Source organism: Actinoplanes sp. NPDC051405, from assembly GCF_055586185.1.
Genome location: NZ_JBVJIR010000010.1, coordinates 249,357 through 350,236, shown reverse-complemented (window position 1 = coordinate 350,236; position 100,880 = coordinate 249,357). Strand labels below are relative to the sequence as shown.

Here is a 100,880-nt window from a genome sequence, read left to right as displayed (position 1 = left end):
GCAGGGGTTGACGCCGATGTCGACGGTGGTGGCGCCGGTGAAGCCGGTGCCGGTGATGGTGATCGAGGTGCCGCCGAGTACGGGTCCGTGGTTCGGGCTGATGGCGGTGATGGCCGAGTCGGCCAACGCTGGGCTGGCTGGCAGCGTGACTAGTCCTACGGCCAGTAAGGCTGCGATGGCGGCTGCCGATGACCTGCGCAGCACACCTCGCCGCGACACTTGCTGTGCTACTGACATCAGACTCATCCCCTGCTAGGCCGACGACATTTCTCCCATATCGTGCAGGAGACTTCATCCGCCCGGGCAACAAATGAGGCTTATTGCGATAGTGCTGTCACGTTCTGTAACTAGTGGGTTGGCGGAACACTCTCGTGCGCGCTGTGCGTGCCGGAATGAGAACCGCCGGGCCGACGCCCCCTACGGCAGTCGACCCGGCGGAAGTGCTACCGGCGTGGGCTCAGTTGAGGCGTTCGAGCACCATCGCCATGCCCTGGCCGCCGCCGACGCACATCGTCTCCAGGCCGATGCTCTTGTCGTGCCAGTCCAGGGAGTTCAGCAGGGTGCCGGTGATCCGGGCGCCCGTCATGCCGAACGGGTGACCCACCGCGATCGCCCCGCCGTTGACGTTGAGCTTCTCCAGCGGGATGCCGAGCTCGCGGTACGACGGGATGACCTGCGCCGCGAAGGCCTCGTTGATCTCCACCAGGTCGACGTCGTCGATGGTCATCCCGGCCCGCTTGAGCGCCTGCCGGGACGCCTCGACCGGGCCCAGGCCCATGATCTCCGGCGACAGGGCCGTGACGCCGGTCGAGACGATCCGGGCCAGCGGGGTGATGCCCAGCTCGCGGGCCTTCGTGTCGCTCATGACCACCACGGCGGCCGCGCCGTCGTTGAGCGGGCAGCAGTTGCCGGCGGTGATCCGGCCGTCGGGGCGGAACACCGGCTTGAGGCCGGAGACGGCCTCCATGGTGACGCCGGGGCGGGGACCGTCGTCGGTCGAGACCACCTTGCCGTCGGGGGTGGTCACCGGGGTGATCTCCCGCTGCCAGAAGCCGTTCGCGATCGCCTTCTCGGCCAGGTTCTGGCTGCGAACCCCGAACTCGTCCATGTCCTGGCGGCTGACGTCGTACGCCTGGGCCAGGTTCTCCGCGGTGTAGCCCATGCCCAGGTAGATGTAGGGCAGGTTGCCGTCCTCGCGCGGGTCGTGCCACACGCCGCCGTTCTTCGCCGCCTCGGTCGTGCGGACCCGGGCCTCGGCGAACTTCGGGTTCTCCCAGCCGCCACCGACCAGCGCCTGGGCCTCCGGCGGTAGGCCGTCGGAGTTGCCCCGGCCGAAGCGGGACACCGTCTCGACGCCGGCCGACAGGAAGATGTCACCCTCGCCTGCCTTGATGGCGTGGAAGGCCATCCGGGTGGTCTGCAGCGACGACGAGCAGTAGCGGGTCACGGTGGCGCCCGGCAGGCCGTCCAGGCCCAGCAGGGTGGCGACCACGCGGGCCATGTTGAAGCCCTGCTCGCCACCGGGCAGACCGCAGCCCAGGTAGAGGTCCTCGATGAGGGTGCGGTCGAGCTGGGGCACCTTGCTCAGCGCGGCGTCGATGATGGTCGCGGCGAGGTCGTCGGGGCGCAGATCCTTCAGCGAGCCCTTGACGGCGCGGCCGATGGGGGAGCGGGCGGTGGCGACAATGACAGCTTCCGGCATGCAGCCAACGTTAACGCGCCGGTAACTTGACGCGGAAGCATCACTTCGTCACACCAGAATGTCGTTTTACTCCTGAATCGAACGGCGCCCGGCGGCCTGTGCGGCGTCGAGCACCGCCGGGTAGAGCGCGTGCGCCCACACCCGGTAGCCGTCCGCCGAGGGGTGGAAGCCGTCGTAGCAGAGCGTGCCCGCATCGGCCCGGAACACCGCACCCGTCTCCTCGGCGAGGTCGACCACGACACCGCCCGCCCCGGTCACCGCGGCCGCCTGGGCCCGCGCCACCCGGCGGCCCACCCACCCGGTGAGCTGCCGCAACGGCGGAGCGATCGAGCGGACGGCACCCAGATCGGGGCAGGTGCCGACGACGACCTGCACGCCGGCCTCGCGCAGCCGCCGCACGGCGTCACCGAGATGCGCGGCCGACTCCTCAGCGCTGCGCAGACCGGTCGCGTCCTGCGCGCCGATCAGCACCACGGCCACGTCCGGCCGGTCACCGAGCAGCGCCCGGGCCACCTGAGTCGCCAGGTCGGTCGAGCGGGAACCGGCCACGCCGACGCTGGACAGCAGCACGTGCCGCTGGCCGGTCTCCGGGGTGCCCTCGGCCAGCAGCCGGGCCAGCTGGCCGCCGACCGTCTCGGAGAGCCACTCCACGCCGACCCCGATGGCCGCCGAGTCGCCGAGCAGGACCAGCCGCAGCGTGGGAGCCGCGGACGGGCCCATCGAGGTGCGCAGAGCCAGGCCCATGGTGGGCTTCGCGTACCGCCGGGTGCGGGCCGCGATGGCCTCGCCCGCGAGCAGGGCGAAGCTGCCGACAGCCCCGGCGAACAACGTGGTCGCCGTCGCTTTGCTGATCCGTCCCGCCAGGCCCGTCATGTCGCCTCCCTGCCGCAGTACAACTCCGTCAGTCGACGGCTGTTTGATGATCCGCTGGGGTCCAGCCTACGGCTCCGGCGGCCGACCGGCCGGACACGCCGGGATCGGGACCCGCCCCGAACGACGCCGCCGCGCGGTGCCCGAACCACAGCCGGGGCTCGCCGAACCACGGGTGCCGGCGCAGCTGGGCCCAGCGACCGGCCGGTCCGCGCTCGCGACCGTCGACCTTGGCCGGGCCGACCTCGGTGCCGGCCGCGCGGGCCGCCTCCTGGGCCGCCTCGGGCAGGCTGCGCACGCCGTCGGTGCCGGTGGCCGGCGCCCGGTCGTCCTCGCCGAGCATCGCCATCAGCGTGGGCATCATGACCGCCGCCGCGCGGGCGTAACCCTCGGCGGACGGGTGGAAGCGGTCCGAACTGAACATGCGCACCGGGTCGGCCTCGAACGCCGGGCCCAGCAGGTCGCCGATGGACACCGTCCGGCCGCCGGCCTCGACCACGGCGACGGTCTGGGCCGCGGCGAGCTGCCGGCTCCACTTGCGGGCGAGCCAGCGCAGCGGCGGCTTGATCGGCTGGATCGCGCCGATGTCGGGGCAGGTGCCGACGACCACTTTGCAGCCGACCGAGCGCAGCCGCCGCACGGCGTCGGCGAGGTGGCGCACGGCGGCGGTACGGGCCGAGGCGTGCGTGACGTCGTTGGCGCCGACCAGGATGACGGCCACCTCGGGCTCGTACTCCAGTGCGGCGTCCACCTGATACTGCAGGCCGGAGGACATCGAGCCGACCACGGCCAGGCGGTGCAGGCGTACGGGCCGGCGCAGGCGCCGCGAGACACCGGTGGCGAGCAGGGCTCCGGGGGTCTCCCGGGGACGGTGCACGCCGTACCCGGCCGCGGAGGAGTCACCGAGGATGACCATGCTCAGCGGCTTGCCGGGGAACTTGGGGCCGTACACCCCGTCACCGCGAGGCGGCGGTGCCTCGGCCATCGGGATGATCCGGCGGGCGTCGGCGGCCTGGCGCAGCAGCACGCCCGCCGAGAGGACGGTCAAGCCGGCCGCTGCGCCGGTCACACCGCCCGCGATCTGGCCTGCGAGCCGGAGCCGCTGCCACTCCTCCGCTGTCAAACTGCGCACCTGTCGCACGCTCTCCCTCGCTCTCGCTCGGCGGGAACCTGCCCGTCAGCCGAGGGTGGAGACCCGGCTGCCGGCGATGGTGGGGACTTCGAGGCTAACTCGCCTGTGCGACAACTGTCTGAACCCCGCGCCGAGCGGGCACATATAGCGCGTTGCCGTCATGCTGAGGGAAGCGAAAGGGGACGACATGGCCAGAACTCTGCGCCGGACCGCCGCATTCACGGCGCTCGCGAAGGCGCTGATGGCAGGGGCCCGTGGCGGCCCGTCGATCGGCCAGCGGCTGGCCGCGCTGCCTCGGATGATCAAGGCAACCGCCAAGGGCGAGTACGACGGCGGCCTGCGGGTGGCCCTGATGACCGCCGCGACGCTGTACGTGGTCTCACCGATCGACGCGGTGCCGGAGGCGGCCCTGCTGGTCTTCGGTCTGGCCGACGACGCCGTGATGATCACCTGGCTGGCGGGCTCGGTGCTCAGCGAGACCGAGCGCTTCCTGCAGTGGGAGAAGGAGCGTGCCGCGGTCCTGCCGGGTTCCGTGGTGGGCTGAGCCGTAGGCTGACCAGATCCAGGTCAGCACCGGAGAAGGGCACAGCGACGTGCGGTACTACGACAATGTCGTCGACATCATCGGGGACACCCCCCTGGTACGGCTGCGCAGCGTCACCGACGGCATAGCGGCGACCGTCCTTGCCAAGGTCGAATACTTCAACCCCGGCGGCTCGGTGAAGGACCGCATCGCCCTGCGCATGGTGGAGGACGCCGAGAAGGCCGGCCTGCTCCGCTCCGGCGGCACCATTGTCGAGCCGACCAGCGGAAACACGGGCGTGGGGCTGGCCCTGGTGGCCCAGCTCCGCGGCTACCGGTGCGTCTTCGTCTGCCCCGACAAGGTCAGCGAGGACAAGCAGAACGTGCTGCGGGCGTACGGGGCCGAGGTGGTGGTCTGCCCGACCGCCGTGGCTCCCGAGGACCCGCGCTCCTACTACAACGTCTCGGACCGCCTGGCCCGGGAGATCCCCGGCGCGTGGAAGCCGGACCAGTACAGCAACCCGGCCAACCCGCGCTCGCACTACGAGGAGACCGGCCCGGAGCTGTGGAAGCAGACCGACGGCCGGATCACGCACTTCGTGGCGGGCGTCGGCACCGGCGGCACCATCACCGGCGTCGGCAAGTACCTCAAGGAGCAGGGCCCGGTGCGCATCATCGGCGCCGACCCGGAGGGGTCGGTCTACTCCGGCGGCACCGGCCGGCCCTACCTGGTCGAGGGCGTCGGCGAGGACTTCTGGCCGGAGACCTACGACCGGGGCATCTGCGACGAGATCATCGAGGTCTCCGACTCGGACTCGTTCGAGATGACCCGGCGCCTGGCCCGCGAGGAGGGCCTGCTGGTCGGCGGCAGCTGCGGCATGGCCGTGGTCGCGGCCCTGGACGTGGCCCGCCGGGCGGCCCCGGAGGACGTGATCGTGGTCCTGCTCCCGGACGGCGGCCGCGGTTACCTCTCCAAGATCTTCAACGACACCTGGATGGCCCGGTACGGCTTCCTGACCACGGGCGGCGACGAGGCCACGGTGGCGGCGGCCCTCGGCTCGAAGAGCGGCGAGATGCCCCCACTGATCCACGTGCACCCGACCGAGACGGTCCGCGACGCGATCGACTACATGCGCGAGTACGGCGTCAGCCAGCTCCCGGTCCTCAAGGCCGAGCCGCCGGTCGTGACGGGCGAGGTGGCCGGGTCGATCGCGGAGAAGGCGCTGCTGGACGCGCTGTTCACGGGGCAGGCGCACCTGCACGACACCATCGAGCGGCACATGGCCGACCCGCTGCCGATGATCGGCGGCGGTCAGCCGGTGAGCGAGGCGGTGACCCTGCTGGAGCACTCGGACGCCGCGATGGTGCTGGTCGACGGCAAGCCCGCCGGAGTTCTGACGCGCCAGGATCTGCTGGCGCACCTCTCCTGAGGTCGCTCACGATCACGAGCGAGATGCCGCCCGGCCCGACGGGCGGGCGGCATCTCGTCTGTCAGGTGAGGCCCGCCGCTTTGCGGGACGGCCGGCGAGGCCTGGCGGCCCGGCCCTTCCGACCGTCGAGATGGTTCTGGTGGCGACCGCTGCGTAGCGGCTGCGGCTGAGCAGGTGGCGGGCTACTGCGCCGCCGCGGCGGTTGCCCGGCCCACCGGGAATCGCACGCCGGTGAGGTCTTCCGAGACGGCCCACAGACGCTGCTGCGCGGTCAGGTCGTAGGACTCCGGGCTGGAAGTGACCAGCTTCGGGTAGCCGCGCCCCTCGACCAGGCCGTCGGGACCGTAGTACTGCCCGCCGAGGACGGACGGATCGGTGGCGGCCCGCAGGGTGGGCAGCGCGCCCGCGGTCGCGGGCTGGCTGAGCAGCGGGGCGAGCCACGAGACCGGCCGGCGCAGGGCCGGCGGGATGTTGCGGACCAGCTCGGTGTCGGAGATGCCGGGGTGGGCGGCCACCGCGGCGGTGGTGCCGTGCGCGGCGAGCCGGCGCTGCAACTCGTAGGTGAACATCAGGTTGGCCAGCTTGGACTGGCCGTAGGCGCCGATCCGGGCGTAGGAACGCTCCCACTGCAGGTCGTCGAAGTGGATGGCGGCGCGGATGCGGTGGCCGGTGCTGCTGACCGTGACCACCCGGGAGCCGGGCACGGGCAGCAGCAGGTCGAGCAGCAGGCCGGTGAGCGCGAAGTGGCCCAGGTGGTTGGTGCCGAACTGGAGCTCGAAGCCGTCGCGGGTGGTCTGCCGCGGGGTGTACATCACGCCGGCGTTGTTGATCAGCAGGTCGATCCGCGGGTGGGTGGCGCGCAGACCGGCGGCCGCGGCGCGCACCGACTCCAGCGAGGTCAGATCCAGTTCCTGTACGGAGACGTCACCGTTGATCCGGGCGGCGGCCAGTTTGCCCTTCCCCGTGTCCCGCACGGCCAGCACCACCGACGCCCCGCGCTCGGCGAGCCGCCGGGCGGTTTCGAAGCCCAGCCCGGTGTTGGCCCCGGTGACCACGGCCACCCGGCCGTCCTGGCGCGGAATCTGCTGCTCGGTCCACTTCATCTCTGCTCCTCAATGTACCGCCGGTAACTTATGCCTGAACGGTAATGTACCACCGGTACAGTGTCAAGAGACCGCCGGTACCTAAGCTAGGGTTGGGCCATGACGTTCCAGCGGGCGCGCAGCGACGAGCAGCGTGCCGTCCGGCGCCGGGCGATCCTGGAGACGACCTCGGCGATGCTCGACGAGATGCCGGTGGCCCAGGTGACCCTGAACGAGCTGAGCCGGCGGGTCGGCCTGGCCAAGACGGCGGTGCTGCGCTATTTCGAGAGCCGCGAGGCGGTGCTGCTCGACCTGATGGACGACCGGACGGCGACCTGGCTGGCCGAGCTGGAGCCGGAGCTGGCCCGCGGGATCGACCCGGGCCGGTCCGCGGTGGAACGGGCGGAGCAGGCGGCCGACGTGCTCAGCCGGTCACTCGCGGCCCAGACGGTGCTCTGTGATCTCTTCGGCGCGCAGGGTGGAGTGCTCGAGCACAACGTCTCGGTCGAGGTGATCCGCCGGCACAAGCGGGCCTCGCTGGGCAATCTCGCGGTGATGGCCGGCCTCGTCCGGCGGCACCTGCCGGAGATCGGCGACCGCGCCGAGATGTTCTGCCTGAACCTCCTGATCGTGGGGGGCGCACTGTCGGCCTACACCTCGCCGCCGCCGAGCCTGCTCGCCGTCTACGAGTCCGAGCCGGCGCTCGCGGTCCACCACGTCGATATGCGGACAGCCCTGCGGCTGGCGATCATCACGTCCCTGGTGGGCATGCTGCCGCGCCCCTGAAGCCGGAGCGCGGCATGCTGCCGCGCCCCTAAAGCCGGAGCGCGGCAGCGCCCGCGATCACTTCCCGCCAGGAAGCGGTGCGGGCGAGCCCAAGCGTTCGGCGCGGATCATGCGAGCTCGGCGGGGACAGTGACCACGTCCACGAAGGCGTTCTTCCGCAGCACCGTGATCGGGAGGTTCTGGCCGATCGCCGGACCCAGCATCAGGCGTTGCAGGGCCTGAACCGTCTGCACCGCTTCGCCGCCCGCCGTGATCAGGATGTCGCCGAGGTAGATGCCCGCCGTGCCGGCCGGGCTGCCCGGGACCACCTCGACCACGCGCAGGCCCAGTTTCTGGCCCAGACGCTCCGCGATCGGCGGGGGCAGCGGCACCGGCACGCCGGCGACGCCGAGCCAGGCGCGGCGGACCCGGCCCGTGGTCACCAGCTCGCCGATGATCTGGCGGGTGGTCTTGTTGATCGGTACGGCCAGGCCCAGGCCGTAGCCCGCGACCGCCGTGTTGACGCCGACCACCGTGCCGGTGGAGTCGGCCAGGGCGCCGCCGGAGTTGCCCGGGTTGAGCGCCGCGTCGGTCTGGATGACGTTGTCGATGATGCGGACCCGGCGGCCGTCGCGGGCCGGCAGTGAGCGGCCCAGCCCCGAGACCACGCCGGCGGTGACCGAGCCGGCCAGGCCCATCGGGTTGCCGACCGCCACGACCAGCTGGCCGATCCGCAGCCGGTCGGCGTCGCCGAGCGGGGCCGCCGGCGCACCCGGGTTGTGCACGCGGACGACGGCCAGGTCGGACAGCGCGTCGGCGCCGACCACGTCGAACTTGGTCTCGGTGCCCTCGGCGAAGGCGGCGGTGCCGCCGCTCGCGCCGGCGACCACGTGGGCATTGGTGAGCAGGAATCCGTCGTCGGTGAAGGTGACCGCCGAGCCCGCGCCGGCCCCGCGCGGGGTACGGACGGACAGCGCCGCGACGGACGGCAGCAACTGGGCGGCGACGCCGGTCACGACACGGCTGTAGGCATCGAGCGCGCCCGTTTCGACACCCGTGTGTTCGGTATCCATGCAGTCCAGAACACCGCCCCGGCGGCCATCGATGCCGGTACGGCGTCCGCCCACGGCGAAATGCGCCAGTCACTGATAGTCGCGAAGGTCGCACAGATAGTCCGACCGGATGCCCGTTGCCGGGGGTTGTATGAGTGACGAAGGAGCTGAACGAGCCGGACGGAGGGGTGGGGATGGTCATCGTCGACGAGGCTGTACCGGCCGACATCGTGGACCGCCTGCTCTGGCAGGACGCCCAGCAGATGCTGCGGCGGCATGCCGAGGCCGGCCACGACGGCAACTGCGTCTGGTGCGGCTGGCGCTGGCCCTGCGCACCGCGCCGGCTCGGCGAACGCGCCGACCTCGCGTCCCGCCGGCCGTGGCGGGAAGCCTGGACCCTGCGGCACGACCTCAACAGCGTGCGCGCGATGCCCGGCATCCGTACCGGCCTGGACGGCAACATGGTCCGGCGCGAGACGCCGAAGATCGACGAACTGAACAGAGGCTATTTCGACTGAACGACCCTGCCAGACCCTCGACGTCAGCCGGGACCTTGACCGTCCCCCGGCAAGAACCGACCTGCATCGGCCCGGACGACGTCGAACCGCGGTGATGCCCCCGTGCCCCGCCAGCACGCCGGCGTCCCGCACCCGGACCCGCCCATGAACCGTCTCGACCGGCACGCCTCCGCCGGTCGGCGCCTCCGGCCAGGCGTCAACGCGGTTCGGGCGGGCGCGGTTGGCGGGAGTGCGTGACCACAGGTTCCCCCGCATTCACTCGGTCACGCGCTCCCGCCCGCCCTCCACTGTTCGTCCTTCACTGGCCGTCCGTAGCGCACCTGGAGGACCGGCTCCCCGCCGACAGCCTCGGTACGGGTCGTGCCGTCCGGAACCCAGCCGCCGCGCTCGTAGAAGCGCCGGGCCCGCTCGTTCGCCGCGAGGACCCAGAGCACGGCCCGGTCACCCAGGGCGGCCAGCGCCGGCAAAGCGTCGGCCATCAGCGCCCGGCCGACCCCGGTGCCCACGTACGCCGGGTCGGCGTGGATCGCGTACAGCTCGGCGACGCCGTCCTCTTCGCTCGGCCCCACGTACGTGAAGCCCGCGAGGACCGGGCCGTCGACGGCGACGGTCAGCCGGTGGGTGTCCTGCTCCCACTTCCACCGCTCCGCCCACCACTCGCCCAGCACCTCCGGCGAGCCGTGGGCCAGCGCGTCGGGGGAGAGGATGTCCGCGTACGCGGATGCGCGGGAGTGGAAGTGCAGGGCGCCGATCGCCCGCAGGTCGTCGTCAGCGGCGGGACGCAGATGCACGCTCATCGGACGAACCTAGCCGGGGCGGCACCGGCACCCGCAGCAGATCCTCGGCGAGCACGATGTCGCCGTCGAACTCCGCGCGGGCCTCGTCCAGGAACCGGGTGCTGTCCGCGTACCGCTGGGAGAAGTGGGTGAGCACCAGCGTGCGTACCCCCGACTGCCGGGCCACCGACCCGGCCTGGCCCGCGGTCAGGTGGCCGACCTGGGCCGCCATCGCGGCATCTTCAGCCAGGAAGGTCGACTCGATGACCAGCAGGTCGGCGCCCTCGGCGAGATGGAAGACGTTGTCGCACAGGCCGGTGTCCATCACGAAGGCGAAGCGCTGCCCGGGCCGGGGCGCGCTGACCTGCTCCAGCGTCACCCGGCCGAGACGGCCGGTGCGCTGCAGCTCGCCGACCGCCGGCCCGGCGATGCCGTGCGCGGCCAGCAGCGACGGCACCATCCGGTGAGTGTCGGGCTCGGCCAGGCGGTAGCCGTAGGTCTCGATCGAGTGGCGCAACGGCAGCGCGGTGAGTGCGCCGGCCGAGGTCTCGACCCGGAAGCCGTCGGCCACCGGTACGGGCTGAAGGTCGGCGACGTCGTAGAAGCTGGTGGCGTGCCGGAGCCGGTCGAAGAACTCCTGGCCGCCGGCCGGGTAGTGCACCTGGACCGGGTGCGGGACCTTGTCGAGCGAGATCCGCTGGATGATCCCGGGCAGGCCGAGCGCGTGGTCGCCATGGAAGTGGGTGATGCAGATGCGCCGCAGCGGGGTCACGGCGAGCCCGGCCATCAGCATCTGGCGCTGGGTGCCCTCACCCGGGTCGAAGAGCACGACCTCGTCGTCCCAGCGCAGCAGGTAGCCGTTGTGGTTGCGGTGCCGGGTGGGCACCTGGCTCGCGGTGCCGAGCACGGTCAGCTGGCGCATGATCACCTTCGGACATGAAGCGACCCCCGGGGACTTCCGCGCCGTAGCACGGTCCGGTCGGACTGGGCCGGATCCCCGGGGGCCGGGTGGCTGCCTGGTATTCGCCGCACCGCTGCCACACGGTCTCGACGTTTTCCTACGAAGCTGTCAAGGACAGCGGCTAGCGGACAGCCACCTCACGAGTCCAGTTGCTATACAACTTCGGACCACCTCCTCTCACGTGTACGGCCACGTTAGCCACCCCGTGGCCCCGCCGACAACGCCTTTAAGGTCACTAGAGTCGCGGGAATACCTGCGGCGAGACCTCGGTGCCCTCGACGAACTGGGAGGCGGGCCCGACGATCTGCGGGTCCGGGGTGCCGACGATGCTGGTGTCCTTGTTGTCGTAGTCGAAGCGGTTGAGCACGAAGCGGATGGCCTCCAGCCGGGCGCGCTTCTTGTCGTTGCTCTTGACCACGGTCCACGGGGCGTCGGCGGTGTCCGTGTAGAAGAACATCGCCTCCTTGGCCTCGGTGTACTCGCCCCACTTGTCCAGTGACTCGAGATCCATCTTCGAGAGCTTCCACTGGCGTACCGGGTCCACCTGCCGGATCGCGAAGCGGGTGCGCTGCTCACCCTGCGACACCGAGAACCAGAACTTGATCAGGTTGATCTGCGAGCGGACCAGCATCCGTTCCAGGTCCGGGGCCTGCCGCATGAACTCCAGATACTCGGCGCGGGTGCAGAAGCCCATGACCCGTTCGACGCCGGCCCGGTTGTACCAGGACCGGTCGAAGAGCACGATCTCCCCGGCCGCGGGCAGGTGCTTGATGTAGCGCTGGAAGTACCACTGATTGCTCTCGCGCTCGTTCGGCTTCTCCAGTGCCACCACCGAGGCGCCGCGCGGGTTCAGGTGCTCCATGAAGCGCTTGATCGTGCCGCCCTTGCCGGCGGCGTCGCGGCCCTCGAAGAGGATCACCATCCGCTCGCCGGTCCGCTTGCACCAGTTCTGCAGCTTCAGCAGCTCGATCTGCAACAGCCGCTTGTCATGGTCGTACTCGGTCCGCGGCATCCGGGTGTCGTACGGGTAGTCCTCGCGCCAGGTGTCCACGGGGCTGCCGTCGGCGTTGAGCAGCACCGGGTCGTCGTCATCGTCGTCGGCGACCCGGTAACCGCCCAGCTCGGTGATCGGACCCGTGTACGGGTCGGTGGTGAGCTCGTCGTCGAACTGGCGATCCTCGTGGCCGCCGTTGTCGTCCTGCTCCTGCTCGTGGTCCTGGTCCGCCTGCATGACACGGTTCATACCCACCAGGGCCGACCTGACAACTGGCGGACCGTAACGGGAAAGTGGACGGCAGGTTAATGCTCAGCCGAGCCAGCTCCGCAACCGCTTCACCCGGGACGCCGCGACGACCGGCGGCAGCTCGTTGCGGGTCTGCACGCCGGCCTGCTCCTGACGCGCCCACAGCACGCCGTACCCGAATCCGTCCGGCGCGGTGCGCGCCATCTCGCGCAGCACCTCCCGCGCGACCACCGAGTCCTGATGGGCGCCGAGCACGTCCTGGAGCCCGGTCAGGGCCTTCACCAGGCGCTTGCCCGGCTTGCCGGCGGTGGGAGCGAAGATCTCCACCGCGTACCGGGCCCGTTTGTAGGCCTTGCGGGCCTCGTGCAGCTCGGCGTCCACGCCGTCGGCCATCGCCTCGTCCAGCAGCCGGTCCGCCTTGAGCAGCGCCTTGCGGGCCCGGCGCAGCGCACTCGCGTCGTCCGGCTCCGGCTCGTCGACGAGCGCGTCCATCGCGTCGAGCATGGCGAGGTAGCGGTCGCTGTCCAGCGCCTCGGTCAGCGCCGTGCGACCCCGCTCGACCTGGGCGTCGAGATGAGCCCGGATGCCGTCGGCCACCTCCGGGAAGCCGGACGTGTCGGCGAGCAGCTTGCCTTCGAGGACCTGGCCGTCCCGCACGTCACCGAGGCAGCCGGCCAGCCACTTGAGCTCGTCGCTGAGCGCGGCGGCCCGCTGCGGATCGAACGAGGCCTTGAACGTCTTCAGGGTGCTGCGCAGGCGCCGGGTCGCCACCCGCATCTTGTGCACGGCGTCCGGGTCGCCGGCGCGTACCCCCTGGTCCTGCTCCTCGACGGTCTCGCGCTGCTCCCGCGCGTACCGGAGCACGGGGTTGACCTTGCGGCGCCGGCGCCGCGGCTCGGTGAGCCGGTCGCCGAGCGCCCGGGCCAGCTTCGACGGCCCGGCGGCCGGGGTGGCGCCGGCCGCCCGCAGCAGGCCCTCGACGGCGTCGAGCACTGCCGGCCCGCCGTCGACCAGCTCGACCTCGAGCTCCTGCCAGTTCTGCTCGGTGCCGCCGGTTTCGGCGCCCACCCGGTCCTGGGCGACCAGCGCGAGGGTCCGGCCCTGCTCATCGCGCAGCGGCGTCTCGACCCGATGGGTACGCAGCCGCGCCACCGGGCGCAGCGGCCGGGTCCGCACGATCGTGCGCACCTCCGCGACCAGCTCGGCGGGCACGTCGTCACCGTCGGTCAGCGGCAGCCGATGCTCGGTCCGGCTCGACCCGTCTGCCGGTGTCTTGAGATGCCACCCCGCGTCCCCGCCCCCGGTCCGCTTGCGGAGGGTCCGCTTGTTGCGCGCCAGCCGCAGATCGTCGGTGTCGAAGTAGGTCGCGTCCAGCTCGTGGGTCTCGGCCTCGCCGAGCTCGCGCACACCGCCGGCGCCGATGAGAGGCGGCAACTCGAAACCGGCGGGGACGTCGTACTTGCGTTCGTTCTCGGTTGCCGTCTCCATGTGACCAATATGCCTGCTGACCGGCGACTCAGCTATCTCGGCCGGGCGACTCAGCTGTCTCACAGCAGGCCGGGGCAGCATGGAAAGCCGGTCTTGAACTTGGAGGTGCCGTGAACGAGCCGGAACGACGCAAGATCTCCCTGGCCGGCCTCGGACTGATCGGCGCGGGTGCGGTGCTCGGGCTCGCCCTGGCCGGTCCCGGAGCGAAGCAGAGCGAGGGTGCTGGGCCCGGGCCGGGTGCCAGCGCTCCGGCGGAGTCGCCGAAGCCGCCGCCGGCTGACAGCTGACGTTTTCGCAGGCTTTCGGGCTCTGGCTGACTCCCAGCTCATTTGGCGGTGCGGCACAGCGGTTTCCCAGAAATGCGCCGCACACTCGACTCAGGCCCCTGATGGATCCGGCGCTCGTCCCCCGTGCGAGCGCCGGGTCCGTCAGGCCTGCGAGAGCGCCGCTCCGACCGCCGCCCCGGTCGGGGTGGCGCTTTTCTCATACATGGGCCTCCCCGTGGCTGCGGAGGTATTGGGCCCGGGAGTAGTAGGCCGCGGCAGCACCGAAGTACATCGTCGCGAGCGAGACGTGGAAACTGTTGTCGGTCAGCGCGTTCTTGGCGTTGGCGGTCTCGGACCAGCGGATCTCGGCGTCGGAAGCACTGATCCCGCGCCGCGCACAGCGAACGCGATTGAGCTCCTTGCCGATCCGCCACGTCTCGAGCGCGGTCTCGGCCTGCCGCATCATCGCCCGCGCCTTGTCGGCCAGCGACTCGGCCAGCGTCCAGGCGACCCGCTCCTCCTCATTGTGAAACCTGGGCATGGTGAACCTCCCGAGGTCTACCTCCTGAATTGTCTTCTTGTTCAGTGTGTGAGGAGGGGTAGGAGGCTGTCGATCTTTTACACCCGTAGGGAGGACGGCATCAGTGCAGCGTAGGGCGGTAGATGAGCTCCTGGGTGCGGCTGTCGAGCGTACGGGTCTCCAGCAGCTCGAGGTCAAAATCCTCGGCGCCGGCGAAGATCGGCCCGATTCCGGTCCGGCCGGTGACGACCGGGAAAAGCGTCACTTGTACGCGGTCGACGAGGCCGGCGGCCATCAGCGCACGGTTCAGCGAAAGGCTGCCGTGCGAGCGGAGCGGGACGTCGGACTGCTCCTTGAGACGACCGACGACCTCGACGGCGTCACCGTGCTCGACGGTTGCGTCGGGCCAGTCGAGGGGGCCTTCGAGGGTGCTCGACACGATGGTCGCCGGCAGGTTCCGCATGCGGGTGACCCAGGGGTCGCGCACTGTCTCTTCGGTGTTCCCGGCCAGCAGACTCGTGAAGATCCGGTAGGTGTTGGCACCGAAGACCATGCGCTGGTCGGTGTCGTAGAGGGCGAGGCGGCGGTCCAGGAGCTCGGGGCCCTGCTTGCCCCAGTAGCCGGTCCAGTCCCCGCCGGCGGCGCCGAAGCCGTCGAGGCTGGAGAAGACGTCGAAGGTGTAGGTCGCGGTCATGAGGTTCTCCTTGAAAGTGATCGGGCGGGTGCCTCTCACTTCCGCTACGAACGCCCCTGCCCCGAATCGACAGGCTCTGCCGAACTTCTCTCAGCGCGGCAGCTGGGCCCGGCCCAGCCGTTCGAGATTGTCCCGCAGACTCTCCCGGATCCGCCGGACGAGGTCACGTTCCGTCGTCACGAGTACGTCGGCCGCGGGCAGGACCTGGAGCGCGCTCCAGATCAAGAAAGGTTCAGCCCTGCGCTTCGCGGACGTCCTTTCCGTGCTCGGCGAACGCCTTGAAGTCCTGCATGTGCTGTAGCGACTGCTTGCGGAAGGCGCCCGGCATCAAGAGTCCCACGAGCCGCATCAGCAAGCCGCTGAACCGGTACTCGCTCTCGCTCACCCAGAGCGTCGTCTCCGGGCCGGTTTCGGTCAGGCGGTCGCTCACGGCGCTCCACATGCCCTTGCCGACGATCTCGCGTTCGAAACGGACGACGTCCTCGCTCCCGATCCCGTGCAGATCCAACGGTTCCCGGCGCGTGATGGTCTCGGTGCACTCCATCTGCCGCTGCCCCATCTGGAACACGACTCGCGACTTGGTGCCGACGTGCCCGTGCACGCCGCTCAGCGGCTCATGCCGCACCAGGCCTCGCAGCCACTTCGGCAGGTGCGCCGGGTCGGCGAGTAGCTGGGCCACCCGCTCCCGCGGCAAGGCGATCTCCATCGAGACGGTGATTTTCACGGCGGAGCCCTCCAGTCCTCGGGTGAACGTGCCTGGGACGCCATTGTGGTGGACGGCCGACGGGATCGCAGGTGCGTGAATCGAGGTCCCCTCAGGAAAACGAGGACACCTCGTTCTTGGCGTCCGACAGATGCCTGTGAGCCTGGCGAGCTGATCCTGGTCCCGCCGGCTGGCCGTGACCCGCTGACAGTGGCCCACCGCGTTGACCCTGGAAGCGCAGCAGCAACGAGAACTTGAACCATCGTCCGCGAGTTCTTCCCGAAATGCCTCGGATCGGCCTGTCTCGCGATGGTCGCCGCAGAAATCAAACGATCGACCGCGTAAGATCTTCGATGGGAAGAACCTCCGAGATTTTCGTCGAATCGGTCGAGGAAATACTTCTACCGATTGAACCTGCCGGCGTCTGCCACGACGCCGGAGGATGGGGGAGCGACCATGAACGTCACCGTTATCGGTTCCGGCAACGGAGGCATGGCTCTCGCCTTCGACTGTGCTCAGCAAGGCCACCGCGTCTCGCTGTACTCCCAAGCCGCACACGCTCACGAAAACCTTGAGGCAGTCCGGGCAAAGGGCGGCATCACGAGCCAGGGACGGCTGGAGGGCTTCGCCCCGGTTGCGTACGCCGGTACGGACGTCGAAGCCGCCGTGGAGGGTGCCGAGATCGTCTTCGTGGTCGGGCCCGCGTTCGCCACCGAGCCGTTCGGTCGCGACCTCGCACCTCACCTGCGGCCCGGGATGATCGTGGTGATCTGTCCCGGCTCCTGCGGCGGCGCCCTCGCCTTCAAGCGAGCCGCGGGTCTGCCGGTGCACGACGACAGCGTCATCGTCGGGGAGACCAGCACCCTTCCGTACGCGTGCCGGGCCGACGGCCAGGGCAACGTCCATGTATTCCACAAGTTCGACAGGGGCCTCTTCGCCTCGGCCGTTCCTCGGTCCGGCAACGGCAAGCTGCTGGAGATCCTCAGGCAGGTCTATCCCTCGTCCGTCGAGGCGGCCACGGTCTTCCAGACGTCTCTGCAGAACGGCAACCCTGTCATCCACCCCGCGGTGACGCTCATGAACGCCGCCCTGCTGGAGCGGACCGGTGGCGACTTCCTCTTCTACGAGGAGGGTGTCACCCCGGCTGCGAGCCGTCTGATGGAGGCTGTCGACACCGAACGTCTCGCCATCGCGACGGCGCTCGGCGTGACGATCCTGTCCGAGCCGGATATCGGTGTGGAGCAGGGCTACATGACCGAGAGCAACTACACGACCGGGTATTCCCGCGCACCTGGCTTCCGCGGCATCAAGGCCCCGACTGCCATCGACTCGCGATACCTCACCGAGGACGTCGGCTACTCCCTGGTCTTCTTCACCGACCTGGCACGCCGGCTCGCGGTGCCCACCCCGACGATGGACGCGATCATCGAGATCACCTCGGTCGTCCTCGCGCGCGACCTGCGTGCCGAAGGAGCCCGCACGATGAGTTCTCTGGGCCTCGACGACCTGACCGCCGAGCAGCTACTGAGCCTCTGAGGACAGGTCACGACCGGAAAAAGCTCGCCGAGATATTCGCCGGACTCCTCGGGGCAGATGCTTCCACCGACTGATTTCGCCCTCGTCTGCACGAAACGTCATCGTTGACATAAGACAGAATGTGGAAGTCCACTCGGGCAGCCGGGTTATCCGGAAACCACTGTCAGCGAGGCCGCCTGACCGAAGTCCGACGGCCTTGCCTCAGCGCAAGTCCAGCGGTCAGGCGCCGCTCTGAGCGACGCCGATCGGGCACGTCATGCCGTTGGGACCGCCGGCAGTTCCGTGGCTCATAGGTCCCGCGGTGACACGAGGCCTCCGACGCGGACTCTGACCTCTCTCTGGGATGGCTCAGCGCGGGAAGATCATTGATGGCCCTTAGCCGGTTACGTCACGGTTGAATACCCTCGCTATCCAGGGCATGTATTCGCGTCGGCCGACTAGAAGACTACGTGCAATCTCCCTTTCCTTCTCTGGATCATAAGTTGCCAAGTAGTCGAGGATGTGTGAAGTGGCAGTTTTGTATTCAGGATTCTTTTGCGCCAAACGCTCAAGGGCCACCATCCCGCTTACTCGGACGGCCCCTTGCTCGCTAGTAAAAAGGTCTACCGCCCTGTAGAATTTGTCGTCGAGCTTTTCGGTCTCGCCAGCCCAAAAACGGCGAGCTCCAATGAATAGGCCGCCGATCCCCGAGGTTCCCAGGGCCACAGTCGCGGCGGTTTTGTAAACCTCAATCCTGGCCTTCGGTTGCTCACCTGCGGGTAGCTTGTTGGCTTCGCCGAGAAGCACCCAGAGCGCCACGAGGCCGATGGCTGCCGCTGCCAGGCCCAGCACGGTGGCAAGCAGCCACGGTGCACGCTTGATGCCTCGCGCCACTCTTCGGCGTCGCCATAAGCGCCACAAGCTGAAGGTCAGTAAAGCGAATGCGAGGATGAAGGCTATTTCGCCGCGCCAGTCTGCGATCTGCTCGAACCAAGAAGGTCGAGGCTGGGCGTCTAGTCGCTTCCATTCCTTAACTGTAGGTGGCGTGTCTCCTGACGCGTAGACGCCGTCCCAAACGTACTTGGCTGTTGCAAAGGCCATAACCAGTAATGCTATAAGGCTTAGAAAAAATGGATGGGGACGAGGGATCCGGATCCACACCAGTCGGTGACGCCTAGGCGCATTTTCGATTGCTTCCTTGATCTTTTCCGCAAGTTCTTCCTTGGTAAAGACCAGAAGGTCTTCATCTGGAGTAGCCACGCTTCCATGATGCAGCGTCGGCGCTAGTGTAGTCACTCCAAAGGGTGATCCATGCGGAAGATCATCGTTGCATTCGTGCAGGTAAGCTCGCGCCGGGCGAGCGCCTTCGCCGTGTTTTCTTGAACTACCCGCGGACAGGCCGTGCCGGTGCGCAGGAGCAAGGCGAGTACAGCGGCGAAAGTACAGCAACCGCAGCATTCGAGCTGGGCCAGACAGAGCCTGTCCGGTACCTCTGACCGCGCCGTAGACCGAACCCGACCGCCTCGCACGCAGTGCCCATCGAAGGGGTCGTGCCCGACGTAGCGGCCAATGGGTAGGGACAGCGGTAAACGACGGTCAGCCACGACTCCGGTTGAGCCGGGAAGACGGCAGGTGGCTGACCCACGACCGGGCGGTTGATCGAGGATTCCTAGATCTGTGTTCTCCACTGTTGTGTCTTCGTTCGCGACGACCCCGGCGCATAGTCCCGAGTCTGCTGAGCCGGTCGCGCCCGGCCTGCTGGCGGCGCAAGCGCCGGCATCGGCCGACGCGCCGGCCACATCGGGCATTGACGAGAGCGGCCGACAACCACGCGGTGCCGCACAAGAATCTCGGACCTCCGGGATGGGGTATGCCATTCCGCCGTCCGTCGCCCCAGGCGAAGCCGAGCAGACCGCCGCCGAGGCCGTCAACCCCCGTGCCTGCCTCACGCCGAGCGAGCCGTGGCGGCCCCAGCGTCGGCCCGCTCCCCGGTGGGTGGGTCGACGACCGACGGGATGGCAAGCAGATGAACCGAGGTGCCCTCAGGCGAGCAAGGACACCTCGATGCGAACAACTAAGCGGTCTTGGCCACACCGATCGGGCAGGTCATCCCGTTCGGCCCGTGGTTGCAATAGCCGCCCGGGTTCTTGGCGTCCGACAGATACTGCTGGTGACAGTACTGTCCGCTAGGTGACTATTGAGGCGGTGCCGGTCATCTCGTACGCGCGAATCAGCAGCGATGGCGAGCGTGACGAACATGGTGTCAGCAACCAGCACAAGGTCAATCGACGAACCGCCCAGCGCCTCGGGTGGGTCGTCGTAGCCGAGCTGACCGACAACGACCGCTCGGCGAGCAAGGCGGGCGTGATCCGTGAGGCTTTCGAGGAGATGCTCAAGGCCGTCGCCGTTGGCCGCCTGGCCGACGGTACGCAGGTGCGCGGCGTCATGGTGCTCAACGAGGACCGGCTAGCCCGAAGAGCGGGTGACTACGAGCGGTTCGTGGAAGCCCTAACCGCCGACGACGGTCGAGTGTTTGCCGACGAGCGCGGTCCCAAGGACCTGTACGCCGAGGACGTCGAAGGACTCGGGTTGGTGGGGGTGGCCTTCTCCAAGATCGAGTCCCGGAAGGCGCGCCGGCGGCTGCGGCGGTTTCACCGGGACCGTGCCGAGAGCGGCCAGCCTGCCGGAGGAACGCGGCCGTTCGGATGGGCTGCTGACCGCCGCAGCCTGGATCCGGTCGAAGCGCCGCTTGTGGCCAAGGCTGCCAAGGAGTTCGCCGCCGGTAGGTCGCTCAACTCCATCGTGCGGGAGTGGGTCGCTGCGGACGTGCGGACATCACTCGGGAACCAGTGGACCTCGCGCTCGCTGAAGGTCACGTTGGCTAACCCACGCCTGTGCGGATGGCGGTTGCTGCACGGCGAAATCGTGACCGACGACAGCGGGCAGCCCGTCCAGGGTGCCTGGGAGCCGATCATCGACCCGGCTACCTGGCAAGCCGTCAACGCCATCATGGGCAACCGCAAGGGGAGGAGCGTGAACCCGGACGGCTCAACGGGCAACGTGCTTGCGGCCGACTTCTCTGAGCATCGCTATCTGCTCAGCGGCATCCTGCGGTGCGGCAAGCCGAGGCCGGACGGGACGCTCTGCAATTGCCCACTGCGCGCGCGGCGGTGGCACCGGAATCCCGATGTCTATCACTACCTCTGCCAGCCGAAGGCGCAGGGCGGATGCTCGGGAATCGGTCGGCAGGGTGCCAAGGTCGACGAGTACGTCTCCGAGATGGTGCTTGCGAAGCTTGAGGAGCGCGAGATGCGTTCAGCGGGTGGCGAGGGCGGCCAGACATGGGCCGGGGCTGATGAGCTGAAGAACAGTCAAGAGCAGCTTGACGAGTTGGGTCGCGTCTGGCGTGCAGGCGGGATGTCGAACGAGTTCTTCTTCTCCAACGTGCGTCAGGTGGAGGAGAAGATCGCGCGGCTGCGTGCTGAGCAAGGCCGGTACGCCGTACAGATCGAGCGTCGGAAGCTAGACGTGGATGACCTACGCCGTCGCTGGTACACGCCGGAGGAAGACGGCGGCCTGGACGTCATGCGCAAGCGGGCGTACATCCACGAGGCGCTGCATGCAGTCATCGTGCACCCGAACGGGCGAGGGCGGTCTGCCTTTAATCCTGACCTGCTGGAACCCATCTGGCGTGAGGACTGAGGCCACCGCGTACCCCTGTTACGGAGCGCAAAGTTTGTGATCTGCGCCATGACGAACCACGTTTGTCGTTAGTTGTCACTAGACCTCAGTGGACGCCAGCGGACGTCAACGGGCTCCGACGGTGTCCCACGGTCAGAGCGATGCGTTGTTACTGCGAGTTGCATTCCGGGCTAGCGGCGGGCTAATCGCCTTGAGGCCATGATTCATGGCGTTACTCTCGATCGCAGAGCCGCGAGCATCGCCCCATCTGAATACGGAAGCAACGCGCCCTCTGCCTTGACTAGCTAGCCGGTATCGGCCGCTTAAGCGACGAGAGGACCGCCGTCGCGGGACATCCGGACCCGTGGCCCATATGGCGGTAGGCAGACGCATCAGGCCAATCACTTTCTCGATTCCACGAATCACGCTTCCGTAGCATCCGTCGCCATCATTTCCGCACTGTTTGCCGGTGCGGCGATGTCGCGCGCTCTTTTCCTGGAATCGAGGAAGGAGCCGCCCCAAGTTGGCAACGGTCAGTGCGAGGGAGTGGGGACGCCGGCAAGCCGCCGCGTCACCAATCTGGTCAGACGAGAAGTGGCAACGCATCGGCGCGATCCTCGGCGTTGATCTGACGCAGCCGCGGACCAGTGCGGAGGACGAACGGCCAACCGATGAACGCGATGGTCCAGCCCTGGGCAGGGCCGCATGAGCGGGCTCAAAGATCTTCCCGAGGACATCCGGGCGATAGCGGCCCGCATGGCGATGCCCGACTTCGCGGAGTGGCAGAAGCAGGTCCGGTCAACGGGTGCGTGCGCGAACCCCACCCGGATGCGCGGGCATCGCACTGTCATCGACGCCGCAACGGGTGAGGTGTTGGATCACTACAGCACCGATGACGAGCCGATGGGGTACCGACTGGTCCGTTGCGGGAACCGACGGGCGGCCGTGTGCCCGTCATGCTCGCAACTCCACCGTGATGACACGTTCCAGGTCGCCAACGCTGGTCTGGCTGGCGGCAAGGGCATCCCGGAGACGGTTTCCGAGCATCCGGCCATTTTCGCCACCCTTACCGCGCCGTCCTTCGGAGCTGTTCATGCGAGGCACAAGAACGCGGGCCGGGACGGCAAGCCGCTGCGATGCCAGGTTCGCCGCAACGCTGAGGCGTGCCCGCATGGCGTCGTCATGTCATGCCGAGAACGCCATGGTGAGGGCGATCCCCGGGCCGGCGGTGCCCTCTGCCCAGAGTGTTACGACTACGCCGGTGGGGTGCTGTTCAACGCCTACGCCGGTGAGCTGTGGAAGCGGTTGACCATCTACTTGCGGCGCGAGGTCGCGGCCACGGTTGGGCTGAGCCGGAGTGCCCTGAGCAAGGTGGCCAAGGTGTCGTTCTTCAAGGTCGCCGAATATCAGGCTCGGGGCGTCATCCACTTTCACAGCGTGATTCGGGTCGACGGGCCGGACGGCCCTGAGACGTCGCCTCCAGCGTGGGCGACCGTGGACCTATTGGAGGGGTGCCTACGTCGAGCGGTTGCGACAGCCTCCATCGACGTGCCCGAGCCGACAAACCCGAACCGGGCAGTTCGAGCGGTGCGGTTCGGCACCCAGGTCGATACTCAGGCGATCGCGGAGGTAGGGGGAGGCATCACCAGCCGCAACGTCGCTCGCTACATCGCCAAGTACGTGACCAAGGGCGGCGAGATCACCGGCCTGCCACCGCGACGGATCAAGAATTTGGACGCCTTGCATCACCTGCGCCTGCCTGTCCATACGGAGCGCATGGTGCGGGCCTGCTTCGATCTGGATGCCATGCCCGCGTATTGGGAGGTGCCGTTCCGCCGCTGGGCACACATGCTCGGCTACCGAGGCCATGCCGCAACCAAGAGCCGCAGCTACTCGGTCACCTACGGCGTGCTGCGCAATGAACGAAAGGCTCACCAAGAGGCTGAGCGCCGCCAGGCAGAGGGACTACCCACACGCGATGGGCGGGAGATCTTGATTGACGCCAAGTGGCGGTTTTCTGGTTCAGGGCTCGCACGCGGTGAGGAGAGAATCGTTGACGGCATCCGTGCCGGTCAACAGATCATGCGCCGTATCGGTGGGGCTTGATCGTCAGTCGATGGTTACGAGTTTCAATACACGGTCAAGGCGGCCCGCTTCGCAGGCCGCTCGCGCCGCCCAGCAGGGCCGAGCCGGAGGCCCGCCGCTCGGGGACCCCGCGCCCCAGCCTTCGGCGGGCGCACCCCGGCGGTTCCAGCCCGGCGGCAGGCGCGACACATTGAGAAGCCCCGGGCCGCCGAAGTAGCCGGCAGTTCCGGGGCTTACAAGTCCGCGGTGGTATCACACCTCCGGCGGGGACTCCTAACCTCTGGGATGGGTGGTGCCATCCCGTCAACCTTCGTCCAGGGGAAGCTGAGCGGACAGGGCCTGCCTCGTCAAGGTCGGTCAGACGTCGGGTGCTCCACCTTGCCCAGGCAGGCCCTGTCCGCACCACGGTGTGTGGACGAAGGCCGACGGGATGGCAAATACCGATTCACGCGTACGGGACTTAGCTCACTACGTCATGACAAAAAGCGGGTAATCGAATTCCGCTACCAATATGCCCAGGATCTTATGTGACTTCGACAGGGCGCGAGGTGCGCTCTGCACCGCCCTGGGATCTAGTCCAGTCATCCGTGTAAGTTTTTCCGGTGCATGCGTTCGGAGGACTGAGCGAATGCTTCCTTAAGTGCCGTCATGACTAAGTCCTGTATCTCAGATGGTGTGACGGGCCTTGGGATAGATATGCGCCAGTCACCACAGGTGTGCGATCAATCGCACCGTCATTTCCTGCCCTTCTTAGATTTGCGGCCGCGAAGGCGATGCGTCGACCGCCTTGCCGATGGAGGGCTAGGGTGACCCGCGCGGTCGACAGGGCGAAGGCCAACCTTTTCAACCAGATCGTCAAGATCTTGAGACGGTCCGGTAGGTTCGTTATCGTACATAACGCACTCAACGTCTACTCGACCATTGATGACGATTCCTAGTGCACGGTCAGCTTGGAATTGATGTTTCTTGGCCGCCATATATACTCGCAACCCGTCGGTCGCCTCGTTGAGCGTCACATACCTAGATCTAGTCTGCGCAAAGAACAGAGGATAGCCGAAGCATCCGGCGTAGGCGCTCACCACCTGATGCGGCTTTCCGCTAATTCGACTTTCCTTCGCCATCCTTTTAACAGTGGCAGCCAGATTGTCTTGGGAACTTTCGGAAAGCGAAAGTAGATCCGCTCCAAATCTAAACCAGCCAGGTTTGCGATCGGCTGTTAAAAAGTCGACAAACTCGGCAACCCAGGAATTGGTCCTGAATGCGGGCTTCGGTGCAGCGAAGGGATTTTGACCCTCGCGGTAGTACATCCAGGCGTCCAGAGGATCCGTATGGGTGCCGACGCGGGTAAGAACCGCCGACTCCGCGAATCGGCGACGGTCTCGCTGTGATGGCACGGGTGCCCCGACGTAAAGGCGATGAGTCTCGTCTGGGTCCGGTTCAACGTAAAGCCCGCCCTCCATGAATAGCATGAAAAGGTCGAGTTCGTCGGTAGCCCGATATAGCCGCGCAACGTCGGTTCCGGATCGTCTACGGATGTAGAGGAGTAGTTCGGATGGTCGATCAAGAACTGAGCAAATGACTGCCAGGTCGTGAAGCGATGTGACCCAAGGGAGTTTGGCGTCGGTTATGACGCCCGCTCTCCGCAACTCGTCCAGGGCTGTGCCGGCTGGCCCAAAGTCGTCTAGCCCGACGGCGACCGACCGAACTTCCCGGACTTCCGAGAGGTCAAGCCAGCTGCCGTCCTCGAGCCATAGTCCGCGATTCTGCTCTATGAGACGCTCCAGCCTTCGGGCTTGCGACGCTGCGGAACCGATTGTCGTAGTCAACTCCCTGTTAAAGCGCGCTACGTCACCACGTCTGGCTGGGTCCGCGATGCTCCGAGCTTTGACCTCAACGCAAATTGCCACGTCGCCCACAAGGAAAAGCGCATCGGCCTCTGTCTGGTCTGCTTGGTCCCCAGGATTTCGGCAGGCTGCATCGAGAACGGAGTACTCGATGCCTTCGCGTGGCGCGAAGTATTTTAGGTTTGTCCGTAGGGGTGGCTCCCCGAGGGCGGTCGTCAGATAGTCGACGGTCAACCCCTCGGAAACCTCCATTCGAGCCTTGTCGTAACGCTTCCAGTACTTCGTTCCCTTTAGTCGCTCCTCTGCAATTCGACGGATCGAGTCTGTTCCAATCTCAAGACTGACCATGGAATATGCACCTTGACCATCTGTCAAGAGGGCTCGAGTAGCGAATCGGTTGTTACCACGCAAGAATTGGAATACGCTTTCGTGAACGTTCTCCGAGGCGTCGAAATGGATGCTAAATGAATCCATTACGGATTTGACAACGTCCTGCTGCAAGTGAGCTTCAGCGGCTATCTCCTCGACACTGACTTGCGCCCTCTCTCCGGGGAGAAAGATGAAGTCGGTGAGAGCTTGCCGGCCTTGATTGATGCGCTCCTTGCTTTGTAGACGGCGGCCACCATCCCACTCTGCGGCGACCTCGCCCAAGAGGTCTCTTGCGGCGGTAAGCTTAGCGCTGTAGGTCTCCTGAAGCGCATTTCTGACCGAGTCGAATTCGGCGTACGTGAAACCGAGGGTCGACCGCAGAGCCTCATCCATCGACGGAGTGTTGAAAAGAGCATCATTAAGTGCATCATGTATGGAGGAGTATTGCATCGATCGAATAGCCATCATACTTGACTGGTACTCCGCCGCGAGACGAGCCAGCGGTTCGTCCTGTCGAATATTGCTCTCAAAAAGGAGCTTGTACGTAGCGGTCCGTACTAGTTTTGCCGCCCGGCTGTGTAGTTCCTCGATCACTTCATGAGGGCGAGTCGTATCTCTTTTCACGCCGCTCGGATGACGAACTCCTCGTGATATGAGGACCAGAGCGACCAACTCGATCGCCGAAGCCATGCCGTCGTGCGCGCTTTGCGGCAGCAGCGCTGGAATAGGCGGGATAGCGCGCATACGCACAAGTTCAAGTACGTCGAACGCATCGGCGTCGGCAACAAGACCGAGCATGGCGTCGACTTCTAGAGCTATGGCAGCTCTGAGGGCGTCATTGAGGTCGCTTGTTGTTTTACACGGCACAAACTGCCTTAGCTCGTCCACCGGTTGCTCACCCAGCGATCCAAAATTGACCCGACCAGTCGCCTTGTACTTCGGCTGATGCTGAGATTGCATTGAATCTTCCTTGGCAGACGTTCAGGCAGTTGTGGTGGCGACCATACGTCGTCGCGTCGTAATTTTCATCCCGTTAACTACCGGAGAGCGCAACCGACCCGCACGTCTGGGTGAACCGGATGTCGGTTCACCGCGGTCGGCGTGCGGCAGTACCGCCATGGAGTCGCTTTGAGGTACAGCGCGGAAGTACAGCAACGAACCAACCTTCAGCGGCCTGAGAGGTGCGGTGTCCGATCGCTGACCTGCGTATCAGCCTGAACTGAGCTGGGTCGCCGCTAATCCATAGGTTCCGGCCCAGGCGCCTAGCGCTGTCGGGCACCATCCGTAAGGATGTCGACACGCATAGCTATCGATGGGAGTGCCACCGTGTACGAGAGCATGGCGATGTCCAACGCTGACGCAGCTAGCGACCGGACCGACCAGGAGGATCAGACGCGCGCCATTGGCGAAGGGTTGGCCGCCGTTGCCTACGGTCTCCTAGACGTTGCGCATGCCATCCGAGAACTCGCAGAGGCGCAGCGCAAAGAGTAGGTCCGCAGTCTGCCGAGTGGTGGACGTGGCCCTCTGGGTGTTCCTGCCGGGGCGACCTGAAAGCCGACGACGTTGTATCTAGCCGATCTCCCCGGTGGCGTAGAAAGTGGTCCACTGTGCTTGGCGTAGGGCAAGGTAGGCAGACGAAAGCCCGGAGCATCACGGTTGCTCCGGGCTTTCACCTCGACCACGGGCCGGATCATCACCTCCGACCTCGCTGTCAGCATCTCCCAAGCGCCAACCGAGGAGAACTACCGTCAACCTCCCACAGCTAGCGTTGGGTAGTCAAGGGCTAGTCATTGGTGCTCTACTCGGAAGTGCCAACCGAGGAGATCACCTGTGCCACCGCGCTACCGATACGAAGAGATCGCTGACGACCTCCAGCATCGCATCAAAGCTGGCGAGTTCCCGCCCGGCTCACGCCTGCCCAGTCGCCGCGAGCTGATCGCCCACTACGAGGTGACGGAGCCCGTGATCGACCGCGCCATGCAGATCCTCCGCGTCAAGGAGATCACCGAGACGCTGCCCGGCGTCGGTGTCTTCGTTCGCGACGACCCCGGCGCATAGCTCCCGATCTGCTAGGCCGATCGCGTCCGGCCTGCTGGCTACGCGAGCGCCGGCATCGGCCGACGCGCCGGCTACATCGGGCATTGACGAGATCGGCCGACAACCACGCGGTGCAACACAAGTCTCGGACCTCTGGGATGAGGTAAGCCATCCCGCCGTCCGTCGCCCCAGGCGAAGCCGAGCAGACCGCCGCCGGGGCCGCCATCCTTCGTAGTTACCTACTGCCTGGCGAGCCGTGGCGGCCCCAGCGTCGGCCCGCTCCCCGGTGGGTGGGTCGACGGCCGACGGGATGGCAAGCAGGTGAACCGAGGTGCCCTCAGCCGAGCGAGGACACCTCGATGCGACCAACTAAGCGGTCTTGGCAACACCGATCGGGCAGGTCATCCCGTTCGGCCCGTGGTTGCAGTACCCGTTGGGGTTTTTATCACTTGAAAGGTACTGCTGGTGGTAATCCTCGGCGTAGTAGTACGCCCCCAGCGGCGCAATCTCAGTAGTGATCTGCCCCCGCCCAGCCTTGGTAACCACCGGCTGGAACGCCTCCACCGAAGCCAACGCCACGGCCGCCTGCGATGGCGTAGTCGTATAGATCGCCGACCGGTACTGAGTCCCCACATCGTTCCCCTGCCGCATGCCCTGCGTAGGGTCGTGGTTCTCCCAGAACGCCTTCAGCAACGTCTCATAGCTGATCTTCGCCGGGTCGTAGACCACCTGCACGACCTCAGCATGCCCGGTACGCCCCGAGCAGGTCTCCTCGTACGTAGGGTTCGGGGTCGTCCCACCCGCATAACCCACCGAGGTCGAGTACACCCCGGGCAGCAGCCAGAAGATCCGCTCGGCTCCCCAGAAGCAGCCCATGCCGAACACGGCCGTCTCGAATCCGGCCGGCCAGGGGCCCTTCAGCGGGGTTCCGAGCACGGTGTGCTTTTCAGCCACAGGGGCGGCCAGGTCGAGCTTCTTGTACCGCAGGAACACGGTCACTCCTCTCATCCGCCCTCTACAACGCTCCCTCCAGCGCGATCCTTACCCGGTCCGCATACGACTGCGCCTCGTCGGGCGAGGAGGAATACTTCGTGCGCGGCCAGAAGAAGCCGCGCAGCCCGTCGCCCTTCGTCCGGGGTACGACGTGCGTGTGCAGATGGGGCACGGACTGTGACACCACGTTGTTGATCGCCACGAAGGTTCCCTGGGCGCCCAGCGCCGACGGCACCGCCGCAGCCACCCGCTGCACGAGGGCGAAGTAGCCCGGCAACAACGAGGCCGGCAGGTCGGTCAGCTGGGAGACGTGCGGGCGTGGCACCACCAGGACGTGGCCTTTGAAGACCGGCCGGATGTCGAGGAAACCGACCCCCTCCTCGGTGTCCACCACCCGGAACGCGGGAACCGTACCCGCCACGATCGAACAGAACAGGCAGTCGGGCATCAGCGCAGACTAGCCTTGCCTTTCATGACGGGTAACACGTACGGCTTCGACACTCTGGCCATCCACGCCGGGCAGGACCCGGATCCGCGCACCGGGGCGGTGGTGCCGCCTATCTATCAGACGAGCACCTACGCGCAGGATGCCGTCGGTGCCCCGCGGCTGGGTTACGAGTACAGCCGCTCGGGCAACCCGACCCGCGACGCCCTGCAGGAGTGCCTCGCCGCGATCGAGGGTGGCCGGCGTGGTCTCGCCTTCGCCAGCGGGCTCGCCGCCGAGGACACCCTGCTGCGCACGGTTTGCCGGCCCGGCGACCACGTGGTGATCCCGGACGACGCGTACGGCGGCACCTACCGGCTCTTCGCCAAGGTCGCGGAGAACTGGGGCCTGGACTGGACCGCCGTGTCGCTCAGCGACCTCGACGCGGTGCGCGCCGCGTTCCGTCCCGGGCACACCCGGCTCATCTGGGCCGAGACGCCGACCAATCCGCTGCTGAACATCGCCGACGTCACCGCCCTCGGCGCGCTGGCCCACGAGTACGACGCGATGCTCGCCGTCGACAACACGTTCGCCTCTCCCTACCTTCAGCAGCCGCTGGCGCTCGGGGCCGACGTGGTCATCCACTCGACGACCAAGTATCTCGGCGGACACTCCGACGTCGTGGGTGGCGCCCTGATCACGGCCAGTGACGACCTCGGTGACCAGCTCGCCTTCCACCAGAACGCCATGGGTGCGATCAACGGCCCGTTCGACGCCTGGCTGACTCTGCGGGGCATCAAGACCCTCGGCGTACGCATGGACCGGCACTGTGACAACGCCGAGCGCATCGTCTCCTACCTCCAGGACCACGAGGCCGTCGGCCAGGTGCTCTACCCGGGGCTGGAGTCGCATCCCGGACACGAGACCGCCGCCAAGCAGATGTCACGCTTCGGCGGCATGGTGTCGTTCCGCGCGGCCGGCGGCCCTGAGCAGGCGATCAACATCTGCAACCGGACCAAACTGTTCGTCCTGGCCGAGTCGCTCGGCGGCGTCGAGTCGCTGATCGAGCACCCGGGACAGATGACACACCTGTCCGCCGCGGGCTCACCGCTTGAAGTCCCCGCCGATCTCGTGCGACTGTCTGTCGGCATCGAAACCGTTGACGATCTGCTCGCGGATCTGGAGCAGGCGCTCGGCTAGGGCTTAGACAGACGGAGACGGGCCATGGAGAACCTGGCGACCACGTGGGTGGGTGCCACGGCGAAGCAGATCTCGCGTGCGGTGCGGCGCGGCGACACGACAGCCACCCAGGTCGTGGCCGATCACCTGGAGCAGATCGCGATCTCCGATCCGGCGATCGCGGCGTTCCGCGTGGTGCGGGCCGGTGAGGCGATCGCCGAGGCCGAGAAGGTCGACGACCAGGAAGACCTGGCCAACCTGCCGCTGGCGGGCGTACCGGTCGCGGTGAAGGAGAACACGCCCGTCGCCGGCCTGCCGACCTGGCACGGCTCGGCGGCGGCGCGCTCCGCCGTGGCCGAGGACGATCACGAGGTGGTCCGGCGGCTGCGCGGGGCCGGCGCGGTGGTCGTCGGCGTGACCCGGATGCCCGAGATGGGGCTGTGGGGCACGACCGACGGCGCCGAGGAGCCGACCCGCAACCCGTGGGCGCTGGAGCGTACCCCTGGGGGTTCGTCGGGCGGCTCGGCCGCGGCCGTCGCCGCCGGCCTGGTGCCGATCGCCCAGGGCAACGACGGTCTCGGCTCGGTGCGCATCCCGGCCGCCTGCTGCGGCCTGGTCGGGCTCAAGCCCGGCCGCGATGTGATCCCCTGCGACCTGGGGATCGACGGCTGGTTCGGGCTGACCGAGAACGGCGTCCTGGCGACCACGGTCGCGGACGCCACGCTGGGTTTCAGCGTCATGGCCGGCCGCGCCCCGGCCAAGCTCGTCCAGCCGGACAAGCTGCGGGTCGGCGTCTCGTTGCGCTCCCCGGTCGCCGGGGTACGCCCGGACGAGCCCAACCGCGAGGCGGTGGCGAAGGCGTCCAAGCTGCTCGTCGGTGTGGGCCACGACACGATCACGGCTGACCCGCCGTACTCGACCGCGGTCGGCCTGGCCGGGCTGGCGACCTGGTTCGCCTGCGCGTACCGGGAGGCCGACGCGGCCGGGCTGGACGTCCGGACCCTGCAGCCGCGCACCCGCCGGCACATCGCGATCGGCAAGCTCATGTGGCGGCGCGGCTGGGTCGGGCAGCGCCAGCGCGACGCCTGGCGGGAGAAGAGCATCCAGTTCTTCGCCGACAGCGGCATCGATGTGCTGCTCACGCCCGCTCTGGCGGCGGCGCCGCCGCCCGCCGACGGGCACGCCGCGGGCAGCTGGCGGCGCAACATGCAGGTCAACATGGCGTACGCGCCGTACGCCGCACCGTGGAACATCGCCGGGCTGCCCGCCATCGTGGTGCCGGTCGGCCTGCGCCCGGACGGCCTGCCGATCGCCGTGCAACTCGTCGGACCGCCCGACTCGGAGCTGCTGCTGCTGGCGATCGCCGGGCAGCTGGAGGTGGCCAACCCCTGGCCTCGTCACGCCTTCGTCTGAATTGACCCGCGGCGGAACACCCAGGAAACCCATCACGTGAGCCGGGTGGCACGATTCGACTCATGACCGATCTGCTGGAGCTCGCCGACATCGAGGCCGCCCGAGCCCTGCTCACCGGGGTCGTCAAGACCACCCCGCTGGAGCACTCGATGCCGCTCACCCGCACGCTGGGCGTGCCTACGTGGCTCAAGTGTGAGAACCAGCAGCGTGCGGGGTCGTACAAGGTGCGGGGGGCGTACACCCGGATCTCCCGGCTCTCCGACGCCGAGCGCGCCCGCGGCGTGGTCGCCGCGAGCGCGGGCAACCACGCCCAGGGCGTCGCCTTGGCGGCCAGCCTGCTGGGCGCGAGGTCCACGGTCTTCATGCCGGAGGGCGCGCCGCTGCCCAAGGTCTCGGCCACCAAGGGGTACGGCGCCACGATCGAGTACGCCGGCACGACAGTCGACGACGCGCTGGCGGCGGCCCGCGAGTTCGCCGACGCGACCGGGGCGATCCTGATCCACCCGTTCGACCACCGCGACATCATCGCCGGGCAGGGCACCGTCGGCCTGGAGATCCTCGAGCAGTGCCCGGACGTCGGCACCATCGTCACCGCGGTGGGCGGCGGCGGCCTGATCTCGGGCGTCGCGGTGGCCGCCAAGGCGCTGCGCCCGGACATCCGGATCATCGGCGTGCAGGCGATCGGCGCGGCGGCCTACCCGCCCTCACTGGCCGCGGGGGAGCCGCTGACTTTGGACCGCTCGGCGACCATCGCCGACGGCATCGCGGTGATGCGCCCGGGCGTACTGAACTTCGCCCACGTCAGCAAGCTGGTCGACGACGTGGTCACGGTGACCGACGAGGACCTGTCGGCGGCCCTGCTGGTGCTGCTGGAACGCCACAAGATGGTGGTGGAGCCGGCCGGCGGCGCCTCGGTGGCGGCCCTACTCACCGGCAAGGTCGACCTGAAGCCGCCGATCGTGGCCATCCTGTCCGGCGGCAACATCGACCCGATGCTGCTGCTGCGGGTGATCGAGCACGGCCTGGTGTCGGCGGGCCGCTTCCTGCGCCTGGCCGTACGCACCGGCGACCAGCCCGGCGAGCTGGCCCGGCTGCTGGCGGAGATCGCCGAGCAGCGGGCCAACATCGTGGACGTGGCCCACTCGCGGCAGAACCCGCGGCTGAGCTTCGGCGAGGTCGAGGTGCAGCTCTCGGTCGAGACCCGCGGCCCGGACCACTCGGCCGCACTGATCGGCGCCCTGCGCAGCCAGGGTTACCCACTGACCCTGCTGTCCGGAACACCCTGATCGGGACTCCATGCGACCGCGGAGTCCGGCATGATCACCTCTCGTGAATTGCCCCCGGTGCTCCACCGCCACCGTGACCGCCCGCACCGCCGCACCCTGGTGCCCGTCGTGCGAATGGAACCTCGACCTCTTCGAGCCGGACCGCCGCCGGCCCGAGCTCGGCTGGAAGTGGGCGGACCGGGCCACCCACCGGGTCGCCTGGCGGCTGACCGCCGGGCAGTTCGCCCAGTTGGCCGATGGGCCGCTGCGGCAGCGCGGCTCCACCGCGACACGGGTGGTGACCTTGACGGTCGGGGTGCTCCTGCTGCTCTTCGTCGCGCTGCTCGCCGGCTTCGGCGTGTGGCTGATCCTGTACGACTTCCCGCAGCTCACGATCCTGCCCGGGGTCGTGCTGCTGGTCCTGGCCGGGGCGTTGCGTCCCCGCTTCGGCAGCCTGGACGACGAGGCGCATTTCCTGGACCGCGCCGAAGCGCCGGAACTGTGGTCCCTGGTGGACCTGGTTGCCGCGCACACCGGTGCCCCGGTGCCGCATCTCGTCGGGCTGGACCACTCGTTGGGTGCGTACACGACCACAGTGGGGCTGCGCCGGCGGCGGGTGCTCTGTCTCGGTGCGTCGCTCTGGTCCGCGCTCGATCCGCAGGAACGGGTCGCGCTCATCGGCCATGAGCTGGGCCACTTCGTCAACGGGGACTTGCGGCGGGGCCCGTTCGAGCACGTCGCGCTGACCACACTGGGACGGCTGGCGTCGCTGACCCATCCGAACGGCGAGGGCGGGAACGGCATCGTCGACATGATCATTTCAGCCGTGCAGTGGATGCTGGCACACCTCATCATGAGTGTGCAGCTGCTGGTCGTCTGGATCGGCCAGCGCGACGCTCAGCGTACGGAATACCTCGCGGACGAGATCGCGGCGCGGGCCGCCGGTAGTGCTGCCGCGGTGCGCCTGCTGGACGTGCTGCTGCTGCACGATGCGCTGGACACGGTGATCCGGCGGGAAGCTCGAGCCCAGCGTTCCGGTGCGGCGTGGCAGGAGGCTGCCGTCGTCGCGCGGGCGAACCTGGCTTCCGCCGTACCGGTGCTGCGGCAGCTCAGCAAGCGTGACGAGACGTCGCTCTTCGCGTCGCACCCGCCGACCGGCTTGCGGGCCCGGATGCTGGAGAGCCGGCCGCAGCAGGCGGCCGGCGTGGTGCTGACGGAGCAGCAGGCGGAGCGGATCGATCACGAGATCGCCGGACCCGTCGAGCGGGTCCGGCGGGATCTCGCGTCGGCCGGCTAGCCGCCGAAGGGGGCGAACTCGACCACGGTGACCTTGATGTCCGCGCCGCTGGGGGCGGTGTAGGTCACGGTGTCGCCCGGGCCCGCGCCGAGGATCGCCTTGCCGAGCGCCGACTCGGGGCTGTACACCGTGTAGTCGGTGGTCGCGGCGATCTCACGCGAGCCGAGCAGGAACGTCTCGGTGTCGCTCTTGTCGTCGTCGAAGTAGATCGTGACGACCGTGCCCGGTGCCACCTTGTCGGCGCTGGGCGCGTCGCCGACCTCCGCCTTGCGCAGGAACTCCTTCAAGTAGAGGATCCGGCCCTCCTGCTTGCCCTGCTCCTCGCGCGCGGCGTGGTAGCCGCCGTTCTCGCGGAGGTCGCCCTCCTCGCGGCGGGCGTTGATCTCGGCGGCAACGGCCGGCCGGGCTGCGATCAACTCGTCGAGCTCGGCCTGCAGCCGGTCGTAAGCGTCCTGGGAGAGCCAGGTCTTCGACGCCTCTGAACTGGTCACAGACTCTTCTCCTTGAACGTACGGGTGGAACGAACAGGCGTACGGAGCGAATCACCAAGCTTACCAGCGGTGCGCACGGCACCCGGTGGGTCAGCCCGCGGCCGCGCACCGGACGACGTCGCCGACGGCCGCCTTGGCTGTCGTCGCGACCACCTCGCTGGCGTCGATCGTCGTGGCGGAGCCTTCGGCCGAGACGGTCACCGTGCGGCGGCCGACTTCCGCGCCACCGTAGTCGCGGGCGCGCAGGCCGCACGTGGCGGAGCCCCCGGCCGGCACCCGGACCTTGAAGCGGATCGTCACCTGCTTGTCGGTGACGTCCGACCAGCCGACGATCTGCGCGTCGTAATCGGGGTCGCCGTACTGCCCGTAGAGCCGGACCACCAGGAACACGGCGGCGATCCCGACCAGGACGGCGAGCAGGGCGGGCACCAGCCACCGGCGGCGTCCGTCGCGGCGCCGCCCGTAGCGGCCCGGCGGGAATACCGGAGCTGTGGCGCGCGTCTCGCTCACCAGGGGGACCTCTCCTGCGAAATATGTCGGTGCCATCGGCCAGAATGGCCCTGTCCATCTTCGCAGCCGGCACCGGGGTCCTGACGACAAGGCCCGGTCGAGGGAGAAATCAGTGGCTGAGCAGTTGCGTCTCATGGCGGTGCACGCGCACCCCGACGACGAGTCCAGCAAGGGCGCGGCCACGATGGCCCGCTACGTCGCCGAGGGCGTCGAGGTGCTGGTCGCGACGTGTACGGGTGGCGAGCGCGGCAGCGTGCTCAATCCGAAGATGGACCGTCCGGAGGTCATCGCCGACATCGCGAACATCCGCCGGGCCGAGATGGAGAAGGCCCGGGCCATCCTCGGTGTCGATCAGGCCTGGCTGGGCTTCGTCGACTCCGGGCTGCCCGAGGGCGACCCGCTGCCGCCGCTGCCCGAGGGCTGCTTCGGGCTGGTCGACCCGGCCGAGGGCGCGATCCCGCTGATCAAGCTGATCCGTGAGTTCAAGCCGCACGTCATGACCACCTATGACGAGAACGGCGGCTACCCGCACCCCGACCACATCATGTGCCACAAGATCTCGGTACTGGCCTTCGACGCGGCCGGTGACCCGGAGCAGCACCCCGAGCTGGGGGAGCCGTGGCAGCCGCTGAAGCTCTACTACAACTCCGGCTGGACCCGTGCCCGGATGCTCGCCCTGCACGAGGGCATGCTCGCGGCCGGTCTCGAGTCGCCGTACACGGAGTGGCTCGAGCGCAGTGAGGAGCGGCCGGACCGCGGTGACAAGATCACCACTCGGATCGAGTGCGGCGAGTACTTCGAGGTCCGCGACGACGCGCTGCGGGCCCACGCCACCCAGGTCGACCCGGACGGCTTCTGGTTCCACGTGCCGATGGAGCTCCAGCAGAAGGTGTGGCCGACCGAGGACTTCGAGCTGGTCCGCTCGCTGGTCGACAGCCCGCTGCCGGAGTCCGACCTCTTCGCCGGCATCCGCGAGCGGGTCGAGGCCCGCTGAGGCGTACCGTGAAGGCCATGGACTTCGTGGTGGCGGTCAACAACTTCGGTGATACCCGATCGGGCGGCCTGGCCGGTCCGATGGGACTGTTCATCATCGTGCTGATGGCCATAAGCACAGTCCTGCTGATCCGCAACATGAACAAGCGGTTGCGTCGGCTTCCCGACAGTTTCCCGGATCCGGCGGCCACGGAGCGGGCCGCCGAGATCGCTCGGCTCGATGCGGACCTGCAGCGACCCGGGGCCACGCCGCGTGGCACCGGCGCTGCGGCGGACCCCTCCGACGCTCCCACCTCGGCAATGGATGCCGAGGTCAATGGCGTGGACCGGATCGACAGCCCGGCGGCCGGCGAGCGGCGCGACGAGAACGCTTAGTTACATCGGATTGAATTCCACTTTGTCAAGACCCGCGAGCAGCCCTCCGGTGTGTTCTGTCTCTGCCGGAACATTGACAGTGCTCATCCGTCAACCCCTGTTGCGTTCTGCCGGATTGGCTTAGCCTTCCGCCGGGGGGCTTTGACGTCCCTCCACCCTGTGCGGAAAGGGGGCTGACGATGACCATCTTCCAGCCCTCGCTTCCTCCACTGCAGATGCACGTGCATCCGCCAGTGCCGCTGGTCAGCAGGGGGGTGGCATGACTTCCCAGCCCGTCCTCGCGACCGATGCCCGGCGCGATCGAGCCCCCGTCAAGAACGGTCCGGTGTCGCGACCCAAGGCCGGTCGGGTCCTTACCTGGATCGTCGTCGTCACGGCCTCGCTCGTCGCCGTGGCCGGCATGATCGTTCCGCTGCGCGGGCCGGAAATCATGTCGCTTTCACCGGCCGGCGCGATCGGCGTCGCCGTCCTGCTCGCGGCCGCCGCGCAACTCGCCCGGCTGCGTTTCCGGGTCGGCCGCGGCACGGTGAGCATCTCCTGGGGCGAGACGGCGTTCATCGTGGGCTTCGCGCTCGCGCCGCCCGGCTGGCTGCCCGCCGCCACTTTGCTCGGTGCCGTCGGCGCCTGGGTCATCATCACCTGGCTCAACGATCAGCGTGTCGTCGCCGACCTGGTGCACCTGGCCGCCTCGCTGAGCCTCGGCGCCGCCGCGGCGACCACCATCGCGTACGCCATCACCGGCCCCGCCGCACCGCTCGGCAGCACCCGCACGCAGGTCGGCCTCATCGCGGGCGCGTTCACCTATCTGGTCGTCACGATGGGTCTCGCGGTGCTGACCCTCTCCCTGCACCGTGACGCCCCGCCGGCCCAGATCGCCGTCCGCGCCCTGCACGCCAAACTGCCCATGTTCGTCGGCAACGTGCTGGTCGGCCTGCTCTCGCTCTTCGCGCTGGTCAACGGGCCGATCTGGCTGCTGGCGCTGCCGCCGTCGCTGTGGCTGCTGCAACGCACCTACCGCTACCACCTGCGCGCCGAGGAGGAACGCCGGATCTGGGAGGCGTTCGCCCGCGCCACCCGCACCCTGGGCGGCTCCTCCGAGCTTGCCGTCGCGGCGGCCGGCCTGCGCGGGGCGCTGGACGTGTTCGGCGCCCTCCGCGTCGAGATCGAGGTCCTGCAGCGCACCGGCAGTCCCCGGCGGTACGCGGCCGACGGCGCCTCGCACGACCCCACCCCGGGCGCCCTGCCCGGTCCGGTGATCACGCGCATTATGACGGTCGGCGGCGCCGAGGTCGGCGAGCTGACCGTGTGGTTGTCCGAGCCGACCCTGCCCGTCGCCCGCGACGAACTCGCCGTCTCCGCGTACGGGGATGCCCTGGCCGGCGCGTTGCACGACGCGGCGGCGCACGAGAGGCTGGCTCAGCTGGAAGAGAAGGTGGCCCACGACGGTGTGCACGACCCGTTGACCGGGCTGGCGAACAGATCCGCGCTGCTGACCGACGGCGACGCGCTGCTGCACTCGTTCGACCGGGACCGGCAGGTCGCGCTGCTGCTGCTCGACCTCAACGACTTCCGCGAGGTCAACGGCACCCTCGGGCACCGGGCCGGCGACGCCATGCTGTGCACGGTGGCCGAACGCCTCACCGACCTGGCCCGCGAGCAGGAGTTGGTGGCCCGCCTCGGCGACGACGAGTTCGCCGTGCTGCTGCCGACCATCGCCACCCTCACCGACTCGGCCACGCCGCTGCACGAGACGCCGAACCCGCTGCCCCGGGCCGTGCGCCGGGCCCGCGAGCTGGTCGACCAGCTCGGCCTGCCGATGGAGATCGGCGGCGTCCGGCTGGTCACCGAGATCGCGGTCGGGGTGGCCGTGTCCAGCGCCGGCTCCACCGACCTGGCCGAGCTGATCCGGCGGGCCGGCATCGCCCTCGACCAGGCCAAGGAGTTGCACGTCGGGGTGGCGGCGTACGACAGCGCGCGCGACGCCAGCAGCACCGACCACCTGGCCCTGCCGGCCGAGCTCTACGACGCGCTCACCGCCGACGACCAGCTCGTGCTGGTCCTGCAGCCCGAGGTCGACCTCCAGACCGGCGCGCCGACCGGCGTGGAGGCGCTGATCCGCTGGAAGCACCCCCGGCGCGGCATGCTCAACCCCAACGACTTCATCGACACCATCGAGCACGGCGAGCTGCTCGCCCCGTTCACCCGCTACGTCCTCGACCACGCGCTGGCCGCCGCCGCGGACTGGGCCGGCCACGGCCTCGAGCTGCCCGTCTCGGTCAACGTGTCGGCCCGCAGCCTGCTCGACGCCACCCTGCCGGCCCAGGTCGCCGACGCGCTGCGCCGGCACCGGCTGGGCGCGGGCCGGCTGGTCCTGGAGATCACCGAGTCGGTGGCGGTCAGCGACCAGGAGGTCGTGGACGAGGTGATCGCCGCCCTGCGTGACATGGGCGTGCAGATCTCGGTCGACGACTTCGGCACCGGCTTCTCCTCGCTGTCGTTCGTCACCCGGGTCGCGGTGGACGAGCTGAAGGTCGACCGGTCGTTCGTCACCGACATGACCGACTCCGCCGCGGCCGCCGCCGTGGTCCGGGGCGCGGTGGAGCTCGGCGCCAGGCTGGGCGCGCGGGTCGTGGCCGAGGGCGTCGAGACCGCCGACCAGCGTGCGGCACTGCTGGCGCTGGGCTGCACCTCGGCGCAGGGCTACCACTTCAGCCGCCCGCTGCCCGCCGACAAGATCGTCGCGGCGCTCAACCAGTTGGCCCAGGCGGCGCCGCCCAAGGTCATTCCCCTGCGCGCGGACGGCGCCTCCTGAGGTTCAGGACGGCCCCACCGGGCTAGGTTGGCTGCATGGCCAACCGTCTCGCCGGCGCGACCTCGCCGTACCTGCTCCAGCACCAGGACAACCCCGTCGACTGGTGGCCCTGGTCCGACGAGGCGTTTGCCGAGGCCCGCCGGCGGGACGTGCCGGTGCTGATCTCGGTCGGCTACGCCGCCTGCCACTGGTGTCACGTGATGGCCCACGAGTCCTTCGAGGACGAGCGGGTCGCGCGCCTGGTCAACGACGGCTTCGTCGCGATCAAGGTGGACCGCGAGGAACGGCCCGACGTCGACGCCGTCTACATGACCGCCACCCAGGCCATGACCGGGCAGGGGGGCTGGCCGATGACGGTCTTCGCCACCCCGGCCGGCGAGCCGTTCTTCTGCGGCACGTACTTCCCCAAGGGCAACTTCACCCGGCTGCTCGACTCGGTCACCACCGCCTGGCGCGACCAGCGCGACGCGGTGATCACCCAGGGATCCGCGGTGGTCGAGGCGATCGGCGGCGCCCAGCTGACCGGCGGCGAGACCGCGCCGATCTCGGCGGAACTGCTGGACACGGCGGCGGACCTGCTGGCCGAGGACCACGACCGCTCGTACGGCGGGTTCGGCGGCGCCCCCAAGTTCCCGCCGCACATGAACCTGCAGTTCCTGCTCCGCCACCACCAGCGCACCGGCTCGGCCGGCGACCTGGAGATCGTCCGGCACACCGCGGAGCAGATGGCGCGAGGCGGCATCTACGACCAGCTCGCCGGCGGCTTTGCCCGCTATGCGGTGGACAACACGTGGACCGTGCCCCACTTCGAGAAGATGCTGTACGACAACGCGCTGCTGCTACGCGTCTACACCCAGCTGTGGCGGCTCACCGGCGACCAGTTCGCCCGGCGCGTCGCCGACGAGACGGCCGCGTTCCTGCTGCGCGACCTCGGCACCCCGGCCGGCGGGCTGGCGTCGGCCCTGGACGCGGACACGGACGGGACCGAGGGCCTGACGTACGCGTGGACGCCGGCGCAACTGATCGAGGCGCTGGGGGACGAGGACGGTGCCTGGGCGGCGGACCTGTTCCGGGTGACGACGAAGGGCACCTTCGAGCACGGCAGCAGCGTGCTGGTACTGGCCGGGGACATCGAGGCCGCGGTGCCTGAGCTTGTGGAGCGGTGGCACGACGTACGCGCGCGCCTGCTCACGGCCCGCAACCGGCGCCCGCAGCCGGCCCGCGACGACAAGGTCGTGGCCTCCTGGAACGGCCTGGCCGTGACCGCCCTGGCCGAGTATGCGCAGCTCACCGGCACGGACGGCACGCCGGCGATCGAACTCGCGACGGTGCTGGCGGAACGGCACATCGTGGACGGCCGGCTGCGCCGCGTCTCCCGCGACGGTGTGGTGGGCGAACCGGCCGGCGTGCTGGAGGACTACGGCTGCGTGGCGGAAGCGTTCTGCGCGATCCACCAGCTGACCGGCGACGGGGAATGGCTCAGCCGGGCCGGAGCGCTGCTGGACGTGGCTCTCGAGCACTTCCCGAGCGGGCAGGGCGGTTTCTACGACACGGCCGACGACGCGGAACGGCTGGTGACGCGGCCCGCGGACCCGACCGACAATGCGACGCCGTCGGGGCTGGCCGCGCTGTGTGCTGCGCTGGTGGCGTACGCGGCGCTGAGCGGCGAGACCCGCTACCGCGAGGCGGCGGACGCGGCGCTGGCGACGGTGGGGCCGCTGATCGGTGGGCATCCGCGGTTCGCCGGCTATTCGGCGACGGTGGCGGAGGCGGTGCTGGCCGGCCCGTACGAGATCGCGATCGCGACCACCGACCCGGCGGGGGATCCGCTGGTGACGGCGGCCCACCGGCATGCCCCGCCGGGGACGGTGGTGGTGGCCGGCGAGCCGGACCGCCCGGGGGTGCCGCTGCTGGCCGATCGGCCGCTGATCGACGGCAAGTCGACGGCGTACGTCTGCCGTGGGTTTGTCTGCGACCGCCCGGTGACAACTGTCGAGGACCTCGTCGCCCGCCTGTCCGCCTGAGTTCGGGCCGCTTGGCGGGCGTGGGCCGGGGCTCGTTAGGCTGGCGGCGAGATGGATACCCGAACCGGTCTGCCCGTAGTCGGCATGGTGGGCGGTGGCCAGCTGGCCCGGATGACCCACCAGGCCGCGATCGCCCTCGGCCAGTCGTTGCGCGTGCTCTCCGAGTCGCCCGACGACAGCGCCGCCCTTGTTGCCGCTGATGTGCGGATCGGCACGCATACCGATCTGGCCGCGCTGCGGGAGTTCGCCAAGGGATGTGACGCGGTCACCTTCGACCACGAGCACGTGCCCAACGAGCACATCGCCGCGCTCGCGGCCGAGGGCGTCAAGATCTACCCCGGCGCTGACGCGATCCGGTACGCGCAGGACAAGCGGCAGATGCGGGAACGGCTGTCGGCACTGGGTGCGCCGGTGCCGCGCTGGCGCCCGGTTGCCTCCGTCGAGGACATCACCGCTTTCGCCGCTTCCGCCGCCGGGCCGGCATCGTCCGGCGAGGGCTGGCCGGTCGTGGCCAAGGCCGTGCGGGGTGGCTACGACGGTCGTGGCGTCTGGATGCTGGACGATGCCGCGGCCGCCGCTGAGCTGGTCGCCACGGGCACCGAGCTGATCGTCGAGGAGCGGGTGCCGCTGCGCCGGGAGCTGGCCGCGCTGGTCGCCCGGTCGCCGTTCGGGCAGGTCGCGGCCTACCCCGTCGTCGAGACCGTGCAGCGGGACGGCATCTGCGTCGAGGTGCTCGCGCCCGCGCCGGGCCTGTCCGAGGAACTGGCCGTCGAGGCGCAACAGCTGGCCATCGACCTGGCCAACGCCCTCGGGGTGGTCGGCCTGCTGGCCGTCGAGCTGTTCGAGACCGAGTCCGGCATCGTCGTCAACGAGCTCGCCATGCGGCCGCACAACTCCGGCCACTGGACCATCGAAGGCGCGCGGACGTCGCAGTTCGAGCAGCACCTGCGGGCCGTGCTCGACTATCCGATGGGCGAGACCTCGCTGGCCGCGCCGGCCGTGGTGATGGCCAACGTGCTCGGCGGCGAGCCGGGCGGCATGTCCATCGACGAGCGCCTGCACCACCTGTTCGCCGCCGACCCGGGTGCCCGCGTGCACCTGTACGGCAAGCAGGTCCGCCCCGGCCGCAAGATCGGCCACGTCACCGTGCTGGGCGACGACATGACCGAGGTACGCGCCCGGGCCGTGCGCGCCGCCCGCTGGCTCCAGGAAGGCAAGGAATGACACCCGTCGTCGGCGTGATCATGGGCAGCGACTCGGACTGGTCGACGATGGAGGCGGCGGCGCTGGCCCTCGCCGAGTTCGAGGTGCCGTTCGAGGTCGGCGTCGTGTCGGCGCACCGCACAGTGCAGAAGATGGTCGACTACGCGACGTCAGCGGTCGACCGCGGCCTCAAGGTCATCATCACCGGTGCCGGTGGGGCGGCTCACCTGCCCGGCATGGTGGCGTCGATGACCCCGCTGCCTGTCATCGGCGTACCGGTGCCGCTGAAGTATCTGGACGGCATGGACTCGCTGCTGTCGATCGTGCAGATGCCGGCGGGCGTGCCCGTGGCGACGGTGTCGATCGGCGGTGCCCGGAACGCGGGGCTGCTGGCGGTCCGGATCCTGGCGGCGTCGGACCCGGTGCTGCTCAAGCGCATGCAGGCCTTCCAGACCAGCCTGGAGCAGGTCGTCGCGGAAAAAGACGAAGCGCTCCGTGCCCGCCTGCTCGGCTGAGCTCCTCAGCCGCCGATGCCGATACCGAGATCAGCAGGTGCCGTCTGCAAGAGCCAGGCGAGGGGCATCTTCGCGGCAACGTCATAACTGTTGTCCGCGCCGAGGGAGTACAGGGTGACGGTCTGCGCGGCATCGCGCTCGACCAACCAGTACCGGGGGATACCCGCCTGGGCGTATTCGCGGAGCTTGATCACTTCGTCGGTCGACTCCGAACCGGGCGATACGATCTCTACCACCAGCAGGAGGTCGGTAAGTGTCAGCCACACGCTTCGCGACTGGGCCTTACTCCATACCGTGAGGTCTGGGATCCTGCCGCCGGAACCGGTACTACCGGGAATGCGGATGCCGGCCGCCTGAAGGAGTTGTTCAGCGGGCCAGCCAGCCATGGCTAGCCATACGAGCACCCGACTGGCAATGGCGGCATGCTCGGAATCCGGCGGCCGCATTACCGACAAAGCTCCTTGAGGATTCAACTCATATCGATGGCCGTACTGGTCGGCAGCGTTCATGGCCGCTACGTCGTCGAGTGTGACGACGGCAGGGAAGTGCCTGCCAACGGCCTCTGCGCTCATGCCCGTCATCCTATCGGTGCCTCACCGCATGCGGACCAGGGCGCCGCGGAGGCGTTCCTGGGTTCGGCGGCGGTTCTCGTTTGTTGCGCCCAGGAAGAGCAGGGTCACGCCCACCGGGACCAGGACCAGCCACGGGCCGACCAGCGTCGTGGCGAAGTGGATCGCCGCGATCGCCGTGGCCGCCGCTCCTACCACCACCGGCGCCTGCTGTTGCAGGCGGGAGCCCACGATCAGGGTTGCCACCGCGCCCAGCAGGAGCAGCAGTTCGCGCAGGTCACCCGCGTCCGTGGCGATCACGATGCCGATCGTCGGCACGAAGGCCGCCAGCAGAGCCGGGCCGTACGCCGCCCAGCTGCTCAGGTCCGGACGCTGGCGGGCCTCGAGCACGCCCACCAGCAGTGCCAGCGCGGCGAACGGCAGCGTGTACGCCTCCGGGAGCGCCACGTCCGCGATCGCGATGAACAGCCAGATGCCGACGATCTCGAAGCCGACCGCCAGCCAGAACAGGTTGCGGCGCTGGTTCGGGGTGCGGCCTGGGCGGGTCGCCGTCAGGCCCAATACCGCGCCCCACGCCGCCAGCAGAGCCGCCAGGTGCGCCGGGGAGTTGAAGGCCAGCGCCCCCGCGAGCAGCGCTGACGCGTAGCCGCTCCACTCGACCGTGGTTGCCTCGCGGCGGTACTCGGGCAGACCCAGGCGGGGCAGCAGGGCCTCCAGCACCAGCAGCACCGCGCCCACCGCCAGCACGCCGAACGCCGCCCACGGCGGGGTCAGCCCGGCCACCAGGGCGACCGTCAGCACGAACATCTGGCCCATCACCGCGGCGAACAGCCAGCCCAGGATGCGGGCGTGCTGGCTGCGGCCGCCGATCGCGCCGATCAGGCCGACGATGATGGCCATGCCCAGGGTGAACAGCGTCATCTGGCGTTGGGCGAGGCTGCCGGCCAGGCCGGCCCCGCCGGCCAGCAGGCCGATGACGAAGACGATGTTGCGGGTCGTGCGCAGCAGCGCGGCCCGGGTGGCGATCGGCGGCGGGGTCAGCGCCAGCCCCAGCATGGAGATGGTGAAGACGATCAGCGCGGCCGTCGTCGACGCCGGCCAGCGGACATCCAGCGCGATCGGTGCGATCAGCAGGGTGATGGCCAAGCCGGGCAGGATCACCGGTACGGCCTCGGCCGGCTTGCCGCCGAAGCCCAGCGCGGCGAGCGCCGCCGCGATCGTCAGCAGCACGGCGGCGAGCACGCTGGTGCCGTCGACGTTTCCGGAGACCGGGTTGGACAGGGCAGCGACGGGCCCGTCCCAGATGGCGCCGAGCTGCTGCAACGGGTCGATCAGGGACGCGCGCAGCGCCGGGGCGATGGAGAACAGCGCCAGGATCGTCGGCAGCGCCGCGACGACCACCGCACCGGTCGCCGGGTCGACGAGCCAGCGTCCCCTCAGCCCGCTCGGCCGGATCGTGGTCCAGCGGGGGCGCACGTAGCCGCCCTCGCCCCAGTGGCGGTTCGGGGCGACGGTGAGGCCCGGTGCCGGGATGGCGCCGCGCAGCAGCTCCGCGACGACGCCGAGCAGGGCCGCCGCGGCTGCGTACAGGGCCGTGGGGTAGTCGCTGGGGACCGAGGCGAGCGCGGTGATCGTGGCCCCGCCGACCAGGCCGACCGTGGCCCAGGGCAGGTACTGCGGAATCCAGCGGCCGGCCATCGCCAGCAGGGCGAGCGCGAGGCTGGAGCCGGCCAGTGCGGCGGTCAGCACGACCTGGGCGGTGTTGCCGTTCTCCGCGGCCACCGCGGCGAGCACGCCGGGTGCGGCGAGCAGGGCGGCCGCGGTGCCGGCCCCACCGATCTGGGCGCGGTGCCGGGGCATGCCGGTGTCGTCGAGGGCGAGGTTGAGCACCTGGTCGCCGTCGGCCGTCCCGGCCCACTCGCGGTGCGCGCACGGCGTCACGTCGGCCCGCGACATCCAGGCGACCAGGATGCCGGTCAGCATGATCAGGCCCAGGGCGATCGCGGTGGACCAGGGCCGCACCAGGCCGGCCCCGGCCGCGTGCAGCGCGACCACGGCGGCGACGCCGGCCCGGTCGATCGCGGCGCGCGGGTCCGTCGCGGCGACGGCGGCGATCCCGTACGCCAGAGTGACCGCCCCGCCGATCAGCAGCGGCGACCACCACGGCAGTCCGAACGCGGCCGGCGCGCCGATCGTGGCCAGCGCGACGCAGACCGAGCTCACGTCGTATTTGGCCGGGCGGGGGAGCGCGGCGGACGCGGCCACCGCGGCGATCAGCAGTGCGACCGGAGCTTGCCAGGCACCCTGCGGCGGCGTCGTCGAGTAGGCGGTGACGTCGGAGGCCCAGATCGGGCCCGGCGCCGCGATGATGCGCAGGCCACTGGCCAGGGCCTGCCAGCCGGCGATCGCGACCACGGCCAGGCCGGCGACCGCGACGCCGCGAACCGGGCCGCGGCGCCAGTCCTCGGGCAGGGCGCGGACACCGAACGCCACGATGAGCACCACAAAGGCGGCGACGACGAGCGGGGCCTGCGGGAAGGCCAGCGCGGCGACCCGGGCGAGCGCGCCGCAGATGGCCACCGTGGCCGCGCCGGCGGCGATGTCCGGTCCGTCGACCATCCGGTCGGCGCGGCGGCCGTTGTCCAGCGACTTGGCGAAGAACAGCAGGAGCGCGGCGGCCAGCAGCAGCGCGCCGACCCAGATGTCGGGGGCGGTGGCCCCGGGCGACAGCAGGGCGGCCAGGGCCATGGCGACCGCGCCCGCCCCGGCGCCGACGGTCAGCGGCAGGCTGATCTCGCGGCGGGCGACCTGGAAGACGGCGGCGTAGGTCAGCGTGCCGGCCACGGCGAGGAAACCCATCGCCAGCGCGGGCACGGTGACGCTCTCGGTGGGCGGCGGACCGCCACCGGGGTCGCGGGTGGCCAGCACGGCGGTCACCACGGCACCCGGGATGGCCAGCGCCGCCGCCCCCGAGGCCCAGTCACCGACGAGCCACGCGTACAGGCGTACCGGGATCTGCCGGGCCGCGACCGCGACCATCACGCCCGCGCCGGCCAGCGCGGTCAGCACCGCGGCCGTGAGCCACGACGCGCTCAGCGCGGCGGCGGCGCCGAACAGGCCCACGACCCCGGCCGCCGCGATGTGCGCGATGGCGACCCGGCGGGTCGGCGCGAGCAGACCGGCCCCGCCGAGCCCGATGGCCGCTAGCACCAGCGGCCAGGGGGCCTCTGACCAGGGCAGACTCAGGGAGGCGGGCACGGCCAGGGCGGTCAGCGCGACGCCGGCCACCGCGCCTTCGTGGCGGTACTCGGTCGGCAGGGCGAGGGCGGCGGCGATGGTCAGCAGCAGGGCACTGAACGCGAGCAGCCAGCCGGACTGGCCGGCCGCGTCGGCCAGCCGGCCCGCGTAGGCGGCGGTGTCCGCGTTCCACACCGGGCGGGCGGCCTGCACCGGCGCGATCGCCGCGCGCAACGCGTCCACGGCGACGAACAGGCCGATGAGCGTGAGGGCGGCGGCCGAGGCGTACTGCGGGCCGCGCCGGACCTCGTCGGGCACCATCCGGACGACGGCGCCGGTCATCGCCACGGCGGCCGCGGCGATCGCCAGGGTCCAGGCCGGGGAGGCCACGGCGGCGATCCGCGCGCAGGCCGCGATCACCGCAAGGGCGAGCACGCCGCCGGCGATGTTGCGGGCCAGCAGCTTGCCGACGAGCTGGGCGGCGGCCGACACCGTCACGGCGGCCAGGATCAGGATCAGCCCGGAACGGACCGCGTCGGGCACGGCATCCGCGCTGAGCAGGGCTGCGCCCGCGTACAGCAGGGCGCCCGCCGCCGCGACGCAGAGCAGGCCGAAGGTGAGGCCGCGCAGCCAGCCCGCCGAGGGCGGGGTGGCGGGCGGCGCGAGCGGGACGGAGCCGGCGGGCGGGGCACCGGCCGGGCGCGGGCCGGGGAAGATCCGGGTCGGCAGCCACTTCCAGCGGCGCCGGCCGGTCAGCCCGTCGATGATCAGGTCAGGCTCTTCCGGCAGTGACTCCGGGCGCACCGGCGCGCCGGCCTCGTAGGAAGCCGGATCGGCCGGGTCGGCGTCGCGGGCGGCGAAGTCCGCCGCGCCGATGTCGCGCGCGTCGGCCTCGGCCAGGCTCTCCCGGTCGGCGGCGACCGGGCGGCCGATCGGCCAGCGCGGCAGCAGCCGGCCCTCACGGATCACGGTGGTCAGCAGCAGCAGGTCGACCAGCGCGACCGCGCTGAGCGCCATGGCCCAGCCGGCCGGGCTCTCGATCACCGGATAGGCCAGCAGCGGCGGCACCGGCTGCACCGCCACGACGGTCGCGTAGCGCGGTGCCGCGAGACGGGTCATCCCCGCGTACACGAAGGAGGCGACCGCGGTGATGAGCAGCGTCACCCCGAGGAAGACCGGGGCCGGGACCGCGGTGCCGCCGAGCGCACTGCTGCCGTGCAGCGCGAACAGGGTCATCGGCAGCAGCACCAGGCCGACCGCCGCCAGGGTCTCGGCGGTGGACGTGAGGCCGCGGCGGGAGACGCCCGGGGCGACGCCCAGCGCGATGACGGTGAAGATGGCCAGGATGACGGCGCGGCCGACCGCGTTGGTGGCCGCACCCGCGAAGACGATGGCGGCGATGCCGAGCACGAGCGCGCTGAGCGCGAGCAGGATGTTCTGCACCGACTGCGAGGAGGTCTCGGGCGCGTGGCCGTGCGGCGGCTCCGGCTCGGGCGGCAGCGGGGCGACCCGGCGGCGGCGCGGCGGCGGGGGCGGCGCCGGCGACTCGGTCGGCGGCGGGTCGTCGACCAGCGTGGTCACGCCGTCGGTGGCCGCGCCGGGCGGCCCCGTGTAGGGAGTGCCGGGCTCGGCCCAGGACGGCGGCCCGTCGATCGGCGGGCGGCGGCGCACCTTGCGAGCGGGCTTCGCGGCGCGCTTCTTCTGCTGGTTGGCGTGGGCGAGGATGTCGCGCTGGAACTGCGCCGCCTGGATCTTGCTGGCGATCTGCGTGCGTTCCTTGGCGGCGGCCATGTCACGGATCTTGAGATCCGCGATCGAGGCCTCGATGCGGGCGAGCTCCTCGTCGTAGCCGTCCGGCTCCTTAGCCTGCGCCACCGGCACCTCCTCGACCCGTCCACCGAAGCAACCGACACCTCATTAGAACAGTCTCAGGCAGGTCGAGATCAATGGAAACGGCCGCGAACCCGACAGGTTCGCGGCCGTCGACCCAATTCGGTCGGTCTCAACCTCGGTTTTGCACGGGTTTTCCGCCGCGGGTCGGCTCAGAGGGTCGGTGCGGGCCGTCCCATGCCCCGGTACGCCCAGCCCGCGCGGGCCCAGAGCACCGCGTCCAGGCAGTTCCGGCCGTCGATGACCCGCTTGCCGGCGACCAGCTCGCCGAGCACGTGCGGGTCGGCGTTGCGGAACTCGGCCCACTCAGTGAGAACGCACACCAGCTCGGCGCCGGCGACCGCGTCGGCCATCGAGCTCTCGTAGGTGAGGGCCGGCTGGGCCAGGCGCGCGTTCTCCGTGCCCTGCGGGTCGTAGACGCGGACGTCGGCGCCCGCCTTGGCCAGCGCGGCCGCCACAGCCAGCGACGGCGCGTCGCGGACGTCGTCGGAGTTGGGCTTGAAGGCGGCGCCGAGCACGGCGATCCGGGTGCCGGACAGGTCCGGGCCGGCCGGGCCGGAACGGCGGTCGAGCAGCTCGGCGGCCAGCTGGAGCACCTTGCTGCGGCGGCGCTGGTTGATCAGGTCGACCTCGTGCAGGAAGCGCAGGGCCTCGCCGGCGCCGAGTTCCTGGGCGCGGGCCTGGAACGCGCGGATGTCCTTGGGCAGGCAGCCGCCGCCGAAGCCGACGCCGGCCTGCAGGAAGCGGTTGCCGATGCGCGGGTCGTAGCCGATGGCCCGGGCCAGCTGGGTGACGTCTCCGCCGGCGACCTCGCAGACCTCGGCCATCGCGTTGATGAAGCTGATCTTGGTGGCCAGGAACGCGTTCGCGGCGACCTTGACCAGCTCGGCGGTGGCGAAGTCGGTGACCACCAGGGGCACCTCACGGTCCTCGGTGGCGGCCAGGTCGAAGACGCCCTTGTGCGCGGCGTACAGCATGCCGTTGGCCCACTCGGACTTGACGCCGACGACGATGCGGTTGGGCCGCAGCACGTCCTCGACGGCGAAGCCCTCCTGCAGGAACTCCGGCGACCAGGCCACCTCGATGCCCAGCTCCGGGTCGGTGTGCTTGGCGACCAGCTGCTCGATCCACTCGGCGGTGCCGACCGGGACGGTGGACTTGCCGACGATCAGCACCCGGCGGGTCAGGTGCCGGGCGAGATTGGTCACCGACGTCTCGACGTACGACAGGTCGGCGCCCATGCCGTCACCGCGCTGCGGGGTGCCGACGCAGATGAAGTGCACGTCGGCGAAGGCGGCGACCTCCTCGTACGAGGTGGTGAAGCTGAGCCGGCCCGAGGCCAGGTTGGTGCGCAGCAGCTCGTCGAGACCGGCCTCGTGGAACGGCACCTGCCCGGCGGCGAGCTTGGCGATCTTGGCCTCGTCGACGTCGAAACCGAGGACCTCGTAGCCGAGCTCGGCGAAACAGATGGCGTACGTCGCGCCGAGGTACCCGGTGCCGAGGAAGGCCAGCCGGGGGCGGGCTGCGCCGGAGGACGGCTCGACCTCGGCGAACGCGGGCACGGCCGGGTGGGTCGGGTACGGGATGGTCACGGGGGGAAACTCCACTCACATGGGGCGCAGGAGGGGGACCCGCGCCGAAACGTGGCATTCACCTTCTCATGGCACCGCTACCACGATCAGCGCGCCGTCCGGAAGGATAGTGCGCGTACCCTACGCGTCGGTAACATAGGCCGGAGCCGCAGAGGAGAGGGCCACAAGCATGCCTGATTTCGACGTATACCAGCTGCCGGAGGACCACGAGACCATCCGCGCGGCCGTCCGCGAGGTCTGCGACGCCCGGGTGGCGCCCAACGCGGCCGAGGCGGACGAGAGCGGCGAGTTCCCGAAGGCCTCGTACGAAGCCCTGCGGTCGTCGGACTTCCACGCCCCGCACATCCCGGCCGAGTACGGCGGTGCCGGCGCGGACGCCCTGGCCACCGCGATCGTGATCGAGGAGGTCGCCCGGGCCTGCGCCAGCTCGTCGCTGATCCCGGCGGTGAACAAGCTCGGCACGATGCCGCTGATCCTGGCCGGCTCGGCGGCGCTGAAGGAGCGCTACCTGACCCCGGTCGCGGCGGGCGAGGCCATGTTCTCGTACTGCCTGTCGGAGCCGGAAGCGGGCAGCGACGCGGCCTCCATGTCGACCCGCGCGGTCCGCGACGGCGACTACTGGGTCCTCAACGGCGTGAAGCGCTGGATCACCAACGCCGGCGTCTCGGAGTACTACACGGTCTTCGCGGTCACCGATGCGAGCGCCCGCTCCCGCGGCATCTCGGCGTTCGTGGTGGAGAAGTCCGACGAGGGCGTCAGCTTCGGCGCCCCGGAGAAGAAACTCGGCATCAAGGGCAGCCCGACCCGCGAGGTCTACTTCGACAACGTGCGGATCCCGCTGGACCGGATGATCGGCGACGAGGGCACCGGCTTCGCGACGGCGATGAAAACCCTGGACCACACCCGCGTGACGATCGCGGCCCAGGCGGTGGGCATCGCGCAGGGCGCGCTGGACTTCGCCAAGGGGTACGTGAAGGAGCGCAAGCAGTTCGGCAAGGCGGTGGCCGGCTTCCAGGGCATCCAGTTCATGCTGGCCGACATGGGCATGAAGCTGGAGGCGGCGCGCCAGCTCACGTACGTGGCGGCGGGCAAGAGCGAGCGCGGCGACGCGGATCTGACCTACTTCGGCGCGGCGGCGAAGTGTTTCGCCTCGGACGCGGCGATGGAGATCACGACGGACGCGGTCCAGCTGCTCGGCGGGTACGGCTACACGCGCGACTACCCGGTGGAACGCATGATGCGCGACGCCAAGATCACCCAGATCTACGAGGGCACGAACCAGGTCCAGCGCATCGTCATGGCCCGCCAGCTCCTCAAGGACTGAAACCGCGTTCTCCGGCTGCCCTTACTTACATTTCCTCGCGGAAGTGTAAGTAGGGGCCGGCTCACGCGCCTTCGGCTGGTGGGCGCGGGGCCGGCAGCTTCAGGGGCCGGGTGTCGTCCGCGGCCTCGTCGGCCGGGCGTTCCAGGCTGGTCACCGTCGTGGCCGGGCGGTCCGTGTTCGCCCGGGTGGTCGCCTCGCCGGGCTGCTTGGCCACCGCCGTCAGCCGCGTCGTCGGGTCCTCGCCCGGATCGGGACGCTCGGCGGCCACGATTGACGTGTTGTCCCTGGTCTGCTCGCCCGCAGAGGCCACCGGCGTCGCCACCGTGACGGGTTCCGCCGGGGCCGGGAAGCTCAGCAGCTGGGTGCGGTCGCCGGGCGGCTCCACCGTGCCGGCCCGGATCACCTGCGTCCGTTCGCCCCGGTCGGTCGTGTCCGGCGCCGGGCCGTCCGCCTTGGGCAGGGTCAGCAGCTGCGTCTTCTCGTCGCCGTTGTCGCTGGCCGGCAAGGTCAGCAGGGTCGTCTTGTCCTCCGCAGCCTCGCCGGCGGTGAGATCGCGAGTGATCGGCTCCGGCGCCGGGATGTCTCTGGTCGGATCCTCGGGCCCGGAAATGGTCGCCGTAGCGTCCTCGCCGGCCGCGACATCGGCCGTAGCGTCCTCGCCGGCTGCGACATCGGCCGTAGCGTCCTCGCCGGCCGCGACATCCGCCGTAGTGTCTCCGCCGGCCGCGACGTCAGCGGTAGCTTCCCCACCACCCGACGTCACAGCTTCGGTTGGTTCTTCCCCGGCCGCCGTCGTGGCTTCGCTGGGCTCTTCGGCCGCCGGCGCGACAATCTGGGTCGGCTCTTCGGCCGCCGGCGCAAAGATCTGGGTCGGCTCTTCCTGAACAGGCTCCGGACCAAGCCGCATAACCGTCGTCTTCTCATCCCCATCGGCCGCCGGGGAGGCGGCTGCCAGAGACCCGGCTGCGAGAGACCCGGCTGCCAGAGACCCGGCTGCCGGAGGCCCGCCTGTCGGAGACCCGGCCGTCTGAGACCCGGACCCGGCCACCCCGGACCCACCCGGCAGCGTCACAGTCGGCTGAGCCACAGTCGTCTGCCCATGGCCGATCACCTGCGTAGCGTCAGCCGACTGCCCCCCGAACCCCGGCACGAACTCCGTCCCGGCCCGCTGCTGCGGAATCACCGCCGTCCGCTCCGAAGCCATCGGCGTCCCCGCCACCGCCGCCGCCCCGCGCGCCCGCCCGATCGTCCCCACGAACAAAATCTCCGGCGGCTCAAAACCACGCCACCGCCGCGCACTCAACGCCGTCCCCAGCAGCGGCACTGCCAACAGCACCGCCAAGCCGTAACCCGGCGTGCTCAGATTGAAGCCGTCCGAGGCCACATTCTCCGGCCACACCCCGGCGTACGACGCCGGGGCGATCCGGGCCCAGGCGCCCACGCCGAGGAAGGCCAGGCCGGCCAGCAGCGGTCCGAGCGGGGAGATCGGGGAGAAGAGCAGGATCGCGTACGCCGTCCCGGCCAGCACGAGCAGCAGCACGCCGGACAGTGATTCGATGCCGCCGTTGTCGCGGGCCCGGCCGGTCAGGTCCTGGTCGAAGCCGACACCGCAGAGGATCCAGACCGCGGGGGCGAGGACGAGGGCATACAGGATGGATCTCAGATGGCGCACGTCCGGACCGTACCGGTCAGCGGCAACGGTGCGGAAGTAACGTGTCGGCCATGAGCGAGCATCCCGCGGGCCGGCCGACCTCGCACTCGCGGGTCACCCTCAGCCGGATCATGAACGCCACCGACGTCAACCTGTACGGGACGGTGCACGGTGGTGTGCTGATGAAGTTCGTCGACGACGTGGCCGGTGCGGCGGCCGCGCGGCACAGCGGCGGTACGGCCGTCACCGCCGCCATCGACGAGATCATCTTCGTGGAACCGGTGCGGGTCGGTGATCTTGTCCACGCGTACGCGCAGGTGAACTGGACCGGGAGCACCTCGATGGAGGTCGGCGTGAAGCTGACCGGGGAGCGCTGGGACACCGCCGGCGGGGAGCCGCTCACCGTGGCCACCGCGTACCTGGTCTTTGTCGGCGTCGACGTCTCGGGGCATCCCCGGGCCGTGCCCCCGGTGCTGCCGGAGTCGCCGGAGGACGAGCGCCGCTTCCGGGAGGCGATCATCCGCCGCGAGCACCGGCTGGCCCGCCGCAAGGCGATCCAGGACGCCAGATCCACGCCGGCTGAGTGATGATTAAGGTAACCCCATGACGACGGGCACAGTGCTGTGGACTCCGCCGGCGGACGTCCTGGAGACGTCCCGGATGGGCCGGTTCCTGATCTGGCTGCGCGCCGAGCGCGGGGTCGACGCGGCCGACTATGCCGAGCTGTGGCAGTGGTCGGTCACCGATCTCGCCGGCTTCTGGCGGGCTGTCTGGGACTACTTCGACGTCATCGCGCACACCGAGCCGACCGCGACGCTGCCCGACGCGACCATGCCGGGCGCGCGCTGGTTCCCCGGCGCCACCCTGAACTACGCCGAGCATGTGCTGCGGATGCCGGGGCTGGCCGATGACGATCCGGTCGTCCTCGCGTACTCCCAGACCCGGGAGCCCGTCACGCTCACCGCCCGGCAGCTGCGCGACCAGGTCCGGCGGGTCGCGGCCGGGCTGCGCCGGCTCGGCGTCGGCCCGGGCGACCGGGTCGCGGCCTACGCGCCGAACATCCCGGAGACCTACGTCCTGATGCTCGCCACCGCCAGTCTGGGCGCGGTCTTCTCCTCGTGCGCGCCGGAATTCGGCTCGCGCAGCGTCATCGACCGGTGGACCCAGATCGAGCCGAAGGTGCTGGTCGCCGTCGACGGCTACCGCTACGGCGGCAAGCCGGTGGACCGCCGCGCCGAGGTCGCCGAGATCCGCGCCGCGCTGCCCAGCGTCGAGCACTTCATCGGCATCGGCTACCTGCACGGCGGCGGGGACTGGGCCGAGCTGGACGGCGACGACCCGCTGACCTTCGCCGCGGTCCCGTTCGACCACCCGCTCTACGTCCTCTACTCCTCCGGCACCACCGGCCTGCCCAAGCCGATCGTGCACGGCCACGGCGGCATCCTGCTCGAGCACCTCAAGATGCTGGCGCTGCACCACGACCTCGGCCCCGGCGACCGGTTCTTCTGGTTCACCACCACCGGCTGGATGATGTGGAACTTCCTCGTCTCCGGCCCGGCGGTGGGCGCGGCGATCGTGCTGTTCGACGGCAACCCGGGCCACCCCGACCTGGGTGCGCTGTGGCGGCTCGCCGCCGAGCAGGGCATCACCTACTTCGGTACGTCCGCACCGTTCCTGATGGCGTGCCGCAAGGCCGGCGTCGTTCCGCCGCCGACCGCGATCCGGGGGGTGGGTTCGACCGGTGCGCCGCTGCCGGCCGAGGGATTCCACTGGGTGTACGAAGCGCTCGGCGCTCGCCCGCAGCTCCAGTCGCTGTCCGGGGGCACCGACGTGTGCACCGGCTTCGTCGGCGGCACCCCTCTGCTGCCGGTGATCGAGGGCGTCATCTCCTGCCGGGCGCTCGGTGCGCGGGTGGAGGCGTACGACGCCGACGGCAAGCCGGTGCTCGGGCAGCTCGGTGAGCTGGTGGTGACCGCGCCGATGCCGAGCATGCCGGTGGGCTTCTGGAACGACCCGGACGGCCGGCGCTACTTCGAGGCGTACTTCGACGTCTACCCGGGCGTGTGGCGCCACGGCGACTGGATCACCATCGCCGAGGACGGCACCTGCGTGATCACCGGCCGGTCCGACGCGACGCTGAACCGCGGCGGGGTGCGGCTGGGCACCGCCGAGTTCTACACGGTGGTGGAGAACGTGCCCGGCATTGTCGACTCGGTCGTCGTGCACCTCGACGCCGACGGCCAGGACGAGCTGCTGCTGTTCGTGGTGCTGACCGAGGGCGTCGAGCTCGACGACGAGCTGCGCGGCCGGATCCGCGGCGAGCTGCGGGCGGCGCTCTCGCCCCGGCACGTCCCCGACGAGATCCATCAGGTACGCGCGGTGCCGCGCACGCTGTCGGCGAAGAAGCTGGAAGTCCCGGTGAAGCGCATCCTCACCGGCACCCCGGCCGACCGGGCCGCCGCCACGGGCGCCCTGGTCAACCCGGAGTCGCTGATCGCCTTCGAGCGGCTGGCGGCCTCACGTCAGCAGGAGCGTGACCTTCTCTGACCGCGCGCGGTCCTCGACCTTGGCCGGGTCCAGGTTGCCGCACAGCACGATGCTGGCCCCCGCGATCAGCGGCGCCAGCAGCCAGTCGGCCGGGTCGGGGTAGGCGCGGGCGTCGACCAGGACCCGGTCGCCGGGCTTGATGCCCAGCTCGGCGGCGCGCTCGGTGGCGGTGCGGCAGACCGAGAGGTGGCTCTCCTCGACCGGGCCGGCCAGCGCGCGGTCGTTCTCGCCGACCGGGGCCGAGGCGACGAACCGGTCGCCGAAGCCGCGCACCTCGACCGTGTAGTCGATGAAGCCGGGCGGGACCTGGCGCAACGGGGCAGCCAGCGGGAGCAGGCCGGTCGCGTACCGGTCGCCGGTGGACCAGGCCGCCGCGATCTCCACGTGCCCGGGTGTGGTGAAGAGCACCTCCACCGGCTGCGGGTCCGGGCCGAGGTCGGCGGCAAGCCCGGCTGCCCACCCGCCGAGCAGCACCGCCGCCGTCTGCCAGTGCGGCGGCAGCAGGACGGCCACCGAGTCGCCCGAGCCCAGGCCGACGCCGTCCACCAGCAGGTTGGCCGTCTTGGCGACCCAGTTGTCCATCGTCGCGCCGGACAGCTCGGTGCGGTCCCCGCTCGCGTCGTCGTACCAGGTCAGCAGGGGAGTGGTGGGGTCGCGGCGGACGGCCGCCGCGAGGGCCGCCGGAATCGTGTCAATCATCGGTGCTGACGATAGTCCGTTGACGGTGGGTGACCATTTGATCTCGGCTCGGCGCGGCTGTGCGACGGACACGCGAACGTCGGAAGTCCGGCGGTGTCGCGGTCGACACGAGACCCATCGAGCGGCGTACCCTTGCCAGTGGTCTGGCCCACAGCCCCCGAGGAGTTGCCACGTGACCGCCGGTCGTCCGCCCCGAGTCCTCGTCGACGCCACCAGCGTCCCCGCCGACCGGGGTGGTGTCGGCAGATACGTCGACGGCCTCCTGGGTGCCCTCGCCACGATCGGCCCGGAGCGGGTCGACCTGGCCGTCGTCGCGCAGCGTTCGGATGCGGAGCGTTACTCCCGGATGCTGACCGGCGCCGAGGTCATCGCCGGCCCGTCCGCGGTCGCGCACCGCCCGGCCCGGCTGGCCTGGGAGCAGACCGGTCTGCCGCTGCTGGCCCAGCAGGTCGGGGCCAAGGTGCTGCACTCGCCCTTCTACACGTGTCCGCTGCGGGCCGGTTGCCCCGTCACGGTGACTGTGCACGACGCGACGTTCTTCACCGAACCGGAGCATTACGACAACACCAAGCGGACGTTCTTCCGCAGCGCGATCAAGACCTCGCTGCGCCGGGCCGCCCGGGTGATCGTGCCCAGCAAGGCGACCCGCGATGAGCTGATCCGCCTGCTCGACGCCGACCCCACGCACATCGACGTGGCGTACCACGGCGTCGACCACACCGCGTTCCACGCGCCGACCGAGGAGGAGAAGGCGAGGGTCCGCGCCCGGCTGGGCCTCACAGACGCCGGCTACGTCGCCTTCCTCGGCGCCAAGGAGCCCCGCAAGAACGTGCCCAACCTGATCCGCGGCTGGGCCCGCGCGGTCGCCGACTGGCCGCACCCGCCGGCGCTGGTCATCGCCGGTGGCCAGGGCCACGACGACGACATCGACCGGGCGGTGGCCGAGGTGCCGTCGCACCTGCGCCTGCTGCGCCCCGGCTATCTCCGGTACGCGGACCTGCCGGGCTTCCTCGGTGGCGCGCTGGTCGCCTGCTACCCGTCCTTCGGCGAGGGTTTCGGCCTGCCCATCCTCGAGGCGATGGCCTGCGCCACGCCGGTGCTCACCACGCCGCGGCTGTCCCTGCCGGAGGTCGGCGGCGACGCGGTGGCGTACACGACCGAGGACCCGGACCGCATCGCCGAGGACCTCGCCGACCTGCTGCACGACGAGCCCCGCCGGCTCACGCTGGCCAAGGCGGGCTTCGACCGGGCCAAGGAATTCAACTGGTCGACCAGCGCGGAGGTGCACGTCGCGACCTGGAACAGGGTGGCGGCGTGAGAGTTGGCGCCCAACGGTAACTTGCGCTCGTTACACTCCGTGCGCATGAGTGAGAACCAGGGCGCCCTGTACGCCGTCATTCCCGCAGGTGGCAGTGGTACTCGTCTATGGCCGCTCTCGCGGGCCGGTCACCCCAAGTTCCTGCACCCGCTGACCGGTACGGACGCCTCGCTGCTGCAGGCGACCGTCGACCGGCTGGCCCCGCTGGCCGCCCCCGACAAGGTGCTGGTGGTGACCGGCGTCGCGCACGCGGCCGAGGTGTCCCGGCAACTCGTCGCGGTCCCGGTCGAGAACATCATCGTCGAGCCGTCCCCGCGCGACTCCTGCGCCGCCATCGCCCTCGCGGCGGCGGTTATCGCCCGCCGCGAGCCGGAGGCCCTGATGGGCTCGTTCGCCGCCGACCACCTCATCGCGGACGGCCCCCGCTTCATCGACGTGATCGAGCAGGCGATGGCCGGGGCGCGGCAGGGGCTGCTGATGACCCTCGGCATCACCCCGACACGCCCGGAGACCGGCTACGGCTACGTGCAGTGCGGCGGCCCGGTCGGCGAGGGTTCGGTGCTGGCGGTCGAGGAGTTCAAGGAGAAGCCCTCGTACGACGTGGCCGAGAGCTACGTGAAGTCCGGCAACTACCTGTGGAACGCGGGCATGTTCGTCTGGCGGGTCGACGTCTTCCTGGCCGAGCTGGCCCGTCAGCAGCCGCAGCTGCACGCCGGCATCGCCCGGATCGCCCAGGCCTGGGACTCCCCGTCCCGCGAGGAGGTGCTGGGCGAGGCCTGGCAGACCCTGCCCCGCATCTCGGTGGACTACGCGGTGATGGAAGGCGCGGCCGCGGTGGGCCGGGTCGGCACGGTCCCGGGCGACTTCGGCTGGAACGACGTCGGCGACTTCCACACGCTCGGCGAGGTGCTGGCGGCGGACAGCGCGGGCAACGTGGTGGTCGGCCAGGACCCGTCGGGCAAGCAGTCGGTGCTGCTGCGCGAGACCGAGAACCTGGTCGTGGTCCCGAACTCCGGCCGGCTGGTGGCCGCGCTGGGCGTCCGCGACCTGATCATCGTGGACACTCCGGACGCGGTCCTGGTCTGCCCGCGTGACCGCGCCCAGGAAGTGAAGTCCCTGGTCGACGACCTGCGCAACAAGGGCGAACTGCACTACATCTGAGTGGTCCCGGCCGCTGCGAGGCGGGCGAAGGCCGGCGCCAGCTGCTGGACGACACCGTCGGCCAGCGGGCTGGGCAGCTCGTCGGCCGTGAACCAGGCCAGGTCGGCCGACTCGTCGCTGATCTGCTCGACCGCACCCGGCGGGCAGACGGCGACGAAGCGCACGTCGTGGTGCTGGGTCGGCCCGGCCGGCTCGCCGCTGGCCGGGGCGCAGGTCACCGGGTGGATGTCGACGTCGATCGGGTCCGGGTCCAGCCGCAGCCCGGCGATGCCGGACTCCTCGGTCGCCTCGCGCAGGGCGGCCTGCGCCAGCGTGCCGTCGGTGGGCTCGCAATGACCGCCGACCTGCATCCACATGCCGAGGCGCCCGTGCAGGCAGAGCAGCACGCGGCGCTGCTCGTCGACGATGAGCGCGCTGGCGGTGACGTGCCCCGGCCGGTGCGCGCGGGTCATCGCGACCGGGCCGGCGGTGAGCAGCTCCCGGGTGCGCTTGCGCGCGAGGTCGGCCGCTTCCGAGGTGGCCTGCCAGCGGCCGAGGGTCTCAACGGCATCGTGGAACAAGGTCAAGGCGGTGTCCTTATGAATGGGCCGGTCAACCGGACGAGCGGGGCGACGCCGGCAAACCCAGAGGGTTGGTTCAGCGTGCCGGCTCGGGCGCCGGGCAGGAGCGGTCGGGCGGTCGGACTTGACGGGGCGGGAAGGCGGCCGGGTAGCTGGGGCGAGCCGGGGACGGCAGGTCAGGCTCGGGAGACCGTCACTATGGCGGTGGTGGCGTCGTAGGTGACGGTCGAGGACAGGGCTTCCGCGGACAGGGCGGCCCGCAGGCGGTGGACGTCGGCGCCGAAGCGCATCAGGCCGGCCGCCGTCACGTCCGGGGGAGAACAGCGCAGCACGCCCGCCGACGTCGTCTCCACGGCCGTGCCCTCAGCGAGCGACTCCGCCACAGTGGTCAGCGCTCGGCTGATCGCCGCGTCGTCAGCTGCCCGCGGGGCCTCGGCAGCCGGGGAGTCCGGGAGGGTCGCCGCGGCGCGCAGGCCGGCTGCCTGGGCTTCCGCCGTACCCAAAGAGAACATGTCGCTGGCCGTGTCGCGCAGCAGGGCGACCGCGCCGGCGCCCTCGTCGGCCCCCGCTCCGGGGTAGCCGCGCACCACCGCGACCGGCACCTGGTCGCACTTGCCCTTGACCAGCTCGCCCGCCCCGGCCAGCTCGTCGATCACGGCCATCTGCGTGAGCTGCAGCTCGTTGCCGTACGGGTCGATCTCGCCGCGGTGGTCGCGGAACGACTCGATGCCCGCCGCACCCAGCGCGACGTCCGTCAGGCCGTTGCGCCAGGCCCGGCCCATCGTGTCCGACACGATCACGCCGACCCGCAGGCCGCGTTCGAGCAGCGCGTCGCGCAGAGCGCGCGCCGAGGCGTCCGGGTCCGCCGGCAGCAGCACCAGGTGGGTCTTGTCGACGTTGGACGCGTCGATGCCCGCCGCCGCCATCACGAAGCCGTGATGGGTCTGCACGATCGCCGTCGGCCCGCGCCGGGCCACCACCCGCCGGGTCTCGGCCATCAGGGCCCGCTCCCGGGCCTCCTCGCGCTCCGGGCCGTCGGCGGGGACCTCGACCAGCCGGCCCTCCGCCTTCGACACGATCTTGCTGGTCACCACCAGCACGTCACCGTCGCGCAGCCAGGGCGCGTTGGTGGTGATCAGCGCGGCCAGGTCGTCGCCGGCCGTCACGTCGCCGATGCCGCGCACCGGCAGCACCTCGAGACCGTCCATCAGGCGACCCCCGCCAGCTCCAGGGCCGCGGCGACCATCGTCGCCGTCTTGTCCTCGTCGGTCATCCACAGCGGCACCGCCCGGGTCGTCACGCCCGGGATCGTCGTGCCCTCGTCGGTCGTGTCGACCAGCCAGCCGTCGAGCAGGCCGTTGTCGGTGCGGCCGGCGTACAGGCCGCCGACCCCGGCCGCGCTCACCTCGACGCCCAGCGTCGCCAGGCAGCGGTCGGCCATCCCGCGCACCGCCGCGCCGCCGATGATCGGCGAAACCCCGACGACCGGCGCCGGGCCGTCCAGCACGGCCTCCTTGAGCAGCGGTACGGCGAGAACGGGCGCGATGCTGACCACCGGGTTGCTCGGCGCCACCAGCACCACGTCCGCGTTGCCGATCGCCTCCAGCACACCGGCCGCCGGTTTCGCCGCCTCCGCGCCCACGAAGACGAAACGGTGCGTCGGCACGTCGCCGCGGTAGCGCACCCACCACTCCTGGAAGTGGATGGCCTTGCGCTCACCCTCGACCTCCACGACCACGTGGGTCTCCAGCCGGTCGTCGGTGGCCGGGAGCATGCTGATGCCCGGCTGCCAGCGCTCGCACAGGGCCGCGGTCACCGCCGACAGGGGATAGCCCGCGTTCAGCATCGTCGTGCGTACGAGATGGGTGGCCGTGTCCTTGTCACCCAGGCCGAACCAGGTCGGCTCGGCGGCATATCTGGCCAGCTCCTCCTTGACGACCCAGGTCTCGCCGACGCGGCCCCAGCCGCGCTCGGGATCGGCCGCGCCGCCCAGCGTGTACATCACGCTGTCCAGGTCGGGACAGATCTGCAGGCCGTGCATGCGCACGTCGTCACCGACGTTCACCACCGCCGTGACGTCGGCACCGATCTTCCGCGCGTGGGCGCGCACACCCACCAGGAACCGGGCGCCGCCGATCCCCCCGGTCAGGACCACGATCCGCATCCGACCATCCTTGCGCACCCCGGCCGGATATGCGGCCCACGGGGCGCGGGTGTGATGTGCGTATCGGGTCTAGGCTGAGCCGGCTTGTCGCTTCCCCGTGTCCCATCCCCGTGTCCCTCATCCCGTGTCAGGAGTTCAGCTGTGACCAGCACACCGCCGCCGCAGCCCGCACAGCCCCCGGGGCGCCCGGTTGCCCAGGTGATCCGGCCGCTGCGCGACCTCACCGCGTACGCCCTGGTGGCGGCGCCCGCGATCTGGCTGTTCGTCGCGGTGATCCGGCTGATCCCGTCCGGGGTGGGCCAGGACTTCCTCACCCGGGTGCAGAACAGCTTCTACAGCTTCGTCAACATCGAGCTGATCGCCCTGCCCCTGGCGGCGGTGCTGCTGGCGACCCTGGTCCAGCCGGTGCACAAGCACGCCAAACTGATCACGATCGCCGCGCTGGTGGAGTACGCGGTGGCGGCGTTCTTCGCGATCGTCTTCGGCTTCCTGATCGCGCTGGTGAAGATCGCCGGCTGGAGCGTCCGGGTGGCATTCGAAGAGTTCCTGGTCCGCGCGGCCTGGCTGGCGGTGTTCGCCGCGGCGGCGTACGCGGTGTTCCTGATCTGGCGGAACCTGTTCTACACGCCGAAGCCGAAGGCCCAGCCCGGGATGTACGGTCAGCCGCAGCAGTGGCAGCAGCAGCCGTACGGGCAGCCTGGTTACCCGCAGCAGCCCGGTCAGGCCGGCTTTCCGCCGCCGCCGGGCCAGCCGGGTTATGCCCAGCCCGGTCCGCAGCAGCCGGGGCAGTGGGGTCAGCCGCCGGCCGGGCAGGGCTGGGGAGCACCGACCTCGGCCCCGCCCGCTTCGGCTCCGCCCGCCTCCGCGCCGCCGGCGTCCGCGCCGCCCGCTTCGGCCCCGCCGACGTCGGCTCAGCCCGCGCCGGGCACGCCGCCCGGACCGTTCGCCCCGGCGCCGGGCCACCCGCAGGCCCCGGGCGCCTACAGCCAGCAGGCGTACCCGCCGCCGACCTACGGCCAGCCTCAGCAGCAGCCGGGTGGTTATGCGGACCCGACGCAGGCGCTGCCGCACCACAACCCGGACGACGCTGACCGCACCCGCGTCGTGGGCGAGGAGCCCCCGCACCGCCAGTGACCGAACCCCGACCCGCCGACGGCGCCCCGACCCGGGGCGCCGTCGCTGTTCCCATGGAGACCGAGCGTGAAAGCGCACGAAACCGACGACGCGGGATCGCGCCGCCTGGCCGAGCAAGTCACTCACCCCCAGCCGCCCGTGCCCAGGCAGCGGATCCCAGAGCCCGCGGCGCAGCCTCGTAGCGGCGCCGAGCCTGCGTCTCTTGCGGCGCAGAGTCGTGACCGCGTGACCGCTCGCGAGGCCGCGCCGCAAGACGGCGATCGCGCGGCGGCAGCCGCTCGTGAGGCCGCGGTGCTCGCGGCGCAGGGCCACGAGGCGGACAGGGCTGCCGCTCGTGACGCAGCGGTGCTCGCGGCGCAGGGCCGCGACGCGGACAGGGCTGCCGCTCGTGAGGCCGCGGTGCTCGCGGCGCAGGGCCGCGACGCGGACAAGGCTGCCGCTCGTGAGGCCGCGGTGCTCGCGGCGCAGGGCCGCGACGCGGACAGGGCTGCCGCTCGTGACGCAGCGGTGCTCGCAGCACAGAGTCGTGACACCGCCGAGGCGGCCGGCCGGGAGGCCGCGTCCCTCGCGGCGCAGCGTCGCGGCCACCTGGAAGCCGCCGCCCGCGAAGCCGCGCTCCTCGCGGGACAGCATCGTGACCGTGCCGAAGCCGCCGCCCGCGAAGCCGCAGTTCTCGCCAGCCGGCGCCTGGATCGCGCCGAGGCCGCCGCCCGCGAGGCCGTGGCCCACGCAGCGCAACGCCTGAATCGCGCGGAAGCCGCCGCCCGCGAAACAGCGACACTCGCAGCCCAGCGCCGCGCCGAAGCCGAAGCGGAAGCCGGAGCCGGAGCCGGAGCCGGAGCCGGAGCCGCCGCCCGCCGGACCGCGGCCCAAGCAGCCCAGCGTTTCGCCGCGGCCGAGGCCGCAGCCCGGTTGACCGCGGCCCGAGCAGCCCAACGACTCGAGGCTCAGGAAGCGGCCCAGCGGCAAGGCGCACTACGCAAACGCGACCGCGAGGCCGAACTGACCCGCGACTCAGCCCTACGGGCAGCGCAGCGCCAGGTAGCCGTGGACGCCGCCCTGTTGCAGGCAGCGGTCCGCGCACAGCACCAGGACGACACCCTCCCGGCGGCCGCCGAGCCGGCGTGAGCACAGCAGACCGGACCGGGACCGCGAAGGCATCGGCCGCCAGGCGTGTTCCAGACCACTGCCATCGGCAGGTCACCCCGGCCGCAGTTGCTCTCGATCCGGCCTAGGCTGCACAGGTGGCAGACGTGACTGAGGCCAGCATCCGTCGTGCGCTCAAGCGGGCGACCGATGGCAAGGCGATCGATGCCGGTGAGGCGACGGCTCTGCTCGCCGCTGACGGGCCGCTGTTCGACGAGTTGCTCGCGGTGGCCGGCGGGGTGCGCGACGCCGGGTTGCGGGAGGCGGGCCGCCCCGGCGTGGTCACGTACTCGAAGAAGGTTTTCATCCCGCTGACCCGGCTGTGCCGCGACCGCTGCCATTACTGCACCTTCGCGACGGTGCCGCACCGGCTGCCCGCGGCGTTCCTGGAGCGGGACGAGGTGCTCGCGATCGCCCGGGAGGGCGCCGCGCAGGGCTGCAAGGAGGCCCTCTTCACCCTCGGCGACCGGCCCGAGGAGCGGTGGCCGGCGGCCCGGCAGTGGCTCGACGAGCGCGGCTACGACTCGACCCTGGACTACGTGCGGGCCTGCGCGATCGCCGTGCTCGAGGAGACCGGGCTGCTGCCCCATCTCAATCCGGGCGTCCTGAACTGGGCCGACCTGCAGCGGCTCAAGCCGGTCGCACCCAGCATGGGCATGATGCTGGAGACGACCGCCACCCGGCTCTGGTCCGAGCCCGGCGGCCCGCACTTCGGCTCGCCCGACAAGGAGCCCGCCGTCCGGCTGCGGGTGCTCGACGACGCCGGCCGGGTCGGTGTCCCGTTCACCACCGGCATCCTGATCGGCATCGGCGAGACGCCGGCCGAGCGGATCGACGCCATCTTCGCCATGCGCCGCAGTGCCCGCGAGTACGGCCACATCCAGGAAGTCATCATCCAGAACTTCCGCGCCAAGCCGGACACGGCGATGCGTGGCATGCCCGACGCGGAGCTGCGGGAGCTCGCGGCGACAGTGGCGGTCGCCCGGATCATCATGGGTCCCCGCGCCCGCCTCCAGGCCCCGCCCAATCTCATCGCCGGCGAATACTCCCTGCTGCTGCGGGCGGGCATCGACGACTGGGGTGGCGTCTCCCCGGTGACGCCCGACCACGTCAATCCCGAGCGCCCGTGGCCGCAGATCGAGGCGCTGCGCGAGCAGTCCCGCGCGGCCGGCTTCGAGCTGCGCGAGCGGCTCACCATCTATCCCGAGTACGTCCGCCGCGGCGAGAGCTGGCTCGACCCGCGCCTGGCCGCGCACGTGGCCGCGCTGGCCGACCCGGCGACCGGGCTGGCCCGCGAGGAGGCCATGCCGGCCGGGCTGCCCTGGCAGGAGCCGGACGACGCGTACGCGAGCGGCCGCACCGACCTCTTCGCCACGATCGACACCGAGGGCCGCACCGGTGACCGCCGCGGCGACTTCGACAGCGTGTACGGCGACTGGGACGAGGTGGCCGCGCACATCTCCGCCGAGGCCGTCGCCGCCGGCGCCGGCAAGGTCGTGCCGCGTATCGAGTCCGACGTGCTGGCCGGTCTCAAGCTCGCTGCCGAGGATCCGGCCGCCCTGCTGGACCCGGCGCACGAGGTCGAGGCCATGGCGCTGTTCAACGCGGACGGTTCCGCCCTGGACGAGCTGGCCCGCCTCGCCGACGACCTGCGCAAGGAGGTCAACGGCGAGGACGTCACCTACGTGGTCAACCGCAACATCAACTTCTCCAACGTGTGTTACGTCGGCTGCCGGTTCTGCGCGTTCGCGCAACGCGAGCAGGACGCCGACGCCTACCGGCTGTCCGTGGAGCAGGTGGCCGACCGGGCCGAGGAGGCCTGGCGCGACGGTGCCACCGAGGTCTGCATGCAGGGCGGCATCGACCCCAAGATGCCGATCACCGTGTACGCCGACCTGGTGCGGGCCGTGAAGCGTCGCGTGCCTGGGATGCACGTGCACGCGTTCTCGCCGATGGAGATCGTCACCGGCGCGGCCAAGGCCGGGGTGTCGGTGCGGGACTGGCTGAGCGAGCTGCACGAGGCCGGGCTCGACACGATCCCGGGCACCGCCGCCGAGATCCTCGACGACGATGTGCGTTGGGTGCTGACCAAGGGCAAGCTGCCCGCCTCGGCCTGGATCGACGTGGTGACCACCGCGCACCAGGTGGGCATCCGCTCCAGCTCGACGATGATGTACGGCCACGTCGACCACCCCCGCCAGTGGCTGGGCCACTTCCGGGTGCTGGCCGGCATCCAGGACGTGACCGGCGGCTTCACCGAGTTCGTGGGCCTGCCGTTCATTCACACCAACGCCCCGATCTACCTCGCCGGCATCGCCCGCCCCGGCCCGACCTGGCGGGAGAACAGAGTGGTCCACGCGATGGCCCGCATCCTGCTGCACGGCCGGATCGGCAACATCCAGTGCTCGTGGGTGAAGCTCGGCGACGAGGGCACGATCGCGATGCTCAACGGGGGCTGCAACGACCTCGGCGGCACCCTGATGGAGGAGACGATCTCCCGGATGGCCGGGTCGGAGCACGGCTCGGCCCGTACGGTCGCGCAGTTGAAAGAGCTGGCAGCGGCCGCCGGCCGCCCGGCGGCCGAGCGCACGACGGTCTACGGCCGCCGCTAGATCACCCTCCCGGACACCCCTAGTCAACAGGTCACAAAATGGGGTAATTTGGACTCGACGCGCCGACCTCGCGTTACCTTCCGGTGGCCCGGACAGATAGGGCTGGAACGGGACCGCGAGGCCGCCATGGCGCCTCGGGGAAACGGGCCTATTTATCAGGTTCGGCTTGACGACGCACGTCTTACACGCGTGTAATTTCGGTGGGGTTGTGGGAAAGGCGCGTCGCGAACCGCGTATTTCCCGCAAGAAACACGCCGCGTGCGTGGGGGGTCAGCGCAGGCATCGCTGCCGGCGCGGAAAAGGAGGCACGCCGATGGAAGCGCAGGTTGAAGGGGTGGACCTGCTCGGGGACGCGCCCGAGTGGCAGGAGCGGGCCCTGTGCTCGCAGACCGATCCAGAGGCTTTCTTCCCGGAGAAGGGCGGTTCGACGCGCGAGGCGAAGCGGATCTGCGGCCGGTGCGACGTCAAGGCGGAATGCTTGGAGTACGCGCTCGGTCACGATGAGCGTTTCGGTATCTGGGGCGGGCTCAGCGAGCGCGAACGTCGCAAGCTCAAGCGGCGCGTGGCCTGACGCGACCTTCCTGCAGACGCCGGGGGGCCGTCTCAGGAAAGTTCGTCGGGATCCACACCCAGCAGGTTGGCGACCTGCTCGATGATCACGTCATGCACGAGGTCGGCGAGGTCCTCGCGGTCCATCGCCCGGAACTCCAGCGGCCGCCGGTAGAGCACGATCCGCGGCGGCAGCTCCTGGCGTCCGGGCCGGCCCGGCAGCAGGCGGGCCAGGGGCACCTCGCCGTCCTCGAGCACGTCGGAGTCGTAGACGTTCAGGTCCGGGGGCACGTCCTCGACGGCGAACTCGACGCCGGCGAGCTCCTTGGCGTAGCGCCGTTCGAGGCCCTCGACCGTGTCCAGGACGAGGTCGTCGAAGATCTCGGCCTTGGTCCGGGCTAGCGGCACCGTCGCCGGCACGAGCCGGCCGCGCAGGCCACGCCCGTGGCGATCGCGGCGGGTGGGCCGGCCGGGCCCGGCGGTGCGGGCCGACCGGCCGGGATCGGCGCCGGAGCGGCGGCGGTCGGGGCTGGTAGTCACGCCGTCAGCCTAGCCCGCACGGGCCGTCTCCCGTGGTCAGGCTGGGTCCACCGCGTTTCGTCGCCGGGAATTCGTCCCATTGGGACGGCGTGTCGGTGCGCCATGTCGAAATCGTGATGCATGGTGGGTCGGCGTGTCGCGGCTACCGGCCGCCGCGGGGAGATAACGTGCCGCCGTGAGGTCACCACGGCGCTGCTCCCGGAACGGCTGTCCCCGACAGGCGGTCGCCACTCTGACCTACGTCTACAGCGACTCGACCGCGGTGGTCGGCCCGCTGGCGGCGTTCGCCGAGCCGCACACGTACGACCTGTGTGAGCCGCACGCCCGCAGCCTGACCGCCCCGCGCGGGTGGGAGCTGGTGCGCCACGACGGTGACTTCGCCCCGCCGCCGCCCACCACCGACGACCTGGTCGCGCTGGCCGACGCCGTCCGTGAGGCGGCCCGTCCGGCACCGCCGCCGCGCCCGGAGGAGCACGACAACCTGCCGGGGCACCAGACCGGCCGCCGCGGCCACCTGCGGGTCATCCCGCCCTCGCACTGAGGCCCTGGCTGGGCAGCGCCACCAGTCGGTAGCGCTTCTGCAACCACGGGATCAGTTCCCGGTACGCCGAGATCGTGGTCGGCTGCCCGTAATCGTGGGACAGCACGATCGCGCCCTTGCCGACGTGCTTCTTCACCGCGTGCACGACCTTGGCCCGGTGCGCCGCGTCCGACTCGCCGCCCGGGTGCTCCCAGTCGCGCGGGTCCACCTGCCAGTAGATCGACGTCATGCCCAGCTCGGCGGCGGCGGCCACGAAGGCCGGCGTGAAGTTCCCGCCCGGCGCCCGCAGGTAGCTGATCCGGGCCCCGGGCACGGCCCGCCGGATGGCGTCGTTGGTGCGCTGCAGGTCCGCCCGGATCACCGCGGGCTTCTTCTTGCCCAGCGTCAGGCTGTGCCGCCAGGTGTGGTTGCACAGGGTGTGGCCCTCGGCGGCGATCCGCCGGACCAGTCCGGGGTACGCCGCGACGTTCTGCCCGACGACGCAGAAGGTGGCCTTGACCCGCGTCTGCTTGAGCAGGTCCAGCATCCGCGGGGTCTGCACGGGGTCGGGCCCGTCGTCGAAGGTCAGCGCCACCGCGGCGCCGCCGGTGCGCATGAGGCTGCCGGCCGGCCCGTCGGCGTGGGCCGGGACGCGCTTGGCCGGCTTCTTGCGCGCAGGGGCCGGAGCCTTTAAGGGGACGGCGGCGGGCTTCGCCGGGGCGGTTTCGCGCCGGGCCGGCTTCGTCGGAGCCGGCGCCTCGGCGGTGGACCGCGACGGCGCCGGAGCGGCCGAGGTGGCCGGGGCGGCGCTGACCCAGCGCGGGTCGCTCTCGGCCGCCACGGCCGTGCCGCAGCCGGCCAGGACGCTCAGCGCGAGGCCGAGCAGCAACACCTTGGGGGTACGCATCGCAGACAATCTCCGTCCGTCAGTCACCAACGAGGACGGAGGAAATATGGTCCCGTGCGCCGCCGCGAAGTTCGATCCCCCGCAGGGCTGGCACTCATCGGGGAGAAGATCCGTCCGGCCGGGGGCATTGGGGCAACGCCTCCGGCCGGATCGGTTCGGATCAGCGGGTCACTTGCTCCAGAACACGTACAGGGCGCCGTAGGGGACCGCCTTGGTCGTGCCGTCGGTGCAGGCGCCGGCCGGGGCCACGCCGCCGGAGGTGTAGAGCCGCTGGATGTGGGTGGCCTTGGCCAGCAGACCGTTGTCCGGGCCACTGTGGCTGTTGATCGTGAGCAGCAGCTCGGCGATCGTGCCGGGGCGCGCCCGCTCCGCCGTCTTCGTCGCCGTCACCAGGGAACCGTCGCGCTCCGACTGCCAGCTCGGGCCCTTGAAGTGGTGCAGCAGGCCACCGGGGCCGGCCAGCTTGGCCTCGGGCACGGAGCCTCCGGTGAAGACGCCGCCGGTGCAGGTGTAGGTCTGGGTGCCCTTGACGACCCGGTAGCTGCCGAGCCGGACCGCGCCCGCCGGCGGATCGATGACCGACGGCGACGCCACCGGCCGCGGCCGGGACCCGGGGGTGAGCTCCGCGGCGGACGCGTTGTAGCTGATCGCGCCGACGCCCACCAGCACGGTGGCGGCGGCGGCCATGGTCAGGGCACGGACGCGGGTTCGGGTACGGGGCATGGCAGTGTTCTCCTCCGATAGGTATGTCGCACCCCAGTACGCGGGCCACACGACTACGGATGGCCGGCTGCCCGAAAGTCGTCGGGCATTGCCCGGATAGACGATCCTGTGTGGATGACAGACCTCGACCTGCGTCCGGTTACCGAAGCGGACCTGCCGATGTTGCGGCGTTTCGCCGTCGAGCCCGGCCTGATCGGCAACGACTGGTTCGGCTTCCGTGACCCGCGGGCCCAGGACCGCCGCTTCGCCCAGGACGGCTATCTCGGCACCGACAACGGCCGGCTCATCGTCGCCACCGAGGGGCCGGCGGCGGGCTTCGTCACCTGGTCCGAGGGTCGGTACGGCGGCGCGGCGAGCTACTGGGAGATCGGCATCGTGCTGCTCCCGCAGTGGCGCGGCCGCGGCCTCGGCTGGCGGGCCCAGGCCATGCTGTGCGACTACCTTTTCCTGCACACCCCGGCACAGCGCATCCAGGCGGGCACCCAGCCGGAGAACGTGGCCGAGCAGAAGTCGCTGGTGAAGGCCGGCTTCCGGCTCGAGGGCACGGTCCGGTCGGCGGAGTTCCGGGCGGGCCAGTGGCGCGACGGACTGCTCTACAGCCGGCTGCGCACCGACCCCACGGTGGCCGTCTAGAGGTCGATGCCGGTCAGCACCATGACGCGCGGCTCGGTGTAGTCGTCCATCGCGCTGGCCACGCCCTCCCGGCCCACGCCACTGCCCTTCACCCCGCCGTACGGCATCTGGTCGGCCCGGTACGACGGCACGTCGCCCACGATCACGCCACCGACCTTCAGGTCACGGTGTGCGGCGAACGCCGTCTGGATGCTGTGGGTGAAGATGCCCGCCTGGAGCCCGTACGCCGAGTCGTTGATCGCCGCGAAGCCGGCGTCGTCGTCGCTCACCTCGGCCACCACCAGCACCGGCCCGAAGATCTCCTCGGTGACCACCTTGGCGCCGGCCGGGACGCCGGTCAGCACCGTCGGCGGGTACGTCGCACCGTCGCGCTTGCCGCCCACCGCCACCGTCGCGCCGCTGGCCACCGCCTCGTCGACCCACTCCTCGACGCGTTTAGCCGCGTCCTCGCTGATCATCGGGCCGACCTCGACCGCCGGGTCCCGCGGGTCGCCGGTGCGCAGTGCGTTCACGGCGTCGAGCAGCCGCGGTAGGAAGCCGGTGAGGCTCTCGTGCACGTAGACCCGCTGGACCGCGATGCAGCTCTGGCCGGCCTGGTAGGTGCCGAAGGTCGCCACCCGCTGGGCCGCCCAGCTCAGGTCGGCGTCGCTGCGGTAGTCGCCGCACAGCAGGACCGCCGCGTTGCCGCCCAGTTCGAGCGTCACGTGCTTGTCCGGCGCGGACCGGCGGATCTGCGCGCCGACCGGGCCCGAGCCGGTGAACGACACGATCGGCAGGCGTGGATCGGCGACCAGCGCGGCGGCGCGGTCGTTCGGGACCGGCAGCACCGAGAACATGCCGGCCGGCAGGTCGGTCTCGGCCAGCAGCTCGCCCAGCAGAAGCGCGGTCAGCGGGGTGGCCGGCGCGGGCTTGAGCACGATCGGCGCGCCGACCGCGATCGCCGGGGCGATCTTGTGGGCGACCAGGTTGAGCGGGAAGTTGAACGGCGCGATGCCCAGCACCGGCCCGCGCGGCACGCGCCTGACCAGGGCGAGCCGGCCGGCGCCGCCGGCGTCGGTGTCGAGGCGCTGCAGGTCGCCGGTGAACCGGCGGGCCTCCTCGGCCGCCCACCGGAAGACCGACACGGCCCGGTCGGCCTCCAGCCGGGCCCATTTCAGCGGCTTGCCGTTCTCGGCGGTGATCAGCGCGGCGATCCCCTCGCGGCGTTCGGCGAGGCGGCGCGAGACGTGGTCGAGGGCGGTCGCGCGCACGTGCGCGGGCAGGGCCGCGGCCCGGTCGGCGACCTCGGCCGCTGCCGCGACTGCGGCTTCGACCTGCGCCGCGGTGGCCCAGGTGGTCCGCCCGACCGGCCGCCCGTCGTACGGGTGCGTCACCGTGACTTCGTCGTCACCATGCGCTGTTTCGCCCGCGACATAGAACGCTGTGCTGTCCACCCGGCCAGCCTATGTCGCCGCCCGCCGGTATGGTCGGCGCTCGGCCCGGGAGGATCGATGACTATGCAGCTGGTGCTGCCCAGCGGTGTGACGTTGCAGCGCCGCGACACTCCGGCGGACGCCCATGACCTGCCGCCGCACGTGCTCGAACGCATCGCGCTGCGCTGGGCGGAGCGCGCCGGCTGCGAGCCCGGGCAGGTGGTGCTGCACGAGGACGAGCTCGGCTGGGCCGTGCAGGCGCCCGGCGTCCGCACGAGCTACGCCACGTTTGTCGACAAGGTCACCGGGCGGGTGGTGAGCTTCGCCAATCCGGCTTACTTGGACGATCAGTACCGCGCGCAGCTCGACTACGAGCGCGGTGTGCCGCCGCGCCCCGGCTTCGGCGGTGCGGCGGTCGAGGCGCCGGGAGCGGTCGCGGAGGTGGCGCTGGAGTCGTCCGCGACCGTGCACGCGAGCAGCGTCCGTACCGGTGAGCCGCCGGAACTGCACCCGCTCGTGCGGGCCCGGCTCGACGCCGTCCCGGCCCGCGCCCGGGTCCGCGGCGCCGAGTGGCATCCCGAGCTGATGGCGTTCGGAAAGCTCGTGCGGGGTCCCGATGACGTCGCTACGCACGTCGGACTGTGGCGGGTGCGGGAGCCGTCCGATCCGCGTCAGGGCCATGCCAACGGCGGACCGTGCGCCACCTGCACCGAGGTCCTCGGATACCGCCCGCTGTGGCCCTCGGACCGGCCCGGTCGTAAGGCCGGTGACTCCGCCTGGCAACGCCGGCTCGCCCGCCGCCGGTTGCACCGCCGTCCGGCCCCGGCCAAGGAACGCGTCGCCGAGCGGATCGAGCAGGTGCTGGCGGTCCGCGGGGTCGAGCACGAGCACACGGTCTTCCCGGCAGCGGTCGAGGCGCTCGAGCAGTATCTCGGGGCGGAATCCAGTGTCCAGGTGCCCGGCCGCTCGGTGCGTACGGCGCCGTTCCACATCGATCCGGGGTGGGCCGCCGACACCGCCGACACGCTGGGCCGGGTGGCACGGCGGATCGGTGCGCCGCTCTTCCCGCTCGGCACCGCCGGCTACGAGGGCCTGCTGGCCATCGACCCCGCGCGGCGGATGTTCCTGATCGACGAGACCGGCGAGTGGTCACTGGGCACCGGGCTACCCGCCGCACTCGACACCCTGCTGATGGGCCGATCCGCTCCCCGGGTCGACGGCTGATCAAGGCCCGCTGAACAGGTGGTTGTCGTGGGGCGTGATGCGGGTCACGATGGACGGGACTGGAGGTGCGCATGTCCAACCCGTGGCTCGCGCTCGCCCTCGGCACCGACCCCGCGGAACGGATCACCCAGGTGGGCCGGGCCCACGAACGGTTCGTGACCGGTGAACAACCAGTGACCCAGGTGCGCGACGTGGTGGCCGCGTCCTGGCGGCGCTCGGCCGGCGCGCTGGTCAGCCCCGACAGCACCGCGCCCATCGAGCTCAGCGACGGCGACCTGGAGGCGTACCGGGCCGCGCACCCGCTGGCCCGGGTGCTGCCGATCTTCCGGGACCTGCTCGGCGGGCTGGCCGACGACGGCGACCACCTGATGGCGGTCTGCGACGCGCACGGGCGCCTGCTCTGGGTCGAGGGCACCGCGTCGGTGCTGCGCGGCGCCGAGTCGATGAACTTCGTCCCCGGCGCCCGCTGGGACGAGGCGCACGCCGGCACCAACGCGCCGGGCACCGCGCTCGCCGTCGACCACCCGTTGCAGATCTTCGCCACCGAGCACTTCAGCCGCGGCGTGCAGCGCTGGACCTGCGCCGCCGCGCCGATCCACGACCCGGCGACCGGACGGCTGCTCGGCGCCATCGACGTGACCGGCGGCGACCACCTGGCCAACCCGCACAGCCTCGCGCTGGTCCGGGCGACCGCGCTGGCCGCCGAGGCCTACCTGGGGGCGCAGCAACCGGCCCGTGGTGCCACGGTGTCGGTGCTGGGGCGGGAGGACGCCGTGCTGTCGATCGGCGGCAAGCGGCTGCGACTCGGCCGCCGCCACTCCGAACTGCTCGTGCTGCTGCTGGTGCACCCCGAGGGGCGGACCGGCGATCAGCTCGGTTTCGACCTGTATGCCGACGACGCGAATCCGGTGACCGTCCGCGCCGAGCTCTCGAGGCTGCGCCGCATCCTGGGCCCCGAGCTGCTGGACTCGCGGCCCTACCGGCTCCGGGCCGAGGTCGACGCCGACTTCCTGACGGTGACCCGGCTGCTGGAGCGCGGACTGGTCGCGGACGCGCTGGCCGCCTACACCGGTCCGCTGCTGCCGTCCTCGGACGCCCCTGGGGTGACCCGGCTCCGCCGGCTGGTCGATTCCCGCCTGCGCGCGGCGGTGCTGAGCAGCGGCGACCCGCGCCTGGTGCAGACCTGGCTGGGCGAGCCCTGGGGCACCGACGACCTCGGGATGTGGGAGGCCTACGCCGCCGCCCTGCCACCCCGTTCCCCGGCTCTGCCGCTGGCGGTGGAGCGGATCGGCCAGTTGGCCGTCGAGTATGGTCTTGCAACGTCTGTGCAACGTCGCCGTAACTAACGTCACCCGTACCCGAACTGGTACGGAGGGACACGCGCATGACCATCTATTCCCCGCCCGGATCCGACGGTGCGGTCGTCAGCTACGAATCCCGTTACGACCACTGGATCGGTGGCGAGTACGTACCTCCTGTCAAGGGCCAGTACTTCGAGAACCCCTCGCCGGTGAACGGCCAGAACTTCTGTGAGATCGCCCGGGGCACCGCCGACGACGTCGAGCGGGCCCTCGATGCGGCGCACGGCGCGGCCGACGCGTGGGGCCGCACCTCCGTCTCCGAGCGGGCGAACATCCTCAACAAGATCGCCGACCGGATGGAGGCGAACCTCGAGCAGCTCGCCGTCGCCGAGACCTGGGAGAACGGTAAGCCGGTCCGCGAGACCATGGCCGCCGACATCCCGCTGGCCATCGACCACTTCCGCTACTTCGCCGGCGCGCTGCGGGCCCAGGAGGGCACCCTCGGCGAGATCGACGACGACACCGTCGCCTACCACTTCCACGAGCCGCTCGGCGTGGTCGCCCAGATCATCCCGTGGAACTTCCCGATCCTGATGGCGGTCTGGAAGCTGGCGCCCGCGCTGGCCGCCGGCAACGCCGTCGTGCTCAAGCCGGCCGAGCAGACCCCGGCGTCCATCCACTACTGGATGTCGCTGGTCGCCGACCTGCTGCCGCCGGGCGTGGTGAACATCGTCAACGGCTTCGGCGTCGAGGCGGGCAAGCCGCTGGCCTCCTCGAGCCGGGTGGCCAAGGTGGCGTTCACCGGCGAGACCACCACCGGCCGGCTGATCATGCAGTACGCCTCCGAGAACATCATCCCGGTGACCCTGGAGCTCGGCGGCAAGAGCCCGAACATCTTCTTCGACGACGTCAGCGCGCAGGACGACGACTTCATGGACAAGGCGCTCGAGGGCTTCTCGATGTTCGCCCTGAACCAGGGTGAGGTCTGCACCTGCCCGTCGCGCGCGCTGATCCAGCAGGGCCACTACTCCGACTTCCTCGCCGCGGGCGTCAAGCGCGTGGAGAACATGAAGCAGGGCAACCCGCTGGACACCGACACCCAGGTCGGCGCGCAGGCCTCCAACGACCAGCTGGAGAAGATCCTGTCGTACTTCGACATCGGCCGGCAGGAGGGCGCCAAGGTGCTCATCGGCGGGGCCCGGGCCGACCTCGGCGGGGACCTGGCCGGCGGCTACTACGTGCAGCCGACCGTCTTCGAGGGCGCCAACTCGATGCGGATCTTCCAGGAGGAGATCTTCGGCCCGGTGGTGTCGGTGACCTCGTTCTCCGACTACGCCGACGCGATCAAGACCGCCAACGACACCCTCTACGGCCTCGGCGCCGGCCTGTGGACGCGGGACATGAACACCGCGTACCGGGCGGGCCGGGCGATCAAGGCCGGCCGGGTGTGGACCAACTGCTACCACCTGTACCCGGCGCACGCGGCGTTCGGCGGCTACAAGCAGTCCGGCATCGGCCGCGAGAACCACAAGATGATGCTGGACCACTACCAGCAGACCAAGAACCTGCTGGTCAGCTACTCGCCCAAGGCCATGGGATTCTTCTAGGCCATGGGAGCCCGAGTAGACGTGACGCCCGCGGCGGCCGACCTGATCCGGTCGCTGCGGGGACAGCACGGCCCGCTGATGTTCCATCAGTCCGGCGGCTGCTGCGACGGCAGCGCCCCGATGTGTTACCCGGAGGGCGAGTTCCGTACCGGTGCGAGCGATGTGCTGCTCGAGGAGCTGCACATCGAAGGCGTGGCCGAACCGGTGTCCTTCTGGATGAGCACCTCGCAGTTCGAGGCCTGGCGGCACACCCACCTCACCGTGGACGTGGTGCCGGGCCGGGGCAGCGGCTTCAGTCTGGAGGCGCCCGAGGGGGTGCGTTTCCTGATCCGCAGCCGCATCCTCACACCCGAGGAACTGGCGGCGCTGCCGTCGTGACCAGGCCCGGCCGGACGGCGGGAAACTGCCGCCCGGCCGGGTTGTCGCTGCGCTAGGGTCTCCGCCCGTGACCGACGACGACTGGCCGCGTACCGAAGCCGAGGCGCTGGCCGTGCAGGACGCCCTCCGGCCGCGGCTGCTGGGCGGGCCCGGACCCGGGCGGCCGGCGACGGTCGCGGGCCTGGACGTGGCCTATCACGAGGACGGCGAGCGGCTCGCGGCGGCGATCGTCGTGCTGGACACCGCGGACCACCGCGTCGTGGACACGGCTGTGGTGCGGGGCCGGGCCGCTTTCCCGTACGTGCCCGGACTGTTCGCCTTCCGGGAGATCCCGGCGCTGTTGACGGCCCTGGACCGGCTCACCGTGCGGCCCGATGTGCTGATCTGCGACGGCCACGGGCTGGCGCATCCCCGGCGCTTCGGACTCGCCTGCCACCTGGGCGTGCTCACCGGCCTGCCCTCGTACGGCGTCGGCAAGACCCCGCTGGTGGGCAGTTGGGAGCCGCCCGGCGAGCGCCGCGGCGACCGGTCCCCGCTCGTCGACGACGGGGAGACCGTGGGCGCCGTGCTGCGGACCCGGGACGCGGTGAAGCCGGTCTTCGTCTCGGTCGGGCACCGGATGGACCTCGGCACCGCCTGCGCGCTCACCCTCGGGCTCACGCCCCGCTTCCGGCTGCCGGAGACGACGCGGGCCGCCGACCGGGCCTGCCGGGACGGATTGCGGCAGCCGGATGTAACAGTCCCGAGACGGTGACGCCACGCTGTTGCGACCCGCCGGTCACCCTCGCTCCGATAGTGTCGGCGGGTCGAACATCGTGCCGAGGAGTGACCGTTGTCTGATCTGTCCCAGCTCGTCAAGGCGTACGACGTCCGTGGCGTCGTGCCCGACCAGCTCAACGAGACCGTGGCCCGGGCCCTGGGCACGGCGTTCGTGGAGATGCTCCGCGAGTCGGGGGACGACGCGGAACGGATCGTGCTGGCCCACGACATGCGCGAGACCGGCCCCGCGCTGGTCGCCGCGTTCTCCGCCGGGGCCAACTCGGCCGGCGCCACCGTCGTGCACACCGGCCTCGGCTCGACCGATCAGCTCTACTACGCCTCGGGCGTGCTCGGCCTGCCCGGCGCCATGTTCACCGCCAGCCACAACCCGGCGAAGTACAACGGCATCAAGCTGTGCCGGGCCGGCGCCCGCCCGGTGGGCCAGGACAGCGGTCTGATCATCGTCCGGCAGCGGGCCGAGGAGCTGCTCAACGACCTCGACGCGGTGGGCGAGGTGCCGCCGGCGATCGAGCACCGCAACCTGCTCGCCGACTACGCCCGGCACCTGCGCGGGCTCGTCGACCTGTCCGGCATCCGGCCGCTGAAGGTCGTCGTCGACGCCGGCAACGGCATGGGCGGCTACACCGTCCCGGCCGTGCTCGGCGACCAGGAGCTGTCCGCGCTGCCGCTGGAGATCGTGCCGCTCTACTTCGAGCTGGACGGCTCGTTCCCGAACCACGAGGCCAACCCGCTGGACCCGGCCAACCTGGTGGACCTGCAGGCCGCCGTCCGCGAGCACGGCGCCGACCTGGGCCTGGCCTTCGACGGCGACGCCGACCGCTGCTTCGTGGTCGACGAGAACGGCGACCCGGTGTCCCCGTCGGCCATCACCGCTCTGGTGGCCAAGCGGGAGCTGGCCAAGTTCCCGGGCAGCACGGTCATCCACAACGTGATCACCTCGGCCGCGGTGCCCGAGATCATCACCGAGAACGGCGGTGTCCCGGTCCGCAGCCGGGTCGGCCACTCCTTCATCAAGGCGGAGATGGCCCGCACCAACGCGGTCTTCGGCGGCGAGCACTCGGCGCACTACTACTTCCGTGACTTCTGGTTCGCCGACACCGGCATGCTCGCCGCGATGCACGTGCTCGCCGCGCTCGGTGGCCAGCCGCAGCCGCTGTCGCAGTTCGCGGCCGAGTTCGAGCGTTACGCCGCCTCGGGTGAGATCAACTCCACGGTGGCCGACGCGCCCGCCAAGGTCGCCGAGGTCCGCGCCGCGTTCCCCGACGCCACGCTGGACGAGTTCGACGGCATGACCCTGCGGCTCAGCGACGGCGCCTGGTTCAACCTGCGTGCCTCCAACACCGAGCCGCTGCTGCGCCTGAACGTGGAAGCGCCGAAGCCGGACCGGATGGCGGCCCTGCGCGACCAGGTGCTCGCCATCGTTCGCGGTTAGGATCACCTGGATCCGCAAAGCCCGCGCACGTTATAAGGAGCCGTTCGGTGGCCCTCGACCCGCAGTTGCTGGAGATTCTGGCCTGCCCGGACACACACCACGCGCCGCTGGAGTACGACGCCGGCGCGCAGACGCTGACCTGCACCGAGTGCGGACGCGTCTTCCCGGTGCGTGACGACATCCCGGTTCTCCTCCTGGACGAGGCGATCACCGAAGGGAAGGTTTCCTGATGGCGGGCCCGTTCGAGGGAGGGGCCGGTCTGACCGGGCGCCGGGTGGCCGACGAGTCGCTGCTCTCCGACGAGAAGGCGATGCTCGAGAACGACCCGGGCGGCATGCTGCGGGCCACCGCGTCCGCCGGCGCCCAGGTCCGGGAGTCGGCCGCGCTGGCCGCCGAGGCCAACCTGAGCGTGCTCGCCGACGAGGGCCGGCCCCGCGCCGTCGTCGTGGCCGGCATCGGCACCGCCGGCCTGACCGGTGACATCCTGGCCACCGTCGCGGGCCCGCGCTGCCCGGTCCCGGTCATCGGGCACCGCAGCGCCGGGGTCCCCGGCTGGGTCGGCGCGGCCGACGTGGTCATCGCCGTCTCGGCCAGCGGCCGCAGCCCCGAGGCGCTGGCCGCCGCGGACGCCGCCGCCCGCCGCGGCGCACGCCTGGTGGCGATCGGCAACCCCGACTCCGAGCTGCAGGCCGTGGCCGAGCGGGCGCGGGCGCCGTTCATCCCGGTGCCACGGCGCGCCCCGGCCCGGGCCAGCCTCTGGGGCCTGGCCGTGCCGGTGCTGCTGGCCGCCCGCAGCCTGGGCCTGGTCAAGGTCAACGAGGCCGACCTGGCCGAGACCGCCGCCCGGCTGGACGCCGACGCCGAGCGCTGCCGGGCCGGGGCCGAGTCCTTCGTCAACCCGGCGAAGTCGCTGGCGCTGGGGCTGGCCGGCTCGATCCCGATCGTGTGGGGCTCGTCCCCGCTGGCCACGGTCGCCGCCCGCCGCTTCGCCGACACCCTGGCCGCCAACGCCCGCTATCCGGTGATGGCCGGTGCGCTGGGCGAGGCCGGCCGCGGCCGGGTCGGCCTGCTCGACGGGCCGTTCGGCGGCCTGGCCGAGTCGTCGCGCGACATCTTCGCCGACCCGGATGAGCTGGAGGAGCTCAGCACCCGGCTGCGGCTGGTGGTGCTGCGCGACGGCGGTCTCAACCCCGAGGAGGAGGCCGACGAGCCGGTGGCCGTCGAGGAGCGCCGCGCGGACGCGGTGCAGACCCTCGCGGAGCGCCGCGGCGTGCGCTGCGACGTGGTCACCGCCGAGGGCGGCTCGGCCCTGGAGCGGCTGGCGTCGCTGGTCGCGGTCCCCGACTTCGCCTCGATCTATCTGGCCCTGGCCCACGGCCTGGACCCGATGGCCGTGCCGGCCATCAACGAGATGAAGGAGCTCAGCAACCCGATGCCGGAGGGACTCCAGTGAGCGCAGGCGGCGGCACCAAGGCGATTATCGCGGCCCTGGCGGCGAACCTGGGCATCGCGGCCACCAAGTTCGTCGCGTGGCTGCTGACCAGCTCGTCGTCGATGCTGGCCGAGTCCATCCACTCGGTCGCCGACTCCGGCAACCAGGCGCTGCTGCTGCTCGGCGGCAAGCGCGCGCAGCGCAAGGCCACCCCGGAACACCCCTTCGGGTACGGCCGTGAGCGCTACATCTACGCGTTCATCGTCTCCATCGTGCTGTTCAGCGTCGGTGGCCTGTTCGCGCTGTACGAGGCGTACCACAAGATCCAGGAGAAAGAGGGCATCCACGAGTGGCAGTGGGTGCCGGTGACCGTGCTGGTCGTCGCGATCGGCCTGGAGAGCTACTCGTTCCGGACGGCCATCAAGGAGTCCAACCACACCCGCGGCAAGACCTCCTGGGTCAACTTCGTGCGCCGGGCCAAGGCGCCTGAGCTGCCGGTCGTGCTGCTCGAAGACGCGGGCGCGCTGCTCGGCCTGGTGTTCGCGCTGTTCGGCGTGGTGCTGACCCTGATCACCGGCAACGGCATCTGGGACGGCATCGGCACGGCGGCGATCGGCCTGCTGCTGGTGACCATCGCCGCCATCCTGGCCCTGGAGACCAAGAGCCTGCTGCTCGGAGAGGGCGCCAACCCGGAGGACGTCGCCAAGATCCAGCAGGCGATCATGGCCGGTCCCGGCGTCGAGCGCATCATCCACATGAAGACGCTGCACCTGGGCCCGGAGGAGCTGCTGGTGGCCGCGAAGATCGCGGTGCAGCCGTCGGAGCTGGCCGCGGACGTGGCCCGGCACATCAACGAGACCGAGGTGCGGATCCGCGAGGCGCTGCCCATCGCCCGTGTCATCTACCTGGAGCCGGACATCTACCACCCGCAGGCCGGGGCGACCTCGGCGACCGAGGCCGGCACTCTGCCCGCGACGGCGTAACTCTTCACGAAACGGGGCGGCTGTGGCTGCTGTTTACCCCCTGCGGGGTGTCATCCGGCCGTACGCCTGGGGCTCGCGGAGCGCGCTGGCCGAGCTGCAGGGCCGGCCGGCGCCCACCGACGCTCCCGAGGCGGAGCTGTGGCTGGGTGCCCATCCGGGTGACCCGTCCACGGTGACCGGGCCGGACGGCCCGGTCAGCCTGGCCGCGCTGATCGGCGACGATCCGAAGGGTCAGCTGGGCGCCGAGGTCGCCGACGAGTTCGGGGCCCGGCTGCCGTACCTGATGAAGGTGCTGGCCGCCGAGGCGCCGCTGTCGCTGCAGGCCCACCCGGACGCCGAGTACGCGAAGCAGGCGTACGCGGCTCAGGAGGCCGACCCGCAGGCCGTGCGCAACTACACGGACGCGCACCACAAGCCGGAGATGCTGGTCGCGCTCACGCCGTTCGACGCGCTCTGCGGTTTCCGGGCCCCGGACGTGTCCGCGGCGGTCCTGGAGGGTCTGCGCATCCCGCGCCTGGCCCCGGTGATCGCGGCCCTGCGGGCTGGTCCGGCCGGGCTGCGCGACGCCGTCCAGGAGCTGCTGACCTGGCCGGCGGACGACCGCACAGCCCTGATCGCGGACGTGCTCGCGGCGGCCCGCGCCTCCGGCGAGTACGCCCAGAGCTACACCCTGGCGGCCGACCTGGCCGGCCGCTACCCGGACGACCCGGGTGTGCTGGTCGCCCTGCTGCTCAACCAGGTCCGCCTGGCGCCGGGGGAGGCGATCTACATGCCGGCCGGCAACCTGCACGCCTACCTGAGTGGCACGGGTGTCGAGATCATGGCGGCCAGCGACAACGTCCTGCGCGGCGGGCTGACCCCGAAGCGGGTGGACGTCGACGAGTTGCTGCGCGTGCTGCGCTTCGAGGTCCTGGCCGACCCGATCCTGCCGGCGACGCAGGTGGCGCCGGGCGTGCAGACGTGGCCGGTGCCGGTCCGCGAGTTCGCGCTCTACCGGCTCGAGCTCACCCCGGCCGGCCCGCCGTTGCGCCTGCCGGGGGAGGGGCCACGCATCGTCCTGGGCGTCCGCGGCGACGTGTTCGTGGCCGAGGCGGTCGACGGCACGCCGGTCGAGGTGACGCCGGGGACGGCGGCCTACGTCCCGGCCGAGACGGGTCCGGCCACGGTGGCCGGCGTCGGCGAGGTCTTCGTGGCGGCCGTAGCCTCCTGACCGGTTCGCGCTCGCGGCGACCGGTCCGGGCCTCTGCGAGGATTTCTCGCATGGGTAGTGCTGAGAACATCGACATCCGCCCGGGCGCCGTCGCGGACGTGCCGATCGTGCTGGGATTGCTCGACAAGGCGGTCCGCTGGCTGGTGGCGCGGGGCCGGCCCGGTCAGTGGGGCACGGAACCGCTGTCGGCCCGGCCCCAGCTCCACGCCTCGACCAGCGACGCGGCCCGGGCCGGCAACCTGTTCCTGGCGTACCTCGGCGGGCAGCCGGTGGGTGCGCTGACGGTCGGCAACACGCCCGCCTACGTCCCGCCGGCGCCGGAGCCCGAGCTGTACGTGAACCTGCTGGTGACCGATCGCGACCACCCGGGACACAACGTCGGCGGACGCCTGCTGGACCACGCCCGGCAGCTGGGCCGGGCGCGCGGGGCGGTCCTGCTGCGGGTCGACTGCTACGCCGGCGACGACCAGGCGCTGATCCGCTACTACGAACGCCAGGGATTCCGGCGGGTCACGCCGTTCGAGGTCGCCCGGGAGAACGCCCCCGCCTGGCCGGGGCAGCTGCTCCAGGACCGCCTCGATGACGGGCCGTCACCTGCGGGGAACGCCACGACTTAAGGATTCGACCCGAAATTTCCCGATTTGCTTGACATGGCGTGTGCGGAGTGTGAATCTATAAACACGCAGCGTCATTGGTGATCGGGGGGTCCCACGGACGCGCGCGGTACCAAACCGGGGGGATGAACGGGGCGGCGGATCTTCGGACCCGTCGCCCCGTTCGCTGTCCGGAAGATCCTCCCGGCGGCCGGGTGACAGGGCGCGACGCCACGCCGGCCGGGCCGGGGTGCCGGTCGGCCCGGTGCTGCGGGTGTCGGCTTTGTGCGCGTACCGGAAAAGAACTGGCCGTCGGCGTAAAGTTGACGGCTGCCTTGACCCCCGTCTCCCCAGGAGCATGGATGACCAGCACCCTCCGCGCCGCCGCCGGTGCGCAGCGCCCCAAGACCGTCGCCGAGGGCGACTTCAAGGTCGCGGACCTCTCGCTCGCCGCGTTCGGTCGTAAGGAGATCGAGCTGGCCGAGCACGAGATGCCCGGCCTGATGTCGCTGCGCAAGGAGTACGGCCCGAGTCGGCCGCTGCGGGGCGCGCGGGTGACCGGTTCGCTGCACATGACGATCCAGACCGCGGTCCTCATCGAGACGCTGACCGCATTGGGTGCCGAGGTCCGCTGGGCCTCCTGCAACATCTTCTCCACCCAGGACCACGCCGCGGCCGCGATCGTCGTCGGCCCGGACGGCACCCCCGAGGCCCCCGCCGGGGTGCCCGTCTACGCCTGGAAGGGCGAGACGCTGGAGGAGTACTGGTGGTGCACCGAGCAGGTGCTGCGCTGGCCCGACGGCGAGGGCCCCAACATGATCCTCGACGACGGGGGTGACGCCACCCTGCTGGTGCACAAGGGCGCCGAGTTCGAGAAGCTCGGGTCGGTCCCGGCCGCGGACACCGCCGACTCCGAGGAGTACGCGGTCATCCTGAGCGTGCTCGCTCGTTCGCTGCGCGAGGACGACCGGCGCTGGACCCGGATCGCCGCCGGCATCAAGGGCGTCACCGAGGAGACCACCACCGGCGTGCACCGTCTGTACGAGATGCAGCAGCAGGGCACGCTGCTGTTCCCGGCGATCAACGTCAACGACTCGGTCACCAAGAGCAAGTTCGACAACAAGTACGGCTGCCGGCACTCGCTGATCGACGGCATCAACCGGGCCACCGACGTGCTGATCGGCGGCAAGGTGGCGGTGGTCTTCGGCTACGGCGACGTCGGCAAGGGCTGCGCCGAGTCGCTGCGCGGCCAGGGCGCCCGGGTCATCGTCACCGAGGTCGACCCGATCTGCGCGCTGCAGGCCGCGATGGACGGCTACCAGGTCGCCACCATGGACGACGTGGTCGAGACGGCCGACATCTTCGTCACCGCGACCGGCTGCTTCAACGTGATCACCAGCGAGCACATGGCCCGGATGAAGCACCAGGCCATCGTCGGCAACATCGGGCACTTCGACAACGAGATCGACATGGCCGGCCTGGCCCGGCGCCCGGACGTGCGGCGGATCAATATCAAGCCGCAGGTCGACGAGTGGAAGTTCGCCGACGGGCACTCGGTGATCGTGCTCTCCGAGGGCCGCCTGCTGAACCTGGGCAACGCGACCGGGCACCCGTCGTTCGTGATGAGCAACAGCTTCTCGAACCAGACGATCGCCCAGATCGAGCTGTTCACCAAGACCGACGAATACCCGGTCGGCGTCTACGTGCTGCCCAAGCACCTGGACGAGAAGGTCGCCCGGCTGCACCTGGGCGCGCTCGGGGTCAAGCTCACCGAGCTGACCAAGGAGCAGGCGTCGTACCTGGGGATCGCGGTCGAGGGCCCGTACAAGCCGGACCACTACCGCTACTGAGAGTCGTGGGCCGCCGCGTGGAAAAGCGAACCGGCGGTTGCCGCCACCGGTCCGCTTCCCTGTCTGCCGGCCACCCCCGCAGGCGGCCCGCAGGTGGCCGCAGCAACCCGCGGCCTGGTGCGCTGCCTCCCGCCCGGCGACCCGCACCAAAGTCTGCCTTCCCCTCTCATTACCACACGGTCCGGGCTCCGCTGCAAGTGCATATAGTGTCGTGCAAGTTGCAGTCAGTCACCGGTACGGTGGTCCCGTGGCGAGGCCGACATCGATGGCCGCACGCCGGGAGCTCGGCGCCGAGCTGCGCCGGCTGCGCGGCGAGCGCCGGGGGGCCGAGGTCGCGGCCCGGCTCGGCTGGTCCGAGTCCAAGCTGAGCCGGATCGAGACGGCCCGGACCGGGATCAGCGAGGCGGACCTCGACCGGCTGCTCCGGCTCTACGCGGGTACGCCGGGTGAGCAGTCCCGCCTGCGTGACCTGGCCCGGCGCGGACGGGTCCGGGTCTGGTGGGCGCCCTACCGCTCGTCGGTCGCCGAGCCCTACGACGAGTACGTGGCGTTCGAGGCCGAGGCCGTCGTCATCTGCGAGTGGGAGGCGCAGGTGGTGCCCGGCCTGCTGCAGACCGACGAGTACGCGCACGCGGTCATCGAGGTGGGCGCCGACCTGCACGACCCGGAGACGGTGCAGCAGCGGACCGCCCTGCGCATGGCCCGGCAGAGCGTGCTCACCCGCGACCCGCCGCCTCGGCTCTGCGTGGTCCTCGACGAGTCGGCCCTGCACCGCGAGGTCGGCGGCCGCGACGTGCTGCGCCGCCAGGTGCAGCGGCTCTACGACGCCAGCCAGCGGCCCGGCGTCGAGCTGCACGTGCTCCCGTTCGCCGCGGGAGCCCACGCCGCGCTGGGTGAGGCGTTCGTCATCTTCGAATTCGGCGACTCCGGGCGGGCGCCGGTCGTGCACAGCGAGGACCTGGTCGGCGGCCAGTTGCGCACGAAAGACTCGCACGTGCGGGTGTACCGGGAGGCTTTCGCCGATCTCCGGCGGCGGGCGCTGACGGTGGACGACACTCGGGATCTGATCGCTCGAACGGGGGATGGCCTGCGGTAGCCGATGGGCGTTACCCGAGGCGAGTATTCATCCGCGGAAGGGCATGACATTGCAGAACCAAGGCTTGACCTGGCGAAAGAGCACCCGTAGCGCCGCCGCCGGGCACTGTGTGGAGATCGCCTCGGCCGCCGCCGCGGTGTTCGTCCGGGACTCCAAGGACGTCGCCGGGCCGGTCCTGGAGTTCGGGGCCCGGGACTGGGCCGACTTCCTGGGCGGCGTCCGCGCGGGCCGCTTCGACCGCTGATCTCTGAGCAGGGCGGTTCTCCCCGGGGGAGGGCCGCCCTGACGTGTGACCGGCCTGATAGCGGCTCAGCTTGACGGATGTGGTTCGCCCGTGACTAAGGTATGCCGAGCCTTACTTAGGGATGCCTTAGCGACGGAGTGCCATGCTCGCCACCTACCTCATCGGCCTGCGTGAGGGGTTGGAAGCCACCCTGGTGGTCAGCATCCTCATCGCGTTCCTGGTGAAGTCCGACCGCAAGGACCGGCTCGTCCAGGTCTGGTCCGGCGTCGGGCTCGCCGTGGCACTGTCCGTCTTCTTCGGCTGGCTGCTCAGCTACACCTCGACCACCCTGCTGCAGAAGTACGAGCACCGCGAGCTGTTCGAGGCGATCACCTCGATCCTGGCCGTGGTCTTCGTGACCTGGATGATCTTCTGGATGCGCAAGGCCGCCCGCTCGATCGCCGGCGAGCTGCGCGGCAAGCTCCACGACGCGCTGGAGGTCGGCTCGATCGCGGTGGCCGTGATGGCGTTCCTCGCCGTCGTCCGCGAGGGCCTCGAGACCTCACTGATCTTCTACTCCGCCGTGCAGGGCGCCGCCGACAACAGCCGCCCGCTCTACGCGCTGCTCATCGGCATCGCGTCCGCGGTGGTCATCGGCTACCTGATGTACGCGACCGCGGTGCGGATCAACCTCTCGGTCTTCTTCACCTGGACGGGCGCCCTGCTCATCCTGGTCGCCGCCGGCATCGGAAAGTACGGCGTGCACGACTTCCAGGAGGCCAACGCCCTGCCCGGCCTCAACAACCTGGCGTACGACATCAGCGGCGTGCTCGACCCCTCGGCCTGGTACACCGCCCTGCTGACCGGCATGTTCAACATCACCCCGACCGCGTCGGTGCTCGAGACGATCGCCTGGGCCGCGTACGGCATCCCGGTACTCGTGCTCTTCCTCCGGCCGGCGCGCAAGAAGGCGCCGGTCGTCACCCCCGAACCCACCCCGGCCCCCGCGCCGCAGCAGTAGGAGAAGCCCCGCCCATGCGTACCACCCGAATCCTCGCGCTCGCCGCGGTCGGCGTCCTCGGCGGCGCCCTGGCCGCGTGCGGCGGCGACAAGGCCGACGACACCGCCGCCGGTGCCACGGGCGGGCCGATCACCGTCAAGGCGTCCGACACGGCCTGCGAGGTCGCCCGGAACCAGGCCGACGCCGGCACCAGCGTCTTCACCATCACCAACGGCGGCAACAAGGTCACCGAGTTCTACGTGTACGCCCCCGGCGACCGGGTCATGGGCGAGGTCGAGAACATCGCTCCCGGCCTCACCCGTGAGCTGCACGTGGAGCTGCCGGCCGGCTCGTACGAGACCGCCTGCAAGCCCGGCATGATCGGCAAGGGCATCCGGGCCGCGCTGACCGTCTCCGGCTCCTCGGCCCCGCTGACCGACGACGCCAAGCTCGCCGACGCGACCGCCAGCTACTCGCGGTACGTCCGGAGCCAGACCGCCGCGCTGCTGCCCAAGACCGAGGAGTTCGTGGCCGCGGTCAAGGCCGGCGAGGTCGACAAGGCCAGGGCGCTGTTCCCGGTGACCCGCACGTACTGGGAGCGCATCGAGCCGGTGGCGGAGATCTTCGGTGACCTCGACCCGAAGATCGACGGCCGCGAGGAGGTCGTCGAGGAGGGCATGGAGTTCACCGGCTTCCACCGCCTCGAGAAGGACCTGTGGGCGGCCAAGCCGGACGTCTCCAAGGACGGCCCGATCGCCGACCAGCTGCTGGCCGACGTGAAGGAGATCGTCGCCAAGGCCAACGCCGAGAAGCTCTCCCCGCTGCAGCTCGCCAACGGCGCCAAGGCCCTGCTGGACGAGGTCGCCACCGGCAAGATCACCGGCGAGGAGGACCGCTACTCGCACACCGACCTGTGGGACTTCAACGCCAACGTCGAGGGTTCCAAGGCCGCCATCGCGTCGTTGCGCCCGGTCCTTGAGGAGCGTGACCCCACGCTGGTCAAGACGCTTGACACCGAGTTCGCCAACGTGGACACGGCCCTGGCGAAGTACCGCGACGGCGACGGCTGGAAGCTGCACAACACCCTCAGCGAGGCCGACCTGAAGGGTCTCTCCGACGCGATCAACGCGCTCGCCGAGCCGATCAGCAAGGTTGCCGCGGTCGTCTCGAAGAAGTAGGGAGACCCCTCGATGTCGGACAGCATCGTTTCGCGCCGGCGGGCCATCGCGCTCGCCGGCGTCGGCGTGGCCGGGGTGGCCGGTGCCGCCGCCGTCGGTGGTGCGCTGGTCAAGGGCGCGTCCGCCGAAGAGCCGCACCCCGTCGAGGGCGCGGTCGCGTTCACCGGCGAGCACCAGGCCGGCATCGTCACCCCCGCCCAGGACCGGCTGCACTTCGTCGCGTTCGACGTCATCACCAAGGACCGCGACCGCCTGGTCAGCATGCTCAAGGAGTGGACCGCCGCGGCGGCCCGGATGACCGCCGGGCGCGACGCCGGCGAGATCGGGGCGGTCGGCGGCATCCCCGAGGCGCCGCCGGACGACACCGGCGAAGCGCTGGGACTGCCGCCCTCGGCCCTGACCATCACGGTCGGCTTCGGTCCCACGCTGTTCCGCGACGCCACCGGCAAGGACCGCTTCGGCATCGCCGCCAAGCGGCCCGAGGCGCTGGCCGACCTGCCGCACTTCCCGGGCGACCGGCTGGACGACAGCATCTCCGGCGGCGACCTGTGCGTGCAGGCGTGCGCCAACGACCCGCAGGTGGCCGTGCACGCGATCCGCAACCTGGCCCGGATCGGGATGGGCGTGGTCAGCGTGCGCTGGTCGCAGCTCGGCTTCGGGCGTACGTCGTCGACTTCCACGACGCAGGCGACCCCGCGCAACCTGTTCGGTTTCAAGGACGGCACGGCAAACCTGAAGCTCGAGGAGACCGAGCTGCTGCGCGACCACCTGTGGGTGCAGCCGGGCGACGGGCCCGACTGGATGACCGGTGGGTCGTACCTGGTGAGCCGCAAGATCCGGATGATCGTGGAGACCTGGGACCGCTCCTCGCTGGCCGAGCAGGAGATGATCGTCGGCCGGCGCAAGGGCTCCGGCGCGCCGCTGGGCAAGACCGGCGAGTTCGAGGAGCCCGATCTCGAGGCCCGCGGCGCCGACGGCGAGCCGGTGCTGGCCGTGAACTCGCACGTCCGGCTGGCCCACCCGAATTCGAACGGCGGCGCCCGGCTGCTGCGCCGCGGCTACAACTTCGTGGACGGCTCGGACGGCCTGGGCCGGCTCGACGCGGGACTTTTCTTCATCGCGTACCAGCGTGATCCCCGCAAGCAGTTCGTGCCGATCCAGCGCAACCTGTCGCGGACGGACGAGATGAACGAGTACCTCAAACCGGTCTCCCAGGCGCTGTTCGCCTGCCCGCCCGGCGTGACCGGACCGGCGGACTTCTGGGGCCGCGCGCTCTTCTCATAGCCTGGATTTTCGGGCGCCGGCGGGCCATGATCAGCAGCACCGCCGGAGCATGATCGCCGGGCGGTCACACGGGCCTGAAGGGGACAGTGCAATATTGGATCGCATGAGAGCCCGGGTACTCGTCGTCGATGACGACCCAGCGCTGGCCGAGATGCTCGGCATCGTCCTGCGCAGCGAAGGTTTCCTGCCCTCCTTCGTCGCCGACGGTGAGCGCGCACTGGCGGCGTTCCGGGAGAGCCGGCCCGACATCGTCCTGCTCGACCTGATGCTGCCCGGCATGAGCGGCATCGACGTGGCGCGGGCGATCCGCACCGAGTCCGGCATCCCGATCGTCATGCTGACCGCCAAGAGCGACACGGTCGACGTGGTGCTCGGCCTCGAGTCCGGCGCCGACGACTACGTGGTCAAGCCGTTCAAGCCCAAGGAACTGGTCGCGCGGATGCGCGCCCGGCTGCGCCGGGGCGAGGACGCCGCGCCCGAGATGCTCACCATCGGGCCGCCCGGTAACCAGATCACCATCGACGTGCCCGCGCACACCGTCTCCCGCGACGGCGAGGAGGTGAAGCTGACGCCGCTCGAGTTCGACCTGCTGGTCGCCCTCGCCCGCAAGCCGCGGCAGGTCTTCACCCGCGAGGTGCTGCTGGAGCAGGTCTGGGGTTACCGGCACGCGGCCGACACCCGGCTGGTCAACGTGCACGTCCAGCGGCTGCGCGCCAAGATCGAGCCGGACCCGGAGCGGCCGGAGATCATCCTTACGGTGCGCGGTGTCGGTTACAAGGCGGGCACCGGCTAGCAGGTAGGAGGGCCTTCAGCCCGGTCAAGGGCGGTGGTGGGGCGGTTGGACGGGGGGATAGCCTTGCCCCCGAGATGCATGCTCCCGCCTGGCTACCGATGCCCATCCGCCGCACCCTGAGGGTGGTGCGACGGCAATGGCGCATCGGCGTGCGCCACGGCCTCCGGCTGTCCGCACCCGCCCGCCGCGCCTGGCGCCGCTCGCTGCACCTGCGCGTGGTGACCCTGACCCTGGTGACCTCCAGCCTGCTGGTCGGCGGCTTCGGCTGGTTCATCGCCGACCGCAGCACCCAGATCCTGCTGGACCGGGCCGTGGACGAGGTCAAGGCGCAGATGCAGGGCAAGGTGGAGTACGCCTACCAGCAGCTGACCGTCCACAACCAGGTGCGCGACCAGGAGCTGCCGGCGACCATCAGCGCCACGGTGGACCGGCTCGCCGACGGCGACTCCGCCGAGAGCGGCGGCGCGATCGTCTCGCTGCGGGCCGACACCATCCCCGAGATCAAGCCGGACACCTCGGTCACGGTCGAGACCCAGCCGCTGATCACCCGCGACATGGTGCGCCTGGTGGCCGAGTCCGAGCAGGTGGCCCAGCAGATCCGCACCCTCGAGGTGGCCGGGATGCGGACCAAATACCTGGTGTACGGCTCCCCGGTGCCCACCCGGTTCGGTCACGTCGAGCTCTACTACCTCGTGCCGCTGACCACCGAGGACCGGGCGGCCAACCAGATCCGCACCACCGTGCTGGTCACCGGGCTGGCCCTGGTCATCCTGCTGGGGATCGTCGCCTGGCTGGTCACCCGGATGGTCGTCACGCCGGTGCGGGTCGCCGCCCGCACCGCCCAGCGGCTCTCGGCCGGCCTGCTCGACCAGCGCATGAAGGTCGACGGCGAGGACGACCTGGCCCTGCTGGCCGCCTCCTTCAACCAGATGGCGGCCAACCTCCAGCGTCAGATCGTCCGGCTGGAGGAGATGTCCCGGTTGCAGCGGCGTTTCACCTCCGACGTGTCGCACGAGCTGCGCACCCCGCTCACCACCGTCCGGATGGCGGCCGACCTGATCTTCTCCGAGCGCGAGGACTTCGACCCGGCCGTGGCCCGCAGCGCCGAGCTGCTGCAGGCGGAGCTGGACCGGTTCGAGAGCCTGCTCACCGACCTGCTGGAGATCAGCCGGTTCGACGCGGGCTTCGCCGCCCTCGACGCCGAGCACACCGACCTGGTGCCGATCGTCGAGCGGGTCGCGGAGCGCCTCGCCGGGCTGGCCGAGCGGGTCGGCGTCACCATCGAGCTGCGGCTGCCCGACACCCCGGTCATCGCCGAGGTCGACCCGCGCCGCATCGAGCGGGTGCTGCGCAACCTGGTCGGCAACGCCGTGGAGCACGGTGAGGGCCGGCCGGTGGAGGTCACGCTGGCCACCGACGAGGCGGCCGTGGCGGTCACCGTGCGGGACCACGGCGTCGGTCTCAAACCGGGGGAGGAGCGCCTGGTGTTCAACAGGTTCTGGCGGGCCGACCCGTCCCGGGCCCGGCAGACCGGCGGCACCGGTCTGGGCCTGTCCATCTCCGTCGAGGACGCGCGGCTGCACGGCGGCTGGCTGGAGGCCTGGGGCGAGCCCGGCGGCGGCGCGCAGTTCCGGCTCACCGTGCCGGTGCGCTCCGGCGATCGCCTGGTCGCCGCGCCGCTGCCGCTGATCCCGCGGGACCGCGCGGTCGACGCGGTGCCGCTCGCCATCGCGGCGGCGCCCACCGCCGACGCCGCCGACGGGATCACCGACGGGATCACTGACGGGGCCGCCGAGGTGGTCCGGTGACCCGGCGGCTGCGCACGGTCCTCGCTGCCCCGCTGGTGGGCGTGCTGCTGGCCGGCGGCTGCGGCATCCCGGACAGCACCGAGGTCCAGCGGGTCGGGCCGGGACCGTCGACCGGCGTCTCGACCGGTGAGGACGTCACCCCCACCCGGCACGACCGCCTCGCCAGCTCGGATCGCGCCACCTTCGTGCGCCACTACCTGGAGGCGGCGGCCGGCGACCCGAACACCGCGATGGAACGGGTCAAGCAGTTCCTCTCACCGACAGCCGCCTCGTCGTTCGAGCCGGCAGCCGAGGTCCGGGTCGTCCACCTCGTCGACGACCCGCTGGTCAACCCGGGCAGCGTCGACGTGCGGCTGCGCGCCCAGACCGTCGGTGTGCTCAACCACAACGGCATTCTCGACCCGTCCGCGGACGACTCCCCGCAGGAGTACACGTTCACCGTGTCGAGCACGTCCGGCCAGACCGGGCTGTTCGTCACCAAGGCGCCGCCCGTGCTGCTGATCTCCGACGACGCCCTGGACCGGTTCTACGAGCGGCGCAAGCTCTACTTCTGGAACCACGAGTACACCGGCCTGGTCCCCGACGAGCGGTACATGCCCCGTGACCTGCCGTCGGAGCAGCAGCCCAACGAGATCATCAAGTGGCTGATCGCCGGGCCGTCACCCTGGCTCGGCAACGCGGTGGAGATCCTGCCCGAAGGCACCGCCCTGGACGGCAACGTGCCCGCTCCGAGCGGCGGGAAGCTGCAGATCAACCTCAGTGGTCAGGCGGTGCGCCCGCCCGACGACCAGACCAAGCTGGACCGGCTGCGGCGCCAGCTCATGTGGTCGCTGCGGCGGTCCGGCCAGTGGGACACCCTCGAGCTCAAGGTCGGCAACCAGAACAGCATCGAGTACACCGGCACCGACTACTACACGAGCAACGCGGCCTACGGGCTGGAGACCACGCCGGAGCGTTTCCTCGTCTACAACGGCCAGGTGCGCCGGATGTCCGGCTCGCCGTACGCCTCGGATCCGGTGCCGCTGCTGCGCCCGGAGGACAACCGTTTCGTCCGGGCCGCCGCGCTGGCCGGCTCCGGCAGCCGCCGCTTCGCCGCCGTGGTGGTCAACTCCGGGGGTCGCGAGGAGCTGCGGGTGGGCGCCGGTGCCGCCGACGAGCAGGTCGCCCTCACCAAGATCAGCCTGCCCAAGGGCACGACCGGCCAGCCGGTCTGGGCGATCACCTCGACCGAGCCGGGAGCGCCGGCCATCGGCCTGGTCACGGTCGGCGGCAGGCTCTACAGCTTCACCTTCACCTCGGACAGCGCCTCGTTGACCAAGGTCGACGGGGCCGGCGACGGCATCACGGCAGTGGCGGTCGCGCCCGACGGCCGGCGCGTGGCGCTGGTCTCGCGGGGCCGGCTCTCCGTCGCGGCGTTGTCCACCGCCGGCGCCAGCGTCCGGATGCTGCCCGCGGAGCAGATCCTCACGGCGCCGTTGAAGCAGGTCAGCGCGGTCGACTGGAGCAGCGAGACCTGGCTGACGGTGGCCGGCGTCCGGGCCGACAAGAGCCGGGGGGCCATCTTCGAGATGACCATCGACGGCTCGTTCGTCTCCGAGCGGCTCGCCGACATCGGCACGGAGACCGTGAGCTACCTGACGGCGTACCCGGTGAGCCCGGTCGGCGGCACGGACAGCTCCGACACGATCGCGTACGTGGCCAACGGGGACGCCTTCGACGTGCTGTCCGACCCGGTCCGAATCACGGTGGCCGACCTGGCCGTCCCGGTGTCGAACCCGCCGTCCGGGGTCAAGCCCACCGGACCGTCCTTCCTGCGCTGAGCGGAGCGGCATGCCGACGGCACGGTGGTCCCGGCTGGGCGCGGACCTGGCCGACCTGGTGCTGCCCAGCGCCTGTGCCGGCTGCGGCGCCGAGCGGGTGCCGCTGCGCTTCGGGGTGTGCGCCGGCTGCGTGGCGTCCCTGGAGGCCCTGACGCCCTTTCCGACCGCTCCGGTGCCACCACCACCCGGGATGCCGTTCTGCACGGCTGTCGGGCCGTACGCGGGGCCGGTGCGGGGTGTGCTGCTGGCGTACAAGGAGAAGGGCCGGCACCGGCTCGCCCAGCCGCTGGGATCGCTGCTCGCCGTGGCGGTCGCCGAGGCCGCCCGGCGGGGCGGCGCCGGTCCGCGGACCCCGGTGCGCCTGATCCCTGTCCCGTCGACCGCGGCCGCCGCCCGGGAACGCCACGGTGACCACATGGCGCGGTTGGCCGCACACACCGTGCGGCGGCTGCGCGCGGCCGGCTGGGACGCTGACGTCGTCCAGCCGCTGCGGGCGCTCCCACGGGCCGACTCAGCGTCACTGGACGTAGCCGGTCGCGCTGCGGCGGCTGAGAATTCGCTGCGAATCAAGAGTGCCCGGATCCGGATTCCGCGACGCGGGCCGACGATGAGAGGCACGCTGATAGTGGTCGACGACATCGTCACGACCGGGGCCACGCTGGCCGCGGTGGCGGGTCGTCTGCGGGAGGCGGACATGCAGGTCACCGGGGCCGCGGTCGTGGCGGCCACCAGGCTGCGCGCCGGCCGGTCGCCGAACCGGGTCCGGGCGCCCACCGGGGCCCCGCCAGGGCCGAAAGTCACCGGGTCCGTTCCCCGAACGAGGGGTGACGGGCGGGCGTCGGCAGGTTAGCGTCTTGGTGACGAGGGTAAGCGGCCACGACTTACCCGCCACCGGAGCCAAGCCGACAGCCCGCCTCTTCAGGGGCCCGGCCCGCCGCACCGGAAAGGAGCGTCCTCGTAAGCCGATTCGGTGATTTGCGCGGGTTCGCTCCGTGATCCCGGGCCACACCGAAGCCGGCACACCGCGTCGCAGTACGGCGCCCCCGGCACCCCGTCGCAGGGCGCCCGCAAGATCGTAACGTTGGGGGAGGTCACGAGTGGACATTGTCGTCAAGGGCCGCAACGTAGAGGTTCCCGACCACTACCGGGAACATGTCGCAGACAAGCTGTCGAAGGTCGAACGCTACGACCAGAAGCTGATCAGGGTCGACGTGGAGCTCTTCCACGAACGCAATCCCCGGCAGTCGGACAACTGCCAGCGCGTCGAGATCACCGTGGTGACCAGGGGGCCGGTGATCCGCGCCGAAGCGTGTGCCAAGGACTTCTATGCCGCGCTGGACTGCTCATTCAACAAGCTCGACGGGCGCCTGCGCCGCGCCGCGGACCGTCGCCGCGTGCACCGGGGACGGCACGCGCCGGTATCCGTCGCCGAAGCCACCGCCAAGCTCCCGACCGATCTGCCGAGCCTGACGCCGCAGCCCGAGGAGTCGCCGGTCGCGACCGACCTCATGGAGCACGAGGACAACCAACCCTGGCGCATCGTGCGGGAGAAGGAACACCCCGCCGATCCGATGACCGTCGACGACGCTCTCTTCCAGATGGAGCTCGTCGGCCACGACTTCTATCTGTTCCATGACAAGGAGAGCGGCCGGCCCAGCGTCGTGTACCGGCGCCGAGGGTACGACTACGGCATTCTCAGCCTGGAAGCAACGGCCTGAGCTGAGGAGAAGCCCTCCGGCTGGCGTGCGGTGATCCCGCGCGTCAGCCGTCGAGGCGCACCACGTCCGCCAGCAGATCCTCCGCCAGCAGGGCGTACTGCACGTCATCGCTGCGCCGGCCGTCGCTGCCCGGCAACCGCGAGCGCAGGTACGCCTCCCGCTTGAAGCCCGCCTTCTCCAGCACCCGCTGCGAGGCCAGATTGGCCGGCAGGGCACCCGCGATCAGCCGGGCGACACCCGTCTCGGCGAACGCCCACAACGACACCAGCTGCGTCGCCCGGGTCGCGAAGCCGCGCCCCCGCCAGCCCCGCAGCATGCTGTAGCCGATCATCGCCTGCCCGGTGCGCGGCTCCTGGTAGTACAACCCGATCTCGCCCGCGTGCCGGCCGGTGGCGGCGTCGGTGATCACCATGTCCGCCCGTTCGCCGGCGAGCCAGTGCGCGGCTGCCCACGCGCACCGCCGGGTCACGTCCTCAGCCGTGGGCGCGATCGGCGGCACGGCGGTGGCCACGACCTCCGGCAGGTGGTGCAGCTCGGCGTAGAAATCGGCGTCGTCGCTGGTCAGCGGGCGTACCGTCACGACGCCGTCGGTCAGCTCGCCGCCCGGCAGGTCGGGCAGCAGCCGCTCGGCCGGTCCCGGCTGGTCACCGGCCAGCCGGGCGTAGGCCAGCAGATCGTCGCGGCCGCCGTCGCGGTTGGGCAGCACCCCGCGGCGTACGCCCTCCGGCCGGAAGCCGGCCGCCAGCGCGACCCGCTGGCTGGGCGCGTTCTCCCGGTGGGTGAGCAGCTCGATCCGGGCCATGCCGGTGTGGAACGCGTGCTCGGTCAGCGTGCGCACCGCCGCCACCGCCACGCCGCGGCCGCGGGCCCACGGGCCGACCCAGTAGCCCACCTCGCACTGCCCGCGGTGCGGCACCACCTTGTCCAGGCCGATTCCGCCGAGCAGCCGGTCGGTCAGCGGGTCGGCGATCGCCCAGAGCCCGCCGCCGTCGGCGAACATGCCCGGCGCCACGTCGCGGACGTACTCGCGGGCCTGGGCGTGGGTGAACGGCACCGGCAGCGGTGGCATGAAGCGCTGCAGCACCGGATCGGCGTAACCGGCCACGAGGTCGTCGACGTCGCGCGGCGCGAGACCGCGCAGCCGTACGCCGGGCCCCGACAGAGTCGCAACGATCATGGCAAGTCACCTTCCACCAGCGAGCCCACCCAGCAGTCCCGCCGTCCGCCGCCGGTCCGCAGGGCCTGCCGCAACAGACCTTCGACCGTGAAGCCTGCCTTCTCCGCCACCCGCCGCGATGCATCGTTGCCCACCTCGGCGCGCCACTCGATCCGGCTCAGCCCCAGGTCGGCGAAGCCCCAACGGCAGATCTCGCGCACCGCGGCGCCCGCGTAGCCGCGCCCGCGCGAGCGCGGCCCGACCGCGAAACCGACCTCGCCCACCGCCGGGTCGCCGGTCCGGATCCGCAGATCCACCGAGCCGGCGTACGCGTCCGCGGCGTCGGCGATGGCGAAGACCGCCTCGACACCCCGGGCCCACCGGCGCGGGACGTTGCGGTCCACGTGTGTACGGGCGTCATCCGCCGTGTAGGGCTGCGGCACCCCGAACCAGCGCGCGGTCTCCGGGTCCGAGCGGCACTCGACGATGCCCGGGATGTCGCGGCGTTCCGGCGGGCGCAGGGTGACCACCCCGGCGGGCAGCGTCGGATGGGCCCCGGCGAACGTGCGGGCTGTGCGGCGTACCGGATCGGGCACATCCGTGCCCGCGGCCGTGAGATCGCCGGGCAGCACGGCCCCCAGCCATTTGTCCGGGCTCTCCGGCCCGGCGCCGGGCTGCTCTCCGATCACCGTGAAGCCGAGCCGCAGCGCCGTCAGGCGGGAGGGATGGTTGCCGACCGTGGCCCGCCAGTCGACCCGGGTCAGGCCCAGCCCCGCGCCGAAGGCCCACTGCAACAGGGCGCGGGAGGCCCGCTCGGCGACCCGGCGCCCGCGCGCCCAGGGCGCCGTCCAGTAGCCGAGCGCGGCCGTGCCGGCGCCGCGGTCGATCGCGTTGAGCGTCACGCTGCCGGCCAGCTCCTCGCCGGCGAACACGCCCAGGTCCAGGGCGGTGCCCTCGGCGAGCCGGCGGCGAGCGAACTCGCCGACGAAGGCGGCGGCGTCCGAGATCCGGTAGGGCCACGGCAGGCCGGTGAGCCGGCGATGCAGTTCCGGATCCTGACACGCCCGGCAGACCGCCTCCGCGTCCCCGGCGTGCCAAGGGCGCAGGAGCAAGTCACCGGTACGGATCGCGACCGTTTCCACGCCGACATCGTGCCCCGACACGCCCTGGCCCGGCAAAAGGTTGCGGCGGCCGGTCCGGATGCGCTGTCAGCGAACTTGTCGCCCTGTTTCACCCTCTTTGCGAGGTTAACCGGAGGCTCGGGTCACGGTCGCCCAGACAAGACGCCTACGATGGTTCGGCAGACCGTCTAGGGGAGCGTTGACCCGTGTCGATTTTGGAAAAATTCCTGCGCGCCGGCGAAGGCCGCATGGTGCGACGGCTCAAGGCGATCGCAAACGCGGTCAACTCGATCGAGGACGACTACACCGACCTCACCGACGACGAGTTGCGTGAGTGCACCGAGCAGTTCAAGGAGCGGGTCGCCGACGGCGAGTCGCTGGACTCGCTGCTGGTGGAGGCGTTCGCGGTGGCCCGTGAAGGTGCCCGTCGGGTGCTGGGGCAGCGTGCCTTCGACGTCCAGCTCATGGGCGGCGCCGCGCTGCACTTCGGCAACATCCCGGAGATGAAGACCGGCGAGGGCAAGACGCTGACCGGCGTCTTCCCGGCGTACCTCAACGCGCTGAGCGGCGAGGGCGTGCACATCATCACGGTCAACGACTACCTCGCGCAGCGCGACGCCGGGTGGGTCGGCCGGGTGCACGTGTTCCTGGGCCTGACCGTCGGCGTGATCCTGCCCAACCGGCCGGCCGCCGAGCACCGGGCCGCCTACGAGTGCGACATCACGTACGGCACCAACAACGAGTTCGGCTTCGACTACCTGCGCGACAACATGGCGTGGTCGGCGGCCGAGCTGGTCCAGCGCGGCCACAACTTCGCCATCGTCGACGAGGTGGACTCGATCCTCATCGACGAGGCCCGCACCCCGCTGATCATCTCCGGCCCGGGCGAGCACTCCGCCCGCTGGTACGGCGAGTTCGCCGCCCTGGTGGCCCGCCTGCAGAAGGGCAAGGACGGCGAAGGCGACTACGAGGTCGACGAGGCCAAGCGCACCGTCGCGGTCACCGAGCGCGGCGTCGCCCGGGTCGAGGACCGCCTCGGCATCGACAACCTGTACGAGTCGGTGAACACCCCGCTGGTCGGCTACCTCAACAACGCGATCAAGGCCAAGGAGCTGTACCGCAAGGACAAGGACTACATCGTCGACGAGAACGGCGAGGTCCTGATCGTCGACGAGTTCACCGGTCGCATCCTGCACGGCCGCCGCTACAACGAGGGCATGCACCAGGCCATCGAGGCCAAGGAAGGCGTCGAGGTCAAGCAGGAGAACCAGACCCTGGCGACCATCACCCTGCAGAACTACTTCCGGCTCTACAACAAGCTCGGTGGGATGACCGGTACGGCGCAGACCGAGGCCGGCGAGTTCAACCAGGTCTACAAGGTCGGCGTCGTGTCCATCCCGACGCACCGCCCGATGATCCGCATCGACCACCCGGATGTCATCTACAAGACCGAGAAGGCCAAGTTCAACGCGGTCATCGAGGACATCGCCGAGCGGCACGCCACCGGCCAGCCCGTCCTGGTCGGCACGGTCTCGGTGGAGAATTCCGAGATCCTCTCGACGCTGCTGCGCAAGCGCGGCATCCCGCACAGCGTGCTGAACGCCAAGTTCCACGCGCAGGAAGCCACGATCATCGCGCAGGCCGGCCGCAAGGGCGGCGTCACGGTGGCCACCAACATGGCCGGTCGCGGCACCGACATCCTGCTCGGCGGCAACCCTGAGTTCCTCGCCGCGAGCGAGCTGCGCCAGCGCGGCCTGGACCCGGAAGAGTCCCCGGAGGAGTACGCCAAGGCCCTCGAAGAGGTCCTGCCGGTCTGGAAGGAAGCCTGCGAGGTCGAGGCGGCCGAGGTCATCGCGGCCGGCGGCCTGTACGTCCTGGGCACCGAGCGGCACGACTCCCGCCGCATCGACAACCAGCTCCGCGGCCGCTCCGGCCGCCAGGGCGACCCGGGCGAGTCCCGGTTCTACCTGTCGCTGCAGGACGACCTGATGAAGCGGTTCCGCGCCGGTGCGGTCGAGGCGGTCATGGACCGCTTCAACATCCCCGAGGACGTGCCCATCGAGTCGAAGATGGTCACCCGGCAGATCCGCAGCGCCCAGACCCAGATCGAGGGCCAGAACGCGGAGATCCGCAAGAACGTCCTGAAGTACGACGAGGTGCTGAACAAGCAGCGCATGGTCATCTACGCCGAGCGCAAGCGCGTGCTCGACGGCGAGGACATGCACGACCAGGCCCAGCACATGATCGACGACGTGATCGCCGACTACGTGCGCGCGGCCACCTCCGACGGCTACGCCGAGGACTGGGACCTCGACCAGCTCTGGGTCAGCCTCAAGCGCCTCTACCCGGTCAGCGTCACCATCGACGACCTGGTGGAGAACAGCGGCGGCGAGCGCAGCACCCTCGACCAGGAATACCTGATCGAAGAGCTGAAGAAGGACGCCCAGGCGGCGTACGCGGCCCGCGAGGAAGAGCTCGGCGAGGACGCGGTCCGCGAACTCGAGCGCCAGGTCCTGCTCGCGGTGATCGACCGCAAGTGGCGCGAGCACCTGTACGAGATGGACTACCTGCAGGAAGGCATCAGCCTGCGGGCGTACGCCCAGCGCGACCCGGTGGTCGAATACCAGCGCGAGGGCTTCGACATGTTCAACCAGATGATGGAGGGCATCAAGGAGGAGGCTGTCGGCTTCCTCTTCAACCTCGAGGTCCAGGTCGAGGAAGCCCCCACCGTCACGGTCGACCCGAGCCAGGCGGTCGCCCTGCCGGGCACCTCATCCGACGGCGAGGGCGACTCGCGGGTCGAGGTCCGGGCCAAGGGGCTGGGCGGCAACCGTCGCCCGCAGGCCCTGCAGTACACGGCGCCGACGATCGACGGTGAGGCCGGTGCTGGTGCGCCGCAGATCCAGCGCGAGCAGCAGGCTCCGGCTCTCGGGCTTGGGTCTCCCGTCGTTCCGGCTGGTCCGGCTCATGGGTCGGCCAACCGGCCCCGGAGCTCTGGGCAGGCTGAGGCCAGCAATGGGCCTTCTCGGAATGCTCCTTGCTACTGCGGGTCGGGCAAGAAGTACAAGCGGTGCCATGGGGCGCCTGGGGTTTCCTGATCCTTCTTCTTGAAATACGGCCTCGCAGGCTTTTGCTCTGCGGGGTCGTTTTTCTTTTTGTTTGTGGGTGGTGGGGGTTTGGGGGGGGGGGGGGGGGGGGGTTTTTTGTGGGGGGGGGGGGGGTGGGCAGGGGGGAGCGCCTCCTCTTCGCCCCGCGA

The 100,880-nt window shown here is 70.7% G+C and carries 87 protein-coding genes and 1 pseudogene; 53 read left to right on the top strand and 35 right to left on the bottom strand.

The window, feature by feature from the left end; genetic code table 11:
* The 4 genes from ACZ6S4_RS23240 to ACZ6S4_RS23225 all read right to left on the bottom strand — a co-directional run.
* The coding region (locus tag ACZ6S4_RS23240) for an IPT/TIG domain-containing protein (protein WP_465476921.1) at positions 1 to 237 on the bottom strand (237 nt) is incomplete at its 3' end.
* Positions 238 to 457: 220 nt separating this feature from the next.
* On the bottom strand, positions 458 to 1,702 hold the full coding sequence (locus tag ACZ6S4_RS23235) for an acetyl-CoA C-acetyltransferase (protein WP_465476920.1): 1,245 nt from the start codon (positions 1,700 to 1,702) through the stop codon (positions 458 to 460).
* Between the two features lie 66 nt (positions 1,703 to 1,768).
* Positions 1,769 to 2,575 (bottom strand): SGNH/GDSL hydrolase family protein, encoded by an 807-nt coding sequence (locus tag ACZ6S4_RS23230; RefSeq protein WP_360555903.1) that lies wholly within the window; start codon positions 2,573 to 2,575, stop codon positions 1,769 to 1,771.
* 28 nt (positions 2,576 to 2,603) lie between these two features.
* Complete coding sequence (locus ACZ6S4_RS23225; protein WP_465476919.1) at positions 2,604 to 3,704, bottom strand: SGNH/GDSL hydrolase family protein; 1,101 nt, start codon at positions 3,702 to 3,704, stop codon at positions 2,604 to 2,606.
* 187 nt (positions 3,705 to 3,891) lie between these two features.
* On the opposite strand from ACZ6S4_RS23225, the gene ACZ6S4_RS23220 reads away from it, so the two are divergent.
* Both ACZ6S4_RS23220 and ACZ6S4_RS23215 read left to right on the top strand, forming a co-directional pair.
* On the top strand, positions 3,892 to 4,248 hold the full coding sequence (locus tag ACZ6S4_RS23220; protein WP_451915361.1) for a YkvA family protein: 357 nt from the start codon (positions 3,892 to 3,894) through the stop codon (positions 4,246 to 4,248).
* A 49-nt stretch (positions 4,249 to 4,297) separates the two neighbouring features.
* Positions 4,298 to 5,656, top strand: a complete 1,359-nt coding sequence (locus ACZ6S4_RS23215; RefSeq protein WP_465476918.1) for a cystathionine beta-synthase — start codon at positions 4,298 to 4,300, stop codon at positions 5,654 to 5,656.
* A 182-nt stretch (positions 5,657 to 5,838) separates the two neighbouring features.
* Here ACZ6S4_RS23215 and ACZ6S4_RS23210 read toward each other — a convergent pair whose 3' ends face one another.
* Positions 5,839 to 6,759 carry an SDR family NAD(P)-dependent oxidoreductase gene (locus ACZ6S4_RS23210; RefSeq protein WP_465476917.1) on the bottom strand — a complete coding sequence of 307 codons (921 nt, stop codon included), beginning with the start codon at positions 6,757 to 6,759 and terminating at the stop codon, positions 5,839 to 5,841.
* Between the two features lie 99 nt (positions 6,760 to 6,858).
* Between ACZ6S4_RS23210 and ACZ6S4_RS23205 the strand changes: the two genes are divergently transcribed.
* A complete protein-coding gene (locus ACZ6S4_RS23205) occupies positions 6,859 to 7,524 on the top strand; it encodes a TetR/AcrR family transcriptional regulator (RefSeq protein ID WP_465476916.1) in 666 nt (221 codons plus the stop codon).
* 107 nt (positions 7,525 to 7,631) lie between these two features.
* Here the strand turns inward: ACZ6S4_RS23205 and ACZ6S4_RS23200 are convergent, their stop codons facing one another.
* Complete coding sequence (locus ACZ6S4_RS23200; RefSeq protein ID WP_465476915.1) at positions 7,632 to 8,576, bottom strand: S1C family serine protease; 945 nt, start codon at positions 8,574 to 8,576, stop codon at positions 7,632 to 7,634.
* Positions 8,577 to 8,710: 134 nt separating this feature from the next.
* Here ACZ6S4_RS23200 and ACZ6S4_RS23195 point away from each other — a divergent pair, with 134 nt between their 5' ends.
* Positions 8,711 to 9,073: a hypothetical protein gene (locus ACZ6S4_RS23195; RefSeq protein ID WP_360555893.1), complete on the top strand. Its 363-nt coding sequence runs from the start codon at positions 8,711 to 8,713 to the stop codon at positions 9,071 to 9,073.
* Positions 9,074 to 9,336: 263 nt separating this feature from the next.
* Here ACZ6S4_RS23195 and ACZ6S4_RS23190 read toward each other — a convergent pair whose 3' ends face one another.
* The 4 genes from ACZ6S4_RS23190 to ACZ6S4_RS23175 all read right to left on the bottom strand — a co-directional run bounded on the left by ACZ6S4_RS23190 (position 9,337) and on the right by ACZ6S4_RS23175 (position 13,541).
* Entirely contained in the window at positions 9,337 to 9,870 is a 534-nt protein-coding gene (locus ACZ6S4_RS23190) for a GNAT family N-acetyltransferase (protein WP_465476914.1), read from the bottom strand.
* Positions 9,842 to 10,771 carry a ribonuclease Z gene (locus tag ACZ6S4_RS23185; protein ID WP_465476913.1) on the bottom strand — a complete coding sequence of 310 codons (930 nt, stop codon included), beginning with the start codon at positions 10,769 to 10,771 and terminating at the stop codon, positions 9,842 to 9,844. Before ACZ6S4_RS23185 ends, ACZ6S4_RS23190 begins: the two co-directional genes overlap by 29 nt.
* Before the next feature lie 274 nt (positions 10,772 to 11,045).
* Positions 11,046 to 12,041, bottom strand: coding sequence for a polyphosphate kinase 2 (gene ppk2 / locus ACZ6S4_RS23180; RefSeq protein WP_465476912.1), 996 nt, complete (start codon positions 12,039 to 12,041; stop codon positions 11,046 to 11,048).
* Between the two features lie 75 nt (positions 12,042 to 12,116).
* Complete coding sequence (locus tag ACZ6S4_RS23175; RefSeq protein WP_465476911.1) at positions 12,117 to 13,541, bottom strand: CYTH and CHAD domain-containing protein; 1,425 nt, start codon at positions 13,539 to 13,541, stop codon at positions 12,117 to 12,119.
* 110 nt (positions 13,542 to 13,651) lie between these two features.
* On the opposite strand from ACZ6S4_RS23175, the gene ACZ6S4_RS23170 reads away from it, so the two are divergent.
* Complete coding sequence (locus ACZ6S4_RS23170) at positions 13,652 to 13,828, top strand: hypothetical protein (RefSeq protein WP_465476910.1); 177 nt, start codon at positions 13,652 to 13,654, stop codon at positions 13,826 to 13,828.
* Positions 13,829 to 14,024: 196 nt separating this feature from the next.
* On the opposite strand, the gene ACZ6S4_RS23165 is transcribed toward ACZ6S4_RS23170, so the two are convergent.
* The 4 genes from ACZ6S4_RS23165 to ACZ6S4_RS23150 all read right to left on the bottom strand — a co-directional run bounded on the left by ACZ6S4_RS23165 (position 14,025) and on the right by ACZ6S4_RS23150 (position 15,745).
* A complete protein-coding gene (locus ACZ6S4_RS23165; protein ID WP_360555883.1) occupies positions 14,025 to 14,348 on the bottom strand; it encodes a hypothetical protein in 324 nt (107 codons plus the stop codon).
* 100 nt (positions 14,349 to 14,448) lie between these two features.
* Complete coding sequence (locus tag ACZ6S4_RS23160; protein ID WP_465476909.1) at positions 14,449 to 15,021, bottom strand: dihydrofolate reductase family protein; 573 nt, start codon at positions 15,019 to 15,021, stop codon at positions 14,449 to 14,451.
* A 90-nt stretch (positions 15,022 to 15,111) separates the two neighbouring features.
* A complete protein-coding gene (locus ACZ6S4_RS23155; protein ID WP_465476908.1) occupies positions 15,112 to 15,246 on the bottom strand; it encodes a hypothetical protein in 135 nt (44 codons plus the stop codon).
* Between the two features lie 7 nt (positions 15,247 to 15,253).
* Positions 15,254 to 15,745 (bottom strand): SRPBCC family protein, encoded by a 492-nt coding sequence (locus ACZ6S4_RS23150; RefSeq protein ID WP_465476907.1) that lies wholly within the window; start codon positions 15,743 to 15,745, stop codon positions 15,254 to 15,256.
* Between the two features lie 435 nt (positions 15,746 to 16,180).
* Between ACZ6S4_RS23150 and ACZ6S4_RS23145 the strand changes: the two genes are divergently transcribed.
* Complete coding sequence (locus ACZ6S4_RS23145; RefSeq protein WP_465476906.1) at positions 16,181 to 17,260, top strand: NAD/NADP octopine/nopaline dehydrogenase family protein; 1,080 nt, start codon at positions 16,181 to 16,183, stop codon at positions 17,258 to 17,260.
* A gap of 375 nt (positions 17,261 to 17,635) precedes the next feature.
* Here the strand turns inward: ACZ6S4_RS23145 and ACZ6S4_RS23140 are convergent, their stop codons facing one another.
* Together ACZ6S4_RS23140 and ACZ6S4_RS23135 are read right to left on the bottom strand one after the other, a co-directional pair.
* Positions 17,636 to 18,499, bottom strand: a complete 864-nt coding sequence (locus ACZ6S4_RS23140) for a hypothetical protein (protein ID WP_465476905.1) — start codon at positions 18,497 to 18,499, stop codon at positions 17,636 to 17,638.
* A gap of 814 nt (positions 18,500 to 19,313) precedes the next feature.
* A pseudogene (locus ACZ6S4_RS23135) lies at positions 19,314 to 19,412 on the bottom strand (peptide-methionine (S)-S-oxide reductase MsrA); the annotation flags it as partial.
* Between the two features lie 17 nt (positions 19,413 to 19,429).
* On the opposite strand from ACZ6S4_RS23135, the gene ACZ6S4_RS23130 reads away from it, so the two are divergent.
* On the top strand, positions 19,430 to 20,941 hold the full coding sequence (locus ACZ6S4_RS23130; protein WP_465476904.1) for a recombinase family protein: 1,512 nt from the start codon (positions 19,430 to 19,432) through the stop codon (positions 20,939 to 20,941).
* A 684-nt stretch (positions 20,942 to 21,625) separates the two neighbouring features.
* Positions 21,626 to 23,026, top strand: coding sequence for a replication initiator (locus ACZ6S4_RS23125; protein ID WP_465476903.1), 1,401 nt, complete (start codon positions 21,626 to 21,628; stop codon positions 23,024 to 23,026).
* Positions 23,027 to 23,739: 713 nt separating this feature from the next.
* On the opposite strand, the gene ACZ6S4_RS23120 is transcribed toward ACZ6S4_RS23125, so the two are convergent.
* Positions 23,740 to 26,106 (bottom strand): hypothetical protein, encoded by a 2,367-nt coding sequence (locus ACZ6S4_RS23120; RefSeq protein WP_465476902.1) that lies wholly within the window; start codon positions 26,104 to 26,106, stop codon positions 23,740 to 23,742.
* Between the two features lie 942 nt (positions 26,107 to 27,048).
* Between ACZ6S4_RS23120 and ACZ6S4_RS23115 the strand changes: the two genes are divergently transcribed.
* Complete coding sequence (locus ACZ6S4_RS23115; protein ID WP_465476901.1) at positions 27,049 to 27,276, top strand: winged helix-turn-helix domain-containing protein; 228 nt, start codon at positions 27,049 to 27,051, stop codon at positions 27,274 to 27,276.
* A gap of 348 nt (positions 27,277 to 27,624) precedes the next feature.
* Here ACZ6S4_RS23115 and msrA read toward each other — a convergent pair whose 3' ends face one another.
* Together msrA and ACZ6S4_RS23105 are read right to left on the bottom strand one after the other, a co-directional pair.
* A complete protein-coding gene (msrA, locus tag ACZ6S4_RS23110) occupies positions 27,625 to 28,263 on the bottom strand; it encodes a peptide-methionine (S)-S-oxide reductase MsrA (protein ID WP_465476900.1) in 639 nt (212 codons plus the stop codon).
* A gap of 7 nt (positions 28,264 to 28,270) precedes the next feature.
* On the bottom strand, positions 28,271 to 28,696 hold the full coding sequence (locus tag ACZ6S4_RS23105; protein WP_465476899.1) for an HIT family protein: 426 nt from the start codon (positions 28,694 to 28,696) through the stop codon (positions 28,271 to 28,273).
* Between the two features lie 24 nt (positions 28,697 to 28,720).
* Here ACZ6S4_RS23105 and ACZ6S4_RS23100 point away from each other — a divergent pair, with 24 nt between their 5' ends.
* The 4 genes from ACZ6S4_RS23100 to ACZ6S4_RS23085 all read left to right on the top strand — a co-directional run bounded on the left by ACZ6S4_RS23100 (position 28,721) and on the right by ACZ6S4_RS23085 (position 33,826).
* Entirely contained in the window at positions 28,721 to 29,872 is a 1,152-nt protein-coding gene (locus ACZ6S4_RS23100; protein WP_465476898.1) for a cystathionine gamma-synthase, read from the top strand.
* A gap of 24 nt (positions 29,873 to 29,896) precedes the next feature.
* Positions 29,897 to 31,264: an amidase gene (locus ACZ6S4_RS23095; protein ID WP_465476897.1), complete on the top strand. Its 1,368-nt coding sequence runs from the start codon at positions 29,897 to 29,899 to the stop codon at positions 31,262 to 31,264.
* Positions 31,265 to 31,326: 62 nt separating this feature from the next.
* Positions 31,327 to 32,550, top strand: a complete 1,224-nt coding sequence (gene ilvA, locus ACZ6S4_RS23090; RefSeq protein WP_433725183.1) for a threonine ammonia-lyase — start codon at positions 31,327 to 31,329, stop codon at positions 32,548 to 32,550.
* Between the two features lie 43 nt (positions 32,551 to 32,593).
* Positions 32,594 to 33,826 (top strand): M48 family metalloprotease, encoded by a 1,233-nt coding sequence (locus ACZ6S4_RS23085; RefSeq protein WP_465476896.1) that lies wholly within the window; start codon positions 32,594 to 32,596, stop codon positions 33,824 to 33,826.
* On the opposite strand, the gene greA is transcribed toward ACZ6S4_RS23085, so the two are convergent.
* The gene (greA, locus tag ACZ6S4_RS23080; protein ID WP_360823098.1) at positions 33,823 to 34,317 is read right to left on the bottom strand and encodes a transcription elongation factor GreA; all 495 of its coding nucleotides are present in this window, start codon (positions 34,315 to 34,317) and stop codon (positions 33,823 to 33,825) included. The genes ACZ6S4_RS23085 and greA overlap by 4 nt on opposite strands.
* A 90-nt stretch (positions 34,318 to 34,407) precedes the next feature.
* Positions 34,408 to 34,827, bottom strand: coding sequence for a DUF4307 domain-containing protein (locus ACZ6S4_RS23075; RefSeq protein ID WP_465476895.1), 420 nt, complete (start codon positions 34,825 to 34,827; stop codon positions 34,408 to 34,410).
* Between the two features lie 112 nt (positions 34,828 to 34,939).
* On the opposite strand from ACZ6S4_RS23075, the gene mca reads away from it, so the two are divergent.
* The 6 genes from mca (at position 34,940) to purE (ending at position 42,749) form a co-directional block, all read left to right on the top strand.
* Complete coding sequence (gene mca, locus ACZ6S4_RS23070) at positions 34,940 to 35,821, top strand: mycothiol conjugate amidase Mca (RefSeq protein ID WP_465476894.1); 882 nt, start codon at positions 34,940 to 34,942, stop codon at positions 35,819 to 35,821.
* A gap of 17 nt (positions 35,822 to 35,838) precedes the next feature.
* Complete coding sequence (locus ACZ6S4_RS23065; RefSeq protein ID WP_465476893.1) at positions 35,839 to 36,195, top strand: hypothetical protein; 357 nt, start codon at positions 35,839 to 35,841, stop codon at positions 36,193 to 36,195.
* Between the two features lie 259 nt (positions 36,196 to 36,454).
* Complete coding sequence (locus ACZ6S4_RS23060; RefSeq protein ID WP_465476892.1) at positions 36,455 to 39,007, top strand: putative bifunctional diguanylate cyclase/phosphodiesterase; 2,553 nt, start codon at positions 36,455 to 36,457, stop codon at positions 39,005 to 39,007.
* 35 nt (positions 39,008 to 39,042) lie between these two features.
* Positions 39,043 to 41,031 (top strand): thioredoxin domain-containing protein, encoded by a 1,989-nt coding sequence (locus ACZ6S4_RS23055; RefSeq protein ID WP_465476891.1) that lies wholly within the window; start codon positions 39,043 to 39,045, stop codon positions 41,029 to 41,031.
* 51 nt (positions 41,032 to 41,082) lie between these two features.
* The gene (locus tag ACZ6S4_RS23050) at positions 41,083 to 42,255 is read left to right on the top strand and encodes a 5-(carboxyamino)imidazole ribonucleotide synthase (RefSeq protein WP_465476890.1); all 1,173 of its coding nucleotides are present in this window, start codon (positions 41,083 to 41,085) and stop codon (positions 42,253 to 42,255) included.
* Positions 42,252 to 42,749, top strand: coding sequence for a 5-(carboxyamino)imidazole ribonucleotide mutase (gene purE / locus ACZ6S4_RS23045; protein ID WP_433725198.1), 498 nt, complete (start codon positions 42,252 to 42,254; stop codon positions 42,747 to 42,749). The genes ACZ6S4_RS23050 and purE overlap by 4 nt, the downstream gene beginning before the upstream one ends.
* 5 nt (positions 42,750 to 42,754) lie before the next feature.
* Here the strand turns inward: purE and ACZ6S4_RS23040 are convergent, their stop codons facing one another.
* The 3 genes from ACZ6S4_RS23040 to ACZ6S4_RS23030 all read right to left on the bottom strand — a co-directional run bounded on the left by ACZ6S4_RS23040 (position 42,755) and on the right by ACZ6S4_RS23030 (position 50,037).
* On the bottom strand, positions 42,755 to 43,321 hold the full coding sequence (locus ACZ6S4_RS23040; protein ID WP_465476889.1) for a Uma2 family endonuclease: 567 nt from the start codon (positions 43,319 to 43,321) through the stop codon (positions 42,755 to 42,757).
* Between the two features lie 21 nt (positions 43,322 to 43,342).
* Complete coding sequence (locus ACZ6S4_RS23035) at positions 43,343 to 48,430, bottom strand: SCO7613 C-terminal domain-containing membrane protein (protein WP_465476888.1); 5,088 nt, start codon at positions 48,428 to 48,430, stop codon at positions 43,343 to 43,345.
* 167 nt (positions 48,431 to 48,597) lie between these two features.
* Positions 48,598 to 50,037 (bottom strand): UDP-glucose dehydrogenase family protein, encoded by a 1,440-nt coding sequence (locus ACZ6S4_RS23030; protein WP_465476887.1) that lies wholly within the window; start codon positions 50,035 to 50,037, stop codon positions 48,598 to 48,600.
* A 169-nt stretch (positions 50,038 to 50,206) separates the two neighbouring features.
* Between ACZ6S4_RS23030 and ACZ6S4_RS23025 the strand changes: the two genes are divergently transcribed.
* Positions 50,207 to 51,361 (top strand): acyl-CoA dehydrogenase family protein, encoded by a 1,155-nt coding sequence (locus ACZ6S4_RS23025; RefSeq protein WP_465476886.1) that lies wholly within the window; start codon positions 50,207 to 50,209, stop codon positions 51,359 to 51,361.
* 61 nt (positions 51,362 to 51,422) lie between these two features.
* Here the strand turns inward: ACZ6S4_RS23025 and ACZ6S4_RS23020 are convergent, their stop codons facing one another.
* A complete protein-coding gene (locus tag ACZ6S4_RS23020; protein WP_465476885.1) occupies positions 51,423 to 53,033 on the bottom strand; it encodes a hypothetical protein in 1,611 nt (536 codons plus the stop codon).
* 50 nt (positions 53,034 to 53,083) lie between these two features.
* Between ACZ6S4_RS23020 and ACZ6S4_RS23015 the strand changes: the two genes are divergently transcribed.
* Together ACZ6S4_RS23015 and ACZ6S4_RS23010 are read left to right on the top strand one after the other, a co-directional pair.
* Complete coding sequence (locus ACZ6S4_RS23015; RefSeq protein ID WP_465476884.1) at positions 53,084 to 53,599, top strand: acyl-CoA thioesterase; 516 nt, start codon at positions 53,084 to 53,086, stop codon at positions 53,597 to 53,599.
* A 16-nt stretch (positions 53,600 to 53,615) separates the two neighbouring features.
* Positions 53,616 to 55,559 (top strand): acetoacetate--CoA ligase, encoded by a 1,944-nt coding sequence (locus ACZ6S4_RS23010; protein WP_465476883.1) that lies wholly within the window; start codon positions 53,616 to 53,618, stop codon positions 55,557 to 55,559.
* Here the strand turns inward: ACZ6S4_RS23010 and ACZ6S4_RS23005 are convergent.
* A complete protein-coding gene (locus ACZ6S4_RS23005) occupies positions 55,530 to 56,258 on the bottom strand; it encodes a TIGR03089 family protein (RefSeq protein WP_465476882.1) in 729 nt (242 codons plus the stop codon). The two genes, ACZ6S4_RS23010 and ACZ6S4_RS23005, sit on opposite strands and share 30 nt — an antisense overlap.
* 172 nt (positions 56,259 to 56,430) lie before the next feature.
* Between ACZ6S4_RS23005 and ACZ6S4_RS23000 the strand changes: the two genes are divergently transcribed.
* Positions 56,431 to 57,576, top strand: a complete 1,146-nt coding sequence (locus ACZ6S4_RS23000) for a glycosyltransferase family 4 protein (protein ID WP_360555843.1) — start codon at positions 56,431 to 56,433, stop codon at positions 57,574 to 57,576.
* A gap of 45 nt (positions 57,577 to 57,621) precedes the next feature.
* The gene (locus ACZ6S4_RS22995; protein WP_465476881.1) at positions 57,622 to 58,737 is read left to right on the top strand and encodes a mannose-1-phosphate guanylyltransferase; all 1,116 of its coding nucleotides are present in this window, start codon (positions 57,622 to 57,624) and stop codon (positions 58,735 to 58,737) included.
* On the opposite strand, the gene ACZ6S4_RS22990 is transcribed toward ACZ6S4_RS22995, so the two are convergent.
* From ACZ6S4_RS22990 to cofD, 3 genes are all read right to left on the bottom strand, one after another.
* Positions 58,728 to 59,303: an NUDIX hydrolase gene (locus ACZ6S4_RS22990; RefSeq protein WP_465476880.1), complete on the bottom strand. Its 576-nt coding sequence runs from the start codon at positions 59,301 to 59,303 to the stop codon at positions 58,728 to 58,730. The genes ACZ6S4_RS22995 and ACZ6S4_RS22990 overlap by 10 nt on opposite strands.
* A 170-nt stretch (positions 59,304 to 59,473) precedes the next feature.
* Positions 59,474 to 60,505, bottom strand: coding sequence for a coenzyme F420-0:L-glutamate ligase (locus ACZ6S4_RS22985; protein WP_465476879.1), 1,032 nt, complete (start codon positions 60,503 to 60,505; stop codon positions 59,474 to 59,476).
* On the bottom strand, positions 60,505 to 61,461 hold the full coding sequence (cofD, locus tag ACZ6S4_RS22980; protein ID WP_465476878.1) for a 2-phospho-L-lactate transferase: 957 nt from the start codon (positions 61,459 to 61,461) through the stop codon (positions 60,505 to 60,507). Before cofD ends, ACZ6S4_RS22985 begins: the two co-directional genes overlap by 1 nt.
* A 141-nt stretch (positions 61,462 to 61,602) precedes the next feature.
* On the opposite strand from cofD, the gene ACZ6S4_RS22975 reads away from it, so the two are divergent.
* The 4 genes from ACZ6S4_RS22975 to ACZ6S4_RS22960 all read left to right on the top strand — a co-directional run bounded on the left by ACZ6S4_RS22975 (position 61,603) and on the right by ACZ6S4_RS22960 (position 66,924).
* Positions 61,603 to 62,595 (top strand): hypothetical protein, encoded by a 993-nt coding sequence (locus tag ACZ6S4_RS22975; protein ID WP_465476877.1) that lies wholly within the window; start codon positions 61,603 to 61,605, stop codon positions 62,593 to 62,595.
* A 225-nt stretch (positions 62,596 to 62,820) separates the two neighbouring features.
* The gene (locus tag ACZ6S4_RS22970; protein WP_465476876.1) at positions 62,821 to 63,723 is read left to right on the top strand and encodes a hypothetical protein; all 903 of its coding nucleotides are present in this window, start codon (positions 62,821 to 62,823) and stop codon (positions 63,721 to 63,723) included.
* A gap of 116 nt (positions 63,724 to 63,839) precedes the next feature.
* On the top strand, positions 63,840 to 66,353 hold the full coding sequence (locus ACZ6S4_RS22965) for a bifunctional FO biosynthesis protein CofGH (protein WP_465476875.1): 2,514 nt from the start codon (positions 63,840 to 63,842) through the stop codon (positions 66,351 to 66,353).
* Between the two features lie 313 nt (positions 66,354 to 66,666).
* Positions 66,667 to 66,924 (top strand): WhiB family transcriptional regulator, encoded by a 258-nt coding sequence (locus ACZ6S4_RS22960; protein WP_015619224.1) that lies wholly within the window; start codon positions 66,667 to 66,669, stop codon positions 66,922 to 66,924.
* 32 nt (positions 66,925 to 66,956) lie between these two features.
* Here the strand turns inward: ACZ6S4_RS22960 and ACZ6S4_RS22955 are convergent, their stop codons facing one another.
* A complete protein-coding gene (locus ACZ6S4_RS22955) occupies positions 66,957 to 67,442 on the bottom strand; it encodes a metallopeptidase family protein (protein WP_465476874.1) in 486 nt (161 codons plus the stop codon).
* 175 nt (positions 67,443 to 67,617) lie between these two features.
* Between ACZ6S4_RS22955 and ACZ6S4_RS22950 the strand changes: the two genes are divergently transcribed.
* Positions 67,618 to 67,983: a DUF3499 domain-containing protein gene (locus ACZ6S4_RS22950; protein WP_023358955.1), complete on the top strand. Its 366-nt coding sequence runs from the start codon at positions 67,618 to 67,620 to the stop codon at positions 67,981 to 67,983.
* Here the strand turns inward: ACZ6S4_RS22950 and ACZ6S4_RS22945 are convergent.
* On the bottom strand, positions 67,964 to 68,869 hold the full coding sequence (locus tag ACZ6S4_RS22945; RefSeq protein ID WP_465476873.1) for a polysaccharide deacetylase family protein: 906 nt from the start codon (positions 68,867 to 68,869) through the stop codon (positions 67,964 to 67,966). The two genes, ACZ6S4_RS22950 and ACZ6S4_RS22945, sit on opposite strands and share 20 nt — an antisense overlap.
* Before the next feature lie 168 nt (positions 68,870 to 69,037).
* Complete coding sequence (locus ACZ6S4_RS22940) at positions 69,038 to 69,592, bottom strand: DUF3455 domain-containing protein (protein ID WP_465476872.1); 555 nt, start codon at positions 69,590 to 69,592, stop codon at positions 69,038 to 69,040.
* Between the two features lie 114 nt (positions 69,593 to 69,706).
* Between ACZ6S4_RS22940 and ACZ6S4_RS22935 the strand changes: the two genes are divergently transcribed.
* Positions 69,707 to 70,225: a GNAT family N-acetyltransferase gene (locus tag ACZ6S4_RS22935; protein WP_465476871.1), complete on the top strand. Its 519-nt coding sequence runs from the start codon at positions 69,707 to 69,709 to the stop codon at positions 70,223 to 70,225.
* On the opposite strand, the gene ACZ6S4_RS22930 is transcribed toward ACZ6S4_RS22935, so the two are convergent.
* Positions 70,222 to 71,658, bottom strand: coding sequence for an aldehyde dehydrogenase family protein (locus ACZ6S4_RS22930; protein ID WP_465476870.1), 1,437 nt, complete (start codon positions 71,656 to 71,658; stop codon positions 70,222 to 70,224). The two genes, ACZ6S4_RS22935 and ACZ6S4_RS22930, sit on opposite strands and share 4 nt — an antisense overlap.
* 57 nt (positions 71,659 to 71,715) lie before the next feature.
* Between ACZ6S4_RS22930 and ACZ6S4_RS22925 the strand changes: the two genes are divergently transcribed.
* The 22 genes from ACZ6S4_RS22925 to hpf all read left to right on the top strand — a co-directional run bounded on the left by ACZ6S4_RS22925 (position 71,716) and on the right by hpf (position 95,347).
* The gene (locus tag ACZ6S4_RS22925) at positions 71,716 to 72,861 is read left to right on the top strand and encodes an SUKH-3 domain-containing protein (protein WP_465476869.1); all 1,146 of its coding nucleotides are present in this window, start codon (positions 71,716 to 71,718) and stop codon (positions 72,859 to 72,861) included.
* A gap of 71 nt (positions 72,862 to 72,932) precedes the next feature.
* Positions 72,933 to 74,207, top strand: coding sequence for a GAF domain-containing protein (locus tag ACZ6S4_RS22920; protein ID WP_465476868.1), 1,275 nt, complete (start codon positions 72,933 to 72,935; stop codon positions 74,205 to 74,207).
* A gap of 38 nt (positions 74,208 to 74,245) precedes the next feature.
* Positions 74,246 to 75,769: an aldehyde dehydrogenase gene (adh, locus tag ACZ6S4_RS22915; RefSeq protein WP_465476867.1), complete on the top strand. Its 1,524-nt coding sequence runs from the start codon at positions 74,246 to 74,248 to the stop codon at positions 75,767 to 75,769.
* A 3-nt stretch (positions 75,770 to 75,772) separates the two neighbouring features.
* A complete protein-coding gene (locus ACZ6S4_RS22910) occupies positions 75,773 to 76,147 on the top strand; it encodes a DUF779 domain-containing protein (protein ID WP_465476866.1) in 375 nt (124 codons plus the stop codon).
* A 67-nt stretch (positions 76,148 to 76,214) separates the two neighbouring features.
* Positions 76,215 to 76,901, top strand: coding sequence for an endonuclease V (locus ACZ6S4_RS22905; RefSeq protein ID WP_465476865.1), 687 nt, complete (start codon positions 76,215 to 76,217; stop codon positions 76,899 to 76,901).
* A 78-nt stretch (positions 76,902 to 76,979) separates the two neighbouring features.
* Positions 76,980 to 78,359 carry a phosphomannomutase/phosphoglucomutase gene (locus tag ACZ6S4_RS22900; protein WP_465476864.1) on the top strand — a complete coding sequence of 460 codons (1,380 nt, stop codon included), beginning with the start codon at positions 76,980 to 76,982 and terminating at the stop codon, positions 78,357 to 78,359.
* Between the two features lie 47 nt (positions 78,360 to 78,406).
* Positions 78,407 to 78,589 (top strand): Trm112 family protein, encoded by a 183-nt coding sequence (locus ACZ6S4_RS22895; RefSeq protein WP_465476863.1) that lies wholly within the window; start codon positions 78,407 to 78,409, stop codon positions 78,587 to 78,589.
* Positions 78,589 to 79,812, top strand: coding sequence for an SIS domain-containing protein (locus ACZ6S4_RS22890; RefSeq protein WP_465476862.1), 1,224 nt, complete (start codon positions 78,589 to 78,591; stop codon positions 79,810 to 79,812). The genes ACZ6S4_RS22895 and ACZ6S4_RS22890 overlap by 1 nt, the downstream gene beginning before the upstream one ends.
* Positions 79,809 to 80,774 (top strand): cation diffusion facilitator family transporter, encoded by a 966-nt coding sequence (locus ACZ6S4_RS22885; RefSeq protein WP_465476861.1) that lies wholly within the window; start codon positions 79,809 to 79,811, stop codon positions 80,772 to 80,774. Before ACZ6S4_RS22890 ends, ACZ6S4_RS22885 begins: the two co-directional genes overlap by 4 nt.
* Positions 80,775 to 80,796: 22 nt before the next feature.
* A complete protein-coding gene (manA, locus tag ACZ6S4_RS22880; RefSeq protein WP_465476860.1) occupies positions 80,797 to 81,984 on the top strand; it encodes a mannose-6-phosphate isomerase, class I in 1,188 nt (395 codons plus the stop codon).
* 50 nt (positions 81,985 to 82,034) lie between these two features.
* On the top strand, positions 82,035 to 82,601 hold the full coding sequence (locus ACZ6S4_RS22875; RefSeq protein WP_465476859.1) for a GNAT family N-acetyltransferase: 567 nt from the start codon (positions 82,035 to 82,037) through the stop codon (positions 82,599 to 82,601).
* Between the two features lie 338 nt (positions 82,602 to 82,939).
* Positions 82,940 to 84,427, top strand: coding sequence for an adenosylhomocysteinase (gene ahcY / locus ACZ6S4_RS22870; RefSeq protein WP_465476858.1), 1,488 nt, complete (start codon positions 82,940 to 82,942; stop codon positions 84,425 to 84,427).
* 247 nt (positions 84,428 to 84,674) lie between these two features.
* Complete coding sequence (locus ACZ6S4_RS22865; RefSeq protein WP_465476857.1) at positions 84,675 to 85,523, top strand: helix-turn-helix domain-containing protein; 849 nt, start codon at positions 84,675 to 84,677, stop codon at positions 85,521 to 85,523.
* A gap of 43 nt (positions 85,524 to 85,566) precedes the next feature.
* Entirely contained in the window at positions 85,567 to 85,767 is a 201-nt protein-coding gene (locus ACZ6S4_RS22860; RefSeq protein WP_360555799.1) for a DUF397 domain-containing protein, read from the top strand.
* A 142-nt stretch (positions 85,768 to 85,909) separates the two neighbouring features.
* Positions 85,910 to 86,767 (top strand): iron uptake transporter permease EfeU, encoded by an 858-nt coding sequence (efeU, locus tag ACZ6S4_RS22855; RefSeq protein ID WP_465476856.1) that lies wholly within the window; start codon positions 85,910 to 85,912, stop codon positions 86,765 to 86,767.
* 14 nt (positions 86,768 to 86,781) lie between these two features.
* The gene (gene efeO, locus ACZ6S4_RS22850) at positions 86,782 to 87,924 is read left to right on the top strand and encodes an iron uptake system protein EfeO (RefSeq protein WP_465476855.1); all 1,143 of its coding nucleotides are present in this window, start codon (positions 86,782 to 86,784) and stop codon (positions 87,922 to 87,924) included.
* 12 nt (positions 87,925 to 87,936) lie between these two features.
* A complete protein-coding gene (gene efeB, locus ACZ6S4_RS22845) occupies positions 87,937 to 89,208 on the top strand; it encodes an iron uptake transporter deferrochelatase/peroxidase subunit (RefSeq protein WP_465476854.1) in 1,272 nt (423 codons plus the stop codon).
* Positions 89,209 to 89,311: 103 nt separating this feature from the next.
* Complete coding sequence (gene mtrA, locus ACZ6S4_RS22840) at positions 89,312 to 90,001, top strand: MtrAB system response regulator MtrA (RefSeq protein ID WP_023358973.1); 690 nt, start codon at positions 89,312 to 89,314, stop codon at positions 89,999 to 90,001.
* A gap of 98 nt (positions 90,002 to 90,099) precedes the next feature.
* Positions 90,100 to 91,809 carry an MtrAB system histidine kinase MtrB gene (mtrB, locus tag ACZ6S4_RS22835; RefSeq protein ID WP_465476853.1) on the top strand — a complete coding sequence of 570 codons (1,710 nt, stop codon included), beginning with the start codon at positions 90,100 to 90,102 and terminating at the stop codon, positions 91,807 to 91,809.
* Entirely contained in the window at positions 91,806 to 93,629 is a 1,824-nt protein-coding gene (locus tag ACZ6S4_RS22830; protein ID WP_465476852.1) for an LpqB family beta-propeller domain-containing protein, read from the top strand. The genes mtrB and ACZ6S4_RS22830 overlap by 4 nt, the downstream gene beginning before the upstream one ends.
* 10 nt (positions 93,630 to 93,639) lie before the next feature.
* Complete coding sequence (locus tag ACZ6S4_RS22825; protein ID WP_465476851.1) at positions 93,640 to 94,479, top strand: ComF family protein; 840 nt, start codon at positions 93,640 to 93,642, stop codon at positions 94,477 to 94,479.
* A gap of 247 nt (positions 94,480 to 94,726) precedes the next feature.
* Entirely contained in the window at positions 94,727 to 95,347 is a 621-nt protein-coding gene (gene hpf, locus ACZ6S4_RS22820; protein WP_360555787.1) for a ribosome hibernation-promoting factor, HPF/YfiA family, read from the top strand.
* Between the two features lie 43 nt (positions 95,348 to 95,390).
* Here hpf and ACZ6S4_RS22815 read toward each other — a convergent pair whose 3' ends face one another.
* Entirely contained in the window at positions 95,391 to 96,524 is a 1,134-nt protein-coding gene (locus ACZ6S4_RS22815) for a GNAT family N-acetyltransferase (protein WP_465476850.1), read from the bottom strand.
* The gene (locus ACZ6S4_RS22810; protein ID WP_465476849.1) at positions 96,521 to 97,645 is read right to left on the bottom strand and encodes a GNAT family N-acetyltransferase; all 1,125 of its coding nucleotides are present in this window, start codon (positions 97,643 to 97,645) and stop codon (positions 96,521 to 96,523) included. The genes ACZ6S4_RS22815 and ACZ6S4_RS22810 overlap by 4 nt, the downstream gene beginning before the upstream one ends.
* A gap of 185 nt (positions 97,646 to 97,830) precedes the next feature.
* Between ACZ6S4_RS22810 and secA the strand changes: the two genes are divergently transcribed.
* Complete coding sequence (gene secA / locus ACZ6S4_RS22805; RefSeq protein ID WP_465476848.1) at positions 97,831 to 100,722, top strand: preprotein translocase subunit SecA; 2,892 nt, start codon at positions 97,831 to 97,833, stop codon at positions 100,720 to 100,722.
* Positions 100,723 to 100,880: the final 158 nt, after the last annotated feature.

Coding starts and splice junctions, on each gene's coding strand:
- ACZ6S4_RS23160 (WP_465476909.1), bottom strand. CDS start 15,021: ATGACCGCGACCTACACCTTCGACGTCTTCTCCAGCCTCGACGGCTTC.
- ACZ6S4_RS22940 (WP_465476872.1), bottom strand. CDS start 69,592: ATGCCCCGTACCCGAACCCGCGTCCGTGCCCTGACCATGGCCGCCGCC.
- ACZ6S4_RS23210 (WP_465476917.1), bottom strand. CDS start 6,759: ATGAAGTGGACCGAGCAGCAGATTCCGCGCCAGGACGGCCGGGTGGCC.
- ACZ6S4_RS23065 (WP_465476893.1), top strand. CDS start 35,839: ATGGACTTCGTGGTGGCGGTCAACAACTTCGGTGATACCCGATCGGGC.
- mtrA (WP_023358973.1), top strand. CDS start 89,312: ATGAGAGCCCGGGTACTCGTCGTCGATGACGACCCAGCGCTGGCCGAG.
- ACZ6S4_RS22925 (WP_465476869.1), top strand. CDS start 71,716: ATGACTATGCAGCTGGTGCTGCCCAGCGGTGTGACGTTGCAGCGCCGC.
- ACZ6S4_RS23025 (WP_465476886.1), top strand. CDS start 50,207: ATGCCTGATTTCGACGTATACCAGCTGCCGGAGGACCACGAGACCATC.
- ACZ6S4_RS23175 (WP_465476911.1), bottom strand. CDS start 13,541: ATGGAGACGGCAACCGAGAACGAACGCAAGTACGACGTCCCCGCCGGT.
- ACZ6S4_RS23220 (WP_451915361.1), top strand. CDS start 3,892: ATGGCCAGAACTCTGCGCCGGACCGCCGCATTCACGGCGCTCGCGAAG.
- ACZ6S4_RS22920 (WP_465476868.1), top strand. CDS start 72,933: ATGTCCAACCCGTGGCTCGCGCTCGCCCTCGGCACCGACCCCGCGGAA.
- ACZ6S4_RS22985 (WP_465476879.1), bottom strand. CDS start 60,505: ATGGACGGTCTCGAGGTGCTGCCGGTGCGCGGCATCGGCGACGTGACG.
- ACZ6S4_RS22935 (WP_465476871.1), top strand. CDS start 69,707: ATGACAGACCTCGACCTGCGTCCGGTTACCGAAGCGGACCTGCCGATG.
- ACZ6S4_RS23105 (WP_465476899.1), bottom strand. CDS start 28,696: ATGCCCGACTGCCTGTTCTGTTCGATCGTGGCGGGTACGGTTCCCGCG.
- ACZ6S4_RS22825 (WP_465476851.1), top strand. CDS start 93,640: ATGCCGACGGCACGGTGGTCCCGGCTGGGCGCGGACCTGGCCGACCTG.
- ACZ6S4_RS22860 (WP_360555799.1), top strand. CDS start 85,567: ATGACATTGCAGAACCAAGGCTTGACCTGGCGAAAGAGCACCCGTAGC.
- ACZ6S4_RS22910 (WP_465476866.1), top strand. CDS start 75,773: ATGGGAGCCCGAGTAGACGTGACGCCCGCGGCGGCCGACCTGATCCGG.
- ACZ6S4_RS23060 (WP_465476892.1), top strand. CDS start 36,455: ATGACTTCCCAGCCCGTCCTCGCGACCGATGCCCGGCGCGATCGAGCC.
- efeO (WP_465476855.1), top strand. CDS start 86,782: ATGCGTACCACCCGAATCCTCGCGCTCGCCGCGGTCGGCGTCCTCGGC.
- ACZ6S4_RS23230 (WP_360555903.1), bottom strand. CDS start 2,575: ATGACGGGCCTGGCGGGACGGATCAGCAAAGCGACGGCGACCACGTTG.
- ACZ6S4_RS23205 (WP_465476916.1), top strand. CDS start 6,859: ATGACGTTCCAGCGGGCGCGCAGCGACGAGCAGCGTGCCGTCCGGCGC.
- ACZ6S4_RS23235 (WP_465476920.1), bottom strand. CDS start 1,702: ATGCCGGAAGCTGTCATTGTCGCCACCGCCCGCTCCCCCATCGGCCGC.
- ACZ6S4_RS23200 (WP_465476915.1), bottom strand. CDS start 8,576: ATGGATACCGAACACACGGGTGTCGAAACGGGCGCGCTCGATGCCTAC.
- ACZ6S4_RS22890 (WP_465476862.1), top strand. CDS start 78,589: ATGGCGGGCCCGTTCGAGGGAGGGGCCGGTCTGACCGGGCGCCGGGTG.
- cofD (WP_465476878.1), bottom strand. CDS start 61,461: ATGCGGATCGTGGTCCTGACCGGGGGGATCGGCGGCGCCCGGTTCCTG.
- purE (WP_433725198.1), top strand. CDS start 42,252: ATGACACCCGTCGTCGGCGTGATCATGGGCAGCGACTCGGACTGGTCG.
- ACZ6S4_RS23040 (WP_465476889.1), bottom strand. CDS start 43,321: ATGAGCGCAGAGGCCGTTGGCAGGCACTTCCCTGCCGTCGTCACACTC.
- ACZ6S4_RS23050 (WP_465476890.1), top strand. CDS start 41,083: ATGGATACCCGAACCGGTCTGCCCGTAGTCGGCATGGTGGGCGGTGGC.
- msrA (WP_465476900.1), bottom strand. CDS start 28,263: ATGAGAGGAGTGACCGTGTTCCTGCGGTACAAGAAGCTCGACCTGGCC.
- ACZ6S4_RS23010 (WP_465476883.1), top strand. CDS start 53,616: ATGACGACGGGCACAGTGCTGTGGACTCCGCCGGCGGACGTCCTGGAG.
- efeU (WP_465476856.1), top strand. CDS start 85,910: ATGCTCGCCACCTACCTCATCGGCCTGCGTGAGGGGTTGGAAGCCACC.
- ACZ6S4_RS23125 (WP_465476903.1), top strand. CDS start 21,626: ATGAGCGGGCTCAAAGATCTTCCCGAGGACATCCGGGCGATAGCGGCC.
- ACZ6S4_RS23145 (WP_465476906.1), top strand. CDS start 16,181: ATGAACGTCACCGTTATCGGTTCCGGCAACGGAGGCATGGCTCTCGCC.
- ACZ6S4_RS22875 (WP_465476859.1), top strand. CDS start 82,035: ATGGGTAGTGCTGAGAACATCGACATCCGCCCGGGCGCCGTCGCGGAC.
- ACZ6S4_RS22815 (WP_465476850.1), bottom strand. CDS start 96,524: ATGATCGTTGCGACTCTGTCGGGGCCCGGCGTACGGCTGCGCGGTCTC.
- ahcY (WP_465476858.1), top strand. CDS start 82,940: ATGACCAGCACCCTCCGCGCCGCCGCCGGTGCGCAGCGCCCCAAGACC.
- adh (WP_465476867.1), top strand. CDS start 74,246: ATGACCATCTATTCCCCGCCCGGATCCGACGGTGCGGTCGTCAGCTAC.
- mtrB (WP_465476853.1), top strand. CDS start 90,100: ATGCCCATCCGCCGCACCCTGAGGGTGGTGCGACGGCAATGGCGCATC.
- ACZ6S4_RS22995 (WP_465476881.1), top strand. CDS start 57,622: ATGAGTGAGAACCAGGGCGCCCTGTACGCCGTCATTCCCGCAGGTGGC.
- ACZ6S4_RS23190 (WP_465476914.1), bottom strand. CDS start 9,870: ATGAGCGTGCATCTGCGTCCCGCCGCTGACGACGACCTGCGGGCGATC.
- ACZ6S4_RS23165 (WP_360555883.1), bottom strand. CDS start 14,348: ATGCCCAGGTTTCACAATGAGGAGGAGCGGGTCGCCTGGACGCTGGCC.
- ilvA (WP_433725183.1), top strand. CDS start 31,327: ATGACCGATCTGCTGGAGCTCGCCGACATCGAGGCCGCCCGAGCCCTG.
- ppk2 (WP_465476912.1), bottom strand. CDS start 12,041: ATGCAGGCGGACCAGGACCACGAGCAGGAGCAGGACGACAACGGCGGC.
- ACZ6S4_RS23100 (WP_465476898.1), top strand. CDS start 28,721: ATGACGGGTAACACGTACGGCTTCGACACTCTGGCCATCCACGCCGGG.
- ACZ6S4_RS23095 (WP_465476897.1), top strand. CDS start 29,897: ATGGAGAACCTGGCGACCACGTGGGTGGGTGCCACGGCGAAGCAGATC.
- ACZ6S4_RS23185 (WP_465476913.1), bottom strand. CDS start 10,771: ATGCGCCAGCTGACCGTGCTCGGCACCGCGAGCCAGGTGCCCACCCGG.
- ACZ6S4_RS23005 (WP_465476882.1), bottom strand. CDS start 56,258: ATGATTGACACGATTCCGGCGGCCCTCGCGGCGGCCGTCCGCCGCGAC.
- ACZ6S4_RS23055 (WP_465476891.1), top strand. CDS start 39,043: ATGGCCAACCGTCTCGCCGGCGCGACCTCGCCGTACCTGCTCCAGCAC.
- efeB (WP_465476854.1), top strand. CDS start 87,937: ATGTCGGACAGCATCGTTTCGCGCCGGCGGGCCATCGCGCTCGCCGGC.
- ACZ6S4_RS22945 (WP_465476873.1), bottom strand. CDS start 68,869: ATGCGTACCCCCAAGGTGTTGCTGCTCGGCCTCGCGCTGAGCGTCCTG.
- ACZ6S4_RS23015 (WP_465476884.1), top strand. CDS start 53,084: ATGAGCGAGCATCCCGCGGGCCGGCCGACCTCGCACTCGCGGGTCACC.
- ACZ6S4_RS22960 (WP_015619224.1), top strand. CDS start 66,667: ATGGAAGCGCAGGTTGAAGGGGTGGACCTGCTCGGGGACGCGCCCGAG.